The 115,343-nt window shown below is 33.6% G+C and carries 75 protein-coding genes and 1 tRNA gene (1 of these 76 running past the window's edge); 52 read left to right on the top strand and 24 right to left on the bottom strand.

What is annotated here, in order from left to right; all coding sequences use genetic code 11:
- The 10 genes from BUA99_RS12100 to BUA99_RS12055 form a co-directional block, all read right to left on the bottom strand.
- Positions 1 to 712 carry the 5' portion of a glycoside hydrolase family 130 protein gene (locus BUA99_RS12100; RefSeq protein ID WP_072992663.1) on the bottom strand. 317 nt of this gene lie to the left of the window's left edge, so only the first 712 of its 1,029 coding nucleotides appear in the window; the start codon lies at positions 710 to 712; its stop codon lies beyond the left edge, outside the window.
- 274 nt (positions 713 to 986) lie between these two features.
- The gene (locus tag BUA99_RS12095; RefSeq protein ID WP_072992660.1) at positions 987 to 4,028 is read right to left on the bottom strand and encodes an SbcC/MukB-like Walker B domain-containing protein; all 3,042 of its coding nucleotides are present in this window, start codon (positions 4,026 to 4,028) and stop codon (positions 987 to 989) included.
- A gap of 11 nt (positions 4,029 to 4,039) precedes the next feature.
- Positions 4,040 to 5,263 (bottom strand): metallophosphoesterase family protein, encoded by a 1,224-nt coding sequence (locus tag BUA99_RS12090; RefSeq protein ID WP_072992657.1) that lies wholly within the window; start codon positions 5,261 to 5,263, stop codon positions 4,040 to 4,042.
- A gap of 404 nt (positions 5,264 to 5,667) precedes the next feature.
- Complete coding sequence (locus tag BUA99_RS12085; protein WP_072992655.1) at positions 5,668 to 7,599, bottom strand: amino acid permease; 1,932 nt, start codon at positions 7,597 to 7,599, stop codon at positions 5,668 to 5,670.
- A 214-nt stretch (positions 7,600 to 7,813) separates the two neighbouring features.
- A complete protein-coding gene (locus BUA99_RS12080; RefSeq protein ID WP_072992653.1) occupies positions 7,814 to 9,655 on the bottom strand; it encodes an outer membrane protein assembly factor BamB family protein in 1,842 nt (613 codons plus the stop codon).
- Between the two features lie 11 nt (positions 9,656 to 9,666).
- The gene (locus BUA99_RS12075; protein WP_072992651.1) at positions 9,667 to 10,488 is read right to left on the bottom strand and encodes an alpha/beta hydrolase; all 822 of its coding nucleotides are present in this window, start codon (positions 10,486 to 10,488) and stop codon (positions 9,667 to 9,669) included.
- 139 nt (positions 10,489 to 10,627) lie between these two features.
- The gene (locus BUA99_RS12070) at positions 10,628 to 13,549 is read right to left on the bottom strand and encodes an FAD-binding and (Fe-S)-binding domain-containing protein (RefSeq protein WP_072992648.1); all 2,922 of its coding nucleotides are present in this window, start codon (positions 13,547 to 13,549) and stop codon (positions 10,628 to 10,630) included.
- Positions 13,550 to 13,699: 150 nt separating this feature from the next.
- Complete coding sequence (locus BUA99_RS12065; RefSeq protein WP_072992646.1) at positions 13,700 to 15,739, bottom strand: beta-N-acetylhexosaminidase; 2,040 nt, start codon at positions 15,737 to 15,739, stop codon at positions 13,700 to 13,702.
- Between the two features lie 15 nt (positions 15,740 to 15,754).
- The gene (gene nagB, locus BUA99_RS12060) at positions 15,755 to 17,680 is read right to left on the bottom strand and encodes a glucosamine-6-phosphate deaminase (protein ID WP_072992644.1); all 1,926 of its coding nucleotides are present in this window, start codon (positions 17,678 to 17,680) and stop codon (positions 15,755 to 15,757) included.
- A gap of 126 nt (positions 17,681 to 17,806) precedes the next feature.
- Positions 17,807 to 18,556, bottom strand: coding sequence for a DeoR/GlpR family DNA-binding transcription regulator (locus tag BUA99_RS12055; RefSeq protein WP_072992640.1), 750 nt, complete (start codon positions 18,554 to 18,556; stop codon positions 17,807 to 17,809).
- Positions 18,557 to 18,766: 210 nt separating this feature from the next.
- On the opposite strand from BUA99_RS12055, the gene BUA99_RS12050 reads away from it, so the two are divergent.
- From BUA99_RS12050 to BUA99_RS11940, 23 genes are all read left to right on the top strand, one after another.
- A complete protein-coding gene (locus tag BUA99_RS12050) occupies positions 18,767 to 22,033 on the top strand; it encodes a SusC/RagA family TonB-linked outer membrane protein (RefSeq protein WP_072992636.1) in 3,267 nt (1,088 codons plus the stop codon).
- Between the two features lie 22 nt (positions 22,034 to 22,055).
- A complete protein-coding gene (locus BUA99_RS12045) occupies positions 22,056 to 23,783 on the top strand; it encodes a RagB/SusD family nutrient uptake outer membrane protein (protein ID WP_072992634.1) in 1,728 nt (575 codons plus the stop codon).
- A 249-nt stretch (positions 23,784 to 24,032) separates the two neighbouring features.
- Entirely contained in the window at positions 24,033 to 25,235 is a 1,203-nt protein-coding gene (locus tag BUA99_RS12040) for an exo-beta-N-acetylmuramidase NamZ family protein (RefSeq protein WP_084673544.1), read from the top strand.
- A 45-nt stretch (positions 25,236 to 25,280) separates the two neighbouring features.
- Entirely contained in the window at positions 25,281 to 26,108 is an 828-nt protein-coding gene (gene murQ / locus BUA99_RS12035) for an N-acetylmuramic acid 6-phosphate etherase (protein WP_072992627.1), read from the top strand.
- A 51-nt stretch (positions 26,109 to 26,159) separates the two neighbouring features.
- Entirely contained in the window at positions 26,160 to 27,668 is a 1,509-nt protein-coding gene (locus BUA99_RS12030; RefSeq protein WP_072992625.1) for a sodium:solute symporter, read from the top strand.
- Between the two features lie 86 nt (positions 27,669 to 27,754).
- Entirely contained in the window at positions 27,755 to 30,754 is a 3,000-nt protein-coding gene (locus BUA99_RS12025; protein ID WP_072992777.1) for a serine hydrolase domain-containing protein, read from the top strand.
- Between the two features lie 205 nt (positions 30,755 to 30,959).
- Complete coding sequence (locus BUA99_RS12020; RefSeq protein ID WP_072992623.1) at positions 30,960 to 32,168, top strand: anhydro-N-acetylmuramic acid kinase; 1,209 nt, start codon at positions 30,960 to 30,962, stop codon at positions 32,166 to 32,168.
- Positions 32,169 to 32,200: 32 nt separating this feature from the next.
- The gene (locus BUA99_RS12015) at positions 32,201 to 33,472 is read left to right on the top strand and encodes an acyltransferase family protein (RefSeq protein ID WP_072992620.1); all 1,272 of its coding nucleotides are present in this window, start codon (positions 32,201 to 32,203) and stop codon (positions 33,470 to 33,472) included.
- A gap of 144 nt (positions 33,473 to 33,616) precedes the next feature.
- Entirely contained in the window at positions 33,617 to 35,149 is a 1,533-nt protein-coding gene (locus BUA99_RS12010; RefSeq protein ID WP_072992774.1) for a glycoside hydrolase family 10-like protein, read from the top strand.
- Between the two features lie 25 nt (positions 35,150 to 35,174).
- The gene (locus BUA99_RS12005) at positions 35,175 to 36,434 is read left to right on the top strand and encodes an MFS transporter (RefSeq protein ID WP_072992618.1); all 1,260 of its coding nucleotides are present in this window, start codon (positions 35,175 to 35,177) and stop codon (positions 36,432 to 36,434) included.
- Positions 36,435 to 36,558: 124 nt separating this feature from the next.
- Positions 36,559 to 38,169 carry a glycoside hydrolase family 3 protein gene (locus BUA99_RS12000; RefSeq protein ID WP_072992615.1) on the top strand — a complete coding sequence of 537 codons (1,611 nt, stop codon included), beginning with the start codon at positions 36,559 to 36,561 and terminating at the stop codon, positions 38,167 to 38,169.
- A gap of 200 nt (positions 38,170 to 38,369) precedes the next feature.
- Positions 38,370 to 39,827: a Na+/H+ antiporter NhaC gene (nhaC, locus tag BUA99_RS11995; RefSeq protein ID WP_072992612.1), complete on the top strand. Its 1,458-nt coding sequence runs from the start codon at positions 38,370 to 38,372 to the stop codon at positions 39,825 to 39,827.
- A 268-nt stretch (positions 39,828 to 40,095) separates the two neighbouring features.
- The gene (katG, locus tag BUA99_RS11990; RefSeq protein ID WP_072992610.1) at positions 40,096 to 42,288 is read left to right on the top strand and encodes a catalase/peroxidase HPI; all 2,193 of its coding nucleotides are present in this window, start codon (positions 40,096 to 40,098) and stop codon (positions 42,286 to 42,288) included.
- 206 nt (positions 42,289 to 42,494) lie between these two features.
- Positions 42,495 to 43,133 (top strand): peroxiredoxin, encoded by a 639-nt coding sequence (locus BUA99_RS11985; RefSeq protein ID WP_072992607.1) that lies wholly within the window; start codon positions 42,495 to 42,497, stop codon positions 43,131 to 43,133.
- Positions 43,134 to 43,295: 162 nt separating this feature from the next.
- Entirely contained in the window at positions 43,296 to 43,604 is a 309-nt protein-coding gene (locus tag BUA99_RS11980) for a thioredoxin family protein (RefSeq protein WP_072992605.1), read from the top strand.
- 89 nt (positions 43,605 to 43,693) lie between these two features.
- Entirely contained in the window at positions 43,694 to 43,951 is a 258-nt protein-coding gene (locus BUA99_RS11975) for a DUF6952 family protein (RefSeq protein ID WP_072992602.1), read from the top strand.
- 181 nt (positions 43,952 to 44,132) lie between these two features.
- Entirely contained in the window at positions 44,133 to 44,630 is a 498-nt protein-coding gene (gene tpx, locus BUA99_RS11970) for a thiol peroxidase (RefSeq protein WP_072992600.1), read from the top strand.
- A gap of 9 nt (positions 44,631 to 44,639) precedes the next feature.
- Positions 44,640 to 45,014, top strand: coding sequence for a diacylglycerol kinase (locus tag BUA99_RS11965; protein ID WP_072992597.1), 375 nt, complete (start codon positions 44,640 to 44,642; stop codon positions 45,012 to 45,014).
- Between the two features lie 18 nt (positions 45,015 to 45,032).
- Positions 45,033 to 47,483, top strand: coding sequence for a DNA translocase FtsK (locus tag BUA99_RS11960; protein WP_072992596.1), 2,451 nt, complete (start codon positions 45,033 to 45,035; stop codon positions 47,481 to 47,483).
- A 4-nt stretch (positions 47,484 to 47,487) separates the two neighbouring features.
- Entirely contained in the window at positions 47,488 to 48,177 is a 690-nt protein-coding gene (locus BUA99_RS11955; protein WP_072992771.1) for an outer membrane lipoprotein periplasmic chaperone LolA1, read from the top strand.
- An 8-nt stretch (positions 48,178 to 48,185) separates the two neighbouring features.
- Positions 48,186 to 49,619 carry an LptF/LptG family permease gene (locus BUA99_RS11950; RefSeq protein ID WP_072992593.1) on the top strand — a complete coding sequence of 478 codons (1,434 nt, stop codon included), beginning with the start codon at positions 48,186 to 48,188 and terminating at the stop codon, positions 49,617 to 49,619.
- Between the two features lie 8 nt (positions 49,620 to 49,627).
- Positions 49,628 to 50,761, top strand: coding sequence for a 3,4-dihydroxy-2-butanone-4-phosphate synthase (ribB, locus tag BUA99_RS11945; protein WP_072992591.1), 1,134 nt, complete (start codon positions 49,628 to 49,630; stop codon positions 50,759 to 50,761).
- A 167-nt stretch (positions 50,762 to 50,928) separates the two neighbouring features.
- Positions 50,929 to 51,016: transfer RNA gene (locus BUA99_RS11940), tRNA-Ser, on the top strand.
- A 164-nt stretch (positions 51,017 to 51,180) separates the two neighbouring features.
- Here the strand turns inward: BUA99_RS11940 and BUA99_RS11935 are convergent.
- A complete protein-coding gene (locus tag BUA99_RS11935; protein ID WP_072992588.1) occupies positions 51,181 to 52,008 on the bottom strand; it encodes an IS3 family transposase in 828 nt (275 codons plus the stop codon).
- Between the two features lie 47 nt (positions 52,009 to 52,055).
- Positions 52,056 to 52,355 carry an IS3 family transposase gene (locus tag BUA99_RS15420; RefSeq protein WP_072992585.1) on the bottom strand — a complete coding sequence of 100 codons (300 nt, stop codon included), beginning with the start codon at positions 52,353 to 52,355 and terminating at the stop codon, positions 52,056 to 52,058.
- A gap of 126 nt (positions 52,356 to 52,481) precedes the next feature.
- Here BUA99_RS15420 and BUA99_RS11925 point away from each other — a divergent pair, with 126 nt between their 5' ends.
- The gene (locus tag BUA99_RS11925) at positions 52,482 to 52,895 is read left to right on the top strand and encodes a response regulator (protein WP_072992582.1); all 414 of its coding nucleotides are present in this window, start codon (positions 52,482 to 52,484) and stop codon (positions 52,893 to 52,895) included.
- Between the two features lie 777 nt (positions 52,896 to 53,672).
- On the opposite strand, the gene BUA99_RS11915 is transcribed toward BUA99_RS11925, so the two are convergent.
- The 6 genes from BUA99_RS11915 to BUA99_RS11885 form a co-directional block, all read right to left on the bottom strand.
- Positions 53,673 to 56,333: a hypothetical protein gene (locus BUA99_RS11915; RefSeq protein ID WP_072992576.1), complete on the bottom strand. Its 2,661-nt coding sequence runs from the start codon at positions 56,331 to 56,333 to the stop codon at positions 53,673 to 53,675.
- Positions 56,334 to 56,453: 120 nt separating this feature from the next.
- Positions 56,454 to 57,290, bottom strand: a complete 837-nt coding sequence (locus BUA99_RS11910; RefSeq protein WP_072992573.1) for a fimbrial biogenesis chaperone — start codon at positions 57,288 to 57,290, stop codon at positions 56,454 to 56,456.
- Between the two features lie 93 nt (positions 57,291 to 57,383).
- Positions 57,384 to 57,902 carry a DUF4402 domain-containing protein gene (locus tag BUA99_RS11905; protein ID WP_072992570.1) on the bottom strand — a complete coding sequence of 173 codons (519 nt, stop codon included), beginning with the start codon at positions 57,900 to 57,902 and terminating at the stop codon, positions 57,384 to 57,386.
- Between the two features lie 822 nt (positions 57,903 to 58,724).
- Positions 58,725 to 58,985 (bottom strand): hypothetical protein, encoded by a 261-nt coding sequence (locus tag BUA99_RS11895; RefSeq protein WP_072992564.1) that lies wholly within the window; start codon positions 58,983 to 58,985, stop codon positions 58,725 to 58,727.
- A gap of 3 nt (positions 58,986 to 58,988) precedes the next feature.
- Positions 58,989 to 59,411 carry a DUF5675 family protein gene (locus BUA99_RS11890; protein WP_072992562.1) on the bottom strand — a complete coding sequence of 141 codons (423 nt, stop codon included), beginning with the start codon at positions 59,409 to 59,411 and terminating at the stop codon, positions 58,989 to 58,991.
- A 109-nt stretch (positions 59,412 to 59,520) separates the two neighbouring features.
- The gene (locus BUA99_RS11885) at positions 59,521 to 60,276 is read right to left on the bottom strand and encodes a hypothetical protein (RefSeq protein ID WP_072992560.1); all 756 of its coding nucleotides are present in this window, start codon (positions 60,274 to 60,276) and stop codon (positions 59,521 to 59,523) included.
- Positions 60,277 to 60,580: 304 nt separating this feature from the next.
- Between BUA99_RS11885 and BUA99_RS11880 the strand changes: the two genes are divergently transcribed.
- From BUA99_RS11880 to BUA99_RS11855, 5 genes are all read left to right on the top strand, one after another.
- A complete protein-coding gene (locus BUA99_RS11880) occupies positions 60,581 to 60,805 on the top strand; it encodes a helix-turn-helix domain-containing protein (RefSeq protein WP_072992765.1) in 225 nt (74 codons plus the stop codon).
- Positions 60,805 to 61,137, top strand: coding sequence for a HipA N-terminal domain-containing protein (locus BUA99_RS11875; protein WP_072992557.1), 333 nt, complete (start codon positions 60,805 to 60,807; stop codon positions 61,135 to 61,137). The genes BUA99_RS11880 and BUA99_RS11875 overlap by 1 nt, the downstream gene beginning before the upstream one ends.
- Complete coding sequence (locus tag BUA99_RS11870; RefSeq protein WP_449404143.1) at positions 61,097 to 62,086, top strand: HipA domain-containing protein; 990 nt, start codon at positions 61,097 to 61,099, stop codon at positions 62,084 to 62,086. Before BUA99_RS11875 ends, BUA99_RS11870 begins: the two co-directional genes overlap by 41 nt.
- A gap of 382 nt (positions 62,087 to 62,468) precedes the next feature.
- A complete protein-coding gene (locus tag BUA99_RS11860; protein ID WP_072992553.1) occupies positions 62,469 to 62,732 on the top strand; it encodes a helix-turn-helix transcriptional regulator in 264 nt (87 codons plus the stop codon).
- A 2-nt stretch (positions 62,733 to 62,734) separates the two neighbouring features.
- Positions 62,735 to 64,000 (top strand): type II toxin-antitoxin system HipA family toxin, encoded by a 1,266-nt coding sequence (locus BUA99_RS11855; protein ID WP_072992550.1) that lies wholly within the window; start codon positions 62,735 to 62,737, stop codon positions 63,998 to 64,000.
- A gap of 1,050 nt (positions 64,001 to 65,050) precedes the next feature.
- Here BUA99_RS11855 and BUA99_RS11850 read toward each other — a convergent pair.
- Complete coding sequence (locus BUA99_RS11850) at positions 65,051 to 65,233, bottom strand: hypothetical protein (RefSeq protein WP_072992547.1); 183 nt, start codon at positions 65,231 to 65,233, stop codon at positions 65,051 to 65,053.
- Positions 65,234 to 65,335: 102 nt separating this feature from the next.
- On the opposite strand from BUA99_RS11850, the gene BUA99_RS11845 reads away from it, so the two are divergent.
- The 16 genes from BUA99_RS11845 (at position 65,336) to BUA99_RS11765 (ending at position 93,380) form a co-directional block, all read left to right on the top strand.
- On the top strand, positions 65,336 to 66,388 hold the full coding sequence (locus BUA99_RS11845) for an aldose epimerase family protein (RefSeq protein WP_072992545.1): 1,053 nt from the start codon (positions 65,336 to 65,338) through the stop codon (positions 66,386 to 66,388).
- 12 nt (positions 66,389 to 66,400) lie between these two features.
- Complete coding sequence (galK, locus tag BUA99_RS11840; protein ID WP_072992543.1) at positions 66,401 to 67,567, top strand: galactokinase; 1,167 nt, start codon at positions 66,401 to 66,403, stop codon at positions 67,565 to 67,567.
- A 5-nt stretch (positions 67,568 to 67,572) separates the two neighbouring features.
- Positions 67,573 to 68,622, top strand: coding sequence for a UDP-glucose--hexose-1-phosphate uridylyltransferase (locus tag BUA99_RS11835; RefSeq protein ID WP_072992540.1), 1,050 nt, complete (start codon positions 67,573 to 67,575; stop codon positions 68,620 to 68,622).
- Positions 68,623 to 68,625: 3 nt separating this feature from the next.
- Positions 68,626 to 69,642: a UDP-glucose 4-epimerase GalE gene (gene galE, locus BUA99_RS11830; protein WP_072992537.1), complete on the top strand. Its 1,017-nt coding sequence runs from the start codon at positions 68,626 to 68,628 to the stop codon at positions 69,640 to 69,642.
- Positions 69,643 to 69,727: 85 nt separating this feature from the next.
- The gene (locus tag BUA99_RS11825) at positions 69,728 to 71,392 is read left to right on the top strand and encodes a sodium/sugar symporter (protein ID WP_084673541.1); all 1,665 of its coding nucleotides are present in this window, start codon (positions 69,728 to 69,730) and stop codon (positions 71,390 to 71,392) included.
- A gap of 501 nt (positions 71,393 to 71,893) precedes the next feature.
- Positions 71,894 to 73,588 carry a tetratricopeptide repeat protein gene (locus BUA99_RS11815; protein WP_072992530.1) on the top strand — a complete coding sequence of 565 codons (1,695 nt, stop codon included), beginning with the start codon at positions 71,894 to 71,896 and terminating at the stop codon, positions 73,586 to 73,588.
- A gap of 700 nt (positions 73,589 to 74,288) precedes the next feature.
- A complete protein-coding gene (locus BUA99_RS11810; protein WP_072992527.1) occupies positions 74,289 to 75,104 on the top strand; it encodes a DUF1338 domain-containing protein in 816 nt (271 codons plus the stop codon).
- 63 nt (positions 75,105 to 75,167) lie between these two features.
- The gene (amaB, locus tag BUA99_RS11805; RefSeq protein WP_072992525.1) at positions 75,168 to 76,724 is read left to right on the top strand and encodes an L-piperidine-6-carboxylate dehydrogenase; all 1,557 of its coding nucleotides are present in this window, start codon (positions 75,168 to 75,170) and stop codon (positions 76,722 to 76,724) included.
- A 57-nt stretch (positions 76,725 to 76,781) separates the two neighbouring features.
- Positions 76,782 to 79,919 carry a SusC/RagA family TonB-linked outer membrane protein gene (locus BUA99_RS11800; RefSeq protein ID WP_072992522.1) on the top strand — a complete coding sequence of 1,046 codons (3,138 nt, stop codon included), beginning with the start codon at positions 76,782 to 76,784 and terminating at the stop codon, positions 79,917 to 79,919.
- A 21-nt stretch (positions 79,920 to 79,940) separates the two neighbouring features.
- Positions 79,941 to 81,443: a RagB/SusD family nutrient uptake outer membrane protein gene (locus BUA99_RS11795; protein ID WP_072992519.1), complete on the top strand. Its 1,503-nt coding sequence runs from the start codon at positions 79,941 to 79,943 to the stop codon at positions 81,441 to 81,443.
- Between the two features lie 207 nt (positions 81,444 to 81,650).
- Positions 81,651 to 83,654: an MGH1-like glycoside hydrolase domain-containing protein gene (locus tag BUA99_RS11790; protein ID WP_072992517.1), complete on the top strand. Its 2,004-nt coding sequence runs from the start codon at positions 81,651 to 81,653 to the stop codon at positions 83,652 to 83,654.
- Between the two features lie 18 nt (positions 83,655 to 83,672).
- The gene (locus BUA99_RS11785; protein WP_072992515.1) at positions 83,673 to 85,808 is read left to right on the top strand and encodes a beta-galactosidase; all 2,136 of its coding nucleotides are present in this window, start codon (positions 83,673 to 83,675) and stop codon (positions 85,806 to 85,808) included.
- A gap of 28 nt (positions 85,809 to 85,836) precedes the next feature.
- Complete coding sequence (locus BUA99_RS11780; RefSeq protein ID WP_072992512.1) at positions 85,837 to 88,134, top strand: aminotransferase class III-fold pyridoxal phosphate-dependent enzyme; 2,298 nt, start codon at positions 85,837 to 85,839, stop codon at positions 88,132 to 88,134.
- Between the two features lie 52 nt (positions 88,135 to 88,186).
- Positions 88,187 to 91,138 carry an FAD-binding and (Fe-S)-binding domain-containing protein gene (locus BUA99_RS11775; RefSeq protein ID WP_072992510.1) on the top strand — a complete coding sequence of 984 codons (2,952 nt, stop codon included), beginning with the start codon at positions 88,187 to 88,189 and terminating at the stop codon, positions 91,136 to 91,138.
- A gap of 547 nt (positions 91,139 to 91,685) precedes the next feature.
- The gene (locus tag BUA99_RS11770; protein WP_072992508.1) at positions 91,686 to 92,438 is read left to right on the top strand and encodes an SDR family oxidoreductase; all 753 of its coding nucleotides are present in this window, start codon (positions 91,686 to 91,688) and stop codon (positions 92,436 to 92,438) included.
- Positions 92,439 to 92,516: 78 nt separating this feature from the next.
- Positions 92,517 to 93,380, top strand: a complete 864-nt coding sequence (locus tag BUA99_RS11765; RefSeq protein ID WP_072992506.1) for an AraC family transcriptional regulator — start codon at positions 92,517 to 92,519, stop codon at positions 93,378 to 93,380.
- Positions 93,381 to 93,451: 71 nt separating this feature from the next.
- Here the strand turns inward: BUA99_RS11765 and BUA99_RS11760 are convergent, their stop codons facing one another.
- Positions 93,452 to 93,688: a hypothetical protein gene (locus BUA99_RS11760; protein WP_084673540.1), complete on the bottom strand. Its 237-nt coding sequence runs from the start codon at positions 93,686 to 93,688 to the stop codon at positions 93,452 to 93,454.
- A gap of 209 nt (positions 93,689 to 93,897) precedes the next feature.
- Between BUA99_RS11760 and BUA99_RS15590 the strand changes: the two genes are divergently transcribed.
- The 3 genes from BUA99_RS15590 (at position 93,898) to BUA99_RS11755 (ending at position 96,047) form a co-directional block, all read left to right on the top strand.
- A complete protein-coding gene (locus tag BUA99_RS15590; protein ID WP_159430952.1) occupies positions 93,898 to 94,047 on the top strand; it encodes a type ISP restriction/modification enzyme in 150 nt (49 codons plus the stop codon).
- Positions 94,048 to 94,674: 627 nt separating this feature from the next.
- The gene (locus BUA99_RS15480) at positions 94,675 to 94,800 is read left to right on the top strand and encodes a hypothetical protein (protein ID WP_262487707.1); all 126 of its coding nucleotides are present in this window, start codon (positions 94,675 to 94,677) and stop codon (positions 94,798 to 94,800) included.
- Between the two features lie 248 nt (positions 94,801 to 95,048).
- Positions 95,049 to 96,047, top strand: a complete 999-nt coding sequence (locus BUA99_RS11755; RefSeq protein ID WP_072992503.1) for a GntR family transcriptional regulator — start codon at positions 95,049 to 95,051, stop codon at positions 96,045 to 96,047.
- 206 nt (positions 96,048 to 96,253) lie between these two features.
- Here BUA99_RS11755 and BUA99_RS11750 read toward each other — a convergent pair whose 3' ends face one another.
- The 4 genes from BUA99_RS11750 to BUA99_RS11735 all read right to left on the bottom strand — a co-directional run bounded on the left by BUA99_RS11750 (position 96,254) and on the right by BUA99_RS11735 (position 103,981).
- Positions 96,254 to 98,449 (bottom strand): penicillin acylase family protein, encoded by a 2,196-nt coding sequence (locus BUA99_RS11750; protein ID WP_072992501.1) that lies wholly within the window; start codon positions 98,447 to 98,449, stop codon positions 96,254 to 96,256.
- A gap of 104 nt (positions 98,450 to 98,553) precedes the next feature.
- Positions 98,554 to 101,874, bottom strand: coding sequence for a TonB-dependent receptor (locus BUA99_RS11745; RefSeq protein WP_234972968.1), 3,321 nt, complete (start codon positions 101,872 to 101,874; stop codon positions 98,554 to 98,556).
- 242 nt (positions 101,875 to 102,116) lie between these two features.
- A complete protein-coding gene (locus tag BUA99_RS11740) occupies positions 102,117 to 103,295 on the bottom strand; it encodes a FecR family protein (protein ID WP_072992498.1) in 1,179 nt (392 codons plus the stop codon).
- A gap of 86 nt (positions 103,296 to 103,381) precedes the next feature.
- Positions 103,382 to 103,981: an RNA polymerase sigma factor gene (locus BUA99_RS11735; RefSeq protein WP_072992495.1), complete on the bottom strand. Its 600-nt coding sequence runs from the start codon at positions 103,979 to 103,981 to the stop codon at positions 103,382 to 103,384.
- Positions 103,982 to 107,333: 3,352 nt separating this feature from the next.
- On the opposite strand from BUA99_RS11735, the gene BUA99_RS11730 reads away from it, so the two are divergent.
- The 4 genes from BUA99_RS11730 to BUA99_RS11715 all read left to right on the top strand — a co-directional run.
- A complete protein-coding gene (locus BUA99_RS11730; protein ID WP_072992493.1) occupies positions 107,334 to 109,709 on the top strand; it encodes a PAS domain-containing sensor histidine kinase in 2,376 nt (791 codons plus the stop codon).
- A 26-nt stretch (positions 109,710 to 109,735) separates the two neighbouring features.
- The gene (locus tag BUA99_RS11725) at positions 109,736 to 110,713 is read left to right on the top strand and encodes a response regulator (RefSeq protein WP_072992490.1); all 978 of its coding nucleotides are present in this window, start codon (positions 109,736 to 109,738) and stop codon (positions 110,711 to 110,713) included.
- A gap of 451 nt (positions 110,714 to 111,164) precedes the next feature.
- On the top strand, positions 111,165 to 114,068 hold the full coding sequence (locus BUA99_RS11720; RefSeq protein ID WP_072992487.1) for an ice-binding family protein: 2,904 nt from the start codon (positions 111,165 to 111,167) through the stop codon (positions 114,066 to 114,068).
- Between the two features lie 49 nt (positions 114,069 to 114,117).
- Positions 114,118 to 115,343: hypothetical protein (locus BUA99_RS11715; RefSeq protein WP_143151763.1), on the top strand; the 1,226-nt coding region annotated here is incomplete at its 3' end.

The raw sequence follows: 115,343 nt of genomic DNA, 5'->3' as shown, positions 1-115,343 counted from the left end.
TTTCTATTGGAGGACAACCACCACCTATAAAACTTGATTCATGAATTGATTCAATAGGATCTAAAATAATGTGCTCGTTAAAATTTAAAAAATAATTATTCCAGAATTCTGTTGTTAAATCTTGCAAATTCTCGATTAAAACAAGTTGGATTCCTGGACGAATGCGATGTAAAAAAGCTAATTTCCCACCGATTCTTCTTGGAAAGAAAATTACATCTTTATCCCAAATAAAAACTTTTTTATCTCTTTTAAAATGGCGCACATGCCTAAAATATTTTAGATTAACTAAATTAGTACATTCTGCTAAACGTTTAAATTCATCATAAGTAATCTGTGGAACAATTATTCCGTGATTTTTAAAATGGATTAAATCAGTAGAAGTAACTAAAGTTCCTAGTGCATTTATCCCATTAAAAGAAGTATAAGTGATATAATAAATGTCATCAATTTTTACAATCCTAGGATCTTCAATCCCATTTGAGGCATCTTCAGAACAAGGAATTAATATAGGAGTATTGTTTCGCTGCACAACTTTTAAAGGCCCATCTAATTTACAATATCCAATAGTTGAATAATTTCCCACGCGAACAGCTCTATAAAAAAGATGAACAGTTCCACCCTCTTGCATGATGGCAGGATTTAATACACTTTCATTTTCAAATGAAAGCTCCGTTTTACTCAGCAAAATCCCTTCTTTTTTTATATTCAACATGCTGTTTCTAAATTTTATAATTAAAAAAAGGCGTAGCCATTAAATGATACGCCTTAAATCGCTTGTACTGTTTTTTCTTATTAGCTATTAACTACTAAGTTTCTACTGATACTTGTCATACAAAGATTGCTCTAAATAGAAATCTACACGTTACACTATTAAAGTTGTTGCTTATATAATTCACAGTTTACAATGTTTCAGGCAAAAGATACTTAATAAAATTCAAAATCATAGTTGCAGTTAAAGCCTTTTATAACTCCTAAATTTTTTACATTTAATTCCAATTTTCACTTATAAAACTACCTCTTTCATCATTTTTTGTAACACTAATTGATCTTGGAATACGTTCTTGCAATTCAGCCACATGCGAAATAATGCCTACAATCCTATTTTCTTTTCGCAAGGATTGAAGTGTTTCAAAAACAATTGAAATACTTTCAGCATCCTGGGTTCCAAAACCTTCATCGATAAAAAAGAAATTTTTATCATTTTTATTTAAAGATTGTACGCTTTCCGCTAATGCCAGTGCTAAACACAACGAAGCCTGAAATCCTTGACCACCCGAAAGTGTTTTAACGCTACGTTGCGCTCCATTATTGAGGTAATCAATCACCTCAAATTCATTAGAACTATTTATGGCGAGGCTCAGTTGATTTTTTGTCATTCGGTGAAAACGGACGTTAGCAACATCCGCTAAATTTTGCAAGTAAATACTAGAAACGTAGTTAACAAAACCGCTCGCATTAAACATGTTGGCCAGAACACCTAAGTTAACAAATCGATTGTTTAGCACTTCAAACTTTTGCAGCAATTCAGCTTTTTCAGCAAAAGCGGCTATTGTACGTTTTAAATTATCTTGCACTTTAGAAAAATGCGATAGCTGCACTTCAAATTTTTCTTTTTTTATAGCTACCGTATTAGTAAATTCATCGAAATCCCTATTTGTGAAAAGTTGGTTTGCAACTAATTCTTCCGCTTGCGCAAAAGCGTTTTCGGCTACTTTCAAATCAATTACAAATTGTCTCGTTTTGTTTTTTTCGAATACTAAATCCCAATTTTTGGAAAGAATACTATTAACGATTTCAATTGAAGCAAACTGATGTGTTTGCAATAAATTATCTATTGTTTTCTGAAGTCGCTGAACAGCCGATTGATAAGAAGTAATTTGCTCTTGTATTAAATTTACACTTACCTCTAAACGTGCTAATTCTATGTTTTGTAAAGCTATTGCCTCCGTTTTTGTTTTGTGTTCAGTGGCAACGTAGTTGTTTTGCTGATATAATTTGTTGTTTTCATCGCGAATACTTGCTGTGGACGATTGTTCATAATCACTAAAATTAATCACTTTTATTCGAGATAGTTCATTCGTTAACGTGGCCTTTTTTGCTGCCTTTTCATTTTCTAAAACTGAATTTTCTGCCATTAGAATTTTCAATTCATTTACTATTTTTTGTTGCTGTAGTCGGATGTCATTTTCATTAATCTCTAATTCAGCTATTTTTTTTTCAAGATCTTGCTGCTGTTGTTTTGTATCTAAAAAAGCCGACTTATCACCAGCATTAAAATTTTTCCAAATAAAATTTGAGAAGTGATGCTTTAATTCGCTCTCAAGCGCGACCTTTTCAGCAATTGTAATTCCTAATTGTTCGACTGCATGGGCAATTGCCAAATCTATTTTATTGGCTTTTGATTCTACAAGTGTAAGTTCTTTTTCTTTATTGGCCAAAAGTAAAATACTTGCGTCACTATTTTTAAGCTCTTCCGAAACATCGTCAGTCACCATAACATTTGGATGTTCTAAGGAGCCACAAAGCGGACAATTCTCACCTTCATGCAAACTACTAGTAAAATGAGCCAATTCTTTGGACACTAACAATTTAGTTTGTATAGACAAAGCTATATTTTTGTCACTTAGCAACACTTCTTTTTGATCAGCGATACGCTTTTTCCAGTTTTCAATCGGCAAACCCAATTCTAAAAAAGAAGCCTTCTGTTGCACTTGATATTCTTCAATTATTTTAATCCTCTCCACTTTCGTAGCAAGCTGTGTGTGAATTGATTCCTGCAAATTGTACCAATTACCCACTTCCAACAATATATTTCCGTTAATTTTTTTTGATTTCAAACTAGTTAGATCCGAGAGAATCGTTATCAAATTTTGTTTAAGTTCATTTTCTTTCTTTTCGCTTTCTGATGAAAATACTGTAGCATTTGCAATCTTTTTTTCAATTCTATCGACATCCATTTGCAAGTTTAATACTTTTTCAACTGATTCTAAATCAAGTACTTTATTTTTAGAAACTTCTAATTGATCAAACTGTGTTTGTAGTTCGTCAATCACAATTTGATTGCTTTTTTTATTTTGTGTTAAAGCATTTTTATCGCTTTCAACTTTTAGTAATTGCGCTTTTGCTTTATCTATAGCAATGGTATTTGTGTAAAGTTCTTGTAATATAGCTTTGAAATTTTGCTCTGTCATTTCAAAAACATCAATTTCTTTTTGAAAAGCATCGTGATCAGGCTTGTGTAATAGTAATGCAGAAAGTGCGACTTTCTTTTTCTCTAAATCTTCGAAGTTAGTTTTTAGTGTATTTAGTTTTTGAAGTTCGGTTTCAGCCAAAAGCATCTCCGTTTTATCATTTTTTAATTGACTTTCGGCAGCAGAAAATTCATTTTCTAAAACTGTAATAGTTTCTGCAGAAATTGATTCAAAGCCTGTTAAAGTCCCTTTTAATTGATCAAGTTCGGTTCGCGTAATACTTTGAGCGCTCCCAACTTTGTAAGCCAAATCAAAACGTTGGAGATTAAAAATTTCTTTCATCATATCAGAACGCTCTTTGCCTTTTAAGCTCAAAAACTCACTAAACTTTCCTTGCGGAATGATAATGGTGCGTCTAAAGTTTTCATAGCTTAATCCAATTATTACGGTTGCATCAGCAGACGCAAGCGGAATCCACTTATCATCTTTCCATTCATAGGCGAATCGCTCAATGGATGTTGTTTCTTCGAACCTTTTTTTGCGCTTCCATTCGGCTACGAATTTAAATTTTCGTTCTTCAAAATTCACAAATTCAAATTCAATAACGGCACGATCTGATTTTAGATTGAGCATATTGTAAGCCCGTTTGTCCGTTTTATTCAATCGATCTGTTTCGCCATACAATACAAAGCCAATCGCTTCTAGAATGGAAGATTTCCCGGAACCAACAGCACCAAAAATTCCAAATAAACCAGCGTCAGTCAATTCTTCAAAATTAATAGATTGCTTTTTCTGATAGGAATACAAACCAGTAATACTTAATTGTAGTGGTAACATGATGTTTAAGATTATTCGTTTTTAGATTGGCTTGCAATGATTTCATTAAATAAATCTAGTATCTCATTATTAGGTTGCTGTTTGTATTTTGACTGAAAATAATCAGCAAATAACCCTTGAATATTTTGATCTAAATTTACTTTTGCCGTTTGTATATTTTGATTATTTTCATTTAAAATTATTGGAATAATAAAAATAATACCGTCATGACTTTCATAAATTCTCTTCGAATCGCTGTTTGCTATAAAAGTATCGCTAACTAGTGTCAATTCTATTAAACAATATGGATTTGCTAACAACCACTCGACTGCTAGATCAATCGTTTCAAAACGTTTTCGGTGTAAAGGACGACCTGATTGTAACGAAATAGGTGTAAGTTTCACTTTTTCATCAGGCTGCGCTTCAATTAACACTACTTTTTTATCTTGACCCGCTTCTGAAAAACTATATGACAAGGGACTACTTGAATATACTACAGGGCTAGAATGTCCGCCCACGTTTTGATATCGATGTAAATGTCCAAGTGCTGTGTACTGAATTTGTTGCGGAATACAATCTGTATAAACAATATCTGCGTTGCCTATTCGCAACGGTTTTTCACCATCAGGCTCCTCAAGAATTTCGCCGCCACGTTTAAGCATATATAAATGAGTAGTCAAAATATTCACCCCTTTATTATCGCAGTATTTATCAGCTAATTGAGACCACGAAGTCTGCAACAATTCGTTTAACTGCTGTTCTTTATTCTCTGCTCCCAGATAGGTTTTTAAGCGCATTTCATTTGCGTAAGGCGTCGTTATAATTCGAATTGGATAAGTATACTGAGGTAGTTTTATCTCTAAAAAACCATTTTCAGATGCTGTAATCTCGAATCCGTTTTCGATTTCCATTTTTGGAATAGTGACATCAGGATTGCCTACAAATAAAATTCCGCATTCTCTAGCAAGCGGATTGGGCGCGTCAATCCTATCTGGACTATCGTGATTTCCTGCAATTGCAATAACTGGTCTTTTTCCGTTATTGGTTAATCGTTTCAGCGTTTTATACAGTAAATCAACAGCTTCAACCGGCGGATTAAAAGTGTCAAATAAATCACCTGCGACAATAATTACATCCGCATTTTGATCATCGGCGATCGTACATATTTCATCCATCACTATTTTCTGTTCTTCTAAACGCGAGAAATGATCTAGTTTTTTTCCTAAATGCCAGTCGGCTGTGTGTAAAATTCTCATGCTGTATTGCTATTAACTATGTATTTCAAAAATAGTAGTTCTTGAACATGTTTTATCACAGCAAGATGGTAATAAAAATTAATAAAAATGCAATTTTTATAAAATTAGATTTTGATTATTTTTTAAGTTCTGAACGGTTTTTGAAACTTTTTACGTTGCTGGAAGATCTTTAATTATTTAAAGAATTACACAAAACGATATGAAAAGTGATACTTTATCTATTTAGCATTAAGCTTAGTCCTTTATGCATGAGTTGCTCGATAAAATTAGGACGCTCCCAGCGTGACAAATAAGTACTTACAGGCGGCAAAATCAATTTCAGTTTAATGAAGATAGCTTTGCCATTCATTCTAATTAAAATAAAAAAAACCGTCTAGTTTTAACAAAGACGGTTCTTACGATTTTTAAAATTTTTGAATATTTAATTTGCTGTGCTTTCGACCAAAACTGAAATAGACCGCTAAGCCTATTAGTAACCAAATCCCAAAGTAAATCCAGTTCCAAACGCTTAGTTGAGCCATCAAATACAAACAACTGATTAAACCTAAAATTGGGATCAATGATAAATTTGATTTAAAAGACCAAATAACTAAACCAGCTAAGACAAAAAGAAAAATCCACATTGGAATTTTGTGTTTAAATAAACTAAAGCCGCTTTCATATTTTACTGAATTGGCGATCGGTAAACCTGCAATTACCTTCGCATATTTTGTATCATCATTATGGTATTGACCTAATAAAAGTTCTAAATCTGGCGATTTATTTGCGCTATTTTTAGCATCAATTCTGATTAAATAAGCATATACTTTTTGGGTTTCTTCTTTGTTTAATGAAGTAATAATGGTCTCTGAAGTATTGATTTGGGTTTCATTAGTAATAAAATCCATAGTCGCTTTTTTGTTGTAACCAAAAGCGAATACTAATCCTAAAATAATTAAAATAGGTAAAATAAATTTTGAATTTACGTACGGTGTTTTAAATTTTCCTCGCGGAATATCTTTTTGGTTTTGAAGTACTAAAACTCCAGCACAAACTAGAACAAAAGCAAAAAGCGTCCCAATACTAGTTAAGTCTGTCACCAATGTTAAATTTAAAAATAAAGCTGGAACGGCTACAACAAAACCCGTAACTATGGTAGCATAAGAAGGTGTTTTATACTTAGAGTGTATTTTAGAAAAACGTTTTGGGAGTAAACCATCTCGGCTCATACTCATCCAAATACGCGGTTGACCCATTTGGAAAACTAATAAAACACTTGCCATGGCTACAACAGCACTCACTGCAATTATACCCGACATCCATTTTAAATCTAACTTTTCAAAAACAAAAGCGAGAGGATCACCTACATTTAATAAACTATAATTTACCATTCCAGTCAAAACTAACGCAATAGCAATGTATAAAATAGTGCAAATGATAATTGCCCACATCATTCCTCGAGGTAAATCGCGCTGTGGATCTTTACACTCTTCGGCGGTTGTCGAAATAGCATCAAAACCTATATAGGCAAAAAACACCGCAGAAACTCCCTTTAAAACTCCAGTAACTCCATTTGGTGCAAACGGATCCCAGTTGGTCGTATCTACATAAAATACACCAACCGCAATTACTAAAAGTACAATACACAGTTTCACCACAACCATAATATTACTGGCGTTCCGCGATTCTTTCATTCCACGATAAATCAACGCAGTAATCAAAACGATAATTAATAAAGCCGGAAGATCAGCAACAAAATGAAAGGAACCAATTGCAGGCGAAGTAGACCAAGCTGTAAAAGCATCTTGTAATGCAGGACTTAAATTAGAGAATTCTTTTCCACTTTGCATTAATGCTGTTGCTTCATCAAAACCTCTTGAAGCAGATAAAAAATCCATTTGAACCCACTGTGGTAAATTCAATCCACTACTTTCGAGTAACCCAGTAAAATAATCACTCCAAGAAATTGCGACGGTTATATTGCCTACAGAATATTCCATTATTAATGCCCAACCAATGATCCAAGCTATAATTTCTCCAAAAGCTACATAAGAATAGGTATAGGCGCTCCCAGAAACAGGAACCATCGAAGCAAATTCGGCATAAGCGAAAGCGGCAAAACTACAAGCAATAGCAGTAAATAAAAAAAGAAAAATAACGGCTGGACCACCGTCAGCACTTGCTTTTCCAATGGTACTAAAAATACCAGCCCCTATAATTGCTGCAATTCCAAAGGCAGTTAAATCTCTAGCAGTTAAATGTTTACCTAATGAGTTATGTCCGTCAGCATTATTTATTTCAACTTGTTTTAAGATATCTTGGACTGTTTTTTTTCTAAATAAACCGTTTAATGCCATATTATGAATTTTTTCTTTTAAATTAGTTTTTAATAAATAACAAAAATTTCATTTTTCAAAAATGAGATGTTGTTCAAAAAAAACCAAATGTATAAAACAAATTCATTTCTCAAACGTGTGAAATAGCATTTTTTTCAACGATTTTACTTCTTTTGTTCAAATATTTTTTAGTAATCAAAAAGACGAACAAAATTTAAAATCAATATTGTATTGTTTAATCTAACTTATAAATTTTTCCTTCAATAAGTGAAGTCCAAACCATTCCATTTTCATCAATTGTAAAACCATTTACACTTGAAGTACCTAAATTCAAAGTTTTTAAAATTTCAAATTTTTTTGCATCAACAATTACGACTTCACCTTTGCGACTGCCTAAATAAATTTTGCCATTATGCTCAAGTATCACTGCTGGATTATGCTCATATCCAATTTTTAAATCTAAAATTTTACCTTCCTGAACGACATTCTCTTCAGTTAATTCTAGTTCATCGTTCAAGGGTAGCCTTAATAATTCACCGTCCATTGTCTTAGCATAAAAGAATTTTCCATCTTGACTTTTCCCCATTGATTCGCGCACTTTCCATTTAGAAGTTCTCAGCAAAGTTTTGCCTGAATTTATATCTATAATTGTCAAAAATCGCTGAGGAGTTACTACATACAATCGATTTTTTGAAGAAACTACCTTAACATTTCCTGCAGAATATAATTCTTGCTTTTCATTACCGTTATTCCATTTCCATAAAAGAGCACCTGTATTTTTGTCTAAACAATAAAGATAAGTATCCCAAGCTCCAAAAATGATACTGTTTCCATGAATCAAAGGTTTACCCTGTGAATAAGATTGAGGTAATTCATTCTCCCAAATCAATTTTCCATTTTTAGTATCAACACAAATAAATTTTGTTGAACTCGCCGTGTACAACTTTTGATTTTCAATAGTGGGAGCTCCCACTAAAATTCCTCCAACAGCAAGATTCCATTTTTGCTCTGCTGACTGTTTATCATATCCTATTAAAACACCTTCGATAGTGCCAATTATCAGCTTATTTTGGGTAACCACTGGCTCGAAATAAATTGCATTGCCAGTTTCTATTTTCCAATTTACTTTCTTATTTTTCAAATTTACAGATTGAATCGATCCGAGTGAATTAGCAAAATAAATATTCTTTTGATCAAATGAAGGAATGCTATATATGGACGCAACATCATTCACAAAAGCCCTTAATTGCTGTTGTTCAATATTTTTAATAATTTTAATTTCAGAAGATTTAATAGTTACTGAATGAGCAAAAACAGCTTCTTTATCCATTTCTTTAAGGTAAACACTAATACTATCACTATTTATTAATACTTCATTATATCCTTTAGTTTTTCCGTCTTTAGAAATTATGGATCTTCCCATAAGTCCACTCAAGCCAGAGAAATCATATTTTTTTAAACTGTGTCCGTGTCCGCAAAAATTAGCAACAGTAGGATATTTTTTTAAAACTGAAAGCACTTCTTTATAATTACTAAGACTATTGTCGAGCGGGTAATGAGAAAAACTCAATACTTTTTTACTGCTGTTTTTCAAACTGTCATTGATTGTTTTGTCAAGAAAAAGAATGTCTTCTTTTTTAACAAAACCATCACCCATTTTCATGTAAGGACCGCAAGGAAAACCTACAAAAAGATAATCTCCCTTTGAAAAAACAAATCGGTCTTCACCCCACAATCTTTTATAAGTCAAACCCGCACTTTCGCTCCACGTAGTCTCATGATTCCCTGATATTAAATAAAATGGAATCTTCAAATCCATTAATATTGTGTGAACGCGATTGAGTTCGTCATCATCTCCTCGGTTCGTTAAATCTCCGGTTATAACCACAAATTCATTTTTAGAATCGTTAATCTCTTTTACAATTTTTTGTAGTAAAAAATCATTATCATTCCCAACGGAAACATGGATATCAGTAAGATGAACAAATTTTATATCAGGAGTTCTCTTTGCTTGTTGTGAATAGCAAGTCACGATTATAAAAAGGAATAGGATTTTAGAGAGAATATATTTCATCATAGTGAACTGAATTAGTTTTTGCCGTTATTAAAAAATTTACTGAAAAATAAGAATTGAAATTGTAAAGAGTTGCTCCAGTATTCATCATTATGCGCTCCGGGACGCTCGATGTAATCATGATCTATTTTAAGAGCTACCATTTTTTGATGTAGATTTCTATTTACCTCAATAAAAAAATCGTCTACACCGCAATCGATAATCAGTTTAAGTTTATTGTTATGAATTAAATCGAGCATATTAGTCACCGTATTTTTTTCCCAGTTTTCAGGGAATTTTGTAATTGAGCCAAGTCTCTTTTTTAAATCCCATTTTTCTGAAAAAGGTCGAATGTCAACTCCTCCGCTCATACTTCCTGCCGCACCAAATACGTCTTGATGCTTGAATGATAAATACAATGCCCCATGTCCTCCCATACTGAGACCCGTGATTGCCCGATCATTTGGGCTTGTATCAGTTTTATAGGATTGATCAATGAAAGGAACCAACTCGCTAATTATATAGGTTTCATATTTAAAGTCGGAATCAACGGGACTATCAAAATACCAACTGGAATAATTTCCATCCACACACACGGCGATAAAATTATAGGTATCGACTTGCTTCATTACCTCAGCAAAATTTTTCACCCATGTAGCGTAATTGCCACTATACCCATGAAGTAAATAAAGTACAGGAAATTTTTTTTTCGATTGATCATAATTATCTGGTGTGATTACGCAGGTCTTAATCTCTTTTTTCATCGCAGCGCTATACACTTGAATAGTGTCAATCTTAGACGCATTGGAATAAAGAATCACAAAAAATAGTACGATTGTAAAAATTGTTTTATTCATATTTTGGGCTTGATTATCATTTTTACTTAGTATTGGATCAGAGCAAATTAAAAATACTAAAGTTTTAATTCCAAATCAACTTAAGAAGTCAAAAGTCATAAATTCAAAACAATATACAGTATTTTACAATCACTCAAAATCAATTCATTTTCAAACATTTGCGTAAAATCGTAACCGGATGCAACGCTTTTCTATTAGTTCCATCAAAAATTTGGTGACGGCAACTTGTTCCTGCTGCTGCAATCTCTGTTGAAGCTGCAGTCGATCTAATTTTTGGAAACAAAGTATCCTCACCCATTTGCATACTAATTTCGTAATGTTCTTTTTCATAACCAAAAGAACCCGCCATCCCACAACATCCTGAATTGTAAATAGTAACCGAACTGTTTTTTGGCAAGCTCAACATTGCAAAAGTAGCTTCAATTGAACTCAACGATTTTTGATGACAATGTCCGTGAATTTTGATTGTTTTAATTTCATCTGAAAAATGGTCTTCATTTATTTTTCCAGCTTTATTCTCATTTTTGAAAAACTCTTCAACGGTAAAAACATTTTTTGCAAGCGCTATCGCCACATTTTTATCATCAGCTAAACGCAAATATTCATCTCTAAAAGTTAAAATTGCTGATGGTTCAAGTCCAATTAGTGGAAAATCATCTGAAATATAATCTGAAAAAATAGACACATTGCTGTTCGCAATAGCCTTTGCTTGGTCAAGAAAACCTTTAGAAATAAACGCTCTACCACTCTCTTCATGATCTACTATAATCACTTCATAACTTAGTGAAGTTAATAATTGATAGGCATCAATCCCAACAGAAACATCGTAATGATTTGTGAATTCATCAATAAAAAGACATACTTTTCCGTTTATAAATGTATCACTTGCTGCTTTACTCCTGTTTTTCTCGTACCAATTTCTAAACGTTTTAGTAGCTAGATATGGGACTTGGCGTTGTATTGCAACTCCCAAGCTTTTTTTAACAAAAGGTAAATTAGTTATAAAATTAGTCAATTTTGGCGTGATACTACCCAAACTATTTAGCTTGGCATTGTAAGCGAAAACTTTATTTCTGAATGAAAAACCATTTGCTTTTTGGTATTGATATAAAAACTCCGATTTTAAAGCTGATACATCCACGTTACTTGGACATTCACTTGCGCAAGCTTTACAACTCACACACAATTCAAATACTTTGTATAATTCTTCGTGATCAAATTTATTCTCTTTTTCAGAATGTGTTAGATATTCTCTCAATGCATTTGCTCTTGCGCGAGTGGTATCTTTTTCATTTCGTGTTGCTCGATAACTTGGACACATACTCCCGCCAGCTGAAGGCAATTTTCTACAATCACCAGAACCATTACATTTTTCAGCGAGACGCAAAATTCCCATACTGTCGGAGAAATCTTGAATGGTTTGAATATCAGGCTCCACCCTACCAGCTTCTACTCTAAGATTTTCATCCATTTTAGAGGCATTTACGATTTTACCAACATTTAAAATGGTGTGTGGATCGAATGCTTTTTTTATTCTTTTTAATAGTTCATAATTCTTGTCGCCAATCATAAAAGGCAAAAATTCACCACGCACAATTCCATCACCATGCTCACCACTCAATGATCCTCTATATCTTTTTACAAGAATAGAAACTTCGGTTGCTATGTTTCTAAACTGGTGTAGCCCTTCTTTTGTTTTTAAATTCAAAACTGGTCGCAAATGAATTTCTCCAGCACCTGCGTGTGCATAGTAAATTGCACTCTGTCCGTGCCGCTCCATCATTGCTGAAAATTCGGCAATATAATTTGGTAAATCACTTAATTCCACCGCTGTGTCTTCAATTGAATCAGCAGCCTTATCATCACCCACAATACTTCCAAGAAGTCCTAGACCTGCTTTTCTAAGCTCGTTTATCCTGTCGATATCAGTTCCAAAAATCTTTGGTAAAGCATAACCAAAATTATTCCTTTGCAAATCTTCAATCAATTCATCAGCTTGCCTTTCAGCATCTTCCATACTAATATAAGAAGCCACCTCTAGCATAATCACTGCTTTAGGATCACCTTGAATAAAAAATCTGTTTTTAGCTTGTTCCCTGTTGGTTTTAGTGCAGTTTAAAATGGTATCATCCATCATTTCACAAGTGTACAAATGATGTTTCATCGCAGTAACAACTGCCTCTAAACTTTCTTGTATCGTATGAAAATGCGCTACTACCATCACATTATTTGTAGGAGGTAAATCATCAACTTTCAGTGTAATTTCGGTAGTAAAAGCCAGAGTTCCCTCGCTTCCACAAAGAAGTTTTCCTAAATTTATCGTATTTTCTGTTCCTCCAAAAAGTTCAGAATTAAGTAATATATCGACGGCATAACCTGTGTTTCTCCTGTGAATTTCAGGTTTGGGAAATTCTTTAATGATTTCGATTTGATTATCTAAAATGGACAGTTCATCATAAATTGCTTTATAGATTTCATTTTCAAGCGTATCTCCTTTTATTTTTTCTAAAAATCCCGCTGAACTTAATTCATTAAATACTACAGTAGTTCCATTGCTTAAAATAGCTTTAATTTCTACAATTTTATCACGTGTTACACCGTAGCGTATTGATGTGGTTCCTGATGAATTGTTTCCTACCATGCCACCCATCATACAACGATTAGAAGTTGAAGTATTAGGACCAAAAAATAATCCGTATGGTTTCAGATACAAGTTCAGCTCGTCCCGAATAACGCCAGGTTGAACGGTTACTGTTTTATTGATTTGGTCAAACGACACAATCTTTGTAAAATGTTTTGAAACATCTACAATTATTCCGTCTCCAACGGTTTGACCTGCCAGCGATGTTCCTGCAGTTCTGGGTGTGATTGAAATTTTATTCTGTGAAGCAAACTGAATAATTTTCGAAATATCATCCTCAGATTTTGGAATTGCAACCGCAATAGGCGCAATCCTGTATGCAGAAGCGTCAGTAGAATATAAAATTTTGTTTAATTCATCATATAAAAGTGTTCCTTCTAATGATGCGGCTAAGTGTGATAATTTATGAGAAATAGACATTTACGTTTTGATATGAAATTGTTTTTTGAAAAAACTATTAACTATTACATTGCTGTTCAGCAGTCTTAAAATTAGGACAGTGAAAGCTTTTTTTTTAAATATTTTTGGTAAAAAAACGCTATTAAAAAGCAATCAAAATAGTGTTGAAAACTACAATTTGCTTTCTATTAATCTTTTAACGTCATTTAATACAGCAAGCTCTACATCAGCATCACTTCGAACAGCTGCTTGCTCTAATAAGACTTTAAATTCATCTTTATCCAGCGTTTTATTTTTGTCAAAGACTAATAAAAGTTTCTCTGACAAATCATTTAAACTTTTGGATAATGGTAAAAATGGTTGAACCAGCGGCGCATTGATACTTAAATCCATTAAATCTGAATTCATCATTATCCATTTTCTAAAAAAACTTGTCAGGATCACTTGATTTTCTTTATTTTTATTTTCTAAATAATTAGTTACTGCTACCTTAAAATCAAAAGCGTCTGAGGCATCCGAATTGCAAGCATCAGCAAATAATGTAAGCGGTGAATGCATTCGGTACTTTTTACCACCGCCGTTTCGTTTATAATTTTTAAGCGGCTCACAAATATTCGAAAAATCATGTACTGCACTTGTATTTTGATTATTGGCAATGTTTCGCAAAATAACCTCCTTATTCCTGATATGAGTAATACCAAGCTCCTCAAGTCTAAAAGAAATTGTCTTCAGCCTTTTACGCAAACTATTCATGTCTTTTATACTCTCATTTGACCATAATCGTTCAGCAATTGCTGCCGTTCGTGGCCAAATACGAGAATCAATGGTTAAAGGTGTTACAAGTTCGCTCCACATTGCGGCTTCGCCACCTAAAATTCTGGACTTCTCTTGAGGACTTAGCGCAGCATTTTTAGAAAGTGGGTCATTCAAGTAATGCGTTTCAATACTAAGCATCAAATCAATATAAAAGCCGTTGGACAAGACAGAATTGTAACCTTTCTTTGCAGCTTGAATTAATGATTCTCCTGGTTTTAGTCCTTCATTGGTTCCGCGCCAAGCATGAATAATGGCATCTTTTGACATGTTTTCAGTCATTATTTCTTCCCAGCCCATTAATTTTTTATTATGCTTTTGTAACATTGGAATCAACTTCATGTTAAAATATGTTTGCAAATCATGTTTATCTGCCAACTTATTCTTTCTCATAAATTCCTGAATTTTTGGATTTGCGGCCCACTCTTTTCCATTATTTTCATCGCCGCCAATGTGAAAATAATTGGATGGAAATAGCGGACAAACTTCATCAAAAATCATAGCTAAAATACTGTATGTTTCAGGATTTGTGGGATCTAATGCAGAATTATAAATTCCTGAATTAGTTTGAACAACATAACTGCCTTTTTCATTATCAACCTTACTTCCTATTTCAGGATAGGCGGCTAATATTGCTGAGGCATGGCCGGGTATATCAATTTCTGGAATTACTTGGATTCCTCTATCACTGGCATATTTTACAACGTCCTTAATTTGTTCTTGTGAGTAAAAACTTCCGTTTGAGCCTAAGTCAGTGAGCTTAGGAAGTTTTTTTACTTCGATTCTCCAGCCTTGATCATCGGCTAAATGCCAGTGAAAAACATTCATTTTCATTGACGCCATCGCATCTAGATTTCTTTTTATTACATCTATAGGCTGAAAATGGCGTGCCGCATCGATCATTAATCCTCTCCAGGTAAATCGCGGGGCGTCGATAACCTTAGAATTTGGGAAATAATAAGAGGTGCTATTGTTTTGCAGTAATTGCAGCAATGTTTGCAGTCCATGCAATGCACCTAAATCATTAGCAGCATTGATGGTAATTTTGTTTGTAGTTACTACAAGCTCATAACTTTCATCTTGATTAATCTCTATTTTTCCGCCAGTAGTACAATTTATTTGCAGCTCTGCATCAGGAACTTCGTTAACTTTAGTTACAAAATTTTGTTCTAGAAACAATCCCGTTCTATTATCCAGCCTTCTTATAAAATTAGTAGCTCCAATAAAAATTCTCGAATGAGGATTCCCAGTGATATTAACTTTAAATTTTTTGCTTAAAGCAAAAGTACCATCCATTACATTAATGCTTTGGGGCCAAGGCATCAGGTCCAATTGCTCTTTTTTAATTTGAGCATTAGCTAAGCAGACCGATAGTAAAATAAAGACAATGTATTTCATTTTTTATTGTTTAAATCAATAATCAAAACGTTTAAAAGCCTCTATTGCTTCATATTGTGCGAGTCCTAAGTCGTCATAAAGCTTTGCAGTATTCTTGTTTCTATCCTCGGCCCTAACCCAAAATTCCCTCGAATCGTTTCCTTGAAACATTACTCTGTCTTTTTGAGACTGATGATATAGAATTGCATGTCTTTTAATCATAACTTCATCTGGACTTAATGGGACTGCCATGTCAATTTCATGAATATCCCATTCGTGCCAAGCACCTCTATACAACCACAACCAGCAATCATCCATGTACGATTCAAATTTCAATTGTTTCATTGCAGCAAATATAGCGTTCAAGCACACTTCATGTGTGCCATGAGGATCCGCTAAATCACCAGCAGCAAAAACTTGATGAGGCTTTATTTTTGCGATTATTGCAGCAACGATCGCAATATCAGCAGCTCCTAGTGGATTTTTCCTTATTTGCCCCGTTTCATAGAAAGGAAGATCTAAAAAATGCGTGTTTTCATCTTTCAAGCCAATGTATCTTGTGGCAGCATACGATTCTCGTCTTCTAATAAGTCCCTTTAATTTTCGCACTGCTAGTGAATCCACTTCATTCTCCGTTTTGGTATTAAGTGAATGAATAATAGCAGCAAAATCAATGTCATTATTTTCATTTCCAATGAAATCATTACAAACTTCGGCAAATTTTAACGCTTCATCGTCAGTTACTGCTATGTTTCCAGAAGTTTGGTACACCACATGTACGTCATGACCTTGTTTAATAAGCTTTGAAAATGTTCCTCCCATTGAAATAACGTCATCATCAGGGTGTGGGCTAAATAAAATGATCCTTTTGTGGGCAGGATTAGCGCGTTCTGGTCTTTTAGAATCGTCAGTATTTGGTTTCCCTCCCGGCCATCCCGTGATGGTATGTTGTAAAACATTAAACATATTAATATTCAAATCATAAGAAGAACCCTCTTGCGCCAGCAGATCTGACATTCCGTTGTTATTATAATCCCGATCCGTCAGTTTTAATATTGCCTGATTCGTTTCATTGCACAGCCAGACAATGGCTTTACTTTTTAATTCCTGAGTCCATATGCATTGTCCAACAAGCCAAGGCGTTTTAAATCTTGTCAATTCAGAGGCAGCAGATTGATCCAAAACAAAAGTCGCATTGGAGTGGTGCTGTAAAAAAGTAGCGGGAACATCAGATGATATATCACCTTGAATTGTTCTTTTTATTATGTCAGCTTTATTTTGTCCCCAAGCCATTAATACATTTCTTTTTGATTTAAGAATTGTAGAAACGCCCATCGTTATGGCTCTTTTAGGCACATTATCGATGCCATTAAAGTCAGATGATGCATCAACTCTTGTAATATGGTCTAAAGTGATAATTCGCGTACCTGAGTTAATATGAGAGCCGGGCTCGTTAAATCCCACGTGCCCTGTACGACCGATTCCTAATAACTGAAAATCTATTCCTCCTGATTGCTTTATTTTTAAGTCATAATTAGTGCAATATTGATTTAATTGATCTAAGGCAACTGTTCCATCAGGAATATTAATATTCTCTGGCTTAATATCAATATGATTAAATAAATGCTGATGCATGAAGTAATGATAACTCTGACGATTTTCTTTTGTCATGGGATAATATTCATCCAAGTTGAAGCTGATCACATTGCTAAAACTTAAACCATCTTCTTTATGTAATTTAATTAACTCCTCGTAAACTTTAATAGGCGATGATCCCGTTGCTAAACCAAGAACACAAAATTCATTATTGGCTTGTTTCAGCCTAATTAGTTGCGCTATTTCTTCAGCTACTACTTTTGAGGCTTCCACTGAGTTTTTAAAAATGACATTGTGGTTTTTTTCAAATCGTGTTTCTTCGAATTTTCCTGGGATGTCGTAAAATAAAGAAGCAGTGTTTTCCATAATATATTTGAGTTAGATCATTTAACAAATATAAACAAAAAAGAAAACAAATATTTTATTTTGCGTTATTTAAAAAAAATAAAAACAAATAGCGCAAAATAATGCAATTATTTATCAAAATAGGTTCTATAAAATTTTTATGCCTGATTTTTTAAACTCTATGAGGCTCTCATCGTCTTCAGGAAGGTCCGTTATAATTGTATCTAGTTTATTTAATTCACAAACTACATGAGGTTTTCTCGTATTTAATTTATCTGAAGTGAACATACAAATAACTTTCTCTGAAGATTCAATCATAGCTTTTTTTACAATTGAAACTTCATAGCCCATCTCTGTAAGTCCTTGCCTACTATCAATACTACTGACACCCATAAAGCAGATATCGGCTTTAATTTTTGCTAAAACCTGCAGTACGTCAATTCCAATAGTTACCATCGCATTTTTTTGCATTTTACCGCCAATAAATATTAAATCAATATTTGGATATTGAGATAATTGCATGGCTATGGGCAAACTATAAGTATAAATTGTGGCTTTTAAAAGCGGTGGAATTAGCTTAGAAAAAACAAGATTTGTTGTCCCACCGCTCATGATAATAACCTGACCATCATTAAGTAGTGTTAGGGCTTTAACTCCTATTTCTTTTTTCTTACTCTCATTTACAATCTGAATATCGAAAACACTTTTATTTTTTTCACTAATAGGAATGGCCCCACCGTAAACTTTTTCAAGAAATCTTTTCTCGTGTAATTTATTTAGATCTCTTCTAACAGAATCCTCAGAAATACCTAATTCATGTGCGAGATCAATAGTGCTAACACGCTGTTCTGCATCTAGTTTTGTCATTATATAGGTGTGCCTTTCTGCTTTTAACATAAAAATTATATTAGGAATTTTACAAATATATTAAAATATATAATCGATCGTAAAATCTTTAACAGCATTAGGATCAAAAGATAAAAATTATTTGATTAATTGCATTATTTTGCATTATTTACTTAAAAAACAAAATAATTGGAAAAATATTGCACTAATATTTAATATTTAAATATATTTGTACAATAACCATAAATAAACCTAATAATTATGAAAAAATTATTGCAGATTTCTTTATTGTTTTTTTTGGTGCAACTTACGTTTGCGCAAACAAAAACAATTTCTGGAACTATTAAAAACAGTTCAGACGGATTTCCAATACCTGGAGCTACAATTCTGATTAAAGGCACTACTAAAAGTAGTGTCACAGATATGGACGGTAAATTTCAAATAAGCGCATCATCATCTGATGTTTTAGTAATTAGTTATATGGGTTTTACGACCAAAGAAGTAACAGTTACATCACAATCAAGCATCAACGTATCGCTTGTAGAGAGCAGCTTGAACTTGGATGAGATCGTGATAGTGGGTTTTGCTTCGCAAAAGAAAGCAAATTTAACTGGTGCTGTTGCTAAAGTAGATGTTGAAAGAGTTCTTGGAAGTAGACCTGTAACTGATATTACTAAAGCTTTGCAGGGAACAACGCCTGGGCTAAATATTTCCTTTAACTCAGGAAACATTGGAAAATCATCAAACATTAACATTAGAGGTGCAGGAACTATTGTGAATGGTACAGTAACTGGGTCTCCATTGATATTAGTTGATGGCGTTCCTTCAGATATGTCACTTCTCAATCCTGAAGATGTAGCCTCAATGTCTGTTCTTAAAGACGCAGCCTCAGCCTCGATTTACGGCGCTCGCGCAGCTTTTGGAGTGATATTAATTACTACCAAAAATGGAAAAGATGCAAAAGGTAAAGTTAAATTTGCCTACAGCAATAATTACGGATGGAGTAATCCTATTTCGTTGATAGAATTTAATGATCCTACTGTCGAACTTCCAGCTATGATTCAAGCACAAGCTAGAGCTGGAAATGCTAATCCAGAATCTTTTGGAATGAATTATAAAACCTTACTTCCTGGAATCATAAATTGGCAACAAAAATATGCTTCTACTAGAAGCAGTAATGACAAAAATATGATTTTAGGAGAGGATTTTGACGTAATAGGTGGAAAAGAATACTTTTATAGAGTCTGGGACCCACATAAAGAAATGCTAAAGAAAAATGCTATTACATCTTTTCATAATTTCTCAGCACAAGGCTCATTAGGTGATAAAAGCTCATTTATTGTTTCTTTAGGAGTTTCAGATCAAGAGGGTGTTATGAACATTAGTACTGAAAATAATAAACGAATTAACCTTAATATGGGTATGAGTACTCAATTAACAGACTGGCTTTCAGGAGATTTTAAAATATTATCATCAATTCAAGAATACAAATCGCCATTTAATTATTATAACAGCGGATTAGACACTCCTGGAAACGGTTATTTTGGTTATTATATGCGTTGGGGATCGTATTTTCCTTATGGAACATATAAAGGAATTTCGTTCAGACATGCACCGGGTTACATGAATAATGCATCTATGAATAAAAGAGTTGAGAATGATATGCGAATCAATGCAAAATTAACAGCACAAGTTACAAAAGACTTTAATATTATTGGTGAATATAGTATAAACAATAACTATTTGACTAATAAAATTAATGGTGGTCAAATTCCGCTTTGGGACTGGTGGACTGGAGCTGGAGATTTAGTTTCTGGAATTCCGACTATGATGGAACCTGGTAATGACTTTGTCGCTCAAGCTAAATCTTCATACACTATAAATGTCGCTAACCTTTACGCTAATTATTCCAAAACTTTAAATAGTGTACACAATATCAAGGTTTTGGGTGGATTAAATAGTGAATGGCAGTCATTCGAACGAACTTATGCACGCAGAAATACTCTTTTAGATAAAAACAAACCAGAATTTAATCTAGCTATTGGAGATCAATTTACATCCCCATTATCCTCTAATTCGACTTTAAACCCAGGTTTGTCTGAATATGCAATTGCAGGATTTTTTGCACGTGCTAATTATGACTACGATGGGAGATATTTATTAGAAGTAAATGCACGATATGATGGTTCATCTAAATTTCCAACACAAGAACAATGGGGATTTTTTCCATCGGCATCAGCTGGTTATAGAATTTCAAATGAAAAATTTATGCAAGGTACTCGAGGCTGGTTGAATGACTTAAAAATAAGAGCATCAATTGGTTCGATTGGAAACCAAAATATTGCTAATAATGCATTTTTGCCAGTTATGACAAGTTCTAATCCATTTTGGCTAGGAAGTGGATCAACAGTTCCACCATCAGTATCTTTGCCTAATAATGTAGATGCAAACTTAACTTGGGAAAAAGTTACAACACAAGACATCGGTTTAGATGTAAGAGTTTTGAATATGTTGGGATTGACATTTGATTATTATCAAAGAGATACAAAAGGAGTTTTATCTCCAGGTAAAACACTTCCGGGTTCATTTGGACAATCTGCTGCCAATACTAATTCTGGGAATCTACGGACCAAAGGTTGGGAATTAGGTATTAATTTCAATAAAGATCTAAGTAAAGATATAGCTGTCTATGCTGATTTAACATTATCAGATTACACCACAGAGGTAACAGAATGGAATAATTCATCGAAATTATTAGGATCTTTTTATGCGGGACAAAAAATTGGAGAAATTTGGGGCTTAACTACTGATAGACTTATTCAAAATACTGATAATGTGGATGCTACAGGATTGATAATAAATGGTGTCGATTTTAAAGATATACGAGCTGGAGCCTTCAAATATGGTGCTGGGGATGTACTTTACAAAGATATTAACGGAGATTTAAAAATATCAAGAGGAAAGGGAACTGCTGACGAACCAGGAGATTTAAGTGTAATAGGAAACACAACTCCACGATATCAATATGGTATTCGCCTAGGTGGTAATTTATATGGCTTTGATATAGATGCCTTTTTTCAAGGAGTTGGAGAGCGTCAGTATTGGGCTACTTCAGACTTAGTATTACCTTTTTACAGCAGAACTGACGCAATGTATGCTAACATGAATGATTATTGGACTCCTGATAATACGAATGCATATTATCCTAATCCTTTTCCTAAGCATGACACTAATGCCTTTGGAGCTTATGCACCAGGTTCTAACAATTTTGTTGCACAATCACGATATTTATTAAACATGTCTTATCTAAGATTGAAAAGTCTAACTGTTGGTTACACGCTTTCTAAGGATTTAAGTAAAAGAATAGGTGTAGATAAAATAAGACCTTACATATCTGGTTTTAACTTAATAACTTTTAAAGACAAAAATTTACCTGTTGATCCAGAAATTAATGACTCTGAAGCAACTTGGGGTAGAACTTTTCCTTATTCAAAAACATGGTCTGTAGGTCTTCAACTTGCATTTTAAAAAAAATATAAACTAATAGAAAATGAGAAAATTAATAAAATACCCTAAGGTAAAGCTATCGGTCCTTGCTATAATCACGGCAGGTTTATCATTTAGCTGCTCGGATTTTTTAGATACACCTCCAAAAGATTTGTTCACTGACAGTAACTATTGGACTTCTGAAAACAATGTACGAACATTCTCCTGGTTAAACTATGATACTTTTTTAGGATACGGAAATAATGCAGGAACAACAGCAGACTTTTATTTTCATAATTCATCAAATTTTGATGATAACCTTAATATGAACGTTTTCACAACTTTTGCTACCACAGCTAATGCAACAAATTCTAGCTGGAACTCTTATTATACTCTAATACGTCGTTGTAACTTAATGTTGCAGAGAATACCAGCAGTACCGATGGATGATGTGAAAAAAAACCATTATTTAGGAGTTGCTAAATTTTTTAGAGCATACACTTACTTCCGTTTAACGCAAGATTTTGGTGACGTACCCTACACGGACGTTTATTTAGATCAAAACGATGTAAATGTATATAAACCGGCTTTAAATAGGAATGAAGTAATAGATAATGTCATTAAGGATTTAGAGGAAGCAGCTACTTTAATGTTGCCTATTGATGATAAAAATATTACCGTAAATAAATTTACCGCTTACGCGCTTCTCAGTAGAGTATGTTTATATGAAGGCACGAACAGGAAATATATTTCCTCTCAAGCAGGAGGTATTTATCTTCAAAAAGCTAAAGATGCTTCTCTGGCGGTCATGAATAATTCAGCATACAAATTAAATTCTGATTGGAAATCACTATATAATTCAATTGAACTTCTTGGAAATACTGAGGTTATCTTAGCAAAAAGATACCTTCGAGGAGTTTTAGGAAATTCAATTCAAGCATACACCAATACTTCTACTGTACAAAGCGGGCTATCAAAATTTGCTGCAGAAAGCTACACCACAATTAATGGCTTGCCAATAAAACAAGTTGGCGGCAATAGCCAATTTCTAGGAGATAATACTATTACAAATGTGTTCGCAAATAGAGATCCTCGTTTTGCAAAAGCTTTTGGAAATGTTGATTATGCGTATTCTGATAAACCACTCAATGGTTTAACATCTATCACTGGTTATATATTCCAATTATACAATACTCCTGCTGCCACAGGCACTGAGGTTACAACAATTGGACAAAATCAAATAGATGCACCAATATTTACATTGAGCGAAGTATATCTAAATTATGCTGAAGCTTGTGCCGAACTAGGTACCGCCACAAGTACAGATCTTAATTTATCGATAAACAAAGTGAGAACTCGCGCAGGTATTGCAATTTTGACAACTGATGGTTCAAATGCACTTGTGGGTGGAGTTCAAATTAATGATCCGCAACGAACTTCTAGCTTGGAACAAATTTCTGGCGCGGTAAATCCACTTATTTGGGAAATCCGTCGCGAACGAAGACTAGAATTTATGAGCTGGACGAGTCTAAGAAAAGCTGATATTTTACGTTGGAAAAAAGGAGATTATCTTGACGGCGCTAAAAATCCCGATGTTTTATTAGGAGCAAGAATACCATCTCTAATAGGAACGGCCTCTAAAACAAAAGTAAATGCAGACGGCTACGTAATTCCTTACACTGTTTCAAGAACATTCATTTCTCCTAAAAACTATCTATCTGCAATTCCTACTAACGATATCAGTCTGTATCTTGCAGAGGGTGTTGAATTAAAACAAAATCCAGGTTGGTAATAAAAACAATAATATAATAAACTAACTAGCTCTAGAATCTTAAAACTAGAGCTAGTATTATAAAAGCTTGATAGGCTATAAATAGCTTTAAACCAAATTTAGTAGATAGTCACAATCTGTTTAATTTTAATTTAAACTCGATTATTGCATTTCTCTTCAAATAACTCGAAAATAACAATCGATTAAAGTATTGTTTATATTATTTTTGAAAAATTGCTACATCCAACAATTTAACTCTCCTTTAAAATAATGAAACTCATAAAAAAAAGTATGGTTCTGGCGTTTTCTCTATTTTTCATTGGAGTGTATTGTAATTCTTTACCTTTTTTATTAAAAAAATCAAATGTGAAGTTTACTCTAACACCAATAATAACCGGTACGGATAATTACGAAAAATACTTACCCCTTTTAAAAAATAAAAAAGTAGGTATAGTCACGAATCAAACTGGAATTTTAACTGATAAAACCCATTTGGTAGATTTTCTTTTAGTAAAAAAAATAAATATAAAAACAATTTTTGCGCCTGAACATGGATTTCGGGGCACTGCTGATGCAGGCGAAGCTATAGTAGATGGCAAAGATCTAAAAACTGGACTGCCTATAATTTCACTATACGGAGACAATAAAAAACCCAAAATAGCACAATTAGCAACTATAGATATTATGGTTTTCGATTTACAAGATGTTGGTGCTCGTTTCTACACCTATATTTCTTCACTACATTACGTTATGGAAGCTTGTGCTGAAAATGGAATTCCTTTACTTATTCTAGATAGACCCAATCCTAATGGCAACATTATAGATGGTCCACTTTTAGAAAAAGAATTTACCAGTTTCGTGGGTATGCATCCTATTCCTATTTTACATGGAATGACTATCGGTGAGTATGGGAAAATGATTAATGGTCAAAAATGGTTAAAAAATGGCGCACAATGCAAACTAACTGTTGTACCCTGTATCAACTATGATCGCAAAATGGAGTACAATATTCTTATTAAACCATCTCCTAATTTACCAAACGATCAATCTATTAATCTTTACGCTAGTTTATGCCTATTTGAAGGCACGACTGTTAGCGTAGGTCGAGGCACAGAGACGCAATTCCAAATTTTTGGTTCTCCTTTTTTAAGTAAAGAAAAATTTGATTTTAGTTTTACTCCAAAACCAAATTTTGGTGCGAAAGACCCAATGCACAATGGAATAGTATGCTTTGGCGAAGACTTAACATCTTACAAAAAACTACATCAATTAGAGCTTAAATGGTTGATAAAAGCGTACCAGAACACGACTGAAAAAACAGAATTCTTTAATAGTTTTTTTACAAAACTTGCTGGAACGAGAAAGCTACAAACTCAAATTGAAAGCGGAGTATCAGAGGGCAAAATTAGACAAAGCTGGCAGAAAGATTTAACTGCTTTTAAAAAAATGCGTTCCAAATATTTGATTTATTAGTACAATAATTAATTAAAGCTCTTTCACCACCTAAATAGTATAAAAATGGCAAAAAACAATCCCGATACAGAAAAAGAATCGCTTTATGCAAACCTCGAAAAAATGAGTACCGAAGAAATACTCATGGGAATTAATGCAGAAGATAAAAAAGTATCAAGCGTGATCAAAAAACAAATACCAAATATTGAAAAACTGGTAGATGCAGTTGTACTAAAAATGAAACACGGTGGAAGGTTGTTTTATATTGGAGCTGGAACATCGGGAAGAATTGGCATTTTAGATGCATCAGAATGTCCTCCAACTTTTGGAGTGCCACATGATTTAGTGATTGGTATTATTGCTGGTGGCGATTATGCCATTAGAAAAGCCGTTGAGAATGCTGAGGACGACTTCAATCAAGCTTGGCATGATTTACAAAAACACGATATTACAAATGCTGATTTTGTAATAGGTATTGCTGCATCAGGAAATACACCTTACGTAATAGGTGGTTTAAAAATGGCTCGTGAAAATAACATAAGTACTGGGAGTATTTCATGTAATAGCGATAGCCTGATTTCAAAAGAAGCTGATTTTCCAATCGAAATTGTTGTAGGTCCGGAATTTCTCACTGGGAGCACAAGAATGAAAGCTGGAACCTCTCAAAAATTAGTTTTAAATATGATCAGTACATCAGTTATGATTAAACTTGGGAAAGTGTACGGAAATAAAATGATTGATATGCAATTGTCTAACAAAAAATTAGTTCAAAGAGGAGTTGAAATGATTGTAGAAGAACTACAAATTGATGAAAAATTAGCATCTGAATTATTAAACAAACATAAAAGCGTTAGAGCTGTTTTATTAGCGGAAAATAAAAATTTAGCAAATTAAAGTATAGCGAAACTTCTAATTTTAGTACTAGTAATCCAATAATCTCATTAAATGGCACCAAGCGCAATATTAATTCTTATCCTAGTTTATTTTGGAGTACTATTCTATATTTCACACAGGGTAAGCAAAAAGGATGACGGAAATGAAGCGTTTTTTACTGCTAATAAAAATTCAAAATGGTATTTAGTTGCTTTTGGAATGATAGGAACTGCTCTCTCTGGGGTGACTTTTATTTCAGTTCCTGGTGAAGTTGGTGCCGCAAGTGGTGAACAATTTAAATACTTTCAGTTCATTTTAGGTAATGCAATTGGTTTTATAATAATCACAAAGTTATTATTGCCATTGTATTACAGAATGAATTTAACTTCGATCTACAGTTATATCGAGCAAAGAATGGGGTTTTATAGTTATAAAACGGCTGCTTCTATTTTTTTGATTAGTAGAACGATAAGCTCTGCTTTTAGATTGTATTTGGTTGTTATCGTTTTGCAACGTTACGTTTTTGATTATTACGGAATTCCCTTCGCTATGACGGTTTTAATCTCCTTACTTTTAATTTTTTCGTATACGTATAGAGGCGGACTTAAAACGATCATAATTACAGATACTTTACAAACGTTTTTCTTAGTAACATCCGTTTTCCTCACCATTTATTTTATTTGCGACAGCATGAATTTAGGTGTTGTAACGGCGTTTGAAGAAATTAAAAACAGTAATTATTCAAAAATATTTTTCTTTGATGATTTCTTAGGAAGCAAATTTCATTTTGTGAAACAAATCATTGGAGGAATATTTGTTACTATCGCCATGACAGGATTAGATCAAGATTTGATGCAAAAAAATCTAAGTTGTAAAAATATTGGCGAAGCACAAAAAAACATGTTTACTTTCACTGGAATTTTTGTGGTTATCAACATATTTTTCCTTAGTGTAGGCGCATTACTTTATATTTATGCCAATAAAAACGGAATTGCAGTTCCAATTGATTTGATCACGGGAAAACCGCGAACGGATTTACTTTTTCCTGAGATAGCGCTAAATCACCTTTCAATAATTCCAGCAATTGTATTTTTACTTGGAATTATTGCTGCTACATTTGCCACTACTGATTCTGCTTTGACTGCATTAACGACTTCATTTTGTGTTGACTTTCTAGGAATGGATAAAGCTGAGAATCAAAATAAGAAAAATACAATAAGAACGAGACATCTTGTGCATCTAAGCTTTTCAGCTTTGATCTTTTTAGTTATCCTTGTCTTTAATTCTATTAATGATAGCTCTGTGGTAGGCATGATTTTTAGAGTTGCCTCCTACACTTATGGACCGCTATTAGGTTTATATGCTTTTGGGTTATTTCAAAAAACAAGAAATGTGAATGATAAATTTGTGCCTGTGATCTGTTTGTTATCTCCTCTATTTACCTATTTATTAAATGATTACTCATCAATTTTATTTGGTGGATACGTCTTTGACAATGAATTAATAGTTGTTAATGGATTGATAACTTACATAGGATTACTGATTACTAGTTCTCACAGCACAGAAAAAATAATTTTTTAGTCCCTAGAATAACTAGTAATAAAGAAGAAACCGTACGTTTTTGTGAAAAATAATCGTTCCCTTACCAATTGAATACAATTAAAAAAATGAAAAAATATTATCTACAAATCATGTTTTATACAATAATTGCCTTTCTAATTGTAAATTGTGCGGTTGCAAAAAAAAGTAATACGGTTGCAACGTTAACTAGAGAAATTTTTACAGAAGATACTGCTACTTATAAAGCAATTAATAAATTAGATCGTAAAAAATTTATAAAAGATTCATCCGCAGAGACCTTGTGGGTAGACAGTATTTATGATAAGATGTCAGTACGAGAAAAACTTGGCCAGCTCTTTATGATTGCTGCATACTCTAACAAGGATTCTATTCATATTAATAAAACTAAAGCTTTAATTAAAGAGTATAATGTAGGCGGAATCCTTTTTTTTCAAGGTGGTCCAGTTCGACAAGCCCGATTAACAAACGAATATCAAGCGATTTCTAAAGTACCATTATTCGTAGCTATTGATGCTGAATGGGGCTTAAGCATGAGATTAGATTCTACTTATGTATTTCCGTGGAATATGACACTTGGGGCGATTCAAGAATTAGATTTAATTGAAAAAGTAGGTAAACAAATGGGCGCTGAAAGCAAAAGAATGGGAATTCATTTCAATTTTTCGCCTGTAATTGATATAAATACGAATCCTCAAAATCCTATTATTGGTAATCGTTCCTTTGGCGAAAGCAAAACAAACGTAAGCAGCAAAGCAATTGCTTTAATGAAGGGAGTTCAAGCTCAAAATGTTTTTAGTACAGGCAAACATTTTCCTGGTCATGGCGACACATCCACTGATTCACATTACACATTACCATTAGTCAATTTTTCAAAAGAGCGTCTTGATATGGTTGAATTATATCCCTATAAACGAATGTTTGATGAAGGATTAGCGTCAGTAATGGTGGGTCATCTTAATATTCCAAGTTTAGAGTCTAAAGAAAACATTCCATCATCAGCTTCTTATAATGTGGTTACTTCTGTGCTCCAAACTCAATTAGGCTTTGAAGGCTTAATTTTTACAGACGGTTTAGCGATGAAAGGTGCCACTAATTTTAAAGGAGCAGGCGATTTAGAATTGGCCGTGCTCTTAGCTGGAAATGACATTCTTCTCGCTCCAGAAAACGTTCCTGCTAGCTTTGAAAAATTGCTATCCTATTATAATGAAGGTATTCTCACGGAAGAACGTCTGGCATTTTCGGTAAAAAAAATAATAAAATACAAATTTAAAGTTGGATTAAATAAATACCATCCTATTGAAATTACTAATCTAATCACGGATATAAATCCCTCTCAAAACGAGGCGATCCACTATAAATTATATGAGAACGCAATTACAGTATTGAAAAACAACGAAGAAATTCTTCCCATTAAAAATTTAAATCAAAAAATTGCTGTCGTAAAATTAGGCGATTCTGACAATAGCAGTTTTGTCTCCACTTTAAAAAAATATACAGAAGTTACGGAGGTTTCAAATACAAATATTGATAGTTTAAATGCCGAATTAAAAAAATATGACATTGTGATTTTGAGTTTTCACAAAGAGAATAAAACATGGGCAAAGCAAGATTTTAGCGAACTAGAATTAATGTGGCTACAGCAAATTGCAAAAGAAAACAAAGTGATCCTGGACATTTTTACAAAACCATATACATTACTTCCAGTAAATAATTTTGATGATATTGAAGGCTTAGTGGTTTCCTACCAAAACTCAGATATAAGCCAAGTAGTTTCAGCAGAATTATTATTTGGAGCTATTGGAGCCATAGGAAAGTTACCAGTATCAATCAACAACTCATTCAAAGTGAACGACGGTTTAGCAACTGTTAAATTAAACCGACTGGGTTTTACAACACCTGAAAATGAAGATATGGATCCGTTAATTTTATCTAAAATTGATAGTATTGCACAAAAAGCAATTAATGATAAAATGACGCCAGGAATGCAGGTTTTAGTAGCTCGAAGAGGAAATGTTATCTTTCAAAAATCTTATGGCCATTTCACTTATGACACTATAAAAAAAGTAACAAATGCAGATTTATATGATGTGGCATCAATTTCAAAAATGATATCAACACTACCAAATGTGATGCAATTATACGATCAGCACAAAGTAAATTTAGACACTAAACTAAAAAAGATGGTGCCTGTTTTTGCAAAAACTGACAAAGAAAATATCAGTTTCAAGGATTTATTGACGCATTACGCAGGACTACAAGCATGGATTCCGTTTTACAAAGCAACTTTAAATAGCGACAACACACCTATGGATAGGTATTATAGAAAAGTACCGAATCTACAATTTTCCACAAAAGTTGCTGATAATTTATACATCAGAAATGATTATCACGACACTATTATGAAAATCATTGTTAAAAGTCCATTGTCACTCAAAAAAGAATATAAATACAGCGATTTTACTTTTATAATCTTAAAAGAATTTTTAGAAAGAAAAACAAAACAGCCGCTTGAAGTTTTAAGTCAGAAAAACTTTTACAACTCGCTAGGTATGAACAACACCTTATACAATCCATTAGATAAATTTGATAAAAATAAAATCGTTCCATCAGAAATAGATACCTACTTCCGTCAGCAAGTAGTGCAAGTTTATGTACATGACATGGCGGCAGCAATGGAAGGCGGAGTTGCTGGTCATGCCGGAATATTCTCAAATGCAATGGATGTTGCTAAAATGATGCAACTTTTTTTACAAAAAGGTAATTATGGCGGGAAAAGCTATTTTTCTGAAGAAACCTTTAATGTATTTAATACTTCGCATTACGCAGCTCAAGGGGTTCAGAGAGGTTTGGGATTTGATAAAAGAGTTGAAAAAGAGGGTCCAACTTGTGGCTGCGTTTCCGAAACTAGTTTTGGGCATACTGGTTTCACTGGTAATATTGCCTGGGTAGACCCAAAAACAGAAATAGTTTATGTTTTTCTTTCCAATAGGACATATCCCGAAGTAACAGCCGAAGGAAATAAGTTATCAAAAGAAAATATTAGAGAGGACATTCAACAAATTATACAAGATGCAATAATAAAATAAGAGATTTAGAGACTTTAAAAGGTAATTATCAAACCACAAAATATGCTTCCATTTGCATTTAAGATGCAATTTGGTTTCACTTTGAAATTATTGAAGCTTTCGTAAGCATGCAGTACAGTTTATGCAAAAATGAAGTAAATTAAAATAAAAGAATAGAAAATTTAAATATAAAAGTTTAGAATTCTACCTAAAATACTAATTGACTATGAATTCAAATCTAGAATCACTTTACAAAATTGCGCAAAAACCAATGCGAACGATAATTGGACTTATGTCTGGAACTTCTCTCGATGGTTTGGATGTGGCTTTATGCCAAATTTCAGGGTCTGGCGAAAATACTACAGTGCAATTGCTTCAATTTGAAACCGTTGACTACACTCAGGATGTGAAAGTAGAAATTAGATCTGTATTTGCGAAACAAACGATTGATTTTCAAAAACTAGTTTTATTAAATGAGTGGATAGGTATTCTTCATGCGGATATGATTTTGAAATGTTTACACCAATGGGGAATTGCTGCAGAAAAAATCGATCTTATAGCATCACACGGTCAAACTGTTTATCATGCGCCAAAGATTTTACACCAGCAAGAAAAATTTCCCAATGCTACTTTACAAATTGGCGATGGTGATCATATTGCTGTGAAAACAGGAATTATAACCCTCTCTGATTTTCGACAAAAGCATCTTGCGGCAGGAGGCGAAGGCGCACCACTCGCTGTTTATGGAGATTATTTTCTATTTTCTAAAAAAGGAGAAAATCGCATCATGCTCAACATTGGCGGTATAGCTAATTTCACCTATTTACCCTCAAATATAAATCCAGAAGAAGTTTTTGTAACTGATACAGGAACTGGGAACACTTTAATTGATGCTTTCACCAAACTTACTTTTCCAGAAAAATCATTTGATAAAGATGCTGAAATTGCAAAAAGTGGAACTATCAATCAAGAGCTTCTGACAAGTTTAAAATCTAATTCATTTTTCAGTGCACCATTTCCTAAAACGACAGGGCCTGAACTTTTTAACACTGAATATGTGCTAAATGCGCAAGCAAATACTAATACTCAAGAAATTTCTATCGCTGATTTACTAGCAACTTTAACCCGCTTTAGTGCAGAAACAATTGCAGAAGCAATCAAGAATACGATTAATAACACCAATTACTTAATTGAAAATTTTACTATTTATTTATCAGGCGGTGGCGCACACAATCCTTTATTGATAAACTGGTTGAAGGAGTTATTGCCTTGTCATTTTTTAAAAACAGATGATTTAGGGATTTCAGGTGACGCCAAGGAAGCCATTCTATTTGCCATTTTAGCAAATGAAACTGTGTGTGGAGGCAATTCTGATTTTGGAACTCGAAAAGGGATTCCGTCAGTATCAATGGGGAAAATATCATTCCCAAATTAGAAAATAATTACTAAAAAACTAATTAAAACATAATGCAAAGAGAACGTTTACTATCGCTCGATGTTTTTAGGGGATTTACCATTCTGCTGATGACAATTGTAAATAATCCAGGTAGTTGGGCACACATTTATCCGCCCTTAGAACACGCAGAATGGCATGGCTGTACTCCCACTGATCTGGTATTTCCTTTTTTTATTTTTATCATGGGAACCGCAATTCCATTTGCAATGCCAATAAAACAGTTAGATTTTGCTGTTTTCAATAAAATTCTGGTTCGCTCATTTCGCATTTTTTGTTTGGGATTATTTTTAAATTTCTTTAGTAAAATAGAAGTCTTTTCATTAGAAGGAATTTCGCTACTGTTAGTTAGACTACTGATCACTTTTGCAGTGGCTTATGCACTTTTAGGAAATTTCACTTTGAGAATTAAAACCTATCTCACTTTTCTAATTTTCAGTATTTTAATTTTTTTGGCCTATAGCGGTATTGCAGCATTCAATGAAGTGCGAATTCCAGGTGTTTTACAACGAATAGGTATTGTGTACTTCTTTGCTTCACTACTCTATTTAACATCAAATCTTAAGACACAAATTATTGTAGCTGCTTCGATCTTACTAGTTTATTGGTGCTTAATGACACTGATACCTGTTCCAGGATTTGGAGAAGCAAATTTTGATAAAGCAACAAATCTTGCAGCATGGCTCGATAACTTAGTACTGAATGGACATTTGTGGGCATCATCAAAAACTTGGGATCCAGAGGGAATTCTTAGTACTTTGCCCGCAATTGCAACAGGTATTTTGGGAATGTTTGCTGGCCAAATCTTAAATTTGCCTATTCCAAAACTTGATATTGTAAAAAAAATGATCTTTGTTGGCATTGGTTTAGTCATTCTAGGACTACTTTGGAATACTGTTTTCCCCATCAATAAAGCGCTCTGGACAAGCTCCTATTCTGTTTATACAGCTGGAATTGCAACATTGTGTTTAACAATTCTTTACTATATTATCGATTTATCGAACTATAAAAAATGGACAAAATTATTTCTAATCTGGGGCGTGAATCCAATGATTGTGTTTTTCTTTTCCGGAATAATCCCCAGAGCCTTGAGTGCTATAAAAATTAAAAGTCCAATCGTGGGAGAGGAAAATATTAGTCTTCAAACATTTATTTATGAATTTAATATTGTTCCACTTTTTTCCAACCCTTTAAATGCGTCGGTTTTTTATGCTGTTTCCTATGCTGTTTTTTGGTCTTTCATTTTATGGATTTTATATAGAAATAAATTATTCTTTAAAGTTTAAAACAAGCAATGGCAAACCGATTTCTTTTTTTATAAAAATTAATTATTCTGGCAAACAAATTGCAAATTAAAATTTGATCAATCATTAAGTGATTAGATTACACTAAAAAAACTATTTTTGAGGACTCAACTAAACAACATGTTAATGAAAAATTATAAGTACAGCGCATTACTACTATGCTTTCTAATAATCTCATTTTTGAAAATAAATGCTCAGGAGCTTGTAAAACATCCAAAAACCGAATTCAGAGGGGTTTGGATTGCAACAGTTGTAAATATCGATTGGCCAAAAACAAGTAAAGACAGTGTTGCAAAACAAAAGGCCGATTATATTGAAATTCTAGATACGTATCAAAAGCTGAATTACAATGCAGTAATTGTGCAAATTCGCAGTGTTGGCGATGCTTTTTACCCAACTAAATTAGCTCCTTGGTCAAAATACCTAACTGGAAAAGAAGGAAAAGCGCCCACACCTTATTATGATCCACTGGAATGGATGATCAATGAAGCGCACCGCCGCAGTTTTGAATTTCATGCATGGATGAATCCATATCGTGCTACTATGGATTATAACACTGCTAATTTAAGTCCTGAACATGATTTTTTTAAGTATCCGGAATGGATGATCAAATACGGTGGGAAATATTATTACAACCCAGCTTTACCAGAAGTTCAAAAACATTTATTAACAATTGTAGATGAAGTGGTGCAAAATTATGATATTGACGCCATGCATTTTGATGATTACTTTTATCCCTATAAAGTAGCTGGAGAAAAATTTAATGATACCGCTTCTTTTGAAAAATATGGAAAAGGAATGAGTATAGGCGATTGGAGACGCAACAATGTCAATACTTTCGTAAAAGACGTTTCCGTTTCTATTAAAAATTTAAAACCTTGGGTGCAATTTGGAATAAGTCCGTTTGGAGTTTGGAGGAATAAATCAGTAGATCCACGAGGATCTGATACTGAAGCAGGTCAAACTAATTATGATGATTTATATGCTGATCCCTTGGCGTGGATGGATAATAAATGGATTGACTATTTAGTACCACAGTTGTATTGGAGTATGGATCATCCTAAAGCTTCCTATTCTAAATTACTAAAATGGTGGTCTGAGAATTCTAAAAATACGGCGATTTACATAGGAAATGGAACTTATAAGGTTAACGCAGACTCCGATAAACGATGGAATAATCCCCTTGAAATTCCAAATCAAATTGACATTACTAGAACGTACAAAAATGTTCAAGGAAATGCGTATTTCAGTGCAAAAGGGTTTGTTAATAAAAATCAAAAAGTAACAAAATTACTTAGCGAAAATCAATATAAATATCCGGCCCTTCCGCCGGTTGTGCCAGCCGCAGTGAAAATTATGGTGATTGTTCCCACAGTTAGCAACTTGATGGTTGATCCAATTTCTACTAGATTTTCGGTAAAAAGTCCAATGTATAGCAAAATACGATACATTATGGTTTACGCATCCTCATTTGGTTTGCCAATTGACATTACAAACCCAAGCCAGATCATAGAAAAAGTCGCTTATGAATCTAACAGTGATACCGCAGAAATTGTAATTCCAGCCTATAAACTTAACAGCAACACTTCTGTCGCAATTACATTTATTGATTATTTCGGTAACGAAAGTGAAGCAACAATTGTAGATTTAAAACAATAATTTCAAATTAGAATAAGCAATTTAAATGAAAGCAGATAACAGACCCTGGTATTGGATTCCCGTATTAAATTTTGCATCTGGTTTCCCTTATGTAATTATCATTTCGGTTTCGGTGCTGATGTACAAAAACTTAGGAATTAGTAATGAAGATATTGGCTTTTACACCAGTTGGCTTTACTTGCCGTGGGTCATAAAACCACTATGGAGTCCATTTATTGATTTATATGGGACAAAGCGAAATTGGTTTATAGCGATGCAACTACTTATTTCAATTGCCTTTTTAATAGTTGGATTTATTATTCCTACAAGTCATTTTTTCATTTTAAGTTTAGCCGTTTTTTGGGTCGCTGCTTTTGCATCAGCTTCTAATGATGTTGCTAGTGATGGTTTTTATATGCTTGCTTTAGAAAAAGAGCAACAATCTTTTTTCTTAGGAATTCGTAGCACTTTTTATAGAGCTTCAATGCTTACTGGCAATGGTCTAATTATTTTATTAGCAGGATATTTAGAACATCGTTTTGGTAATAATCAGCAAGCATGGTCTTACACAATGATTTTCGTAGGTGTTGTAATGACCATTTTAACTGTTTATAATTACTTTGCTACACCAAAAGCAGAATTGCCAATTGCAGTGGGACAAGAAGAGGAAAAAAATTTTAGTAAAGTGTTCATCAGTTTTTTCAAAAAAAAACAAATCGTATTGATTCTATCTTTCATTCTGTTGTTTCGTTTAGGAGAGTCGCAATTGCTAAAAATGTTGACCCCATTTCTAGTAGACCCAATTAATCAGGGCGGCATGGGATTACAAACAGAAGATGTTGGAATTATTTACGGAACTTTTGGACTTATCGCACTCACAATTGGCGGAATTTTAGGCGGAATCGCAATATCACGCGATGGCTTAGGGAAATGGATGTTACCGATGATTTTAGCAATGCACTTGCCAATTATTGGATTCGTTTTACTATCTCACTTTCATCCTAGTTCTGTAATTTATATTTATTTGACAGTTATTGCGGAGCAATTTGGTTACGGTTTTGGTTTTGCTGCTTTTATGATGTATTTAATTTATGTTGCTGATGGCGAATCAAAAACATCTCATTACTCTATTGCAACAGGATTTATGGCACTTGGAATGATGCTCCCTGGAATGGTAAGCGGTTATATTCAAGAATATTTGGGATATGGCAATTTCTTTATTTGGGTATTTATCGCAACAATTCCCGGTTTGATATTATCTCGATTTTTACTATTTCCGAAGGACTTTGGGAAGAAGACAACCTAAAATATTTACGTCAGGATTCATACAGAAACTTAACCGAACATTTATAAATTATTTTAAAAGGGTATAATCTGCGAATCTGCGGTGAAAATTTTCCAAGCTTTATTTGATACTAGAAAACTAAAAAATGACATTAGAACAAAAAATAGGGCAATTTTTCTTTCCCGCAGTATTTATCAACGACACAGAGGAAAACATTAAAGCAACTGAAAAATTAATCAAAGAGTACAACATTGGCGGACTCACTTTTTTTCATAGCAGAGCGTCTGCTGCTACAAATTATGAAACGAAGAAAAAAGTTGTTTTTAATGATGAAAGCTATCAGCGTTTAAAGGAACTGATTGTCCGGTACCAAAAATGTGCTCCTACTCCACTGTTGATGAGTATTGATGCCGAGTGGGGCTTAGCGATGCGCGTTGAAAAAACGCCACAATATCCCTATGCAATTACATTAGGCGCTTTGCCTGAGTCAAAGTCTCATTTAGTTTATGAAGTAGGAAAACAAATTGGTTATGATTTAAAATCTGTAGGAATTCATTACAATCTAGCACCATTAGCAGATATCAATAATAATCCTAATAATCCTGTGATTGGCTATCGTTCTTTTGGCGAAAGCAAAGAAAAAGTAAGCATTTTTGCATTAGAATATTTAAGAGGAATGAATGATGTGGGCGTTTTAGGATGTCTAAAACATTTTCCAGGCCATGGAAATACTAATGTTGATTCGCATTTAGGTTTACCAATTTTAGAAGAAAATTTAGAGCAATTATTAGCAAACGAGCTAGTTCCATTCATAAAAGGAGTTGAAAATAATGTTGACTCAATAATGATAGGTCACTTAGCAGTTCCTACTTTAAATGATGGTCAAAACACTTCGGCTACCTTGTCAAAGTCCATAATAGAAACGCTTTTGCGAAAGCAATTGGGTTATAAAGGACTAATAATTTCTGATGCTTTAAACATGAGAAGCGTTTCTGATTTGTATATTAAAAAAGGACAATTAGAATGGGAGGCTTTCAATGCCGGTAATGATGTTCTTTGTTTTGCTGAACATGTACCCGAAGGTATTCAGGAAATACTCGTTAATGCAACCGCAGAGAGAATTGAAGAAAGCTACAATCGAATTGTAGCGTGTAAACAAAAAGTTGGATTACTCAATTATGAAGCTGCTGTGAAATCAATGTCAGAGTGTGAATTCGATTTCAAGAAGACTTCAAATTTAAATGCTAAAATTGCTAAAGCTTCCATTACTAAAATCATCGATAATGGTATTACTGAAAAAGTATTTAGTGCCAAAGCTACTAATAAGCTTGCCAAATTAAGTTTCTATAAAAACACTGATAACTTGTTTTTCAAATTCTTAAAAAAAGATTTGCCTTCACCAGAGTTCAGTTATCAAGGTGACAAAAAACAAGATCTGGAAGAATTAGAGAAAAACCTTCAAGAATATGATACTTTACTAATAGCATTGTTTGTCCCCAAAGCAAAGCCACTAAATAATTTTGATATAGACTTTGAAGTTCTTGCTTTTCTAGAAAAAATATTAGGAAGCAAAAATTGTATTCTATACGTTTTTGGCAATCCGTATTCACTACAAATAATTCCAAACTTGAAATCAGCTACAGGAGTCATACAAGTTTACCAAGATTTTGATGAATTTCAGCACATGGCGAGCCAGCAGCTGATCAACAATTCAAATTGTGAGGGAACTTTTCCCGTATCGATTAAAAACCTATAATTTTTTCACCCGAGATCAAGTGAATATTTGTGTCTATTCAAATTCCAAAATAATTGAATTTTAAGCCGAATTGAATTAGAACAAGTATTTATATCTACTATCAAAAACTATTTTTAAAAAAAGTCAAATCCCATTTTGACACAAACACTTTAGGCTGGTAGCCACTTTTTTATTTATATTGCAAGCTGAAATAAAAAAGAATGGATATAAAAATTAACAGAAACAAAGAATTATCAATAGGAGAAGCTTTAATTCCTGTTGCTGCATTAATAATCATGCTTGGCTTCAACGTTTATGTTTATGGAGATGCAGCTTTGAGCGGTAGTAACCAGTTTGTTTTACTTTTAGGAGCCGCTGTTGCAGCAATAGTTGGTTTTTTTAACAAGATTACATTCCATAAAATGATGGAAGAAGTAGCTAACAATATTAAGTCGACCTCTGGCGCAATTTTAATTTTACTCATGGTTGGAGCTTTGGCTGGCACCTGGTTAGTTAGCGGAATTATTCCTTCCATGATTTATTACGGTCTGCAAATTCTAAGTCCTGCAATATTTTTACCAGCTACATTAATTATTTGTTCAATTATTTCAATTGCAACTGGAAGCTCTTGGACAACTAGTGCGACTGTAGGTATTGCATTAATTGGTGTAGGTGGTGCACTAGGTTTTGATTTGGGAATGGTTGCGGGAGCGGTCATCTCCGGGGCTTACTTTGGAGATAAACTTTCTCCTATGTCAGACACAACGAATCTTGCTCCTGCAATGGCTGGAACTGATTTGTTTACTCATATTAGATATATGACAATGACCACGATTCCAACGTACATTATCACGCTAATTATATTTATAATACTTGGTTTATCTGTTGATATAAAAGGTGATGTAAATATTGCAGCTTTACTAACTGATATCGAAGCTTCTTTTACAATTTCGCCTTGGCTGTTTGCAGTTCCAGTAATTGTGATAGGATTGATTGTTAAAAAAACAGAGCCTTTGATAGCACTATTAATTGGTACTTTATTAGCAGGTATTTTTGCGCTTATATTTCAACCACACATTATAAACCAGATTGCTGGTGTCGAACACATGACGATTCAGTCCGCTTATAAAGGTGTTATGAATGCCATAACGATTGATGTTATTGTACCTACAGAAAATAAAACGTTAACATCTCTTTTTACTTCGGGCGGCATGCAAAAAATGCTGGGAACTATCTGGTTGATTCTATGTGCGATGGTTTTTGGTGGAATTATGGATGCAATAGGTGCGCTAGCAAGAATTAGTCAGGCATTACTCAAATTAGCTCATTCTACTTTCGGTTTATTTGCTGCGACAGTGGGCAGTTGTTTAGCACTTAATATCACAGCATCCGATCAGTACTTAGCCATTGTAGTTCCAGGTAAAATGTTTGCAAAAGCATATAAAGATAAAGGTCTTGCTCCCGAAAATTTAAGTAGGACTCTTGAAGATTCTGGAACAGTTTCTTCCGTATTGATACCGTGGAATACTTGTGGAGCTTATCATGCAGGAACTTTAGGTGTTTCCACTTTAGATTATTTACCGTACGCTTTCTTCAACATTATTAGTCCATTTATGACTTTGATTTTTGCTGCATTTAATATTAAAATCAGAGAATTAGTAACAGAAATCAAAAATTAAAACTTTGTAGTTATATTTTGGGTTTCTTAGATAATAAAAAGGTGCGATTCTTATAATCTATCGCAAGGACATAATATTCTTTAAATATGAAATCTTTCAACTAGATAATCTGATAGGTCATTAATAATCGTAATTAAATCAATTACAAAAGGCTATTATAGTTAAAACTTATGATTTAATAAAAACTAATAATTAATATCAATGAAAAACCCGTTAATTAGTAGTAGGTTTGTAATGATCAATTTAATGTAAACAAAAACAAATAGATATGGAACTTTCAAATGATTTAAGTAAATGTCCTTTTAGTCAAAAGGAAAAGGTATCAAATCCTGCAATTACAAACCAGCATTGGTGGCCAAAAGCACTCAATTTAGATATTCTTAGTCAGCATGATACAAAAACTAATCCACTTGGAAATGATTTTAATTATGCTGAAGAATTTAAGAAACTAGATTTAGAAGTTTTGAAAAATGACCTTAAAACCTTAATGACTGACAGCCAAGTTTGGTGGCCTGCTGATTGGGGTCATTACGGAGGATTAATGATTCGTTTAGCGTGGCACTCGGCAGGAACTTACAGAGTTTCTGATGGACGTGGCGGAAGTAACACTGGTAATCAACGTTTTGCACCAATTAATAGTTGGCCAGATAATGGAAATTTAGATAAGGCTCGAAGATTGCTTTGGCCAATAAAAAAGAAATACGGTAATAAAATTTCATGGGCTGATTTGATTATTTTAGCTGGAAACATGGCCTATGAGTCAATGGGATTTAAAACTTTTGGTTTTGCTGGCGGTCGTGAAGACATTTGGCATCCAGAAAAAGATGTGAGTTGGGGGAACGAGACAGAGTGGCTTGCAAAGTCAGGAAGTGAAGGATCTCGTTACTCTGGAGAGAGAGACTTAGATCATAAATTAGCTGCTGTTATGATGGGATTAGTTTATGTAAATCCAGAGGGAGTTGATGGGCAACCTGATCCTTTGCGAACAGCGCACGACGTTCGAATCACATTCAAACGTATGGCTATGAATGATGAAGAAACTGTTGCACTAACAGCCGGCGGTCATACCGTAGGGAAAGCACATGGAAATGGAGATGCTTCACTACTTACTAAAGAGCCGGAAGCTAGTGAATTTGAAACTCAAGGTTTTGGTTGGATGAATCCAAAAAATAATGGCAACGGTGCCGATACAATAACAAGTGGATTGGAGGGGTCATGGACTACTAACCCAACACGCTGGGATGATGAATATTTTCATTTATTACTTAATTATGATTGGGAACTACAAAAAAGTCCAGCTGGAGCTTGGCAGTGGGAACCAATTAATATTAAAGAAGAGGACAAACCTTTAGATGCATTTGACCCCTCAAAAAGAAACAATCCTATTATGACTGATGCCGATATGGCTATGAAAATGGATCCTATTTATAGAGAGATATCAGAGCGTTTCCATAAAGACCAAGCATATTTTGACGATGTTTTTGCTAGAGCATGGTTTAAATTGACGCATAGAGATTTAGGTCCAAAAAATAGATATTTAGGTGCTGATGTTCCGGATGAAGTATTAATTTGGCAAGATCCAATTCCTGCAGTTGATTATACTTTATCAGAATCAGAAATTGAAGATTTAAAATCAAAAATAATTAATAGCGGTTTAACAAGAACAGATTTAATCAATACGGCTTGGGATAGTGCCAGAACTTTTAGAGGTTCGGATTTACGTGGAGGCGCTAATGGAGCAAGAATCCAGTTGGCTCCGCAAAACGATTGGATTGGAAATGAGCCAGAACGTCTTAAAAAAGTGCTTGCGACTTTCAATCAAATTCAAGATGGATTGAGTAAAAAAGTTTCTATTGCTGATTTAATCGTTTTAGGTGGAAATGCTGCTATCGAAAAAGCTATTCAAGACGCCGGATTTGATGTGAAAGTTCCATTCCAATCAGGACGAGGTGACGCAACAGCTGAAATGACAGATGCAGAGTCGTTCGAAGATTTAGAACCACACGCTGACGGTTTTAGAAATTTCTATAAAGTTGAAAACACAGTAAATCCAGAAGAATTATTATTAGATAGAGCACAATTATTAGGGTTAACTGCTCCACAAATGACAGTACTGATTGGTGGAATGCGCGTTCTAGGAACAAATTACAAGGGTTCAAAAGAAGGCGTATTTACTAATAATGAAGGAGTTTTGACTAACGATTTCTTTGTAAATCTTACGGACATGAATTACAGTTGGAAACCAGTTTCGGAAAATTTATATAATATTGTTGACAGGAAAAGCGGTGTAACCAAATGGACTGCCACTAGAGCTGATTTAGTTTTTGGATCTAATTCAATTTTGAGATCTTATGCCGAAGTTTATGCTCAGGATGATAACAAAGAAAAATTTGTTAAAGATTTTGTAAAAGCATGGACAAAGGTTATGAATAACGATCGTTTTGATATCAAATCGAATTAATCATTTACTTACTTATAACTCAAAAATCCACTTTTATCAAGTGGATTTTTGCTTTAAAACAATTTTCATGAAAAAGAATTCATTTTATTTTACCATAATGTTTTTCTATGATTTTATAAGTAAATAACATAAATAACTATGATAAAACCTCTTTTTGTGACGTAATTTTGCACTGTGAAAATTAATAACATTTAAATATAAAAAATATGTCTTTAGTAGGAAAAAAATTCCCAAGTATTGCCGTTGACGCCATTTCAGAAATGGGCGATAATTTAAAAATTAATATTTTTGATGAGGCGGTAAATAACAACAAAAAAGTGCTTTTATTTTGGTACCCAAAAGATTTTACATTTGTTTGCCCAACTGAACTACACGCTTTTCAAGCTGCATTACCTGAATTTGAAAAAAGAAATACAATTGTAATTGGTGCTTCTTGCGATACTAATGAAGTTCACTTTGCATGGTTAAATACTGCAAAAAATAATGGAGGAATTGAAGGAGTTACCTATCCAATTCTTGCAGATACAAATAGAAACTTATCTAACATTTTAGGTATTCTTGACATTGATTCAACTGAATATTCTGAAGAAACGGATTCTATTATTGTAGAAGGTTCAAATGTAACTTTCAGAGCTACATACTTAATTGATGAGACTGGAAAAATTTTCCATGAAAGTGTAAATGACATGCCATTAGGTCGTAACGTAAACGAATATTTACGTATGGTTGATGCTTACACTCACATACAAGAAAAAGGTGAAGTTTGTCCTGCAAACTGGGAAGCTGGTAAAGAAGCGATGAGTGCTGATAGAAATAGTACTGCAGAATACTTAAGCATGAACTAAAAAACAAAATTTAAAATTCCGAATTCCAAAAAAACTTTTATACTGTAAATTTGGAATTTGGAATTTATAAAACTTGAAATTTAGAACAGTAATTTTTTTAAAATTAAGAATTATTGTCGTAAGATTAGAATTTTAATTGCAAAAAACTAAAATTTAAAAATTATGTTAGTCGAATTAACTGAAGATACATTACAAGATTTAATTTCCAAAAACGAAAAAGTAGTAGTTCAATTTTCTGCATCATGGTGTGGAAACTGCCGAATTATTAAACCAAAATTCAAAAAATTAGCAACTGAGAACGAATCAATCACTTTTGCTCTAGTAGATGCCGAAAACTTTCCCGAATCTAGAAAGCTTGCAAATGTAAGTAATTTACCAACATTTGCTACTTTTGTAAATGGTAAATTAGTGAATGAGACCCAAACAAATAAGCAAGAAGTTTTAATTGAGTTAGTAAACGAAATTGTTTAAATGTGTAATAGGTTACACGGCTAAGTCAATTATAAATATTCCCACAACTGAATTGACAAATTAAAGATCATCAAAATAAACATTAAAAAATGAAATTACCTGTAATAAAGCATTTGACACAATTTATAGAAGAAAATGATGAAGATTATATTATAGAAACTATTGATGTTCTTGAGGCTATGACTGAAATACCATCACTAAAAGACGAAGAATTAGATGTAATAGGTGAATTAATTTCAAACATGTACGGTGCTCTAGAAGTAAATAAACTAGTCAAAAGTGGAACTGATAAAAAAGAAGCTCTTAATACTTTTATGAAAAGAGTATTAGGATCTATAGACAAATAGAACTATCATTAAATATTGTAAAACGCACTCCGAAACGAGTGCGTTTTTTATTTTAAATGAAAATGAACTGAAGTTTAGTGCAATAAAAACTAATGTCTAAAAGACAAACTTTATACCGTTACTTCTGAACAAAATCTTAAAAAATTTTCATACTTTTGAACCTCACAAAAAAACAAACAACATGGCTTCAATTACATTAGGAGGAAATCCAATACATACATCAGGAGATTTACCAGCAGTAGGTGCTAAAATGGCTGATTTTAAATTAATTAATACTGATCTTGCAGTAGTGTCTTTAAGTGATTTTACAGGTAAAAAAGTAGTTTTAAATATTTTTCCAAGTGTAGATACTGGAACATGTGCAGCATCAGTTAGACAGTTTAATAAAAATGCAAGTACATTAGAAAACACAACTGTTTTATGTATTTCTAGAGATCTACCATTTGCTCAAAAACGTTTTTGCGCAGCTGAAGGCTTAGAAAATGTAGTTAATTTATCTGATTTTAAAAATGGTGACTTCGGTAAAATTAATGGTTTAGAAATGACTGAAGGTCCATTAGCTGGATTGCATTCAAGAGTGATAATTATTCTTGATGAAAATGGAATAGTTACTTACACAGAGCAAGTAGGCGAAATTGCACATGAGCCAAACTACGAAGCTGCAATAGCAGCACTTTAATACTTCCTAATGGAATTTCAAAAAGACAATTCATTTATCACAGGGCGTCTTAAAAGTTTAACTTTTGCCTGTCAAGGAGCTATAAAACTAATCACTACTGAGCATAGTGTCATGGTTCAATTCTCATTAGGAATTATCATGACCATTGTAGGTTTTTATTTTGGAATTTCTAAAACAGAATGGCTTTTTCAAACAATGGCAATTGGATTAGTTTTAAGTGTTGAAGGATTGAACACCGCGGTAGAGAAAATAGCTGATTTTATTCATCCTAATTATCACGAAAAAATTGGGTTTATCAAAGATATTGCCGCCGGAGCTGTTTTTTTTGCTGCATTGACCGCAATCGTAATTGGTTTAACAATATACATACCTTATTTTATCTAGGTATTATTACAAATTAGAATGGCTAAAATATTAAAAACTGCTTCTTCGACAAAAAAAACGGATAAAACAGTAGAAACTAAAAATCCAGCAAGGCTAAGTAAACAACAGAAAATTGTTTTAGGATCCTTGTTGGTTTTATTTTCTGTAGCTTTACTTGTTGCCTTTATATCATTTTTTATATACGGTCAAGAAGATCAAAGCGCCGTTCAAGAATTTGGTGACAGGACAGAAGTTGTTGGAAACTGGTTAGGGAAATTTGGTGCTTTTTTATCTGATTTACTCATTTATAAGGGTTTTGGACTAGCTGCTTTTATTTTTGTTCGCTTGTTTTTTCTGACAGGAATATATTTAGTTCTAGGAATCAGTGTTCATAAACTTAAAAATATCTGGTTTTGGGACTTATTTATAATCATAATATCATCCGTATTATTTGGCTTTTTTGCAACTTCCACACCTGAACTAGGTGGAACAATTGGATATGAATTAAATTTATTTTTACAAGACTATCTCGGAAAAACAGGGACATTACTCGTTTTACTATTTGGATTAATAATTTACATTATTTTCAAATTACAACTTTCTCCTGACAGTATTCAGTCATTTTTTACTGGTTCTAAAAGTGAATATTCTTCTGCTGTAACAAGTAATTCTCTCAATCAAAAAACAGGAAATTACAATTTAGAAGAGTTTGCTGTGGCAGACGAAGAAGAAGTAGACAACATTCATTTAAAAACGGCTGGTTCTCAGTTTGAAATTAACAAAGAGGCCTTAAAACCAACTATTAGCAATTCATCTGATATTAGTAGAAGCACCGCCACTAAGCCGCTTACTATGGAGGTTACTCCTCCTCCACTTCCAGAAGTTATATTATCAGCTGCTGATTCATTTGTCATAGAAACAGCACCTGAGGAGGATATCATTGAAGAAAATCTAGCTTCGAGACTAGTTGCTGATTTTGGGTTATTTGATCCCACATTGGATTTATCTAATTACAAATTCCCAACAATTGATTTACTAAAAGAATATTCAACTGGCGGAATTACTATTAATCAACAAGAATTAGAGGAAAATAAAAACCGAATTGTTGATACGCTTCGCAATTATAAAATTGAAATTGCACAAATTAAGGCGACTGTTGGACCATCAGTAACTTTATATGAAATTGTACCCGAAGCTGGAATTAGAATTTCTAAAATAAAAAGTTTAGAAGATGATATCGCGTTATCACTTTCGGCATTAGGAATTCGGATAATTGCCCCTATTCCAGGAAAGGGAACTATAGGTATTGAAGTTCCGAATAAAAATCCGACGATGGTTTCTATGAAAAGTGTCATTGGCTCTGCCAAATTTCAAGAAGCTGAAATGGAATTACCAATTGCATTAGGGAAAACAATTTCGAATGAAACATTCGTAGTTGATTTAGCTAAAATGCCACACTTGTTAATGGCTGGAGCAACTGGCCAAGGAAAATCGGTAGGTTTAAACGCTGTTTTGACTTCGCTATTATATAAAAAACATCCTGCAGAAGTTAAATTTGTTTTGGTTGACCCAAAAAAAGTAGAATTAACTCTTTTTAATAAAATTGAAAGACATTATCTAGCCAAACTACCCGATATGGATGATGCCATTATCACTGATAATGCTAAGGTGGTTAACACCTTGAATTCTCTTTGCGTAGAAATGGATAATCGTTACTCATTGCTTAAAGATGCAATGGTGAGAAATATCAAGGAATACAATGATAAATTCAAAGCTCGAAAATTAAATCCTGAAAACGGACATCGATTTTTACCTTATATCGTTTTAGTTGTTGACGAATTTGCCGATTTAATTATGACGGCAGGAAAAGAAGTTGAAGTTCCTATTGCTAGACTAGCACAACTGGCCAGGGCTATTGGAATTCACTTAATTATTGCAACACAAAGACCATCTGTAAATGTAATTACAGGACTTATAAAGGCCAATTTCCCCGCTAGGATAGCCTTTAGAGTAACCTCTAAAATTGACTCGCGAACAATTCTTGATACTCAAGGTGCTGATCAATTAATAGGTCGTGGAGACATGCTTTACACTAATGGAAATGATGTAGTGCGCGTACAATGTGCCTTTATAGATACTCCCGAAGTAGAAAAAATTACTGAATTTATTGGTTCCCAAAAAGCATACGCTACCGCTTATTTACTTCCCGAGTTTGTTGGGGAGGAAAGTGGCATTAATCTTGATGTTGATATTAGTGATAGAGATACCTTATTTAGAGAAGCCGCTGAGATTATTGTAAATGCACAACAGGGATCAGCTTCTTTATTACAACGAAAATTAAAGTTAGGCTACAATAGAGCTGGTCGCTTGATCGATCAACTAGAAGCGGCTGGAATCGTCGGACCATTTGAAGGCAGTAAAGCACGAAGCGTTAACATTTTAGATATGAGTTCTCTTGATCAATTTTTCAGTAATGAACAAAATAAATAACAAAATGAAATTAAGCAATCAGGATTTTAGAAAAAATTATCTTCAAGGAATGACAAAAAAAATCATTTTCATCACAACAGTATTACTTTTTAGTTTTACAATACAAGCTCAAGATAGAAAAGCAAAACAATTATTAGACGAGGTGACTGCTAAAGTGAAAAGTTACAATAATATGACAATTGACTTTAAATATTCTTTAAACAATTCCAAAGAAAACATTAACCAAGACAGTAAAGGAAATGTTACCATGAAAGGAAATCAGTACGTTTTAAACTTCATGGGTGTTACAAAGATTTTTGATGGAAAAAAAACATATACCATCGTTCCTGAAGATGAAGAAGTCACTATCTCCACGGTTAATGAAAATGATGATAATGCCATCACACCTTCTAAGATGTTAACCTTTTTTAATTCTGGCTACAAATACAATATGGATATTTTACAAAACGTAAAAGGTAGAAAAATTCAATATATTAAATTAGTTTCTACAAATCCAAAAGATACAAGGAAAGAGGTTCTACTTGGAATCGATGTGCAAACAAAACACATCTATAATTTAATTGAAGTTGGAAAAAAAGGTACAAAAACAACATTAACGGTTAATTCTTTTAAAACCAACCAACCTTTGTCAAAAAATCAATTTACATTTGCGGGGAGTAAATATCCAAATTACTACATCAACAAATTAGATTAATGCGCTAAGTGAAAATTCTTGACAAATACTTATTAAAAACCTTTCTGACTACATTTACCACTGTATTTGTTATCTTGTTTTTTATATTTATACTACAAACGGTTTGGTTATTTATAGCTGAATTGGCTGGGAAAGATTTAGATTTATTAATGATTATAAAATTCTTAGCTTTTTCAATGCCAAGGATTGTTCCACTTGTTTTACCGCTATCAATTCTATTAGCTTCTATTATGACTTTTGGAAATTTAGCTGAAAACTATGAATTTGCCGCAATGAAGTCATCTGGAATTTCGTTACAAAGAGCGATGCGTAGTTTAACTGTTTTTATTATTTTATTGAGTATAGTTGCTTTTTTCTTTTCCAATAATGTTATTCCATTTGCAGAATATAAATTTATTAATTTTCGGAAAAATATTGCACAAGTAAAACCAGCTTTAGCTATTGCAGAAGGGCAATTTAGTGATGTGGGTTTTTACAATATTAAAGTAAATAAAAAAAGTGGTGCACAAGGAAATACCTTAACTGGTATAACGATTCACAAGAAATCTCAATCAGGAGACGGAAGTAAAACTGTGATAAAAGCGAAAGATGGTGAACTAATAAGCAGCGAGCAATCCAGTATTTTGCAATTGGTTCTAAATGACGGCTATTACTACGAAGACATCGTTCCTAAAAATTATGTTGATCGAGAAAAATTGCCCTTTGTTAAAAGTTCTTTTAAAAAGCAAATTATTAATATTGATTTATCTGAATTAAATAAGGTTGATGTTAATGAAGAGTCCGTTGCGAGCAGTAATACCATGTTAACCGTTAATGAGCTAAATTACACTTTAGATTCGCTTAACAAGAATATGAAAACCGACATTATCGCTTTTTCAGAAAACAGTAACACTCGAATTACCTATCCAGAGAAAAGTAAAAAAGTAGTTGTTAAAAAGAATAAACCATTGCCTAACAATCTTTTATCTTTATATTCAAATCAAGAAAAATCTAATATTTTGCAGTTAGCAAGTAGTACTATTGAGAGTACAATTTATACAATAGACTCATCAAACACTGACTTACTAAATAAGCAAAAAAACATCAATAATCATCTTTTAGCATTTTACGATAAGTTTGTAATTGTTTTTGCCTGCTTTTTAATGTTTTTTATTGGCGCTCCTTTAGGTGCTATTATTCGCAAAGGTGGTTTAGGACTTCCAATAGTTTTTGCTATTTTAATTTTTATCACATTTCACTTTATAAATACTTTTGGTAAAAGATTAGCGCAAGAAAACGGAATGACACCATTCATGGGAGCGTGGCTATCCTCCTTCGTGCTGACTCCTCTAGCTGTTTTACTGACTTATCGAGCTACAAACGATATTGGATTGATAAGTATGGACGTTATACTAGCGCCATTCCAAAAAATTCTTAAAAAATTATTCCCAACACAAAACTAAAACCTGAAATGGACTTAAATAAAATACAACTCAATACAATTGAAGAAGCGATAGAAGATATTCGTCAAGGAAAAATTATAATTGTAGTTGATGACGAAGACCGCGAAAATGAAGGTGATTTTTTAGCTGCTGCTGAAAAAGTAACTCCTGAAATGATTAATTTTATGGCTACTCACGGTCGTGGATTGATATGTGCGCCATTGACAGAAAGTCGCTGCAAGGAATTAGGTTTGCATGTGATGGTAACCAATAATACAGATCCAATGGAAACCGCTTTTACAGTTTCAGTGGATTTAAAAGGAAATGGTGTGACAACAGGAATATCAGCAGCAGATAGAGCGAAAACGATATTAGCTTTAGTAAATGCAGAGACAAAGCCACACGAACTAGCACGACCAGGACATATATTTCCTCTAATTGCAAAACAAGGCGGAGTTCTTAGACGTACTGGACATACTGAAGCTGCTATAGATTTTGCTCGACTCGCTGGATTTAAATCAGCTGGTGTCATAGTTGAAATTATGAATGACGATGGATCAATGGCACGTTTACCGCAACTCGTTGAAGTAGCTCGTAAATTCAGCTTAAAATTGGTTTCAATTGAAGATCTTGTGGCGTATAGAATGCAACACGATAGTTTGATCATTAAGAAAGAGGATTTTGATATTCAGACTCGTTTTGGGACCTTTAGACTTCGAGCGTATCAGCAAACTACGAATAAGCAAATCCATATTGCACTTACAAAAGGAACATGGAATTTAGGCGAATCTATTTTAACAAGAATCAATTCTTCTCAAGTAAATAATGATCTTTTAGGAACGTTAACAAATAATGCTGATCAGCAATTAGACGATATGTTTAAAGTAATTAATGAAGAAGGAAAAGGTGCGGTTATCTTTATTAACCAAGATATGCAGTCCATTAATTTTTTAAATCGGCTTGCTGAGTTAAGACTTTTACAAAGCGAAGGTGTTATGAAAGCTCCAAAACTTATTATTGACAGTAAGGATTTTGGAATAGGTGCTCAAATTTTACACGATATTGACATTTCGAAAATTAGATTAGTATCCAATACAGAAGGAACGAAGCGCGTTGGAATGATTGGTTACAACTTAGAGATCACAGAATATGTAAGCTACTAGCTGAATCGTACATTGATTTTTAAAATAATTATTATGTTAAAGTGAACAAAATGAAACATTTAAAAATTACTTTAAAAAACGATAGTAATTTTTATCCTTTTTCTTTTTGTAAATCGAAAAAGGTGTTTATATTTGCAATCGCAATCAGATAACGGTTGTCGCTCACTGGAGAAATGGCAGAGCGGTCGAATGCGGCAGTCTTGAAAACTGTTGACTGTAACAGGTCCGGGGGTTCGAATCCCTCTTTCTCCGCCACATGAAGTTTCAAAAGAAACTTTAAAAGTCAAAAGCCTTTAAATACTAGTATTTAAAGGCTTTTTTGTTTTTTGTCAAGACTCAAAAGACACATATACTATCAAAGGCTAGTGTCCCTATTAGTGACCCTCTTATGGATATGCAAATAAAACCTGCAGTATAAGTTAAGCTACATTTTTGTAATTAATTTGATTATTAAATTCTTCAATAGTTGCATAATTCAAAGCAGAGTGTCTCCTTTTTCTGTTGTACCAAATTTCAATGTATTCAAAAATTTCCAGTTTCTTTTGTTCTTTAGAAATCAGTTTGTTCCCATAAATCAATTCCGTTTTCAAAGATTTGAAGAAGCTTTCCGCCACAGCATTATCCCAGCAATTTCCTTTACGACTCATACTGCGGGTTATTTTTTTATAGGAATCAAGAAAATTTACAAACTTTTTACTGGCATATTGGACACCTCTGTCAGAATGAAAAATCAAACCTTCATCAATATCGCGGTTTTTAACCGCCATTTTCCAAGCTCCAAGCGTAGTTTCTTCTGCACTCATTCCGTCACTCAAACTCCAATCGATAATTTTTCTGTCGTATAAATCCATAATAGTGGTCAGGTATACAAACCCCTCTTTAGTTTGGATATATGTAATATCCGAAACCCAAGCTTTTGAAGGCATTTTGATAGGAAACTCTCTGTTTAACACATTTTCGACAACTAAATAATTATGATTTGAGTTGGTTGTAACTTTGAACTTCTTGCTTAATTTGCTTCGTAAGCCAAGTTCTTTCATATATTTTGCTACTGTAATTCTTGAAACTTTATAACCTAAATGCTGTAATTCCAATGTTATTCTAGGACTTCCATATCTTTGTTTGGTTGCAAAATAAATCAATGTTATCTGTTCTTTTAGGGTAATTTTTAGTTGTTGTCTTGCTGTGATTGCTTGTTTTTTCCAACGGTAATAACTTCCGCAGCTCACTTGTAAGACTTTGCACATTTTTTCAATCGGAAATACTTGTTCATTGTTTTAAATGAAACTATAAATCATCGACCGCTCTTGGAAAAAATGCCGATTGCTATTTTTAATATATCACGTTCTAACTCGGCATCTTTGAGTCTTTTCTCCAGTTCATGGATTTTTTCTTGCTCGGGAGTGAGTTTTAAATTTCCTTTCCCAGGAAAAATTCCTTCTCCAAAATCCTCGAACTCTTTACGCCATTTATACAACTGTGGTGCTGTGACTCCTAACTCTCTGGCGAGTTCTGATACATTTGTTCTCTCATAACTCAATTGAACAGCTTTTTCTTTAACAGCTTTATCATAAATTTTGCGGACTTCTTTCATAGGCTAAAATTAAGATTATTTCTTAACTTTATGTGTAGGCTAAGTTAGCATGTCCAGATCCATCAACTTACTTTCAGCAGTAAAAAGTGGTACAACTTTCGAAATAAAGCTTAAGAATTTTAAAATATGTTAGACCTAAAATCAAAGTTTCAAAGAGTAATGCTCATCGATAACAATACTATTGACCTCTATCTTACTTCTAAAATAATGACAAAAAATAATTTTGGAGAGAAAATTGAAAAGTATACTTCAGCCATTAAAGCATTGACATTTTTACAAGAAAATCAGGCTGATTTTAATAAATTGCCTCAAATAATTTTTGTAGATATTTATATGCCTCAAATGTCAGGATTCGAATTTATGTTGAAATACGACAAACTGTCTTCCGATTTAAAAAAATATTGTAAAGTTTATATTATATCGTCTTCAATAGATGAATATGATATTAAAAGAGCAAAGGATGATTTAAATATTGTCGCTTTCCAAGTTAAAACGATTACAAAAGAATTTCTTGAAAGTATCTCCTCTGAACAAAAATAAATTCCTATTTTTCATTTAAAAAATAAAAAAATTGCATCGAGCAATTATAGCTTTTCATATTATTCTTTATCAAAAACAATCACAAAAACATGATTCAAATTGATCCTTAATGAAAAAATAAAATTGTTTAGATAAAATATTAAAGAATACCTTATGTTTTAAAAAAGGAAATTTATATCTTTTGTATGATATAGGAATATTTAAAATCGATTCTTCACGTGCCCTTTTTTTTTTAGGTCCTGCTCCGTAATCAATGGATAAGAAAATAGGATTAACCACAATATTAATTGACGATTTTTGAAAAGCAGTTAACAAATGCGTAGTTGCATTCTTTTAGTATTTTATTTTATGGGAGTGCCAGTCGGTCCTGCTTTTATTATAATAAAAAGTGCTAAAGAAGCGTCGCATAACCCTCGAAAATTCAGTCTCGTTTAATTTTTTTAGAATATCCTTTTCACTTATTCACTTACTTTCATCGATTGTACATTTTTATTTCCCCTTATAAAACTGCCTTTTGGTAGTCTACAAAACCCTTAAAAAATAGGAAAAATAAGAATGTATTCTTTCTGCGACTAAGAGATGAATCCTGAAAATAAAGTCTTTCTCGGGATGGATTTTTCACTGTTCTTATGCATCTCCAAGTGTAGTGTTGGGATATAACTATCTTATTTTAAATTTTAGAAAATAAACAGTGTAGCGTCTCTCTTCTTTTAAAAACGCTAAGTTGTACACTCTAAACATTTTGCTCATTGGCTTTTTTGAAACGGATCGTATTTGCTATTGCACTTCGGTTTCCTTATAAATAGTTGAATCATTAGTTTCTTCCTGATATAGAATAAATTCAACATTATCGACAATAGCTCCTTCACTGCCATTATCAATTACAAAATCTGTGTTTACAGACTCGACCCTAAGCTGTAATTTTTGTAATTGAATCGAATCTATTCTGGCAGAATACTGGCCTGATATCAAACCTAGATATCCAAAAAAACCATCTGCTTCAGAAAGGACTGAGGTAACAAAGTCGCCACCATCTCTATAAATATTAATTTTTAAACCACTGGCTCCTGTAATCTCTCCATTTTTACTATATTGGACCATCCCAGCAACTTCTCCCATAACAGAAATAGGAATTTCAATTGTTCTTAATTGATTCGCATTTAGGATAATATTTAAGGTTTTATCTTTTAGCCGCCAAGCAATGTTATTAACTTTAGCAGTACTAAGGGTAACGAAATTTTTTACATAGGGTTCTAATCCAGTAATTATCGTAATCCCTTCTTTTGCATTTAGAATTTTCGTACCACCATTCAGGGTAACTTCTACCCCCCTTACAGACTGTTCATTAATATCTCTCTTTCCGTCGCCATTTAGATCTAAAAACGGTTCGAATTTCACACTCGCTTTACTAATGTTATTATTACCATTAAATTCTACAAAATCGGCATGGGGTTCAAAAATCAAACTTCCTTTGGCTAATTGTGAAAAAGAGGATCCGTTTTTATTAATATTGCTCGAAAATCCTGCATTTGAGAACTTAAAATTATACTGAAAACCAATTTGCAAGGAACTAGAATTATATTTAAAATCCCAGTCAAAGGAGGCTTGAAGGAATCCTTTTTTGAAAAGCTTTTTTCTTAGTTGAGCACTTAGGGAAGTAATTTCCGCCGCATGGTATTCATATCTAATATTGGGAGTTAAGACAAATCCTTTTGGGAATCGCAACGAGCTAGATAAAGTACTAAAGACGAAAGGTTTTATGGTACTTGTAAAATAAGAACTGGTGATGAGATTAATGTTTAGTTTGTAAATCATTCCAGAGAATGCTAATTCTGATATTGTAAACTTACCTGTAGGATAAATATTTTCTTGAACGGTAAAGCGCGAAACTCCTGAAATAAGAGATGTACGCACAGGAACACTTAATCTAGCTTTGCGCACCTCTGAATAATTAAATCGAACTGCGTCTTGACCTTTTTCATATTTTGTATAATCTAAATCTACATGTACGTTCTTTATCGAAGAAAAATTTAGGTTTCCCGTATATTTCACTTTAGAATAATATCCTCCTGAAACAAACAATTGATTTGCTAACCTAATGGAAGAGCCAAAATAAGGAATGAAGTTATTTTTTTTACTCGATGAAACATATTCAAGTCCTCCTTCAATAGTGATGTAATCTGAAAGACCATAACTTGCTTTTGCATTTGCAAATAAACTTTTTTTATCCTCTTCTATAATTCCGGAACTTAAGTTGTACTCTAATTTGTTTTGTGAAAGAAAATAAAAAGGAATAACCAATTGTTTGGTGGACAATTCTTCTTCTCCCCAAAGTCCATAATATCGGACTGAAACGTCTGTTTTTCCATAGAGAAGGGGAACAGTAAAGGAGAAAAAACCAGTGGCATCGGCTTTTGTGTAGTCAACTAATATATTATTGATATAAAGTTCTACCGTCCATTCTGGTTTTGTATAATCACTCAACAAATAGGTGCTAAAAGATTTTCTAGCGGTCGTCTTTGCATTTGTGATGTGGGCACCAATGATAGGACTAACTATGGTAGTTGTTAATGAATTTGCTATTTTTCCCGCTGAAATCTGAGTTAAGTATTGGTTGTTATTATCCACATAACGCCATCGGTAGTATTGATTTCTTGATAAAATAGCTTGATTATTAGTGTAGTTGAATGAACTTGCAAACTCACCTCCAGCAATTATCCCTCCTAGACCTAGACGAAGTTGTTCTTGATTTATTCCATTAGATCGCTGAGTCATGTTTAACTCCCAATCCGCATTACTAAAATGAAATAAGGGATTATCTCTTCTGATAGTAGTGTCCGCTATAAATCCGTAATTACTTTTATTGAGAGTTGAGCGGATCTTGAGTAACCGAGCTTCTCTTACCGAAGGGAGCTCAAGGCTTGACGACATAGAAATAGATAAGTCTCTGAATGAAAATGTATTCTCTAATTCAAAGACGGAATTAAAATAGCTTGCTTTTAAATATAAATTATTATTAATATGAATTAAATCTTCCGGTGGTATTTGGATAACTTTCCCTTTGTAAGAGATTGTATGTACCGTTTCATCAATATGGAAAACATTATTTTCATTAATAAAAAAACCAGCTAGAACACTGTAACTCTCATTATGTTCGTTTTTAATTTTCAAAAAATCAAATACTTCCGGTACTGACAAATAGACTTCTTGCCTCTGATTGATTAGTGTAGAAATTTCAATACTTCCTACGTTTTGTACTTTAAGAGCTATCAATACTTCCTCTAATTGTGATTTTTGCGCGAATGACGGAACCGAATATCCAAATAACAGAAGAAGGTGTAATAACAGAAAAGAGGATCTGTTTTTAGTTAATAACCAACAAGAGAAAGCGAATTCGAGTAAAGACTTTGCTGGTTTTTTAGTATCACAAATACGCATTATAGATTAAAAAGTTACTTTTTTTGAATTATTTTGTAAAGCAGAAAATAAATTATCTTATAGGTTTGATTTACTTTAGATATATCTTGAGTCTATATTCTAATACTTGTTTATCATTGCTTAATCTAGATCTAAAGTTGCTTCGGCGTAAAGCGTACCTTTGCTTAATGTACTATAACGAACTTCTAATTTTCCTTTAGAATAATCTATGTTTTGGCTTTTGTCTAATTCTATTTTAGATTTCCGTAGGTTTCCTGGACTATAAATAGCAAATCCTTTTATTGTAGCTACTTTTTTTCTCGTTCCTTCCATAGAAATATGATCTACTTCTATTGTGCCGTATGCTGAACGGTTTCCTTGCCTATTAAAATCTAAAGATAGTAAATTGGTGTACCCATCTTTTGATTTGTCAATTCGTAGACTTGTCAACTGCACTGTCGTGGTACTTTCTCCAATAGTAATAATATTTGCTATTGAAAGACCAAATACGGGAACTAGACTAATAAGTAGTTCCTTTGCTTTGTGATCTGTTGTGTTAATTGCTTCTTGTTGTAATGCACTTGATTTTTGAACAGCTCTAAAATAGAGGTGGGAGCGGTATTCTCCCATCTTTAATTCACTAGTTTTAATAAGTTGTATTTTAATGTTTTGAGATTCATTGGGTGCTAAGGTGATAGTTCTTGGATAATAACGGAGATAAGGTGTAGCGAAATTTTGACCGTCTTCGGCCACTTCAATTGCATTGAAACTACCATCTTCTCCCATTCTAATTTCACTATAAGACAAGGTATAGGTCGCGGTATCTTTACCTACATTGCTTAAATTAACCGTTTCAACTTTTTTTTTGATACCGTCAAAACTGATGCGTTTTGGAAATACTAATAAATCACCTTGTGCGATTGTGGTATAGGAAAAACATAAAAATAAGGAAAATGCTAAAATAATTTTTTCGTTCATGACTGAGGATGCTTATCGCAACTTTTAAGAGATAGCTAAAGTAACTTTTAAAAAAAAGAGTGCTCCACAGGAAGCACTCTTTAATACAATAAATTAGTTGTAATTTACGGTCACCGTTAAATCTTCTGCATTGGCATAGGTGTCTGCTTCTTGACCCGCTTTTACATTTAGCGTACCACCTACAGTCAAAGTTTGAGTACCAGATGTCAGTACTCCTGCAGTAGTGCTTGGCGAACTAATAAACGATCCCAAAGACATTGTGTTAGCCGGCGTAAGCCCAGCAAGTGTAATATCAGCTGTAGGTAACGTAACATTGTACGTATAATCAGCTTGACCACTTACTGTAAAACTTGCTGCTGTAACATCGCCAGATGTTGTTGGTAACGTTACTCCACCTGTTGTAGATCGAACTCCACCGGGAGTCATTATTACAGTTCCTGAAATTGTAGTAACAGCTACATTACCAAAATTCAGATCAATCTGTTTAGTAATTGAAATTGGTGTAACAATCGTTGCTCCAGATGCTGCGGTTGCAGTTGCTTGAGCATTAGCAGTTGTTGACACGGCAACTAAGGCAGTAATTAACGTAACAATAGACGTAATTTTTTTCATAATAATAAATAATTTAGGTTAAAAAAATGATGTTTATGACAATCAAATTATGGGTCAAAGGTATCTTGTTTTATTTAAAAAAAACCGATTAAAGTCAATTATAATCGACAAAATGTATATATTTATTTTTTTAATAAGAAAATTATCTTTTTAATATTTTATGTATTCACACATTTTAATTGCGATAAATGGTAACTGTGTACAAAATTTTGTAATTATAAAGGTATCTCGGTATGGGTTATCCTAATGAAAAAGAGGATGGTACAAAAATTTTCTACAATATTTTTTTTTTAGTTTTTTTTAGTTTTTGTTTACGTGTTTGTCCCGTTCTAAAATTCCTCTACCTAAAAAGTATCCTGCTGAGAAAAGCTCGAAGGTATCGCTATGCAAGGTGAAGATTGAAAACCTACATTTCTATTACAAATGATCCAAAAAATGGCGACAGGAATAGTTTTAATTTCTTAGTTAAAGAAAGAATAGAGCATATAATTCATAGTAAAGTAGGTGCGAAGCACAACAATATGTTTAGTAAATAGCACACTGCGAATCGCTTTGATACCAAACAAAAGCAGTGGTAACGCAAGCAAAAAAATCATTAGTTTTCAGTTTGGGCTCTCATTTTGCTTAACCCAAAGGTCACTACAACTAGGGTTAAACTTAATTATATACTTCTTATTGAGACTTTTAAGCAGCAGTAAAACTAGAAAACTAACTATTGCTCCAAGAAAAACTAAGATAATAGTTTTTAACATATCTTTAGAGATAATATTGGGCACAATACTCAACAAAATTCCTAAATTAGTGCCTGATTTTAAAGTAAGATTAATCTCTATCGCTTCTAGATTTTGGAATTATTTCTTGTTCTGCCTTCAACAGGGCTGCTTCATCAACTGTAACCTGACTGATAGCAGAAATAACCCCTCCAGCAACAGCGATATATCCTGCAATACTGACTACAGCAACAGGCAAAACAATTTCCGCCGCAATCACACTCCCGCTTATATTCAATAAAGCCAATCCAATGTTTTTCCAAATCCTAAAAAGCTTAGAAGTTGGACCTTTCACTCGTTTTATTAAATTCATAATTTATTTCTTTATCATTCCCTTTTGGGAATCTGATTGAACACTAATTTTCACTACTTCATCACGTTCCAAAGCTGCGTAAACTAAAGATTTTAGCTTATCCAACGCTTTTCGCGAGGAACGGCCCTTTCCTACTCCACTATGTTGCGTTACAGGAGCAATACAGCCCAACAATTCTTTTTTGGCGTCATTGGCGGGATGGATCAAGATTAAATCTCTTCCTGGAACATTTCTCAAATGCAAGTGCCATTTAAATTTTGGGCTAAACCGCTTCTGCAAAACATATTCTCGTTCCGGAATACAAGAGATACGCCTTTGGTTTCCCAACCAAGGCAATTCGATGGTATAACAAACTAATGTACCGTTCCATTCTAGCATCCCTTGCGTTCCTTCAGGAAAATAGATTCTGGTTAATACTAAACCCATCTTATATCAATTATATTTTTGTATTTATCCGCAAATTTTCTGGTATAATGCCGATATAGTATGAAAATGGTCCAATTTTCATTGGACTATATTGAATACATAATCGGTATTACAATCCGCTTACGCTAACCAAAGCTAACGGGTTGTAGGATCCATTTTTCAAAGGATACATCTGGCCATTTACTTGTTGGTAAAACTCAACACCTAAAGCCAAAAACAACGGTTTTGTGCTATTAGGAGTAACCGCATTTACATGACTAATGGCCATCGTTGGAACCATGTCCCAAGGAGGGATGGCCGTCTCAGAATTTGTAGAAACAAAAGTCTCTGCCTCAAAATCAATTTCAGCACCAGCTGAAATAATTTTAAAGTGAGTCGTTCCTCCGGGAGCAGCAATCATGATTGCCGGTACAAACGACGCCACATCTACCGTTATATCTCCAGATGTTCGGTCGATAGCCCCCTCATAAGGAGCAAACATACTGGTCCCTAATTTCCCCCTGATGTTGAACTCAAACCCAGCAAGCAATTCCGCTTCACCGTCAATCACATTTCGTAACCCACCTACACTGACCATATCAGCTTGGATAACTTTTACCATGGCTTGCGTCAACCGACTTACCACTCTATCGTCCACAGAATTTAAAAGCAACCCTCTCAAAGCCGTTCTTAAAATTTTCCCAGCCTTGCCGGCTCTTCCAAATTCAGAACCGTTCTCACGCGTTCTTTGAAACGCAGGATCATTTTTGATTCTGCTGGCATCGATGCCTCCTTTTTCACGTGCCAAATGCCCGTCTTGGGTCTTGTAAAAAGTAATATCTCCAATAGTACTTTTCAACTTAATTATGCCTTTCTGTCTTGCCATAATTCCTAAAATTTAAGTTTATAAATTAATTTAAAATGAATTCAATCGTCATCCTGTTGCAACACTTATCAATTGATTTGAATACAAATTTTAGCTAAATAGCTGAAATTAAAAAGGCCTAGAAGTCCATTTGGCAGAATCAGACACAGATGGCATAAATCGACCTAAATGACACTTGTGAGTTCGTTACGAGTTATAAATTTCTATATGCAATTACATATAGAGTGTGTTTTAGCATGTAAATTATATGCTTTTACATATAATTTCATATATTTGTTCTAATTCGATGTAAATGCATATAATCATGATGACACTAGCAGACTTTGTAAAAGAAAAAAGAAATGAAGTAAACCTTACCCAGGAAGCATTTGCAGAACGTGCTGGAGTAGCACTTACCGTTATTCGAAAAATAGAACAAGGCAAAGAAAATCTAAATCTCGAGAAGGTAAATCAAGTGCTCCGGATGTTCGGGCATACCCTCGCACCGGTTAACGCAAGAGAATTATCCAAAAATGAAAAGAAAGAATAATGAGAAAAGCAGCAATACATTATAAAGACGTCTTAGCGGGAATACTCACCGAAACAGATGAAGGAGACTATATCTTTCAGTATAAAGAACAATACATAAAGAAACATCCCAAGCAGTTCATTACGTTTACGATGCCAGTAAGTCCTAAAACATATACCGACAAACGATTATTCCCCTTTTTTGAAGGACTAATTCCTGAAGGCTGGCTACTGGATATCGCATCCAAAAACTGGAAAATCAATCCCAATGACCGTATGGGATTACTCTTGGCCTGCTGCCAAAATTGTATCGGTGCCGTCAGTGTTCAACCAATACCAAATGAAAATGAGTAAACAATGCATATACTGTTATCAGATACTAGAGGATACAATTGAAGGTGATTTTCACGAGCAATGTAGCTTAGCGTTTTTTGGAACAAAACACCAACCTACATTTGAACATACCCTACAACAAATGACCGCCTTAGCGCTAAATGTCGTGGAGAGAAGCGTAGCAGTTCCTGGGGTACAACCCAAATTATCACTATCAATAGTAAATGACACGATTCAGGACGGGAATAAAGGACGCCTTACCGTGGTAGGTGCTTTGGGCGGTAATTATATTTTCAAACCGCCATCCGAACAATTCCCTGAAATGCCCGCAAATGAACATGTAACGATGCGCATTGCAGAAGCTTTTGGAATTAACACTGTAAAATCAAGCTTGATCCGACTACAATCTGGCGAGCTTTCCTATATTACCAAACGCATTGATAGGACAGCTACTGGAGAAAAAATCCACATGCTCGACATGTTCCAAATCACGGAAGCTTTTGACAAATACAAAAGCTCGATGGAGAAAATAGGCAAAGCCATCAACGAATTCTCAGACAACACCTTACTGGACAAACTATACTTTTTGGAACTGGGTATTTTTAGCTACCTGACCGGAAACAACGACATGCACCTGAAGAACTTCTCGATGATCAATACAGGGGATAGTTGGACATTGGCTCCAGCCTATGATCTGTTGAACGTGGCCATAGTAAACCCGGAAGACACCGAAGAACTAGCCTTAACTCTCGATCGAAAAAAGAAAAAACTAAAATGGGAGCATTTCCAAACACTAGGCACAAACCTTGGTCTTAACGAAAAACAACTAAAAGGAATAGTAAAACGATTCCAAAAAAACAAACCAATTGCCATGCAGTGGATCGACAATTCATTCCTGTCTGAAGTATTCAAAGAAAAATACAAACTATCAGTAGAGGAAAGATACAGCAGTTTATTTCAGTCTAAGTAAACAAGCACTTTTTTGCTTAATTTTACTTAGAAGTATGGATAATAGAATTTTAAAGTAAGCCAAAGCCCAATCAAAGCTATAGATAGAGTATGAAAGCAGCAACCACGAGATTGTGTATCTACCCTAAAGACATACAACGTATTACCGGAAAGAGTTATCGACAAAGCATTAGGATGTTGCAAAACATCAGAAAGGAGCTTAACAAGCTCCCTACGGAGTTTGTATCCGTGCAAGAGTTCTGCCAATACACTAGCCTGAAACAAGAGCAGGTAGAATTACATATTATAGGTTAAACTCACTGATGCCATTTCACAATATTTTACCATTATAATAGTTATATCTAATATATTTAACTAATTTTGATTAATATAATGGTTATTTTATGCTAGATCCAATCACAATAAAATCGGTTAAACTCAAAATCGGAGCGTTTTGTAAAAACAAAAGGAAAGAATACGGTTTATCCCGAGATGAACTTGCCAAAGAGCTTGATATCTCCCGCACCACCATTCAGAATATTGAGAATGGCAAAAATGCCACATTAGATAATATACTGAAAGTAGCCAATCATTTTAATGTCCTCGAAACCATTTTCCTTGCTATCGATACCCTAGATCAAACCGATAATAACATCTCATTGTACTAATTATGGCAGCAGATAAAAGCATATCAATCATCGCTTTCGATACCGAGATAGGAAAATTAGGATACGATTTCAACCAACGTAAATGCTATTTCCAATACAATCCTGAATTTTTAGATTCGGGCAAGTATTCCAATATGTTTCCTTTCCTGTTTAAGAGAATAAAACCAGTACAGGTATTCACCCAATTTGAAGGAGAAACGTTTAAAGGTCTTCCTCCTATGATTGCCGATTCCCTCCCGGATATGTTTGGGAACATCATTTTCCAGGAATGGTTCAACGCTAAGGAAAAAGGATTTAAAATTACACCTTTAGAACAATTAACTTATGTCTCCGACCGTGGTATGGGTGCGCTGGAATACCGTCCCGTCAAAGACCTACCTATGACCTACAAAATTGATATTGAAGAAATGGTGAAGGTTCTTGAACGTGTCTTACATCTAAAAGACGAAACCACGCCAAACAACCCGAGTGATTTATCGCTTTTAAACATATTTAAAATTGGTACTTCCGCAGGAGGTGTAAGACCTAAAATAGTAGTTTCAGAAAACAAGGAAACCGGTGCCATCGTCGCAGGAGACCGAATATTCTCTGAAGAGTATAACCATTACATTGTGAAACTCCATTTGGAAGAACCACGGAGTTATAATAAAGAAAAGGTAGAATACGTCTATTATTTAATGGCTCAGGAGGCTGGTGTTGATATGATGCCTTCAAAATTAATCGATGACACGCATTTTGCCACCTCACGATACGACAGACAAAAAGGACAAAAGCAACACGTGCTTACAGCATCGGGTCTTACAGGCTGGGATTTTAAAAAACCTGATAATTCATCCTATGAAAATCTGTTTAAACTTTCCATTAGTTTAGATGTTCCACACAAAGACATCCAGCAACTCTTTAGAAGAATGATATTTAATGTAGTATTCAAAAACGTAGACGACCATTTAAAGAACCACAGCTTCATCTACGATAAAGACAAAAATAGCTGGAATCTTTCCCCAGCGTATGATATAACGTATGCCCTAAACCCATTGCTTACTTTTACAAGTATTGCAAGAGCTTTATCGATTAATGGCAAACGACAGGATATAAACTGGAATGATGTCCTATTAATTGCAGAGGAATTTGCTGTTAAAAACCCTAAAGGGATTATTGATGAGGTTCAGAACACAGCAGTATTCTGGAAAAAATATGCCACTGAATTAAATATCCCAGAAAATATAATCAATACAATTGAAAACGATTTTTATTTTATAAAGAACTAATCGTTGATAAACGGAATCTATTCTTAAAAAATTGGATGCTAAAATCAGAACAAAACTTTAATAACTAGATCAATTTTTGTTACTGTACAAGCTTAAAAATTGAACAGCTTAAAAATATAATGATTCGGTAAAATACTACTTAGCCAAACCATATTTTGAACCAATCAATGGTGCAAATTCCAATAAAATTGATTAAATTTGAGTTATCAATACGAGTACTAAATTGAGTGAAATTTAAAGGTGCATAATTCGGTGCACTCATTTTGAAAAACAAACGCTAAGTCAATAAAATCAGGGCTTGACAGAGGTTGACAAGTCCCTCTTTCTCCGCCAGAATAAAAACCCTAACCACTGTTGATCAGTAATTTAGGGTTTTTTTATTTTACTTATAGCCCACATTTAGTCCACAACTGAATTAAAACCTACTAACAATAGAATACAATCCTTTTTTGGACGTTTTAGCTTGTGATTCAATCAAAAAAACCCTGCACTTAATCGTAGCATGATCAACTGCTATTCCGCGCATTTTCATTATTTCCTAAACATCCCTATAACTCAATGTAAATCTCATTTCAAAATAAACGGCTTGAAGAATAATAGCTTTGGGATAAAAATGACTTTTGGCACTCATCTATAATATTTTAAAGTGCAAAAGATAATAGTTATTAAAGAGACGCAACAGAACCTCTTAAATATCGTTTGAGTCTTTATAGGTACAATGGATAAATGCATTTTTAGTTTAGGGCTTGTTTGATCTAATATTTACACTTTTTTAACTGGTAGGGTTTTTATAATAGATATAATTTCAAATATATTTGATATAATTTCCATTTGCATTATTTGTCAGTTGGTACAAAAATAATTCAATAGTGGAATGATGAAAAAAACATCATTCTAAAGTCCTGAATATTTGCTCGTCAAAAAGGAATTGTATGCAACTTCATTGAAGATCCTTAACCATCAAATAAAAAAACCTTTTGTTTTACGGTAGTTTCATTACTTTTTATATGATATCCCTTACTAGGACTAGTAAAGATAATTACTCTTTTTTTAATTTCCCATCCGCTTTAAGCATAGTGTCTCTAGATAGGTGCTGTTCTTCACATATCTTGTTTGCTGATGGTAATTTATCTCCTTTTTAAGATTTTCACCCTCAATTGCCTTTTCTATTAAGTGAATAATTTGTTTGTATTTTGGAAAAACAAGATTATTCTCTATTGAAATTATTTTCATAATCAAGTAGATTTTATTACAAAATACAAAAACCGGTAGGTGCTGGTATGCCAAATAAGTCTTTTGTTTTACTTTTGATATTCAGCATTTAATAAAAAAAGAATGAAAACAAAACACATATTACATTTAATCTCTAATTATTTAGTGAAATTATTCGGTTTATTACCTAAAAGAGACAGCGTTCACTTTTATGAATTAACAAATAAAAAAGGCATGTCGCTACAGCTAATTGATTTAGGTGCTGCAGTTACATCATTAAAAATACCTTTAAAGAATGGAGAAGTCATTGATGTAGTTTTGGGATTTGACACATTAGATGATTATGTAGCATCTTATAATTTACAAAGCGCACCTTACTTTGGAGCTACAGTTGGACGGTTTGCAGGCCGCATTAACAAAGGTCAATTTGTATTGAATGGTAAACAAACACAATTAAATATAAACAATGGAGAGCATTCCCTTCATGGCGGTCCTTATGGTTTCAGTCAAAAAATTTGGGAAAATATTGAAGAAACAAAAAGCGGTGACCCATCTATAAAATTAAGATTGATAAGTCCAAACAACGATGAAAATTTTCCTGGAGAATTAGTAGTTGAACTTACCTACACAGTATCTGAGGAAAATGAATTAATTATCGAATATCACGCAACTACCACAGAAGACACCATCATTAATTTAACGCATCATGGTTATTTCAATTTAGATGGCCATACTTCATCTATTTCAGAACAGGAGCTAATTATCAACTCTACTAAAATGCTAGAGACTACAGAAGATCATATCCCAACAGGCACTATTCTAGACGTATCCAAAGGACCATTTGATTTTAGTATTCCTAAAAAATGTCCCTCTAAAATTGACAATACTTTTGTTTTACAATCAAAAAATGAATTTGCAGCCTCAATATTCAATAAAAATAATAATTTAAAAATGACCGTTTACACGAACCAGCCGGGAGTGCATATCTATGTTGGTGGTGATTGTGCAAAAGTTTTAACAGGGAAAAATAATGCAGAGTACCATTCCTTGAGTGGTATTTGCTTTGAAACTCAAAATTTTCCGGATGCGCCAAATCATGATCATTTTCCCACTGCAGTTTTGAAAAAAGGAGAAGTGTACCACCACAAAACTAGCTATAAATTTCAATCTTTTTAAGTCTATACCACTATGAATGACATTTTAATAAACAAGACGATTATTAGTTTTCAAGAAAACTTTAATTCAAAACCAGAAAAAATAGTTCTATCACCAGGACGAATAAATATCATAGGAGAACATATCGACTACAATGATGGCTATGTTTTACCAGCGGCTATTGACAAGATTATTTGTTTTGCTTTCAACAAAAACAATTCCAATACTTCCCGAATAATCGCTTTGGATCTTGACGATGAGTTTGAAATTGATCTTACGGCCGAGGTGCAACATGACGAAAAGGTTTGGACAAATTACATAAGAGGTGTTATCCAACAATTAAAAAGCAGTGGATTTCAATTTGAAGGTGTCAACTGTGTTTTTAGTAGTAATATTCCAATAGGTTCCGGTTTATCTTCATCAGCTGCTTTAGAATGTGGTTTCTTATTTGGAATAAACGAATTATTTAGTTTGAATATAAAACCAATCGACATTGCTTTATTAGGTCAAAAAGCAGAGCATTGGGTAGGAATCCATTGTGGCATAATGGATCAATTCTCTAGTGTTATGGGGAAGAAAAACCAGGTTGTAAAGATTGACTGCCGAACATTAGAATATACCTACCATGAAGCTAATTTTAGTGACTATTCATTGATTTTATTTGATTCGAATGTAAAACATTCGTTAATGACATCAGCCTACAACGAAAGAAGAGAGCAATGTGAAGAAGGTATTGCCATTGTACAGGGCAATTTTCCCGAAATAAAAAGTTTTAGAGAGTGCACCGAACAAATAATAATTGATCTTAAAGATAAAATGAGTCACAACGTTTATAGACGTTCACTATTTGTTGTAAGAGAGATTAACCGCGTAATTCAAGCTTGTGAAGCATTAGATAATGGAAACATTGAACTTCTAGGTGAACTTATGTTTGCCACGCACGAAGGACTTTCTAAAAATTATGAAGTGAGTTGTGACGAATTAGATATATTGGTTGATTTAGCTAAAAAAGAAGAATCGGTTATCGGTTCTAGATTAATGGGTGGTGGTTTTGGCGGTTGCACTATCAATTTAGTTAAGAAAGGATATGAAGAAGAAGTCAAAAATAAGTTTGCAAAATTATATTTTGAAGCTGTTGGCATAGAACTAAAAATTTATGATGTTAAAATCGGGAACGGAACATCACTTTATACAAAATAATTATCATGAAAAAATTTGATATCAACGAAGATCCACACAGAAGATACAATCCATTAATTAACGAATGGGTATTGGTTTCCCCTCACCGCTCAAAACGTCCTTGGCAAGGACAAAACGAAACGATTTCGACGATCGAATTACCTAAATATGACTCAACATGCTACTTGTGTGCAGGGAATGTACGCGCGAATGGTGAAAGGAATCCTGCTTATGAAAATAGTTTTGTTTTCGAAAATGATTTTGCTGCTTTAAAACAAGAAGCAATAGATTTTGAAGAAAATACAGAAGAGACTTTTTTTAAAGCACAACCAGAAAGAGGAATTTCAAGAGTGGTTTGTTTTTCACCAAAACATAATTTGACTTTGTCCGAAATGGCTGTCGAGGGTATTGTAAACATTATCCATACTTGGCAAAAAGAATATACTGACTTAGGAAATGTAGATTACATTAACCATGTTCAGATTTTCGAAAATAAGGGAAGTGTAATGGGCTGTAGTAACCCACACCCACATGGACAAATATGGGCTCAATCTTCCTTGCCAACAGAGGTAGAAAAAACACATAATAATCTTAAAGCCTATTTTGATAAGCACGGAACAAACCTGCTTCACGATTACCTAAAAGAAGAATTAAAACTAAAAGAACGAGTTGTTGTTGAAAACGATCATTTTGCAGCATTAGTTCCTTTTTGGGCTGTCTGGCCATACGAAACGATGATTATTAGTAAACGACACATCACTAAAATCACTGAATTCACGGAAGATGAAGTTACCGCTTTCGCTGTGATTTTAAAACAGTTAACAACAAGATACGACAACCTTTTTGAAACTTCATTTCCATATTCATCAGGAATTCATCAGGCACCAACCGATGGCGAAGCACATCCAGAATGGCAATTTCATATGCATTTTTACCCACCATTATTGCGTTCAGCAACTGTAAAAAAATTCATGGTAGGCTACGAAATGATGGGTGAATCTCAAAGAGATATTACAGCAGAGAAAAGTGCTCAAATGTTGAGAGACCTTTCAGATCTTCATTATAAAAACAAATAGGTTATGAAAATTGTAGTTACAGGAGGTTTAGGTTTTATAGGTTCGCATACCGTGGTAGAGTTACAAAACGACGGTTTTGAGGTTGTTGTAATTGATAACTTATCAAACTCGACAGAAGAAGTAATCAATGGAATTGTTGCCATTACTGGAAAAAAACCGCTGTTCGAAAAATTAGATTTGCGAGAGAAAGCCGCAGTTCAGGATTTTTTTAAGAGACATGATGATGTAAAAGGGGTTATTCATTTTGCAGCCTCAAAAGCAGTTGGAGAAAGCGTTGGAAACCCTTTACTGTACTATGAAAATAATATAAACACCTTGGTTTATATACTCCAAGAGTTAGAAAAGAAAAAAGTAGCTAATTTTATTTTTAGTTCTTCTTGCACGGTTTATGGTCAAGCTGAAACGATGCCGATAAACGAAAATTCAGCCGTTCAAACCGCTATGTCACCCTACGGAAACACCAAACAAATAGGAGAAGAAATTATTACTGATGTGGCCAAAGTTACTGCCATCAATGCCATTTTACTACGCTATTTTAACCCTATCGGAGCACATCCTTCTACTGAGATTGGAGAATTGCCAACAGGAATTCCGCAAAATTTAGTACCTTTTATTACTCAAACCGCTATCGGATTGCGAAAAGAATTGATGGTTTATGGTGATGATTATCCAACCTCAGATGGAACCTGTATTCGTGATTATATCCATGTGGTCGATTTGGCGAAAGCACATGTTGTTGCGTTGCAGCGCTTATTGAACAAGAACAATCTTGAAAAAGTAGAAATCTTTAATCTAGGCACTGGAGTGGGAAGCACTGTTCTCGAAGTGATTCACGCTTTCGAAAAAATAAGTGGTCAAAAACTAGCGTACAAGATTGTGGATAGAAGAGAAGGCGATATTACTTCGGCTTACGCCAATACAGACAAAGCCAATTCAATCCTAGGATGGAAAACAAAACTAACCCTTGAACAAGGTATGGAAAGCGCTTGGAAATGGGAACAGAAAGTTAGAGCAGTGTAACTTGTTCTAGGCGGTACCTAGAAGCGTTGTATTATAACCTTCATATTAAGAAAATAATTTTATAAAATTTTAAACAATAAATAATATGGTAACAGAATTCGGATTTATAGATTACGTAGTTTTTACTGCGTATGCAGTTCTTATTTTAGGTGTTGGTTTATGGGTTTCTCGTGAAAAAGATGGGCATCAAAAAAATGCAGAGGATTATTTCCTCGCTAGTAAATCATTGCCATGGTGGGCTATTGGTTCTTCGTTAATTGCTGCCAATATTTCTGCGGAACAATTTATAGGAATGTCAGGTTCTGGCTTTGCATTAGGGTTAGCCATAGCTTCGTATGAATGGATGGCTGCTTTCACCCTTATTATTGTTGGAAAATACTTTTTGCCTATTTTTATTGAAAAAGGAATTTACACCATTCCAGAGTTTGTAGAAAAACGATTTTCAACAAACCTGAAAACTATTTTAGCCGTTTTTTGGATTGCACTATACATCTTTGTTAATCTGACTACGGTTCTATATTTGGGAGGATTGGCTATTGAAACTATTTTAGGTGTTGATATGATTTACGCCATTATAGGTTTAGCGCTGTTTTCCGCGGCTTATTCTTTATACGGTGGACTCTCTGCCGTAGCGTGGACAGATGTGATTCAAGTTGTTTTTCTTGTTCTTGGCGGACTGGTAACTACTTATTTAGCCTTGAACACCGTTTCTAATGGTGCGGGAATGTGGCAAGGGTTAAAAACAATCTATGAAGCGGCTCCAGATCGCTTTGTAATGATTTTAGATGAGTCAAATCCAGAGTATATGAACCTTCCGGGAATTGGAGTGTTAGTTGGTGGACTTTGGGTAGCTAATATCTATTATTGGGGTTTTAACCAATATATCATTCAAAGAACTTTAGCCGCAAAATCGTTGCGCGAAGCGCAAAAAGGAATATTGTTAGCTGCTTTTTTAAAATTAATTATTCCCTTAATTGTTGTTGTCCCAGGAATTGCGGCCTATGTTATTATAAATGATCCTGCAATTATGGCGAGATTAGGTGTTTCAGCAATGGAAAACTTACCTGGAATTGGCACTGCCGATAGAGCTTATCCTTGGTTGCTGCATTTCTTACCTGCTGGTCTTAAAGGTTTAGCATTTGCCGCTCTAGCTGCTGCAATTGTGTCTTCATTGGCTTCTATGTTAAACTCGACATCTACTATTTTTACGATGGATATTTATAAGCAATACATTAATAAAAACGCTGATGACAAGACCACGGTAAATGTGGGACGTCTTTCAGGGGGGATTGCATTATTAATAGCTGTGATAATGGCTCCACTTTTAGGCGGAATTGATCAAGCATTTCAATTCATACAAGAATATACAGGAGTGGTTAGCCCAGGTATTTTAGCCGTGTTTATTCTAGGACTATTTTGGAAGAAAACAACAAATAAAGCTGCAATTTGGGGAGCACTTCTTTCTATTCCTATCGCAATGTTTTTTAAAGTGGGACCAAAATCTTGGGCTGTAGGAAGCGGTATGGAATCTATTTTTCCAACTTTACCTTGGATGGATCAAATGGGTTACACTGCAGTTTTATCCATGCTTTTAATTGTTGCCATAAGTTTACTTCAAAATAAAGGAAATAATGATGAAAAAGGAATTCCTTTGACAAAAGAATTATTTAAAACGAGTCCCCTTTTTAATATTTGCTCTTTTGCCATAATGATAATCTTAGTGGTAGTCTATGCCGTTTTTTGGAAGTAAAAACAAACGTAGAATCTTAAAAAAAAGAAATTTAAATCTCAAATTAAAGAAACGAATAGTCTCTTTTTTATGTCTAGCTTTAAAAAAATATAAAATTATTAAGAAACAAAAGTACAATTATCAAGCAGTGGTAAGCAATAGGTTACCACTGCTTGTTATTTTTTTAAAAGTCAAGACCTTTTGAGGAACAACAGAAAATACTGTTTGTATTCAAATCAATGTAGCAATTATGTTCTACTGTTTAGCTCCTAAAATCGCAAGAGATTAAAAAATCAATCATCCGCTCCACGAAATCTTACACATTTTATCTCCATCATTGCTCGACAAAACATCAATTAATGAACTATTTATAAAATCAGACTACAATTATATTAACCATCAGGCTTTTAACTTATTTTAAGTGGCCACTATTGAACTTAAATACATAAATAATGCTGATATTTGAAGATTTAAAAAGCATTATAACAAAGAATATAAGTCTATTTTTAAAAATTTCTTATAATGAAAAAACTCGCTTATCTCCTACTTATTAGTTTTACATTCGTCTGTTTTACAGCCCAATCTCAAAAAAATATATGGGATGAAAACCCGAGTGATTCACAGGTTGAACTAGATAGTTTGTTAACAATCTTACCGAAATCTATAGGAGAAAAAAAACTGTCTTTATTAAATAGAATTGCCGAGATATACTGGGTCATTGATCCTAATAAAACTATGAAATATGGATCGGAAGCTTTACTTTTATCAATTGAGTTGAAAAATAAAGACCAAGAAGGGTTAGCACTAATAAATTTGTGTCAGGGTTATTTGTTTAATAATATCTATGATAAAGCTTTACAATTCGGGCTACAATCCTTAGAAATTCGAAAAATAATTGGAAACGATTATGATCTTGCCTTTACTTTACGCACACTTGGCTGGTTATATTATGACATTGGATATTATGAAAAAGCATTAGAATATCATACCCAAGCTTTAATAATACATGAAAAAATAGGCGACAAGCAACGAATTGCATACAGTTATAATAGTATCGGAATAATTCATGATGGAATGGGCGATTATAATTTGGCTTTATTTTTTTTTAAAAAATCTTTAAAACTCATAAAAGATTCTAAAAATATGGATAGAATCGCAGAAACGATGAAAAATATGGGCATTTGTTATCGTAAGATTAACGAACTTACTTTGTCAAAAAAATTCTTAGAATCTGCACTCGATATTGAAAGTAAAATTAAATATGACTACAAAAAAGTCCATATTCTTCATGAACTTGCAATTGTACACTTACTACTTAAAAATTATCAAGAATGTTATTCATTGTTAAAAGAAGCTAGGATTATTACTAAAGCATTGGGCAATACAAAGGAACTAGTTTTAGAGAATGATAAAATTATGTCCGATTATTATTTAGCATTAAATAACTATAAGGAGGCTTTCAATTTTTATATGAAATATACTAATGGAAAATCTGAAGTTTTCTCCAGCAATAAAAGTGAAAAATTGGCTGAAATGCGTATTTTATATGAGGCTGAACGACGCGAATCTGAAATCAAGTTATTAGAGCAACAGCGTCAATTGGAATCACAGAAAAGAAAATCCTTATTGATAGGTTCTTTATTATTGGCAATCATAGCAATTCTAGTAATAGGTTCGTTGTGGAATAATATAAAAAAGAAAAAAGCTATTTATCTACAAAATCATAAACTTTCAAAGGAAAAACTAAAATCACAATTTCTATTACAGGAGAATTTAGAACGCAAACTGGATTTTCGAACGAAGGAACTTACAAATCTAGCTTTGTTCATTTCTCAAAGAACTAACATTTATAAGGATTTAGCAAAATCATTAAAAACTTTAAAATTTACCGATTTAAGCTTACTTAAACAAGACATTAACACACTTATAAAAGAGTACACTTTTAAATTTGACTTAAATGAAGATATTCAGCAATTTCATGCCAACGTAGAAACCCTGCAAAGTGATTTTTTATTTAAAATTAAAGAGAAATATCCTAATTTAACAGATAAAGATATTCAGTTAGCGGTACAAGTTAAACTTAAACTTAGTTCTAAAGAAATAGCAAATATTAATAATATCTCTGCTAGTTCAGTAGAAATTGGAAGGCATAGGTTAAGAAAAAAATTAGGATTAGAAAACAAAGACAACCTGATTGCTTTTCTGGAAAACATATAGATTATTACCCTTTTTTGGACATATTCAAATATAATATACCGTCCTTCATAATTAATACGGTCTATAAAATATAAAATTTTTAAACAGTTGCAATATCAATTTTGCAACTGTTTTTTTTTGCTTTATAAGTGCATATTTTAATTTTACGCTGCTGCTAGATTTCATTAGGTGTTAAAAAATAATTAGGTCTTATGGTATTTTTTATTGTAAAATTTGACTGCATTTTTCTCCAATAACTTCATACTTGGTATTGTTATACCAAAGTAATAGACATTATATTCATAGTTTACACTATCATTTATTCTTTCTACATTGGAATTTACATATTGATAAAAATATTACAATGAAAAAAACTCCTTTTTTTTTAAAAATCTCCATCCTATTAAAAATGTACTAGTTACATTGATAATTCTCTGGTAAGACCGCGATAATTAATAGTTTTATTAACGAATGTAAAGGTCAAGTAAAGTTTCTTTTTAATGTTTTATCTCGAAATAATTTAATATTTGCGAGCCCTAAACTTATATTAAAATTGAAATATAAATTTGGTAGTAAATAAATTATTTCTGAAGATCAAAAAATTAACCTTGTAATGTTACTACCCTAAAAAAATAACTTGAAAATGTTTAATTATAAAAAATAATTTCGAAATACAATTGTCAATAAAATCAACTTTTATATCAAACCAAATACCTTAAAAATGACTACAAATCAATTACTATCAAAACTATGGGAGCAATATGCTGCAATTACCCCATCTGCCACAAAAATTCATGACTTATTAGAAAAAAAAGGGGAACAAATAAAAAATGATCACATCGCAATTCGCACGTTTAATGATCAACGCGTTAACATTAAAGTGATAGAAAAGCTTTTTCTAGAAGTGGGATACGAAGAGAAAGGGGAGTACTTTTTTGATTCAAAAAAATTATTTGCAAAACATTATGAACATTCAACTGATAAAAATGCGCCAAGAATTTTCATCTCAGAATTAGAATTAGAGAACTGTTCTCCAGAATTACAAGCAATTGTAAATGACATCCTAGATAGTTGTAATCCAGAAATATTCAATACTCCAGAATTAGTTTTAAGCGGAGCGGTATGGAAAACTAAATCTCTTGCTGTTTACAATTTACTTTTAGATGAATCTGAATATGCTGCGTGGATGTATGTTTATGGGTTTCGTGCAAACCACTTTACAATCAATGCAAATGCATTAAAAGGTTTTAATTCTTTACAGGATTTAAACAATTTTATAGAGCATAGCGGATGGACACTAAACGCATCTGGAGGAAAAATAAAAGGCACACCAGCACAATTATTAGAACAATCTAGTACACTAGCTGACATGCATAGCGTAAATTTTGATGAAAGCACCCTGCAAATCCCCTCTTGCTATTACGAATTTGCACTTCGTTACCCAATGTCTAACGGAGAACTATACCAAGGGTTTATCGCTGCTTCTGCTGATAAAATTTTTGAAAGTACGGATGCAAAATTTATGAATAATAATTAACAATTCCGTAGCGGAAAATGGGTGCTATACTCCTTCATTTTTCGACTATATAATTTACAAAATATGACAACAAAAATATCAGAATTCGGAATAGCTGAAGCATTGCAAAAATTGGGTATCAATAAAATTAATGAAGGAACCTCAACAGGATTGCATAATTTTTCATCAGGAGAAATCTTGGAAAGCTATTCTCCAGTTGATGGAAAATTGATTGGTTCGGTAAAAATGTCGACTGCTGAAGATTACGAAAAAACAATACAAGTAGCCACAGCAGCTTTTAAAACATTTCGATTAATGCCAGCTCCACAACGCGGTGAAATTGTTCGCCAATTTGGAGAAAAATTACGCCAAAATAAAGAAGCTTTAGGGAAATTAGTTTCGTATGAAATGGGAAAATCACTACAAGAAGGATACGGAGAAGTACAAGAGATGATCGATATATGTGATTTCGCCGTAGGCTTATCCCGTCAATTACACGGTCTAACCATGCATTCTGAGCGACCTGGCCACCGTATGTACGAGCAATATCATCCAATGGGCGTTGTTGGTATCATATCGGCATTTAACTTTCCAGTTGCTGTTTGGGCTTGGAACACCGCTCTAGCTTGGATTTGTGGAGATGTTTGTGTGTGGAAACCTTCAGAAAAGACGCCTCTTTGCGGAATAGCATGTCAAAATATTATAGCCGAAGTTATTGAAGAAAATAATTTACCAGAAGGAATTTCGTGCTTGATTAATGGTGACTACAAATTGGGAGAACTGATGACCTCAGATGCCCGAATTCCATTAATATCAGCTACAGGTTCAACTAGAATGGGAAAAATAGTGGCGCAAGCTGTTGCTGCACGTTTAGGGAAATCTCTTTTAGAACTAGGTGGAAATAATGCCATAATCGTAACTCCTGATGCTGACATCAATATGACTATTATCGGAGCTGTTTTTGGAGCTGTAGGAACTGCAGGACAACGTTGCACATCAACACGTCGCTTGATTATTCATGAAAGTATATTCGAAAAAGTAAAAGACGCCATTGTCTCGGCATACAAACAACTCAAAATCGGAAATCCATTAGACGAAAATAATCACGTAGGTCCGCTAATCGATAAAGAGGCAGTCATAATGTATGCTGCGGCCTTAGATAAGGTAGTTGCACAAGGCGGAACTATATTAGTTGAAGGCGGAGTTCTTTCTGGAGAAGGTTATGAAAGTGGATGTTACGTGAAGCCAGCAATTGCTTTAGCTCAAAATTCATTTGAGATTGTGCAACACGAGACTTTTGCTCCTGTTTTATATTTAATAAAATACAGTGGAGATGTTGATAACGCACTTGAATATCAAAACGGAGTTGGGCAAGGATTATCATCAGCTATTATGACTAATAATTTACGTGAAGCTGAAAGATTTTTATCAGTTGTAGGTTCAGATTGTGGAATTGCCAATGTTAACATAGGAACATCCGGAGCTGAAATTGGAGGTGCTTTTGGTGGCGAGAAAGACACTGGTGGAGGAAGAGAATCAGGATCTGATGCTTGGAAAATATATATGAGGCGTCAAACTAATACTATTAATTATACCACAAGTCTACCATTGGCACAAGGAATTAAATTTGATTTGCAATAAAGCAAGTAACTTAAAACGAGATAAATATAAAACTTTAATTAACCAAATTTATTACACATGAAAAAACGAATTTTATTATTTAGGGGAATAAACTTCATGCTCTTAATGATGTTCCTGTGTCAATCCAACTTTACTTTTGCGCAAGAAAATCAAATGCAAAAAAGTATTTCAGGAAAAGTAACAGACAATAAAGGAAATACACTTCCCGGAGTAAATATTATAATAGCGACAACGAGTATTGGAACAACGAGTGACGAAAATGGAAAATTTACATTAAGAATCCCCTCTGATCTAAAAAATCCAAGTTTAAATTTTACCTACATTGGATTTTTAGATCTTACTATAGCTGTAAATAACAAAACAGACTTAAATATCACACTTGAGGAAGAAAACAATAAACTTAACGAAGTAGTAGTTATAGGATACGGTTCCATTAAAAAAGGGAATGTTACTGGAGCAATATCTTCAATAAAGAAGGAAAGCATTGAAACTAGAGCTACAAATAATGTTTCAGAAGCGATTCAAGGATTGGTAGCTGGTGTAAATGTTCAAAAAAGTAGCGGTGCTGCAGGTGCTGCTGTAAAAATAAAAATTAGAGGAATTAATACTTTTGGAAACACAGAACCATTATGCATTATTGATGGATTTCAAGGATCTTTAAGTTCCGTAAATCCTACAAATATCGAGTCTATTGAAGTGCTTAAAGATGGAGCTGCTGCGGCTATCTATGGTTCAGTTGCTGCAAACGGAGTAATTATCGTTACTACTAAAGCTGGCCTTAAACAGGGTATAAAAGTTGATTTCACTTCTTTTGTAAACAGTACATCATCAGTAAAAAGAATAGAATTATTAGATGCTGAGGGCTATAGAACCGTTCATAAACGAATGTATGACGAATACAATAAGTATGCGAATACACCTGTTTCATTGCCAGCATACATAAGCGCTCCGATAACAGCCAACACGAACTGGCAAGACCAAGTTTTTCGTTCTGGATTAGCTCAAAACTATGGTTTAGGTATTCAAGGTCGAGAAGGAGTTATAAAATTTGCCTTATATGGTAACTATGCCAAAGAAAAAGGAATTATCATCGATAATAACTTTGGACAAAAAAATGCAAGTGCAAGAGTAAGTTTTAAAAAATCAATTTTTGATATAGACACTAAACTTTCTTACCTAACGACTAAAAGTGAGCAACCTAACTTTCAATTAAAAGAGGTTTATGCAATAGCTCCATTAGTTCCTGCTTTGGATTCAAATGAAACTTACGGATATGGATTAACGAACAAAAATGGACTACCTTTTAACACAAACCCTGCAGCCGATGAGCGTTTTAGAAGTGGGGATTTAAAAGGTCAAGATTTTACAGCTAACATTTCGATCACTGCTAAGATAGCACCTTGGTTGAAATTTAAAACTGCCTATTCTCACCACGAATTAAATTCACAGCGTACGGCACATAACCCACCATTTATCGCAAACATACAAGCACTAGAAAAATATACAGTTCATAGAGAAGTTAGAACGTACTGGAGTGAACAAATTTTTGAAAACACCTTAATGATGGATAAAAAATTTGGCGAACATTCTATCGACTTCTTGTTAGGTAATACTATTAATCCTTCCTCTTCTAACTGGAATGACATTACAGTTGAAGGAAGAACGACTGACCAATCTGTAGTAGACGGTCAACTTGTTTCAACGGAACGTGCTGCAGGATTTTTAGATCCAGGTTTTGAAACTATTGGAGCGGGAAAAGGAGGAACTTATTCTGCTGACGGTTCAAAATATCAGTATAATAGACTTTCCTACTTTAGTCGTATTAACTACTCTTACAAAGATCGTTACTTAGCACAAGCGACTATACGTTATGACGGATCATCAAAATTTGGCAAAGACAGTCGTTGGGGAGCATTTCCATCTGTGGCTTTAGGTTGGAAAATTGATAAAGAAGATTTTTATCCAGAAGATTTCATTGTTTCTACAGCTAAGCTACGTGCCAGTTGGGGACGTTTAGGTAACGAAGCTGCTTTAGGATATTACACGTCTAGCTCTTTGATTTACTCAGGGAATTACTTAAATTCTGGTTACGTACAAGGAACAGGTAGTAATCCATGGCCAGGCAGTATTGCAACTGCATTAGAAAACCGCAACCTAAAATGGGAAACTACTGATTCAAAAAATATAGGTCTTGATTATGCCCTTAGAAATGGTAAAATTAGCGGTTCGATAAACTACTATCGCAATGTCACAGCTGATTTGTTAATTACAAAGAAACTAGCACCTTCGGCAGGAATAGACAACCCAATCCTAAATGTTGGAAAAGTAAGTAACCGCGGGCTTGAATTTGAAATTAATTATAGCGAACAAAGTAATGACTTTAAATATAACGTCGGTTTTAATATTAGTTCACTTAAAAACAAGGTCGAAAGTCTTGCTAATGCAGACCAAGCTATTAACGGACAAGGGCTTAAATTTGATACGGAGCACTTTCCAACTCAAGCAAGAGTAGGAACGCCAATAAGCTCTTTTTATCTTTACCGTGCCAATGGTATTTTTCAAACTACAGACGAAGTGAATAGCTACGCTAGCAGCGGAAATTTAATACAACCTAATGCTAAACCAGGTGATGTTAGATTTAAAGATTTAAACAATGATGGTCTTATTGACGAAAATGATAAAGAATATGCAGGTACAGGTTTACCAAAGGTAGAAGCTAACCTAACTTTAGGGGCTAGCTACAAAGGATTTGACTTTAGTACTTTGATTGGAAGCGGGTTTGGAAACAAATTATACAATGGTAACAGATATTTTTATGAATCTATGAGCTCAGGAACTAATATGCTGGCTTCTACTCTTAATTCTTGGACTCCAGATAATAATAGCAACATTCCACGTGCAGTACTTGGTGATCCTAACGGAAATAGCAGAGAATCAGATCGTTTCCTTGAGAATGGAAACTTTGTAAGAATGAGACAATTACAAATAGGGTATTCATTACCTACCTCATTATTAGAATCAGCAAAAATAGACAAGCTTAGATTTTATGTAAGTGCTGAAAATGTATTCACCATTACTAAATACTCAGGAACAGATCCAGAGTTCTCTAGAAACAACTTACTAGATACTGGTGTTGACCGTTTTGTATATCCATTTACCAGATCATTTATTGTAGGTGTGCAGTACGTATTTTAAAAAATCTATAAAGAAACAATTATGAAAAGTATATATAATTTTATTACCGTATTATGCATCTGCATACTAGCAGGATGTAGTAACGATTTCCTAGAACAACAGTCGCCAGACCAACTTAACTCTTCCACTTTTTGGAGAAATAAAGCGGATGCCGAGGCTGGATTATCGTCAACCTATGCTTATCTCGAAGGATCAGTTGAAGAGTATGCTTTTGCTGAAGTAAAATGGCCTGTAGAGGCTTATCGCGAAGACATTTGCAAACTAGGTAGTGATGCCTTAAATTATCAAAACTGGGTGGAACTTGCCGATTTTACGTATACAAATGGTAATAGCCAATTAACATCTTATTGGAAATTAAATTATCGTGGTATTAGTAATGCTAATCAAGTTATTACGAAGGTTGGAGAAATACCTGCATCTGCTATTAGTGAAGCTGATAAGAACCAAATTATTGCAGAGGCACGATTTTTAAGAGCTTACTATCATTTGAAATTAATTCTTAATTGGGAAAAAGTAAAATTAAGAACTAAATATATTACAAATCAGAACGAAATAAGCAGTCCTCTTGCTGAACGTGCAGAAACATGGGATTTTATTGTAAGCGAATTTAAAGCAGTTGCTGAAGTACTTCCTGCAGCTCAACCTGCTGATAAAGCGGGTCGTGCAACAAGCGGAGCTGCTAATAGCTATCTTGGTTTTGCTTATTTGACTAGAGCGTATGAGGAAACTGCAAACAAACAAACGTATCTTACTGAATCAGTTAAAGCTCTTGATAAAGTTCAAGGATATGAACTAGTAAAAGACTATGTGAGTTTGTTTAATGGAACAAACAAAAACTCAAAAGAATCTATTTTTGAACTTCAATTTAGTGAAAACACTTCAAACGGTGCATTCTACCGTACTGCGCTACATTTCTGGATGGCTGCAAGTGAATTAGGCGGTTGGGACGAAATTCTGCCAACAGATATGTTGATGAATGAGTTCAAAAAAGAAGGTAAAATAGCCACTACAGGAAATTATGATAGTCGTCTTTATGGTAACATTTTCTTTAAAGATCCTTATTTTAATGACGCTTCAAATCCTAGAATTTTTGGTGAAACATACGATGCCAAATTTGGAACTGCTAACAAGCCAGTTTTCCGTAAGTACTTACCTCCTACTCAAAATCAAATGGACACCGAATTTTTAGGACTTAATGTTCCTTTAATGAGATATTCAAATGTCCTTTTGATGAAGGCAGAAGCTTTAAACGAATTACAACGTTCAGTTGAAGCAATACCTTTTATCAATCTTGTAAGAGCTCGTGCTGATATGCCTGGAATGATCGGAATAACTTATAATGCTGTGAAAGCGCAAATCGAACACGAAAGAATTATTGAGTTTCCTTTAGAGAACTTCCGTTTTTATGATTTACGTCGTTGGGGAAAAACTAAAATAGCCCTTGACGCAGTAGGTCGTACTGGCTTTGACGCAACAAAAAATAACTTTTATCCAGTTCCTTTAACTGAAATACAAAATAATTAAAAGGTGAATAAATAGATTCAAATAAAAAGAATAGTCCGAATAAAACTTGTACTATTCTTTTTAATTTAAAAAAATAAATATTTTACGTTACAAAATAGAATTAATATAAGAGAATGTATTTTAGCTCAAATTGTGTAGTTAAGAGGATATTATCTTTCTAAATAAAAAGTACTTGTGCTTTTCAACTGTAAACTACTTAAAATAATCATGTACAAAAAAGAAAAAATTTATATACTTCTGTTCTTAATACTATTCCAAAGTAGTTTTGCCCAAAGTATATTTAGCAACTTAGAATTAAGTAAAAACAACTTAAACTACAAAGGAAATCCTGAAAATGCTAAGGATAGAAAATCATTAGCTTTTTCTGACAAAGGTGCTTGGTTTGCCTTTGGATTATTACAACCTTCTGATCTTCAGGGCGGATTTTCAGGTCCTTTTTTAATGACTGAGCAAAACGGAGTGTGGTTAAGTTCTTCCTTTCTTTCTTTACATCTGATCGATGACAAACAACAAGAAATGATCAATTGGAAAACGGCTTTAAAAAGTCAGAACAGTTACAATAGCCATTTAGAACAGGAGTTTTCAAATGAAAAAGTAAGCATCAAACAAGAACTAGTTTTTTCATCTGGACATACTGCGATTCAAAAAACTAGTATAACAAATACTTCTTCAAAAAGCATTTCGTTCACACCTACTTTCAAATCAGCTGTTTATCTAAATAACTTGGAACTTTCAGTTGTAGATAAGACTTTAAAAGTGGTTTCATCAAAAAGTAACGCTATTGGTTATGTGCAGTTTATTAATGAGAACAGCAAAATAGAAGTTACGAAGAATGGCTTTACAGCAGAGACGTCTCAACTAGTATTACAACCAAATGAAACTAAAGAAATAATCGTTTCTCAAACTTTTATTTTCCCTCAATACGACTGGAAAAAAGAGAAAGAAAGCATTTCGAAATTAAAATTTGAATCAGTTTTAGAACAAACACAACAAGAAAAAGAAAATCAATTAGTACAATTAATTACTAAAAAAAAGCCGACCTACAAAGATTCCGAATACTCTGTTTTCCTAGCGAAATTAGTGCTCACCTTGCAAAACAACACTAGAATTGCAGCTGAAGGTTTAAAACATGCAGGAATTTTTCCTAGTTATCATTACGAATGGTTCCATGGTTTCTGGGCTTGGGACAGCTGGAAACATGCTGCGGCAATTGCAGAAGTGGACCCAGCTTTAGCCGAAAACCAAGTACGAGCTATGTTCGACTTTCAAGAGCCTAATGGTTTTATTCCGGATTGCATTTATAGAGATACCTCAATTGAACCTAATAATTATCGAAATACTAAATCACCGCTAGCTTCTTGGGCAGTTTGGGAAATTTACAAACAAAATAAAAACGTAGATTTCGTTAAAGAAATGTATCCAAAATTAAAGAAATATCATGCTTGGTGGTATAAAGATCGCGATCATGATCAAGATGGACTTTGTGAATTTGGATCCACAGATGGTACTTTAGTGGCTGGGAAATGGGAAAGCGGAATGGACAATGCAGTACGATTTGACAACAGTAAAGTACTCAAAAATTCAGAAAACGCTTATTCGCTGGATCAAGAAAGTGTGGATTTAAACTCTTTTCTCTATGCTGAAAAAAACTATTTAGCTCAAATGGCTAAAGTTTTAAAGCTCGCTAAAGATGAAAAAAAATGGAAAGCAGAAAGCAAAACCCTAAAAAAGCAAATTCAAACGCAGTTTTGGGATGCAAGTACAGGATGGTTTTATGACACTTCTTTGGATGGAAAAACATTCGTGAAAGATATGGGATGCGAGGGTTTCTTGCCACTTTGGGCTGAAGTTGCTTCTAATAAACAAGCAAAGGCCATAAAAGATAATTTACTTAATCCAAATACCTTTAATACTTTTGTGCCTTTACCAACATTGGCTAAAAACAATCCGAAATTTAATCCTGCTAATGGATATTGGAGAGGACCAATATGGTTAGATCAAGTATATTTCGGTATCAATGGATTAGAAAAATACGGTTACAAAACAGAAGCCAATATTTTAACAAAAAAACTGATTCATAACACCGAAGGCGCTTTAGAAAAGGGAAAATCTATAAGAGAGAATTACCATCCTACAAGTGGAAAAGGATTAGAAGCTCAAAATTTTAGCTGGTCAGCCGCTCATTTTCTACTACTACTTTTAAACAACTAAAAAATAAACGATTAAGAAATGATAACTTTTAATTCCCTTTTATCCAAGCTCACATTAGTAGCTTTAGTAGTATTTACTTGCCATTCGACGCAAATAGTTGCTCAAAATAAAAAAGCAGCTACAACAGAAAAAAAAGACCCACAACGATTTTTCGATAAAGCTGATTTAATGCAAATTGGGGTGTATTATTACCCTGAGCAATGGCCAAGAGAACAATGGGATCGCGACTTAAAAAACATAAAAAAGTTAGGTTTTGAATTCACACATTTCGCTGAATTCGCATGGACATATATGGAGCCAGAGGAAGGTAAATATGATTTTAAATGGCTAGATGAAGCTATGGCAATAGCCGAAAAAGAAGGTTTAAAGGTAATTCTTTGTACGCCTACACCTACTCCACCAGCTTGGATGGGTGATAAATACCCTGAAATATATTTAGTTGATTCTAAAGGCAACCGAAGACAACACGGAAATAGAGCAAATATTTCAGTAACAAATGAAAAATACCGTGAATTCACAGCGAAAATAGTTACTGAATTGGGAAAAAGATACGGTAAAAACAAGAACGTTATAGGTTGGCAAATTGACAACGAACCTTTGTCTACAGAGGATTTTAGTCCTTCTGCTAGAACAGCATTTCAAATTTGGCTTAAAGCCAAATACGGAACTATTGAAAAATTGAATACGGAATGGGTTGGTAGTTTCTGGAGTACACGTTATTCTAACTTTGAACAAATCGTATTACCTAACACCGAAGTTTATTTTGAAGATAAGTTAAGTCCACATACGATTTTAGATTTCAAACGATTCACTGCTGATGCTCAAGCTAGTTTCTTAAACGATCAAGCCGAAACATTGCGAAAATATACGGATCCAAAACAGTGGATAACAACTAACTTCACTAATGTAACTTACGATTCAGACCCACGAAGAGCTAATAAAATGGACTTTATCACCTATACAATGTACCCAGTAAGTGGTCAAAATAATTTAGGCGGAGATAATTTTAGAATGGGACATCCTAGTAAAATTCATGAAGCAAACGATTATTACCGTTCAATCAATGGCGTTACAGGGATTATGGAATTACAACCAGGACAGGTAAACTGGGCAGGTATCAACCCGCAATTGCAACCGGGAACTGTGCACATGTGGCTTTCACAAGCCTTTGGAGGTGGTTGTGCTTTTACGTGTACTTACAGATACAGACATCCGCTAGGAAGTAGCGAAATGTATCACGAAGGCATTGTGGGTAATGACGGAGTGACACTTTCTACCGGTGGAAAAGAGTTTGTACAGTCTATTCAAGATATGAAACTATTGCGCAAAGAGTATGACCCTAAAGCAGTGCTTCCGCAGAAAATTGCCAATAGAAAAACAGGTTTTTTATGGAGTCACGAAAATCTTTGGGACTTAGAAAATCACAAGCAAACTAAACATTGGAGTACTTGGAAACACAGAAACACCTATTCCTCAGCTATAAAATCTACTGGAGCGCCAGTTGATTTCCTTACAGAGGAAGACAATTTTGATGATTATCCATTTATTGTCGCATCAGCATATCAACTAATTGATCAAAAATTAGTGGACAAGTGGACTAAGTATGTTGAAAATGGTGGGAACTTGATTTTAAGTTGTAGAACGGGACAAAAAGACAAAAACGGACATTTTTTTGAAGCCAACTGGAGTGCGCCAATTGTGCCTTTAATTGGAGCTGATGTTGACTTTTTTGATGTGTTAGTTACAGATATGAAAGGAAATATAAAATCAGCTAACAATAACTTTCAATGGAATACTTGGGCAGATGTATTATCTCCTAGAAAAGGAACTGAAGTTTTAGCCACTTATGAAGATCAATTTTATAAAGGAAAAGCTGCCGCAGTTACTAGAAAATTAGGAAAAGGAACAGTAACTTACATCGGTGTAGAAAGTATTGATGGAAACTTAGAGAGACAAATTGTACGCAGCGTATATGAAAGAGCAAATGTGGCTATTGAGAATTTACCAAGCGGTGTTTTTGTTGAATGGAGAGATGGCTTCTATGTAGGAGTTAATTATTCTAACGATGCTGTCGAACTTGAGATCCCAAAAGGAAGTAAAATATTGGTGGGAAAAAATCCTTTGCAACCTGCACAAGCTGTAATTTGGAAATGAAATTAAAAATAAAACTAAAAATTTACGAATGAATTTTTCAGAAGAAACTATTGAGCAATTAGCAAAAGACCATTACGGGCTAGCTACAACCGTAAAATCATTAAATGGTTATGACGAGTTAAATTTTCTTTTAACTACTGATACAAATGAAAAGTATATTCTAAAAATTTCCAATGAAGATCATCCTCTTCTCTTTTTAGATGCGCAGGTTAAAATCATTCAGCACTTATCCAAGAGTACTCTTGCTAATGAATTTCAGCAGTTTTGCATCAACACGCAAGGTGAGGCTTTGACAAAAATTGAGGCCGATTCTAAAATATATTATGTTAGAATCCTCAATTTTCTAGAAGGTACTTTTTGGGTAGAAAAAGAAAACAAATCAAAGGAGTTGTTTTACAATCTAGGATCCTTTTTGGGAAAAATGGATTATGAACTTCGTGACTTTTCTCATCTTGCTATGCACCGCCGTTATACTTGGGATGTAAGTTGTGCTAGCGAGGCAAATAATAATTTAAAATACATTCTGGATCACGAAAAAAGACGAATCGCAGGTTATTTCTTGTTGCAATTTGACAGCGAAGTGCTTCCACTAATCCATACTTTGCGTCATGCCTACATACATAACGATGCAAACGATTATAATATCCTGGTTCAAGAAAATCAAATAAGTGGTTTAATTGATTTTGGAGATATGGTGTACACCGCGCTTATCAACAATCTAGCGATTGCGTGTACTTATGCAATGCTTGGAGAGAAAGATCCATTGGCTGTTACTGCATCGATTGTTGAGGGTTATCATAAATCGTATGCCCTTACGGAGCAAGAAGTTGATTTGTTGTATTATCTAATTGCAGGGCGACTTTGTATTAGTGTGACACAGTCTGCTTACAACGCTTCATTAGACAGTAACAACGAGCATCATTTTCTTACTGAGAAACCAGCTTGGGAATTGCTGAGCCAACTTATTCGAATTAATCCACTAAAAGCGCAAGATACTTTTAGAAAAGCTTGTGGTTTTACAGCATTAATCACTGATGAAAACTATGCAGATATATTAAAATCTCGTGAGAAAAACATTGGTCGAAATTTAAGCATTGGATACAAAGAAAAATTAAAGATCACCAAAGGAGCGCTACAATATCTTTATGATGATAAAGGGCGAACTTTTGTAGATTGTGTCAATAATCCATCACATGTGGGCCATTGTCACCCAGTTGTTGTTCGAAGAATGCAAAAGCAAATTGCTAATTTAAACACCAATACGCGCTACCTTAATGACACCATTATCGAATATGCCGAAAAACTTACCGCTACTTTACCAGCTGCCTTAAGTGTTTGCTATTTTGTAAATTCGGGTAGCGAAGCTAATGATTTGGCAATTCGAATGAGTCGCCATTTCACAAAACAGAAAGACATCATTGTACTGGATCATGCTTATCATGGTACTTCAACGGTTGCTATGGAAATGAGTCCGTATAAATTTGATAGTAAAGGCGGATTTGGAAAAATGCCTTGGATTCATAAAGCCATTAACCCCGATTTATATCGTGGTCCTTACAAATATGGAGATGAAAACGCTGGTGAAAAATATGCTACTGATGTAAAGCGCATTATCAAAGATTTAAAAAAAGAAGATAAAGCGCCTGCGGTATTTATTTGCGAAACGCTATTGGGTGTTGGAGGCCAAATCCCGCTTCCTAAAGATTATTTAAAAACCGCTTATGCACACGTTAGAGCTGCTGGAGGAATTTGTATTGCCGATGAAGTTCAGGTTGGTTTTGGAAGAATTGGCGACCATTTTTGGGGCTTCGAATTGCAAGATGTCGTTCCCGATATTGTTGTTTTAGGAAAACCTATTGGTAACGGCCATCCACTGGCTGCAGTGATTGTTACTAATGAAATTGCAAATGCTTTTAATAACGGCATGGAATACTTCAACACCTTTGGAGGTAATCCCGTATCTATGACAGCAGGATTAGCAGTATTAGATGTTCTTCAAGACGAAGAAATGCAACAACATGCATTAGAAGTTGGAAACCACCTGATGGACGGTCTTAAAAAATTAATGGCCAAATATCCTATAATCAGCGATGTTCGTGGACACGGTTTATTTATAGGTGCAGAAATGGTTAAAGACAGAGTTACAATGGAACCAGCTGTTACTGAAATTGATATAATTGTCGAAAAAATGAAAGAAAAAGGATTTTTATTAAGTACAGATGGTCCTTTGCATAATGTATTAAAAATAAAACCACCAATGCCTTTCAATAAACAAAATGCAGATGAGATGATTGAATTATTAGATCTTGCTTTAAGCGAGCTATAAAAATCAATCTTCCATTTATAAAATACTAGATTAAGCAATAATTTTATTCTAAATGAAACATAAAAATTCTCTTTCACAGAGTACTATCAATCTTAAAAGTTTAGAAAATCAATTAGAGGGTAAATTATTTTACGATCATACTATGCGCTTGTTATACGCTACAGATGCGAGCGCCTATAAGGAAATGCCGTTGGCTGTTGCGATACCTAAAACCAAAGAGGATATTCAGAAAATCATTGCTTTTGCTAGAGATAACAAAAGCAGTGTGATTCCGAGAGCTGCGGGAACTTCTCTGGCAGGTCAAGTAGTAGGAAACGGAATAATCGTTGATATTTCGCAAGAATTTACTAAAATCCTTTCGGTAGATCCAATAAAAAAAACAGCTTGGGTTGAACCCGGAGTGATCCGTGATGAACTCAATCTTCATTTAAAAGCACTCCATCTATTTTTTGGCCCAGAAACGTCCACTAGCAATCGTTGCATGATTGGAGGAATGGTAGGAAATAATGCTTGTGGTGCTAGATCAGTCGTTTATGGTTCCACACGCGAACATTTATTAGAAATAACGGGATTCTTAGCTGATGGTAACGAAGTAACTTTTGGTGCTTTATCGAATACTGAATTTGAAGAAAAATGCAGCGGAATTAATGTAGTAAGCCCATTAGAAAAAGCGATTTATGTTCAAATTAAAGAAATATTATCGTCAAACGAAAACAGAATATTATTCGATGCTAACTTTCCAAAAAAATCAATTGCAAGACGAAATACAGGCTACGCCTTAGACTTATTGATAGACAGCAAACCGTTTTGTGATACCGAAGAAAAGTTCAATTTCTGTAAATTAATCGCTGGGTCAGAAGGAACCTTATTCTTTTCGACAGCCATAAAATTAAATCTTGTTGATGCTTTAAAACCATTGTCGGCACTGGTTTGTGTACATTTTGACAGTATTAATGAAGCCTTGAAAGCCAATTTAGAAGCGCTAAAATTCAGCCCTAACAGCGTCGAATTGATAGACAATTATATTCTTGAATGTACCAAAGAAAATATCGAGCAGAGCAAAAACCGCTTCTTTGTAAAAGGTGATCCCAAAGCGATTCTAGCCATAGAATTTCTGAGAGATACGCAAGATGAAATTGATGCACTTGCCAAAGAGATGGAAGCTTTAATGCGCTCTAAAAACCTCGGTTATCATTTTCCTATTGTTTACGGTGAGGAAACAAATAAAGTATGGAATTTGAGAAAAGCGGGACTTGGATTATTATCGAATATTCCTGGTGATGCAAAAGCTGTAGCCGTGATCGAAGATACCGCTGTAGATGTTAATGATCTACCCGCTTTTATAGAAGAATTTAACACCGTTTTAAAAGCACGAAATTTAAACTGCGTGCATTATGCGCATGCTGCAACTGGAGAGTTACACCTGCGTCCCATCATTAATTTAAAAACAACAGAAGGCACAGCCTTATTTAGAACCATCGCAACTGATATTGCGCATTTAGTAAAAAAATACAAAGGCTCTTTGAGTGGCGAACATGGTGACGGAAGACTTCGTGGAGAATTTATTCCGCTAATGCTGGGTGACGAAATCTATCAGTTATTTTTACAAATAAAACACACTTGGGATCCTTGGAATGTTTTTAATCCTGGAAAAATTGTGAACACGCCACCAATGGATACTAGTTTAAGGTATTCCGCAGGACAAATTACAGCCGAAATCGAAACTTATTTCGACTTCTCAGAACAAGACGGAATCCTTCGTGCTGCCGAAATGTGTAATGGCTCTGGGGATTGTAGAAAAACCGAAAAAAGCGGTGGTACCATGTGCCCAAGTTATATGGCGACACGCAATGAAAAACATACCACACGAGCGCGAGCAAATATTTTAAGAGAAACAATTACCAACTCAACTCAAGAGAATAAATTTGACGATGAAGGATTGCTTGATGTCTTAGATCTATGTTTGAGCTGTAAAGGTTGTAAATCAGAATGTCCTTCAAATGTGGATATGGCAAAGCTTAAAGCAGAAACATTTCAACATTACTACAACAAAAACGGGGTGAAATTTCGTTCGCTACTCATTGGAAACACCCCAAAAATAAATGAACTTTTCGTATCAGTTCCGTGGTTATATAATTTATCTACTAAAGGGTTTTTAGGAAAAATAATCCAGTCAGCTACTGGTTTTTCAACAAAAAGAGAGTTGCCTTCTATGGCCAAAGTCACTTTTGCAAAATGGATAAAAAAATACAATCAACAAGGAAACTTTGTGCACGGCTCTATTTATCTGTACAATGATGAGTTTTTGAATTATTATGATCTAGAAATAGGTCAAACTGCGGTTAAACTACTAAACCGTTTGGGGTATCAGGTGATCGTACCAGAAATTGGTATCAGTGGCCGAACTTATTTATCGAAAGGAATGTTGATTAAAGCACGAGAAATTGCAGAGAAAAACATCACCGATTTTGAAAAAATGATACCTTATGATAAAATTTTAATTGGAATAGAACCTTCAGCTATTTTATCATTCAGAGATGAATATCCTGATTTATGTCGAGGAGATTTAAAAGAAAAAGCTAAAAAAATTGCAAAAAGAACCTTTCTTATCGAAGAATTTCTTGCTAAAGAATTAGATGAAGGACGAATATCGTCAAGCAGTTTTACTAATAAAGAAGAACGTGTTCGCATGCACGGACATTGTTTTCAAAAAGCATTATCTTCTTTAGTTCCATTGAAGAAAATCCTAATGTTGCCAAAAAATTATACCGTACTAAACATTCCTAGCGGCTGTTGCGGTATGGCGGGTTCCTTTGGCTATGAAAAAGAGCATTATGATATTTCGATGAAAATTGGCGAACTTGTTTTATTTCCATCTATTCGTTCTGAAAAAGAAGCAACATTAATCTCCGCATCTGGAACCAGTTGCAGACATCAAATAGCGGATGGTACCAATAGAAAAGCAGAGCATCCGGTAAGCATATTGTATAATGCATTAAAGTAGTGTAGCTGTTTTAATACTTTGCCAAACTTTTTAACTTGTCCTATTATGTAACAAAAAATGCTTCCATTCAGGAAGTATTTATATTTTGCAGAGAGGATGAAACTTTCATTACAATCCAATAGTATATTTTATATACTTATTGTTTTAAAAATCAGTTGTTTAGTTAAAATTACAAACCACTACATATTACTAAACCATTTTAAAAAATCCGTGATTTAGTCCCCGCTATTTAGAGTAGCGACTAAAAATACAACAATATAATGAAATGAAAATACGTTTATAATTTTCGAATTCCTAATGAAACTATTCTGACACTACATATTTCTTCTCGGCGATAGTCAGACTGATTTTCCGTAAGAACTTATATTTGAAATGGTGTTGACTGCGAGCGATTGATTTATCGAAAAAATTCGTGTTTAAAAGCGTTTTAATTTTTCTTAAAGTCAGTAAAGGACTACTGTAATTTGTTTCACTCATTACCTTATTTGTTTTACGTCTCAAATTTAATCGTTAAGTACCTTTGCAACATAAAATTAAATACAGAATTATGAATTTACCAGACAATATTACGGGAAAAACAATAGTGATAACCGGAGCAAGTAGCGGATTAGGAGAAACTACAGCACGTCATTTGGCATCGAAAGGCGCAAACGTTGTTTTAGGGGCCAGACGGGAAGAAAATTTAAAACAAATAACAGCTGAGATCAACCAAGCTGGAAAAGGAAAAGCCATTTACCTGAAAACAGATGTCACTAAAAAAGACCAGGTACAGGCCTTAGTAGACAAAGCGGTGCAGGAGTTTGGAAAATTAGATGTAATTATTAATAATGCCGGTTTAATGTCTATCGCTCCAATGAGTGAGACTAAAGTTGAAGAGTGGGAAAGAATGATCGACATTAATATTAAAGGCGTTTTATATGGTATTGCAGCAGCATTACCAATATTTCAAAAACAGGAATCCGGACATTTTATTAATTTGTCATCGGCAGCAGGAGTAAAAGTATTTAGTCCAGGCGGAACGGTTTATAGTGGGACTAAATTTGCGGTGAGTGCTATTTCTGAAGGCTTACGTTATGAAGTGGGTGGAAATATAAGAACCACGTCAATTGCACCGGGTGCGATTGAATCTGAGTTAAAAAATGGAAGTTCCCATAAAGAAAGTGCAGATTTTGTTAAAGAATTTTACAAGTCGGCTATTCCCGCAGAGGCCATAGCCAGAACGATTGCATTTGCGATAGAGCAGCCCGCTGATGTGGATGTAAACCAGATTGTTCTTCGTCCTACAGTACAGGAATTTTAATCAAAAACAGCTACTTTTGTATTGCAAAGTAAATGGGCTCTAATTCTTTAATTTGAGCCCATTTTTAATGATAGAATTATGGTGCATTTCAATAAAATAATAGATTACAATACCTTTATAGGGTATAAGAAACCTAAAAAAGAACTGATCGATGTGGTACGCTACGACGACTGCAATGATCTTAGATTGTCCTGCTCCGGATTAACGTCGGATTTTTATATGATTGCATTCAAACAGAATATGTCTGATTTAAAATGGTTTGGAAATACCGAATACGATTCAAAATCCGGATTTTTATATTTTATAAAGCCTGGACAGGTCCATCAATGGGAAGTACAAGAAGCTTGGACAGGATATCATATTTTAATTTCGCCACTGCTTTTGCAGGAATATAATATTGATTTTAGTTTTTTGCAGTATGAAATAAATGAAGCTCTTTTTTTATCCAAAGATGAGCAGCTTCAAATTGAAAATTTATACATGCAGCTATATGATGAATACCAAAAAGATACTTATGAATTAGAGATTTTAATTGCCTACTGCAATTTGATTTTTACGCATGTAGTAAAGTTTTATAAACGACAGTTTTATTCTCGAGAACCGCTTTATAATAAAATAGTGGTAGAATTTAAAAAGGAACTAAATACTTATTATGTAGAAAATGAAAATCGGTTGCCCACGGTACATTATTTTGCGGAAAAATTAAATTTATCAACCAACTATTTTGGGGATCTCATAAAAAATCATACGGGTAAAACGCCGTCGGAAATCATTCAAAACAAGATTATAACCGAAGCAAAACAACGGCTGAGATCTACTGAAAAAACCATCGCAGAAATTGGCTACGATTTAGGATTTGAATATCCGACTTATTTCACCAGATTTTTTAAAAAACTGACTGATTATACTCCCTCAGAATTTAAGATTAATAAGCTTAGATAAACATAGAAACTTAGGTTGTAAGTTTTTGCCTGCTGCTTTGAATAGGAATTTAAAACGCTACAACGCAATTTCTAAATTGTTCTAAAAACCAAGCTTCGTTCTATATCCACCAGATTTCTGGTTTTATGGACTTTTTCGTCTATATTTTCAATCAGTAAAATATCGTCACCTTTAAAATTCCGTTTTCCCTCTTTTGAGATTTCAATTTCCATTTCGCAATCCTGAAAAATGATGTATTGTCTTTGTGGAATAGCGAGGAAATCGTAATCGTAACAAGGTTTTACTGCCCGAAACACCATTATATTCATCTTGATTTCATCGGACAAAAACCCTATTCTCAACAAAACCTCTTAAAAACTCCCGAGCGCGTTCCTCACTTAAACGTCGAAATAGTTAAGAAGTTTGTAGAGGGTTAAGGATTGACTTTTGTTAATGAAAAAATCACCCCGCACGACGGGCACCTACAAAAGTGATATTTAAAGCTTTAGATTTTACACTAGTTGACAATTTAAATTAAATCTATGTACTTCTATATGTACCAACCTACCGACAAACTAACAAGGAATTCTTGAAAATAGAATTTCCAAGAGTTACTTATCTAAGATCTTTGTCACAGTTTAGAACTTTGACAAAGTTGATACGAGTCTGCGACGATTGCATTCACTAGAAAGCGAAACAGTAAAAAACTACATCACAGAGTATTCCGAAGATGAGCAAAATATTGTATGAAAACCTCGATTTGTCATTCTGACAAAGGAGGAACCTCGACAGCCATTATCCCGATCTAAAGGAATTGCTTCCGCACGTCAGTATGACAAAATAGGTCGTGTTATCAGCAACAAAACCCAATATTTCAACAACGTTCCCGCGGCGGCTAAGAACTTTTACACAGGCGACTGCCAAACGGCTCAAATATAGCTTAAAGACCTAAAGGAGCGCTAGTTGTCCTTTTAAGAATATTTTATACTATCAAAAATGAATGTGAAATTATTTGCGACGGCACGCATTATGAAAGAGATTGATAAGACTGAGGTATAAATTACAATTTTTTATGCCTCTATCCAATTTTAGATTATGTCACTATTTTTTGAATTAGCAAACCGAATAAACTATAATAAGTACTACAAAATAAACAAAAATAATTTCGTTTTATTTCGTTTATATTTTAATTTAAATACATTTCATACAAAATAAAACGAATCAAGAAAAAATTCATAATACTTCTTCTTTTTTTAGTTTAATATCCGGTGGTACAAAAAAATCAGCAACTGAAAACAAGAAACCAATTATATTATTGATTGTTTTAGATGATCAAGGTTATGCTGATTTCTCCCCTTTTAAAAATTATGACGCTACTATTTTAATGCTTAACATATCCCGTTTAGGCAGAGCTGGAACTATTTTTACGCAAGCTTATTAGACCGCTGTTCGAAAGTTGATAATTTATAATTTCGCTTTTAGTAGCAATCTCTCATAAATAAATTGATTTTCTATTAGGAATTAAACCAAGCAGTTTCGATTCTGAATTATTCACTAAATTGGAATTCATGTTTAATTTTCATTGATTTATTAAGAAAAATTAAATTTTTAGAAATTATATTTCTTTAATAAAAAACACAACAGCACCTACCAGTTTTTTGTAACTTGCAGAAAATTAAGTCTTTTTCTATGAAAATAATATCGATTCAAAATAATCTTGGAATACCAAAATACAAGCAGATTGTCACGTCAATTGAGAAAGCAATAGAAAATGGAAAAATAATAAAAGGTGATCGTCTCCCATCTATAAATAAACTTTGTTTAGAATTTTCATTATCCAGGGATACCGTCCTACAAGCATATGAAGAGTTAAAAAAAAGAGGGATTATCTACGCTATTCTTGGCAAGGGATATTATATAAAGAGCGCAGAGATAACCATAAAACAAAAAATATTCTTGTTGTTTGATGAATTTAATAGTTTCAAGGAAGATATTTACAATTCATTTTTAAATAATATCGGAAAAGATGTTCACATTGATATTTATTTCCACCATTTTAATATTGAAATGTTTAGAAAATTAATCAATGAAAGCAACGGTAACTATACCAAGTATATCATCATGCCTACTAATTTACCCTATGCGGCTTCCGTTATAAAAACCCTACCAGCAAAAGAGGTGTTTATACTGGACCAAACTAATCATGACTTGCGATCCTTCCCCGCCGTATTTCAAAATCATAAGAAAGACATTTATGATGCTCTTTTAAAAGGAAAACTACATTTAAATAAATACAATAAACTAGTTCTAATTTTTCCAGGATTCCGAGAACCATTAGGCATGAAAGAAGGATTTGTTAATTTCTGCCACGATTTCACTTTCGAATATCTGGTAATAAACGAATTTGTAGATCGAGAGATAACAATTGGTGAAGTTTATATTATCCCGAATGACAGAGATTTGGTCTCTGTTATCGAAAAATCAAAACTTCAAAAATTGCAACTAGGAAACGATTTCGGAATTATATCATATAATGAAACTCCACTAAAAAAAGTGGTAGAAAACGGGATCACAACTATTTCTACAGATTTCGAAGCGATGGGAAAAATAGTAGCCACAATGCTTTTGAAGGGAAAAAAAGACCAAATAGAAAACAAAAGTGACCTAATCATAAGGAATTCATTGTGAAATAAAATTATCACTTTATCGAATCAGTTGTATTACTCTTTTATTTATGATGAAATTAATGTTTCTTTTTTTTAAAAGAAAAAAAGTTAAAAAGTTATTCTGTTTTTTTGAGCTTTAAGTGGTCAAATTTTTTCAGAATAACTTTTTAACTAATACGATTAATAATACCTTTCTCAATAAATTAAAAATTAATAAAAAAGAAAGAATTACTCGCCAGGATGGTATATACGTTCTGCATTTTTTTGAACATCTTCTTTGTAAAACAAGACGTCTTTGAATTGTCCTTTTTCATACATTTCAGCTTGATCCATAAAATGTTTAGATTTAGGATTTCCACTATTTCCGCCTGCTAGTAAAGACTTGGCTCTTACTTTTTCTCCAAATTCTACTACACATACAAAACTATTTCCACTAAATCCGTATCTCTTATTAGTATCTTTCTGATAGGTACTTTTATAAGAAGGTAAACTACCCCATAAAGAGGAAGTATATGCTATCGGATAACTTTCTAATTGGTCATCATAAGACAAATCTATAGCACCAGACAATCTTTGAAAACGATTTATTTCACCCCATGGAATTTGCCACTTTCCAAATTTACTTTTTAACTCTTGAATAACTAGTTGGAGGTGAGGAAGCATTTGTTCCGCTGTAGCATTTGCAGCAAAGAATTTTGCGTTTTCGACTTGATCCCTTCCCTCATTTATATACACTTTTTGCAATTCACTATCTAGCTTAGATGCCCATTCAACAGCAAGTGTTGTGGCAACTGAATTCGAATTCGAATAATAATTCCACTTTTTCAATTCTTCCATAGGCTCCGTCAAATCTGAATAAATAGAATTGTTTTGTTTTACATCCTTATCATATGATGCTATTAAAGCTGGAATCATTACTTCAAAAAATGCCAAATAAGTATTATATCCGTCAGCAATCACTTTATCTAAGGTGTATTTTTCTCCTTTAGATAAAAGACGAACTGCGTTTATTCCCCTGAAATTCTCTCCATCTGGAGCCATATATTTTGGATAATTTTCTTTCTTTGGACTATCAGTGCCTGATACTGTATAAGGAGTTGAATTACAATTTTGTAACCAACCATTTTTAGGGTTGTATAAATGAACACTTTCCGAAACAGAATGTAGTCCTTTCCATTCAGTTGCCGAAGTAGTCCCATCGACTGCTTTGGCCCAATTGAATTTTGTATCTCTGACCGGAATAAAATTACCGTGCCAATAAGCGATATTCCCGCCCCTATCAGCATAAACCGTATTGTTTGAAGTATTAGCGGTCATATCCATTGCCTTTTTATAATCTTTAAATCCTTCGGCTTTAGTTCTTATCCAACTTTGTTCCAAACTTTTCATCGAACGATTATTCGACTTTAAGCTAATCCATTTCCCATCTCTCTTCGCCATGATAGGACCGTGAATTGTGAAATAGGTGTTAAATGTCTTAGTAGTTAATTTTCCATTATCCAAATATTTTATAATAATAAATTTTTCCTTTACAGGCATTATTTTTTTGTCATATTCATAGAAAAGCTTATCGTTTTTCGTTATTATATTCTCCGTATAAACATCGGCTACGTCTACATTTGAAGAGGTATGCATCCAGCCGCAATTCTCATTAAAACCTTGGTAAATAAAAAATTGTCCCCAAGTAACTGCTCCATAAGCTGACAATCCTTCTTCACTGGTGATTTGGATTTCGGGTCTGAAATAAAAAGAAGTATGCGGATTGATGTAAAGTATTGCATTTCCAGATGCAGTTTTTGATGGCGCAAAAGCAAAACCGTTAGAGCCAGTTTGCATATCTTTTACTTTTTCTAAATAACTGTAACTGTCATTTTCTCCATAGAAATCTTTAAGCTCTCCAAGAGTAATATCCCCAGTACTAATAGCTCCAATACTTCCATCTGTCCAAAGTAATGGATACCAAGGCTCAAAACGCTTTAACATTAATGGCTTTACCTCAGGGTGTTTGTAGAGATAATAGTTGATACCATCGGCATAGCTATCTAATAATTTTTTTAACCACGGTTTTGCTTTCTTATAATCATCTTTTGCTTCATTTTCATCTATCAAGAGTCGTGTTTCTAGATCATTATATAGAAAAGATTGCCCTTTCACTTCCGCTAGGCGACCTAGCTTTTCTATATAATTCATTTCAATACGCGTAAAGTCATCTTCACATTGTGCGTAAAGCATTCCAAATACCGCATCGGCATCGGTTTTTCCGTAGACATGGGCGATTCCCCAGTTGTCCCGCATAATTGTTACTTTTGAAGCTAATTTTTCTAGGCGATTAACTTCTATAGCAGTTGTGTTTTGAGATAAGGCTTGAAAACAAACACAAAAAAAAAGCAGTGTCCATTTTAAATAACAGTTATAATTCTTCATTTCTGTAAAAATTTTAAAGATTAAATGTATGTTTTTAATATAACGATCAATTTAAAAAAAACCATCAACTGGAGTTGATGGTTTTGCTAGTAAATAACAATAATTTAGAATTTATAACTTATCCTAGCGTAGACAAATCTACCACTAAATCCAAATTGAGATACTCTATCTGGATAAGTATATTGATTTCCACTACTTAAATCAATTGTAGATGGAGCAGCAGTATAATCAAGAGCTCCATTAACTAATCGTGGTCTAACAGCACTTATTGGACCAAGATTTTTATCTGGATAGATGTCAAAAATGTTGTTTGATCCCACAACTAACTTCATAGCTTCAGTAATTTTATAACCAACAGCGAAGTCGGTTGTGATTTTTGCTCCCCAAACAGGATGTTCAACTTCAACGGCTTGACCGTTTATTATAGTACCTTCTACTCTTCCATCTCTATTTGCATCCACAGTATTTGGACTAGTAACTTCTCCAAAATAAACGTTCATCAAGAAAAAATCAAACTTGTTTAAAACAAGACTATTGGTTAAATTAGCTTTAATTCTTGGGATAGCTTCTTCTAAATAAACTCTACTACTTTCAGAGAAATAGTTATTTAGCTGACCATTATCTTGCAATATTTGAGAAGCGTGAATATTCCCCACTCTCTTAGTACCAGAAAAGGTAGCTGATAAATCATTCTTTAATGAAATTCCATCTCCTAAATTAGCTTTTTGACTAATCACTACGTCAATTCCTTTTGATTTAGTATCAATAGCATTCGCAAAAAACGTTGCAGATGTTGCGCCTGCTCCATCAAATAATCCTTGTAAAACATATTGTGGAGATCCAGAAGCAGGTGTTCCTGCAGGTCTGGAAAAAGAACTCGTAAGAACAACTCTGTCCTTTACATTTACTACATAAGCATCAGCCGTCAAGGTAAGATTAGCACTAGGAATTTTAGCAGTAAAACCAATACTTCCACTTTTTGAAACTTCTTGCTTTAATTGAGGGATTCCTACTAATTTTGCCATCTGGGAATCATTGCTAAATGTTCCTATTTCCGATGGAACTCCATTTGAAAATAATGTGGCAGTCGTACTAAAATAGATTTGATGTAAAGAAGGAGCTCTAAAACCATTAGACAATGCTCCCCGTAAATTAATATTGTTAGTTAATTTATAACGAGATGCCAATTTGAAATTCGTGGTATTTCCAAAATCAGAATAGTTTTCAAAACGAACAGCACCATTTAAAAGTAATTTCTCGGTAATATCTAGTTCTACATCAGTATAAAGGGCCATGCTATTACGTCCTTTACTTACCACATTTGCAGGTCTGAAACCCGAAAATACTTGAGAACCTCCAGGTCTAAGATTTCCAAAAAAATCTGTAACTCTTATATTATTTGGTACAGTTCCTGTTACTGTATTGCCATTGATGTCGTAAAGGCTATATGAGTCAGGCTGTCCCCCATCGATGTTGTAATTTTCAATCCTATATTCAGTACCAAAAGCTAAGTTTAATCCTTTTAAGACATCATATTTTCTATTAATGTCAAAGTTAGCTGTGTTTTGATAAAAGCCAAATCCACCTGCTTCAAATTCTTTTGGTGAATTCTCTCTCATTGAAGCGTTCACTGTATTCTGTATATGAAAATCAAATGTATTCTTTCCATATGTATTACTTAAATCAAAATTCCAATTTTCAAATACTTTACCTTTAATACCTGTCGCTATTGATACATCATTTACAGTAGAGCTAATTTCTGGTAAAAATCCATTAGGATATAATTTTGGATAAGATGAAAAAGCATTAGGTAATCTATAGTTTCCTGAAGACAAACCATCTCTAAAACTAGTTCCTCCAAAAGCATACACCTCTATATTATCATTAATAGGATAAGCGGCATTCACAAAAAATTGCATACTCTTTAATGCCGACTGACCTATTCTCATATTAAAATCTTTTCTTTCAAGTCCTCGATAGGCTAATTCTCCCGCAGTTGCGTCAAAATTTAATGCTGCTTGCATTTCCGAAATTGACGCAGCATTACTGATTGCAGTTTGTTGCGAAGGACTGAAATAATTTATCTGAGGAGCATACGTTTTAATTTCTGATAGTATTTGAGATGTGTTGGGTGTATTTGTAATGTTTCCAAACAGAGAGTTAATATTTGTTCCTGCTTCAGTTGCTCTTTGATCAATCGCATTATAAGCGTTGTAAATATTACCTGTTCTATTACTAGCTCTACTATACGCCTCTCTAACTTGAAAGCTACCCGTTAAATTGATAAAACTTTTTTCCTTCCCCAGTCCCGCTCCGTAATTCATATCTAACTGATATCTACTACCATCATTTCCTCCGGTATTATTGTTTGATCCTTTTGAAAAATTACTACCTCCATAAAGCATTACATCAAATTGTTTGTTTGTGTTTTTCTTCAAACCTAAATTGATGACCCCTGCAATGGCATCAGAGCCATATTGTGCCGATGCACCATCTCTAAGCACTTCTATTTTTTCCAGTGCAAAAGCGGGAATTGCATTTAAATCAGTTCCAACTGATCCTCTACCCACGGTTCCATTATTATTTACTAGTGAAGAGGTGTGCCTTCTTTTCCCGTTTACCAACACTAGAACTTGGTCTGGCCCTAAGCCTCTTAACTGAGCAGGGTCAATATGGTCGGTTCCGTCTGCGGCCGTTTGAGTATTTGAGGTAAATGAAGGCGCCACCATGTTTAATATTTGGTTCAGGTTGGTTTGCGATCCTTTAGTAACAATTTCCCTCATACTAATGACATCTATAGGAACAGCAGATTCAGTTACTGTTCTAGTAGGATTGCGCGATCCAATCACGACTTCTTCAAGTTTTTGGCCAGTCTCACTTAAAATAATCGTACGTGGAACATTTCCAATGGCTACCTCTTGCGTGGCCATCCCAATGAAAGAAACAATAAGTTTAGTGTCGTTTTCAGAAACGTTGATGCTGAAACTACCATCAGCATCAGTCTGAGTGCTATTTCGTGTGCCTTTAACAACAATATTAGCACCAGGAATTGATAGTCCTTTTTCATCTATTACTTTTCCTTTTATTTGCTTTTGTACAGCTAATGAAATTGTTACCTCTTTAGCTTTTTTTGCTTTGGAAACAAATGAAATAGTTTTTCCTTCTATCATCCACTTAATAGGTTGATTAACAAAAACCTGTTCTAACACATTCTCGATTGGAGTGTTTACTAAATTTAGAGAAATGGTTTTAAAATCTTTTAGAAGAGCAACATCGTAGAAAAAAACATAATCGGTTTGGTCTTTAATTACCGACAATACTTTTTTAATAGCGACGTTTTTTCCAGAAAAAGTAACTGTTTGCGAAGATACTGCTGCTGTAACTTGTAACGTTAGAACTAAAAATAAAATTGTAGCTAATTTCATAATTTTTAAGATTTTTGATGTTAGCGAACAACTTTTTGGCTCATTTTTTGATAATAAATTCATACTTTAGTAATGGTTTTGGTTAATAATAAATTCTCCTTGCTTGGTTTATCTATCTATTTTTCCATAACTATTCCCTTTTTAGGAATAAGCCAGCAATGCTTCCAACATCTGCTGGCTTTTTTTATGGATAGTAAATAGTTTTTTTTAAAATAAAAAATAGATTTCTTTTTTCTAAATTTTCAGGGCATCACTCGCAGTGTTTTTCCCTCGATTTTTAAATGTATGCCGCTATTTTCTAAAATTTTTAATACTTGTGATAATTGTAAATTTCTTTGTATTTCACCTTCAAATATTCTAGGTTTTATCCCTTTTTCAAACACAATATCTATATCATACCAACGACTTAATTGACGCAATACCATTTCAAGACTCGCATTCTCAAAGAAAAACGTTCCATTTTTCCATCCTATAATTTGATCTAAATTCACGTTATTGTTGATCACAATAGTTCCTGACTTTTGTTTTTCGGCTTGTTGCCCTGGCTTTAATAAAACGCTCACATTTTTTTTGCTAATCAAAACGCTTCCTTCGAAAAGAGTGGTGTTCACTGATTTTTCATCTTCATAGGCATTTACGTTAAAATGTGTACCCAATACATTTACTTGCATATCATTAACGGAAACCATAAAAGGCCTAGATTTATCTTTGGCTACTTCAAAATAAACTTCTCCAGTTATAGAGACTTTTCGTTCCTTCCCGGAAAAAGAGGTAGGGAAAGTAATAGAGGACGAGGCGTTGAGCCATACTTTTGTTCCATCTGATAATTGTAGATTATATTGGCGCGCTCTGGGAGTGGTCATAGTGTTATAAACGGTTTGAGCATTTGAATCGGCGGTATACACAATTCCATCATTTTTTTTGATAATGGCTGTATTTTGTTGATTTGCTAATAATCCGTTTCTTACGTCATCTAAAACAATTACAGAACCATTGGAAAGGGTTAGTATGGCACCGGTCTTTCCTGGTTTTTTGTCATTGATTTCTTTTGACGCAACGACCGTTGGAGCTAAATTGCTCTTTTGAAAAAATATAAGAGTTCCTAAGCCAATCATAAGGAAAACACTAGCAGCAACAGCAATTTTTCTCCAATTCAATTGAGTTAAAATAGAGGAAGGTAAATCCTCTACGTTTGACGAAGCATCCATTTTTTCTCTAAGTGCTGTAATGAATTCTTCAGTAACTTCAGAAGTGACTTCAGGAATTTCTACAGTATCATAATTCTCTTGAAGAATATCATTGAGTTGATCAGAGTATAAAGGATTATCAAGCATGGAGAGCAGCATTGCTTTACCTTGTGGGGAAATCTCCCCTGAGACAAACTGCTCCATAAGTTTTTTTAACACTTCGTTTTGAAACATAAGTATACGGTTTTGTGCCTGCTTTATATGGCTTTCAAATATAAAGACGCAGATTGATTGTTAAAGTGGCAATGAAAAATGAAAATTTATGAAAAAAAAAGTAAACCGGATAAAAATAATGTCAACAAATCCATATTATATTTCTGGTGTAGATAGTTTCTTAGGAAATTTAAAGATTGTAACAAGTGCCATCGAACGGTTCTCGGGGCGATGCCAAGTTTTTTGCTAATGTAGTTTGCGTCTCTACCTTCCATGCGACTTAGCAGGAAAACAGAACGTCTAGGTTCTTGCAAAAGTGTGGTCCCTTCATTAATAATTTCCGTTAATTCTTTAAACTCATATTGCTCGTCTGGATTGAAAAATAGCTCCTGTAACTTTTCCCCTTTGAGGGAATTTGTTTCAATAAGTTTTTTTCGAATATGACTAATGATTAAATTTCGACTGACAATAAAAAGATAATTTTCAAAGTTATTTACTTCGGATAGCTTCTTGCGTTTTTCCCAAATCTGTATAAAAACATCTTGTGTCAATTCTTGGGCAATTGGATAGGATTTTACGTAGCTAAGCGCATGATGAAGTACTTTCTGCCAGTTTTTTTCTACAAGTTGTGTATAAACCACCTGATTTCCAGCTGCCACCTCTGACAAAAAGTTAGATTCATTCAAAAAAATTAGCTGGGAGTTCATTGATGTTATTCAAAATTTTTTAATCTTAAAGTAGTAAGATAATCGCAAACTTAACTAAAATTAATAAGTTTAGTTAAAAAATTAATAAATAAAGCTCTAACTTTTTGACACCTTTTTGTGTTCAAATCTAAAATTTTTAATTCAAAAAATTTTTTTTCAACACGAAGCCTCTTTCTTTGTAGAATTAGAACTACAGCAACTACTTATCAAACAGTTAGATGTGTTTTATTTTTACTTATAGTTCACATTTAGTTCTTAACTTATCTGGATCCTTTCCATAATTACAAATAATCCTTTTTTTCTGTTTTAGCCTCAAAACTACATTCCTGACGCATAGGAAGATTTTTGCAAAACATATCGTTATATAGCTTTGCATACCCTTAACTAATTATTATTTCATTCATCACATATCTAGTACTCACAATCAAATAACTAAATAAACTTCATGATATAATCTACTGACATAGGTAATTGAATTATTTCAAATGAGTCTGAAAACAGTTCTTGCAAGTATTTAGAATCGCAAACTAATATATTACCAAAATAGATGTAAGGAGTATTAAATTTTCATCCAGTAGATAACTACTATCTTGTGACTTTTGATATCTATAATTTTAATAACGGCAATCATAATTAGGTCTAATCCATCTCTCCAAGCTTCATAGACTCGGAGTATTAGCCCATCTTGATTATCTGAAAATACGGTATGTTGATAAAAATTAGATATTTAAGACAGATATCCGCGCATATTTGGTCTGCTAATTTCTTTTCTAATTTGTCCTACGTCTATTTTTATTAACAAAAAATCGTTTAAATAAAATTTTTAGATTTTTATTTATGATTTTTATTTATTGTCATATTCCAAATAAAAAATAAACAGATTAAAGATAAAAAAACAACACTTAAGCGATGGATCATTCTATGATAAAAAACAAGCTAAATACTATCCTTATCCCTAAATCTCAAAATATATGCCGACTATGTAAGATGAGAATAAAACCTTTAATTAGCCTAATTATGTCAAGGATAATAAAAACTTCCGGGAATGATTTCTAAGCCAAATTTATTTTGGAAGCCTTGAAAGCGATAAATATCATCAAGATATTACAAAAAAAAATACGATTTACTGTCCAACCAAATTTCAATATAAAAGGGGAAAGCCATAGGGGATCTTTTTGCGATTTTTTATGTAAAAAAAGTGCTCGTTTCTAAAGATGAAATTCCAGAGGACAAACTCTCTCCTCGAATAGGTAAGCTGACTTTGGAGAATCATTTTTAAAAAAAAGTCTGGATTAGTCTGCATCAATGCGCGAGAATAATAGTCGATACCAATAATAAATGGAGCATTGTCAAACAATGTCGATTATTAGAAACTCATCGCAGCAGTCTTTATTATAAACTAAAATAGGAAAATTTAGAGAACTTGAAAATAATGTAACTACTAGGCCAAAAGTAATTTAATCCTCTATTTTATGGCTAAAGGAAACTCATGTTCTAGCTTAACGATTTAGGTTTTAAAGTGAATCGCAAACGGGTCAAACGATCGATGGAAATCATCAATTGACAAACTATTTATAGAGAACCTAAAACAACAATGAGTAATAAATAAAATAAGAAATATCCCTATTTAATCAAAGGTTTGAAGATTACCCAGATAAATCAGTGGTGGGCAACACATATCACCTTTATTTCTATGGCAAAAGAACATGAATATTTGACTGCGATTATAGATTTGTATTTAAGATTTATTTTGAACTGGAGCTTAAGCAGCACAATTTGTGTTGATTGGTGTGCTTATTTTTTGCAAGAAAGTATATAAAAGTATACTATGTCCGAAATTTTCAGTACCAATCAAGGAAGCCAATAAATCAATGAGGTTAACACTAATGTATTATTAAACAACGGAATATAAATTTATATCAATGCTAAAGGACGGTCTATGACAATATTTTAATAAAGAAATTAGGTAAGACTAACAAATACGAGAATCTATATTTACAAGCACATACTGACCGTATCATGCCATTTAGAGGACTTAAATATTATTTTTATAATACAGCGACTAGATCAGTGCCAAAAACTATAAAACGCCTTCGAATTATTATTACAAAAAAGAGGTGGCATAAAATCAGAATAACTCTTTTTGCCTTGTTCTAATAACAAAAGTCATCTCTAATTTCAATAAAAACAATAGAATAATAGAATATCAAATTAAAAACCTGTCTGAAATCATTGAGATTTCTGTATAAAAAAAGGGTACAACATAAAACAGTGTTATAGTAGTCGTAGAATAGCCGCTGCATTAAATTATACTTGAACGATCGTATCTAATGTTACAATCGCGAAATATATGAATCAACTAGGTTTGAGAAGCATATTAACTAAGAAATCCAAGGTTACAACAGATTCGAAACATAATCATTTGATTGTTCCTGATGCAGAAACCATATAATTTTAGTTTCTGAACCCTCAAAAGCGTGAGTTTCACATATTAATTATAGCTATACCATACAAGGTTTTTTATATTTATAAACGTTCTAGATTTGTTTGCAATAAAATTTAAATTATGGATCGTAAGTGATGAACTAGATAATGAAAAGACTTCATCAGCAATACCGAAAACCGCTGTTACCAATAAAAATCATTCGAGAAAATTGATATTTCATTGTAACGGAAGTATATAATAAGGCGGTAAAACATTCGGAAACTTGATTGATTCTCAAAAGATCATCACAAAAAATAGGAGTTAAAAAGGGAATTGTTGGGATCTTACAGTTGCTAAAAGCTTCTTCAAAACTTTCAAAACAGAACAGATTAATTGAAACATGATTTAGAAAAAAGATAAAATGAAACTTGAAATCTTTGAATATTTTGAATTTTAGTACAACAGATAACGCAGACTTTCCTATTAAAAATACATAACAATAGTAAAGTTTTGCAATCAAAAAATAGTTTTAAAAATGTAACTAATATTAATTTATGGTTTTCATTTGCATATCCGCTCCGTATTTATACTGATCACTATATGTGTTTTTCTAAAAAAAAGTATAAATTGTAGTGGATTCCATATTTAATTGATAGTACTTTACAAATTGATTAAAATTAAAGGAGAATATTTTGTTTAGTAAATAATTTAATTTACCCAAAATATAATTATTAAAATAAAAAATATTTATGGTGGTAAAAATTAATCTCAAAAAAGTAATTAAAAACAATAAAAAAATGGTAGCTTAACTAGATATTAGAAATATGCATGCTTTTTTTTAAATAATACCTGTTTATTTTTTCGCCATAACCACATCAAAATTCCTTTTATCTACATATTAAATTTAGAATTAAATACACAATAGCCATGAGCGTATCCAAACATAGTATTGTAATTCAAGAATTAAGAGTCACTAACCTTAATCTTATAAAGGAAAATCAAGAATTACAATTAGCCAAGGATGCTGCAGAATTACTTAATCTGAAGGCAAAATTGTTTTATGAGTTCTCTCCTATTGGACATTACAGTATTGATTGTAATGGCACTATACTACATGCTAACAACAGTGGCGCAAAACTTTTGAAAAAAAACAGTGATGACTTAATTAGTTTAAGTTTCAGCCAATTTATTAATGAAAAACATCTTACTGATTTCAACACATTTTTACTAAAAGCCAAAGAAGTTAATCCTGAAAATTTCTGCGATGTTGAATTAACTGTTAATAAAAATAATAATATTTTTGTAAAATTAAATGGCGTTTTTTTAGAAAAGGAGCAACACTATGTTATAACTGCTATATACAGAACTAAAAAAGAACAAATAAAAAAGAAAATTGAGGAAAACTCGTTTTTTTTTAAAGAAACTCAAAGAATTGGACACATTGGTTCTTACAGATACGGAATATCCACTAATTTTTTGGAAACATCTGAAGAATTGCTCGTAATTTTTGGAATAGAACTCATGAGAGATTTAACTATCAAAACATGGTTAGATGTTGTCCATCCTCAGGACAGGCAAATAATGCTGGAATACGTTAATGAATGTATTAAAAATCATATAACATTTCGTAAGGAATACAGAATTATCCGTAAAAATGACGGCCAGATTGCTTGGGTAGATGGATGGGGAGAAATTATTTTTGACGATGAAACAAATCAATATATCTTGATTGGTGTAATTCAGGATATCACTCAACGTAAATTATCTCAAGAAAAAATACAAAATGCAGAAACACGTTCGCATCGAATTTTTGAATCATCAAAAGAAGGAATTTTAATTCTTGATGCAATTACTGGTCAGATTACTGATGCAAATCCGTTCCTGATTGAATTGATTGGATTTAACTATGAAGAGTTAGTGGGTAAAGAACTTTGGGAAATTGGAGTTTTTAAAAATATTGCAGCTTCTAAAGAGGCTTTCATCGAATTACAAAACAAAGAATACATTCGATTTGAAGATATGCCATTAGAAACAAAAGCAGGAAAATCAATAGCTGTAGAGTTTGTAAGTAACGTATATATGGTTGAGTCCGATAAAGTAATTCTGTGCCACATCCGAGACATATCTGACCGAAAGAAAGTAGATGAGGCGCTACAAGAAAGTAGCCAGCTGTATTTTGCCATGTTCGAAAAAAACCAAGCACCTCAATTACTAATTGATCCTTTAAATGGAAAAATTATTGATGCAAATTCAGCAGCGGCGGGATTTTATGGTTATTCATTAAAAGAGTTCAAATCAATGAATCTATCCGATATTAGTACGTTCCCATCGGGACAAATATTAGATGAAATGAAAAAATTAACGTTAGCGGGTCAATCTTATTTCCAATTTATTCATAAATTGGCATCAGGTGAAACTTGTGATGTTGAAATTTATACCAGCCCATTATTAATTAGTGGACAAAGTTTACTAATATCGACGATCAATAATATAACAAAACGTAAACTTGAAGAAGAGCGATTAGTACAATTAAATCACCAATTAAACGAAGTCAACGTTTTAAAGTCACAATTTATATCTACCGTTTCCCATGAATTCCGTACGCCTTTAGCAGGTATTCTTTCCAGTGTTCAGTTATTAAAAATTTACAATGATACTTGGGATAAGGAAAAAAAAGAAAAAATGTTTAAACAGATATTTGATGCTGTACAACATACTAAAGCGCTGCTCGACGATGTATCTCTCATTGATAAAGAACAAACGAGCAAATCTTTTTTTAGACCAACCAGCATTCAACTTCTTCCTCTAATTAATGAAATTATTGAAGAAAATTTAAATATATCTGGAACAAATCACAAAGTAATTCTTAAATCCAATTTAGATAATAAAATCTATCACATGGACGCAATTATGATTCGACATATTTTTAACAATATCATCTCTAATGCGATAAAATATAGTAGTGAAACTAAAAAAATCACTATTGATATGGATGAAACAAATAATAAAGAGATCAAATTCGTAGTAAAGGATAAAGGAATTGGAGTGCCAAATGAAGAAATAAAATATTTGTTAGAACCTTTTTATCGAGCTTCTAATATTGGAACCGTAAAAGGAACAGGTTTTGGTTTGTCTATTGTAAAAAGATTTATTGATCTTCATAATGGAAATATTTTAATTGAATCGACATTAGGTAAAGGATCAAAGATAACTATCATTTTACCCTATCTAAACCAGGAAAATACTAAAAGTGATTTTATAAATAAAATGGAACTCAACCTTGCAACTTTAAATCAGCTTTAAATATATCACTAGTCTAATTTTTTTATATGAAAAAAATTCTTATCGTAGAAGATGATGCTGTTTTAAGAGAAAATACAGCTGAATTTATTAAGGGAGAAAACTTTGAAGTTTTTGTTGCCGAAGATGGACTTGCAGGTGTCAAACAAGCTTTAAAACACTTACCAGATCTCATTCTTTGTGATATTTCAATGCCACATATGAATGGATATGATTTTTACAAAACCATTAAGCAGATTAAGTCGACCGCTACCATACCATTGGTCTTTTTTTCGGCTAGGACTGAATATGAAGATATTAGAGCAGGAATGCAGTTGGGAGCTGATGATTATATTATAAAACCTTTCGATTTTTTTGAATTGTTAAAAGTTATTAAAACACGCCTCGCCAAATACGATACCATCGAACAAATTAACGATGAAAAGTTTAATGCGCTCATCAAACATCAAAGGTTGGGTGTTTTTATATACCAAAAGGGCAAATTTTTATTTTATAATGAAACACTAGCTACCATTTTTGGTTACGATTATGATGAATTTTCTTCAATATATTTGGAGGACCTCTTTGATGATAAATATTGTAATAAATCAAAACTTCTAAACGAAATTGATCGCTGTTTAAAAGATACGAAAGGTTCTATTTCTTTCACGTTTGAAGCCCTTCACAAGACTTTGAATACAGTGTTTGTAGAGTTATTTGGATCCGTAATTACCTATAAAGGATACCCAAGTATTATAGGCAATGTAATTATATCAGACAATAAAAACCTAGCGCCATCAATACTTAAACTTACAAAAGACATTCCTACAAAACTTAGCAGTCGCGAACTTGAAGTGCTGGAATTAATCTGTAAAGGAAAATCTACTTTAGAAGCTTCTAAACTCCTTTTTCTGGGCCAGCGAACAATTGAAACATATAGGGCAAATCTTTTAGAAAAAACTGATAGTAAAAACATTGCTGAACTTATTATGTATGCTATTCGCAATAGATTAATAACAGTTAATTGATTATACTTAGCAATTAATTACCATTAACTTTTATAACATCTAAAATCATTTTTATTTTCAATTAATGTGGTTTTGATTCAAATAGATTCATAATTTTCTATTGCTCCAAATTTGGTCTTTTAATTTGGATTAATGCAAAATTAGAATTTGTAAAAACGGACAAGCAATCATTTAAAAATTCTAAAAATTAAAGTCAGTCATCAAATCCTAATTTTAGTTTCGTGTAGTAAAATATTATACTTTCCTTTTAATAATCTTCATACTTAAATTAAAGACCTCCGTATTTATACACCATATTTTTTTTCGGTTAAAAAAAAAAGTATAAATACTGATTTAATATTTATCGCAAATTTAGTTATTTGTCTGTTAATTATTCTACAAAAAACAGTACTGACCATGACCCTTTAGTTATGATTAGTTTTAGTGATAATTATTTTATAAATTATTTATTATGAAAAAAAAATTACTCTTCACCATAACAATTATTGCACTTTTACTTTTTTCAAATAAAAGCTTTAGTCAGGCTGCTAACGGAACACTTAATTTAGGAATACTTACTTCTTTTGAAGCTTACACTGGAGCTGGAGCAATTTCAAATGGAGCAGGAGCTTCGGTTAATGGTGATGTTGGTACAAATATTGGCATAATTAGCGGATTTGGTTTGCCACCAACTTATACTGGTAATACCTACAATGCTAATGATGTAACCGCTCAGTGCAAGTTCGATCTATTTAGGACATATATTCATCTTAACGATCTTTTTGTAGACTATCCTGGTACTCATGCTCCCGCTTTTGGCGGTGGAGAAACGATTACCCCAGGAGTTTATTCAACGGGAGGAGCTGGATCTTTAGGGGGAACTCTTACACTTGACGGAAAAGGAAATCCTAATGCTTTCTTCGTAATTAAATTTTATGGAGCATTTACAATAGGAGCTGGAGCAGAGGTAAAATTAACTGGTGGTACACAATCTTGTAATGTTTTTTGGATTGCTGAAGGAGCTATTTCGGTTGCGGCCAATGCTAATGTAAAAGGAACTTTATTTGCAAAGATAGGAGCAGTTGGTCTTGGCGCAGATGTTGTTCTTGAAGGAAGAATGTTTTCCATTGCTGGAGCAATAACAACTGGAGTTAACGCTGTTGCTAGTCCACCTGCTGGTATTAGCACCATTCCCATATTTTGTGAAACGGACTGTAGTCCTGCCGCTGCAGTTGATGTTTTGGGAGTTCTTTCAAACTTTGCACTTTATACTAGTTTAGGTGCTGTGGCAAATACCAGTATTTCCGGAATTGATGGCAATATTGGTTCAGATTCTGGGGCTATAAGTGGTTATGGAGATTCAGTTACTATCGGTTCTTTTAACAGTACAGATACTCTTACAGCACAAGCTAAAATAGATGTCGATAATGCTTACACTGCACTTATGGCGTTGCCAAATACAGTACTTTCTCATCCAGCAGTTTTTGGAGCGCTACTACCAAATGGAATTGGAGAAACGGTAACTCCCGGCGTTTATTTCATAGCAGGGGCAGGATCTATAGGAGGAACTGTAACCTTAGACGCTCAAAATAACCCAGATGCAATATTCGTTTTTAAATTTGCTGGTGCACTTTCAATAGGAGCACAATCAAAAATAATTTTAATTAATGGAGCCCGTCGTTGTAATGTCTTTTGGATTGGCGGAGCAGGAGTTGCCACAGGTGCTGTTAATATAGGAGCTGGCTCTGTTTTAAAAGGAACATTTTTTTCCCACGGGGGAGCATGTAACTCAGGGGCAGATGTTTTTTTAGCGGGCCGACAACTTTCAACAGGTGGAGCAGTTAATACTTATACAGGTATAATTTATAATAATCCGGTTTGCGTTACTTCTAAGTCTTTGGGGGCGCCGGTTATAATAGCAGTAGCAGAAACTGCAGCAGCGGTAAATGAGTCAACAGGGGGAACCACAACTGCCTTAACTTCAAATGATACTTATAACGGAACTGCAGTGGTTATAGGAACAGCTCCAGGAAATGTAACTCTTTCAGGAATTACAGTACCAACGGGATTAACATTAAATTTAAATGGCACCGTTACTATTGCACCTAATACACTTGCTGGGAATTATAATGTTACGTATAAAATATGTGAATTTAGCAATCTAAAAAATTGTAGTTCGATAACTTCAACTATTGTGGTTTCCGCTACTCCAGCTGCTCCAACTGTTGCCTTGGTTAAAACCGCTATTGTAAGCGGAACTGGAATTATAGGAGATGTCATTACCTATACCTTTACAGTAACTAATACAGGAAATACAACATTAACGAATGTTGTTATAACAGATCCAATGATTGGATTAACCCTGACTGGAAATCCAATTGTTTCTCTAGCCAAAGGTGCTTCTAGTTCATCTATTAAAGGCACACACATTATTACTCAAGCCGATATTGATGTGGGGAAAGTTACCAACTCTGCCACCGTTACGGCTAAAGATCCTCAAGGAAATAATATAACCGATGTTTCAGGAACATCTAATGACGACAATAATCCCACTGTCATAACATTTAACCAAAATCCATCTGTTGCCTTGGTAAAAACCGCTAATTTGAGTGGATCCGGAATACTTGGAGATAAAATCAATTATATCTTTTCTGTAACCAATACTGGAAATACTACTTTGACTAATGTTGTTGTAACGGATCCGTTGGTAGGTTTAACAATTATTGGAATCCCAATTGCATCTTTAGCACCAGGCAAAGTAGCTGTTGCAATGGCCACATATATTATCACTAAAGAAAATATTGATACAGGAAAAGTAACGAACTCAGCTACGGTAACCACCAAAGATCCTAATGGAAATGACGTAACTGATGTTTCAGGAACCTCTATTGACGATAATGATCCTACGGTAACGCTAACCCCAATTTTGACAGCCCCAATAGCAGACTTTACGCCAACAATAGATATTGATTCTGTAGTTTTTTTAATTACAGCACCAAAAAAAGATTTTGTTGTGAATATCTCTGAAATTGGCGGAGCACCATCAGTTGGTCAAGTAATCGTTAAAATCCAAAAATTATCAGCATTTACTATTACTTATGGAGCTGCAACTAGTACAGCTAATGTGTCTGGAGGCGTTGCTGTTAATAATAATAATTGGATAATAACTGAGAATTCGTCCTTTATAACAATGACTTTAAAAACAGGCTCTATTATTGGAAAAAATACATTTTCAGCTATTGGTTTTTCACTGACTCTTAAATCAGATGTGCCAACTCAAACTGTCCAATCTATTACAACTACAATTGTAAATGGTTCAGGATCTGACGGTCTAGCTAATAATAATACTACTAATACTATTGTTAAAGCTCAGTAATTATGATTATGGTTTATACAAAAAAAATATCAACGATAAAAAATAAGAAATGAGTACTCTAAATAAATTAATAGTATTCTTTTTTATCATATTTGTGTTTGTGCCAAAAGGATATTCACAAAACGCAGATCCTGCAATTGGAATTTTAATGAGTCCCTCAAGTTTGTCGAAAGATGCTAGTGGAATTTTGACTGTTACTGTGGGCAATTATGGCAACGCAACTATAGTTAGTAATTCATTACGAGTTACTATAAGTGTTGGTGCCAATGCTGAAATTCTAGGAATTGCTGCTGGAAGTGATATCCGTTGGAGTCAATTTAATTTAACTATTGGTTCTGCAAACACAATACAATTAACAAATACAGATGGCGGTTTTGGTTCGTTTGATCTTAAGGATATATTTCTTACTGTAAGAGGAAACGCAGTCAGTAGCGCTGATAATATTTTAGGAAACATCGTCTATATTGCAGGGTCCAATCCTCTATTGTGTGAAGGTTGTGCTTCACCTCCACTAAATACTTCTCAAGGAAACGCGAGTAATTCGAATGATAATTCACAAACAAGTGTAGCTGTTAGCTGCTATAAACCTGCTGAACCTGAAAAAGTGAACTGTTGGGATACTTTTGTTTTCAACACGAATACTTGTGCTTGGGATAATATTGGCGTTCAAGCAACTCAACCAGAAAAAGTGAACTGTTGGGATAACTTCGTATTCAACACAAATACTTGTGCTTGGGATAACACAGGAGTTCAAGCAGTGAAACCTGAAAAAGTGAACTGTTGGGATAACTTCGTATTCAACACGAATACTTGTGCTTGGGACAATATGGGAGTTCAAGCAACTCAACCAGAAAAAGTGAACTGTTGGGATAATTTTGTTTTCAATAGGAATACTTGTGCTTGGGACAATATGGGAGTTCAAGCTTCAAAACCAGCAAAAGTAAACTGTTGGGATACTTTTGTATTCAACACGAATACTTGTGCTTGGGATAACACAGGAGTTCAAGCAGTGAAACCTGAAAAAGTGAACTGTTGGGATACTTTTGTATTCAACACGAATACTTGTGCTTGGGATAATATTGGCGTTCAAGCAACTCAACCTGAAAAAGTGAATTGTTGGGATAACTTCGTATTCAACACGAATACTTGTGCTTGGGACAATATGGGAGTTCAAGCAGTGAAACCAGCAAAAGTAAATTGTTGGGATAATTTTGTTTTCAATAGAAATACTTGTGCTTGGGATAATACAGGAGTTCAAGCAACTCAACCAGAAAA

The organism is Flavobacterium segetis (assembly GCF_900129575.1).
GTDB lineage: Bacteria > Bacteroidota > Bacteroidia > Flavobacteriales > Flavobacteriaceae > Flavobacterium > Flavobacterium segetis.
This window is presented reverse-complemented; position numbering and strand designations above follow the sequence as displayed.

Bases quoted from the DNA above. Each gene is read 5' to 3' on its own strand.
- BUA99_RS12095 (WP_072992660.1), bottom strand. From the start codon at position 4,028: ATGTTACCACTACAATTAAGTATTACTGGTTTGTATTCCTATCAGAAA.
- BUA99_RS12090 (WP_072992657.1), bottom strand. From the start codon at position 5,263: ATGAGAATTTTACACACAGCCGACTGGCATTTAGGAAAAAAACTAGAT.
- BUA99_RS12085 (WP_072992655.1), bottom strand. From the start codon at position 7,599: ATGGCATTAAACGGTTTATTTAGAAAAAAAACAGTCCAAGATATCTTA.
- BUA99_RS12080 (WP_072992653.1), bottom strand. From the start codon at position 9,655: ATGATGAAATATATTCTCTCTAAAATCCTATTCCTTTTTATAATCGTG.
- BUA99_RS12075 (WP_072992651.1), bottom strand. From the start codon at position 10,488: ATGAATAAAACAATTTTTACAATCGTACTATTTTTTGTGATTCTTTAT.
- BUA99_RS12070 (WP_072992648.1), bottom strand. From the start codon at position 13,549: ATGTCTATTTCTCATAAATTATCACACTTAGCCGCATCATTAGAAGGA.
- BUA99_RS12065 (WP_072992646.1), bottom strand. From the start codon at position 15,739: ATGAAATACATTGTCTTTATTTTACTATCGGTCTGCTTAGCTAATGCT.
- nagB (WP_072992644.1), bottom strand. From the start codon at position 17,680: ATGGAAAACACTGCTTCTTTATTTTACGACATCCCAGGAAAATTCGAA.
- BUA99_RS12055 (WP_072992640.1), bottom strand. From the start codon at position 18,556: ATGTTAAAAGCAGAAAGGCACACCTATATAATGACAAAACTAGATGCA.
- BUA99_RS12050 (WP_072992636.1), top strand. From the start codon at position 18,767: ATGAAAAAATTATTGCAGATTTCTTTATTGTTTTTTTTGGTGCAACTT.
- BUA99_RS12045 (WP_072992634.1), top strand. From the start codon at position 22,056: ATGAGAAAATTAATAAAATACCCTAAGGTAAAGCTATCGGTCCTTGCT.
- BUA99_RS12040 (WP_084673544.1), top strand. From the start codon at position 24,033: ATGAAACTCATAAAAAAAAGTATGGTTCTGGCGTTTTCTCTATTTTTC.
- murQ (WP_072992627.1), top strand. From the start codon at position 25,281: ATGGCAAAAAACAATCCCGATACAGAAAAAGAATCGCTTTATGCAAAC.
- BUA99_RS12030 (WP_072992625.1), top strand. From the start codon at position 26,160: ATGGCACCAAGCGCAATATTAATTCTTATCCTAGTTTATTTTGGAGTA.
- BUA99_RS12025 (WP_072992777.1), top strand. From the start codon at position 27,755: ATGAAAAAATATTATCTACAAATCATGTTTTATACAATAATTGCCTTT.
- BUA99_RS12020 (WP_072992623.1), top strand. From the start codon at position 30,960: ATGAATTCAAATCTAGAATCACTTTACAAAATTGCGCAAAAACCAATG.
- BUA99_RS12015 (WP_072992620.1), top strand. From the start codon at position 32,201: ATGCAAAGAGAACGTTTACTATCGCTCGATGTTTTTAGGGGATTTACC.
- BUA99_RS12010 (WP_072992774.1), top strand. From the start codon at position 33,617: ATGAAAAATTATAAGTACAGCGCATTACTACTATGCTTTCTAATAATC.
- BUA99_RS12005 (WP_072992618.1), top strand. From the start codon at position 35,175: ATGAAAGCAGATAACAGACCCTGGTATTGGATTCCCGTATTAAATTTT.
- BUA99_RS12000 (WP_072992615.1), top strand. From the start codon at position 36,559: ATGACATTAGAACAAAAAATAGGGCAATTTTTCTTTCCCGCAGTATTT.
- nhaC (WP_072992612.1), top strand. From the start codon at position 38,370: ATGGATATAAAAATTAACAGAAACAAAGAATTATCAATAGGAGAAGCT.
- katG (WP_072992610.1), top strand. From the start codon at position 40,096: ATGGAACTTTCAAATGATTTAAGTAAATGTCCTTTTAGTCAAAAGGAA.
- BUA99_RS11985 (WP_072992607.1), top strand. From the start codon at position 42,495: ATGTCTTTAGTAGGAAAAAAATTCCCAAGTATTGCCGTTGACGCCATT.
- BUA99_RS11980 (WP_072992605.1), top strand. From the start codon at position 43,296: ATGTTAGTCGAATTAACTGAAGATACATTACAAGATTTAATTTCCAAA.
- BUA99_RS11975 (WP_072992602.1), top strand. From the start codon at position 43,694: ATGAAATTACCTGTAATAAAGCATTTGACACAATTTATAGAAGAAAAT.
- tpx (WP_072992600.1), top strand. From the start codon at position 44,133: ATGGCTTCAATTACATTAGGAGGAAATCCAATACATACATCAGGAGAT.
- BUA99_RS11965 (WP_072992597.1), top strand. From the start codon at position 44,640: ATGGAATTTCAAAAAGACAATTCATTTATCACAGGGCGTCTTAAAAGT.
- BUA99_RS11960 (WP_072992596.1), top strand. From the start codon at position 45,033: ATGGCTAAAATATTAAAAACTGCTTCTTCGACAAAAAAAACGGATAAA.
- BUA99_RS11955 (WP_072992771.1), top strand. From the start codon at position 47,488: ATGAAATTAAGCAATCAGGATTTTAGAAAAAATTATCTTCAAGGAATG.
- ribB (WP_072992591.1), top strand. From the start codon at position 49,628: ATGGACTTAAATAAAATACAACTCAATACAATTGAAGAAGCGATAGAA.
- BUA99_RS11935 (WP_072992588.1), bottom strand. From the start codon at position 52,008: ATGTGCAAAGTCTTACAAGTGAGCTGCGGAAGTTATTACCGTTGGAAA.
- BUA99_RS15420 (WP_072992585.1), bottom strand. From the start codon at position 52,355: ATGAAAGAAGTCCGCAAAATTTATGATAAAGCTGTTAAAGAAAAAGCT.
- BUA99_RS11925 (WP_072992582.1), top strand. From the start codon at position 52,482: ATGTTAGACCTAAAATCAAAGTTTCAAAGAGTAATGCTCATCGATAAC.
- BUA99_RS11915 (WP_072992576.1), bottom strand. From the start codon at position 56,333: ATGCGTATTTGTGATACTAAAAAACCAGCAAAGTCTTTACTCGAATTC.
- BUA99_RS11910 (WP_072992573.1), bottom strand. From the start codon at position 57,290: ATGAACGAAAAAATTATTTTAGCATTTTCCTTATTTTTATGTTTTTCC.
- BUA99_RS11905 (WP_072992570.1), bottom strand. From the start codon at position 57,902: ATGAAAAAAATTACGTCTATTGTTACGTTAATTACTGCCTTAGTTGCC.
- BUA99_RS11895 (WP_072992564.1), bottom strand. From the start codon at position 58,985: ATGAATTTAATAAAACGAGTGAAAGGTCCAACTTCTAAGCTTTTTAGG.
- BUA99_RS11890 (WP_072992562.1), bottom strand. From the start codon at position 59,411: ATGGGTTTAGTATTAACCAGAATCTATTTTCCTGAAGGAACGCAAGGG.
- BUA99_RS11885 (WP_072992560.1), bottom strand. From the start codon at position 60,276: ATGGCAAGACAGAAAGGCATAATTAAGTTGAAAAGTACTATTGGAGAT.
- BUA99_RS11880 (WP_072992765.1), top strand. From the start codon at position 60,581: ATGATGACACTAGCAGACTTTGTAAAAGAAAAAAGAAATGAAGTAAAC.
- BUA99_RS11875 (WP_072992557.1), top strand. From the start codon at position 60,805: ATGAGAAAAGCAGCAATACATTATAAAGACGTCTTAGCGGGAATACTC.
- BUA99_RS11860 (WP_072992553.1), top strand. From the start codon at position 62,469: ATGCTAGATCCAATCACAATAAAATCGGTTAAACTCAAAATCGGAGCG.
- BUA99_RS11855 (WP_072992550.1), top strand. From the start codon at position 62,735: ATGGCAGCAGATAAAAGCATATCAATCATCGCTTTCGATACCGAGATA.
- BUA99_RS11850 (WP_072992547.1), bottom strand. From the start codon at position 65,233: ATGAAAATAATTTCAATAGAGAATAATCTTGTTTTTCCAAAATACAAA.
- BUA99_RS11845 (WP_072992545.1), top strand. From the start codon at position 65,336: ATGAAAACAAAACACATATTACATTTAATCTCTAATTATTTAGTGAAA.
- galK (WP_072992543.1), top strand. From the start codon at position 66,401: ATGAATGACATTTTAATAAACAAGACGATTATTAGTTTTCAAGAAAAC.
- BUA99_RS11835 (WP_072992540.1), top strand. From the start codon at position 67,573: ATGAAAAAATTTGATATCAACGAAGATCCACACAGAAGATACAATCCA.
- galE (WP_072992537.1), top strand. From the start codon at position 68,626: ATGAAAATTGTAGTTACAGGAGGTTTAGGTTTTATAGGTTCGCATACC.
- BUA99_RS11825 (WP_084673541.1), top strand. From the start codon at position 69,728: ATGGTAACAGAATTCGGATTTATAGATTACGTAGTTTTTACTGCGTAT.
- BUA99_RS11815 (WP_072992530.1), top strand. From the start codon at position 71,894: ATGAAAAAACTCGCTTATCTCCTACTTATTAGTTTTACATTCGTCTGT.
- BUA99_RS11810 (WP_072992527.1), top strand. From the start codon at position 74,289: ATGACTACAAATCAATTACTATCAAAACTATGGGAGCAATATGCTGCA.
- amaB (WP_072992525.1), top strand. From the start codon at position 75,168: ATGACAACAAAAATATCAGAATTCGGAATAGCTGAAGCATTGCAAAAA.
- BUA99_RS11800 (WP_072992522.1), top strand. From the start codon at position 76,782: ATGAAAAAACGAATTTTATTATTTAGGGGAATAAACTTCATGCTCTTA.
- BUA99_RS11795 (WP_072992519.1), top strand. From the start codon at position 79,941: ATGAAAAGTATATATAATTTTATTACCGTATTATGCATCTGCATACTA.
- BUA99_RS11790 (WP_072992517.1), top strand. From the start codon at position 81,651: ATGTACAAAAAAGAAAAAATTTATATACTTCTGTTCTTAATACTATTC.
- BUA99_RS11785 (WP_072992515.1), top strand. From the start codon at position 83,673: ATGATAACTTTTAATTCCCTTTTATCCAAGCTCACATTAGTAGCTTTA.
- BUA99_RS11780 (WP_072992512.1), top strand. From the start codon at position 85,837: ATGAATTTTTCAGAAGAAACTATTGAGCAATTAGCAAAAGACCATTAC.
- BUA99_RS11775 (WP_072992510.1), top strand. From the start codon at position 88,187: ATGAAACATAAAAATTCTCTTTCACAGAGTACTATCAATCTTAAAAGT.
- BUA99_RS11770 (WP_072992508.1), top strand. From the start codon at position 91,686: ATGAATTTACCAGACAATATTACGGGAAAAACAATAGTGATAACCGGA.
- BUA99_RS11765 (WP_072992506.1), top strand. From the start codon at position 92,517: ATGGTGCATTTCAATAAAATAATAGATTACAATACCTTTATAGGGTAT.
- BUA99_RS11760 (WP_084673540.1), bottom strand. From the start codon at position 93,688: ATGAATATAATGGTGTTTCGGGCAGTAAAACCTTGTTACGATTACGAT.
- BUA99_RS11755 (WP_072992503.1), top strand. From the start codon at position 95,049: ATGAAAATAATATCGATTCAAAATAATCTTGGAATACCAAAATACAAG.
- BUA99_RS11750 (WP_072992501.1), bottom strand. From the start codon at position 98,449: ATGAAGAATTATAACTGTTATTTAAAATGGACACTGCTTTTTTTTTGT.
- BUA99_RS11745 (WP_234972968.1), bottom strand. From the start codon at position 101,874: ATGAAATTAGCTACAATTTTATTTTTAGTTCTAACGTTACAAGTTACA.
- BUA99_RS11740 (WP_072992498.1), bottom strand. From the start codon at position 103,295: ATGTTTCAAAACGAAGTGTTAAAAAAACTTATGGAGCAGTTTGTCTCA.
- BUA99_RS11735 (WP_072992495.1), bottom strand. From the start codon at position 103,981: ATGAACTCCCAGCTAATTTTTTTGAATGAATCTAACTTTTTGTCAGAG.
- BUA99_RS11730 (WP_072992493.1), top strand. From the start codon at position 107,334: ATGAGCGTATCCAAACATAGTATTGTAATTCAAGAATTAAGAGTCACT.
- BUA99_RS11725 (WP_072992490.1), top strand. From the start codon at position 109,736: ATGAAAAAAATTCTTATCGTAGAAGATGATGCTGTTTTAAGAGAAAAT.
- BUA99_RS11720 (WP_072992487.1), top strand. From the start codon at position 111,165: ATGAAAAAAAAATTACTCTTCACCATAACAATTATTGCACTTTTACTT.